This is a genomic window from Streptomyces lydicus, from assembly GCF_000717345.1.
GTDB lineage: Bacteria > Actinomycetota > Actinomycetes > Streptomycetales > Streptomycetaceae > Streptomyces > Streptomyces lydicus.
This window is the reverse complement of record NZ_JNZA01000040.1, coordinates 56,522-170,239: the sequence shown is the minus strand read 5'-3', so window position 1 is coordinate 170,239 and position 113,718 is coordinate 56,522. Positions and strand designations below refer to the sequence as shown.

Below are 113,718 nucleotides of genomic sequence, written 5' to 3'. Positions count from 1 at the left end.
CGCTGCCTGCGGCGGACCGTCGTCTCCGGCCGGCCTCGGACGGCGAGGACGGCGGCGGCGGTGCGCAGCGCGGCCAGATGGGCGGTGGCGAACTGCTCGTTCGGGGTCTCCAGGGTGCGGGCTTCCTCGAGCCCGTGCTGAGCCTTGGCGAGCAGGTCGAGGGCGGCGGGTGGCGCGGCCGCCCGCCGCAGGACGGGGTGGACATCGCTCGGGGGACCGTACGCAGCGGAGCTGCCCCTGCGGGGACGAGCTGCCATGACGAACCTCCTGTCGTCGCATGCCGGTTAGGACCGAATGCTCATTCGGACCGTATGACCCCATCGTGAGGTACGCCACTGACAATCGACCCTGAGCTGCACTTTCGTGGGTAAGAGGGACACGCGCCGGGTGGATACCGGGCGGGCACCGGGCAGGATCGCCAACTTCCCCTTGCGGAACGGGGGGTGCGATGCTGCATACTTTTTGAACTGACCAGTCAGTTCAAGGAGGGATCGTGGACAGCACCCCGCACGGGGCGGCGGTCACGGCCGCGGGCTTCGGGCTGAAGGGCCCCCGCGGATGGGCGTTCCGGAACATCGACCTCACCGCCGGACCCGGGTCGCTGATCGCCGTACAGGGCCCCTCGGGCTCGGGCCGTACGTGTCTGCTGCTCGCGCTCACCGGCCGGATGAAGCCGGCCGAGGGCACCGCCGAGGTCGGCGGGCTGCCGCTGCCCAAGAAGATGGCCGCCGTCCGGGCCGTCAGCGCGCTGGCCCACGTACCGGGGGTCGCCGAGCTCGATCCCGCGCTGACCGTGGGCGAGCATCTGCGCGAACGCGCCCTGCTCCAGGGCCGGTTCGGCGGTTCGCTGCGGGCTCTGCTGCGTCCGCGCCGGGAACGGCGGGCCGAGGCCCGCGCCCTCGTGGACGGCGCACTCGAAGCGGCCGGGCTCGACCCGGAGTCGCTGCCCAAGGGGATCCGCACCTCCGTCCGCGACCTGGAGCGGCTGGAGGCGCTGCGGCTGTCCGTGGCCCTCGCGCTGGTCGGCGGGCCGCGGCTGCTGGCCGTCGACGACACGGATCTGAAGCTGTCCGACGAGGAGCGCGCGGCCGCCTGGGCGATGCTGCGCGGCCTGGCGGCGGCCGGCACGACGGTACTCGCGGTGTGCAGCGAACCGCCTGAGGGCGGCAAGGCTCTGGGTGAGGAACTGGTCCTGGTGCGTACGGGAGACCGCCCGGCGCCGGCGCCCGAGAAGGCCGCCCCCACCACGCCCGTAACCTCCACGGACACCGCAGACCCCATAGACCCCGCGGACACCGCAGACCCCGTAGACCCCACTGACCCCGCAGACGCCGCGGACACCGCCGTCGAGGGGGACTCGCGGCCGGCGGCCGACGGGCGCGCCGAGGGCCACGACGACGAGGAAGGGGCGGTCGATGCGTTCGCCGAAACTGGCCGCGCTTGAGCTGAAGCGGTTCGGGCGGGGGAAGCTGCCGCGTGCGGCGCTGGCCGCGCTGTTGCTGCTGCCGCTGCTGTACGGCGCGCTGTACCTGTGGTCCTTCTGGGACCCGTACGGGCGGCTGGAGAAGATACCGGTCGCGCTGGTCAATCAGGACCAGGGTGCCGAGGTCGGCGGGAAGCGGGTCTCGGCGGGCGACAGCATCGTCGACGGGCTGGCGCGCAGCCACACCTTCGACTGGCAGCCGGTGGACGCCAAGGAGGCCGCCAAGGGCGTGGAGGACGGCAGGTACTACCTGTCGTTGTCGATCCCGGAGGACTTCAGCCGGCGGATCGCCTCCAGTTCGGGTGACCACCCGGAGACCGGCGCCCTCAAGGTGCGCACGAACGACGCGAACAACTACATCGTGGGGCAGATCTCCCGGACGGTGTTCTCCGAGGTGCGGGCGGCGGCCTCGGCGAAGTCGTCGCGCACCTTCCTCGACAAGATCTTCGTCTCGTTCTCCACCCTGCACGGCAAGACCGAGCAGGCGGCCGACGGCGCGGACCGGCTCAAGAACGGCCTGGGGAAGGCCAAGGACGGCTCCGGCAAACTGGCCGACGGCCTGGGCACCGCGAAGGACGGCAGCGGCAAACTGGTCAGCGGCCTCGGCGACCTCGACTCGGGCGCCGGGCAGCTGTCCCGGGGCAGCTCCGACCTCGCGCGGGGAGCGGGTACGGCGGCGAGCGGGTCGCGCCAAGTGGCCGACGGCTCCCGGCAGGTGGCCGACGGGACGCAGCAGCTGGCCGACACCGTCAACGGCTTCGCCGGCAAGGTGGGGCCCTTCGTCCGGGCGCACGGCAAGGAGATCGGCGAGGCGGCGCAGCTCGTCGCGGACGGTTCGCAGGCGATCCGCGATCATCTGGACAAGCTGCCCGCCGCGGCCGCCACCGGGGCGAAGCTCTCCCGGGGGATCTCCGACCATCTGGCCTCGTACTACCGGCTGCACTGCGCCGGCGGCGTGGATCTGCTCGACTCCTGCTCCGAGCTGAAGCAGCTCAAGGACCAGGCGGCCACCGCGGCCGACCAGGCGGAGAAGGTCAGCGGGTATGTCCACGACCAGAAGAACCTCGACCAGTTGGACCGCGACCTGGGCACCCTGCACACCCTGGCCGGTGAGCTGGCAAAGCACGGGCCGACGCTGGGCGCCGACATGGACGCCGCGGTGAAGAAGATCAACGATCTCAACGACGGTGCGCACAAGGTGGCCGCGGGCGCCCACAAACTGGCCGCCGGCAACGCCCGGCTGGCCGCCGGCGCGGACCAGCTGGACAACGGTGCGCACCAGCTGCACGACGGTACGGGCCGGGCCGCGTCCGGTATGGGCGACCTCGACGCCGGTGTGGGCAAGCTCAAGAACGGCGCCCAGACCCTGGACGGCGGTCTGTTCAAGCTCTCCGACGGCTCCCGGAAGCTGGCCGGCGGGCTGCACGACGGGGCGAAGCAGATCCCCGACTACGGCAAGAAGGCCCGCGACGCGCGCACCCTGGTGATGTCCGACCCGGTGCAGCTCGCCTCGGACTCCGCCCACAAGGCGCCCAACTACGGCACGGGGTTCGCCCCGTACTTCATCCCGCTGTCGCTGTGGGTCGGCGCCATGGTGGCGTACATGCTGATCCAGCCGCTGAACAGGCGGGCGCTGGCGATGGGGGCGCCCTCGTGGCGGGTGGCGGTCTCGGGGTGGCTGCCGGTGGTCGGCATCGGGGTGCTGCAGACCGCGGCGCTGATGTCCGTGCTGCACTTCGCGCTCGGCCTCCAGATGGTGCGGGCGGCCGGCACGATCGGCTTCCTGATGCTGGTCACGGCCTGTTTCTCGGCGATCGTGCAGTGGCTGAACGCGCAGTTCGGACCGGCCGGCCGGATCCTGGTGCTGGCGTTGCTGATGCTCCAGCTGACCTCGGCGGGCGGTACGTATCCGGTGCAGACCAGTCCCGGTTTCTTCGGCGCCATCCACCCCTATCTGCCGATGAGTTACATCGTGGAGGGGCTGCGCCGGCTCATCACGGGCGGTGAGCTCGCGCCCGTGTGGCAGGGCAGTGCGGTGCTGCTGGCGTTCACCGTCGGGGCGCTCGCGCTGACGTCGCTGACGGCCCGCAGCCGCGAGGTGGTGCGCATGAAGGACCTGCATCCGGAGCTGAGCCTGTGAACACGGACGCCGCCGGGACCGGCACAATCGCCCCCATGGACAGCTCCAACACACGCCGCGACGCCACCCGGCGCAAGCTCTTCGAGGCCGCGGTCACGCTCATCGCCGAACAGGGCTTCTCCTCCACCACGGTGGACGAGATCGCCGAGCGGGCGGGGGTCGCGAAGGGCACGGTCTACTACAACTTCGCGAGCAAGAACGTTCTCTTCGAGGAGCTGCTGCGGCACGGCATCGAGCTGCTCGCCACTTCCTTGCAGGCGGCCGCCGAGGAGGTCACCGAGCGGGGCGGCAGCCAGGTCGACGCGCTGGACGCGATGATCCGGGCCGGCCTGGACTTCATCTCCCGTTACCCGGCGCTCACCCAGCTCTACGTCGCCGAGCTGTGGCGCACCAACCGGGCCTGGCAGTCGACGCTGATGGTGGTGCGCGAGCGGGCCATCACGGTGGTGGAGGACGTGCTGCGGGAGGCGGTGGCCCGTGACGAGCTGAGCGGGGAGATCGACATCCCGCTGACCGCGTCGGCGCTGTTCGGGATGGTCCTGGTGGCCGCGCTGGACTGGCAGTCGTACCAGCCGGACCGGTCGATCGACGACGTGCACGCGGCGCTGTCGCGGCTGTTGCAGGGGCGGGTCAGCGGCCGTCCGTCGTAGCGGCGGACCCCGTGGCCGGGGCCGGATTCCGGCCCCGGGAAGCGAAGAAGAGGGACGAGGTGAGTGCGCACCGTATTGGTCAGGTACGGCGCGCACCCCCCGTTTCCCCCGTGGGCCCGCACAAAGGAGTGCGCCGCCCTGGCACGGATCGTTCCCCCTCCGATCCGACCAGGACAGCGCTTCCCCCGTGCTCCCCCGTGGAGCCCCCGTGCTCCCCCGATTCCCCCGTCACGGTCGGGAGCCGCGCCGTTCCGCCGCCCCGTGTCGGCGGTGCGGCGCCGCTTCCCTTCCGTGGCCCCCACTCTTCCTTCCTGGCAGGGCCCGGCCTATCCGCGTACCTACTCATCTGGCGGTCTGAGTACGGATACTCAAACCTGAGCACCGGCCCCCAGCGGGGGCCTACGATCTCCGTCGTGTCCGTACTTCCCTTGGTTTTCACGAGCGGCTGGGCGAGCGGGATCAACGCCTACGCCGTCGTCCTGCTCCTCGGTCTGCTCGGCGCGACCGGCGTCAGCGAGGACGTGCCGGCGGCGCTCCAGCGCCCCGATGTGCTGATCCTGGCCGGCGTGCTGTTCGTGGTAGAGGCCATCGCCGACAAGGTGCCGTACGTGGACTCCGTCTGGGACGCCGTGCACACGGTGATCCGGCCGGTCGCCGGCGGTGTGGTGGCGGCCCTGCTGGCCGGGCACGACGGTTCGCTGCCCGAGCTGGCGGCGGGTGCGGTGGGCGGCTCCACGGCGCTGCTGAGCCACCTGGTGAAGGCGGGTACGCGGATCGCGGTGAACACCTCGCCGGAGCCGGCCAGCAACATCGTGCTGAGCCTGGTCGAGGATCTGGGCGTCGCCGGGATCATCGCGTTCGCCGTCTTCCACCCGGTGGCCGCCGCGGTCCTCGCGGGGACCCTGCTGGCCGCGGGCATCACCCTGGTGATCGTGCTGTGGTCGCGGATCCGCCGCTTCCTGCGGCGCCGGCGGCAGCGGCGTGCGGAGAAGCGGTTGGCCGCGGCGGGCAGCGTGGTGCCGCCGGCCGGCTGAGCGCGCGGGGCGGGCCGGTCCGTGGCCGGCGGCGGCCGTGCGGGCGTTGTCAGTGGGTCCGGATAAAGTCGCAGGCATGGCACGGATTGCGGTGATCGGCGCCGGGATGGGCGCGATGGCGGCCGCTGCCCGGCTGGCCGTCGCGGGCCACCGGGTGGCGGTGTTCGAGCGCGGCGCGACGTACGGCGGCGCGGTGCAGCGGCTGACGCGGGACGGCTTCGTCTTCGACACCGGACCGGGTCTGCTGCATCTGCCCGCGGTCTACCGCGATCTGTTCCTCAAGACCGGACGGGAGGCGCTGGAGAGCCGCGTCGAGCTGTCCCAGGTCGACCCCGCGAGCCGTCATGTCTTCGCCGACGGTACGGCCGTGGCGCTGCCGAACGCCTCGCGGGCCGGCGTCCTCACGGCTCTGGACGAGGCGCTGGGCGAGGGCTGCGGTGAGCGGTGGAGCGCGCTGGTGGGGCGGGCCCGCGACGCGTGGGACGCCACCCGGCGGCCGCTCCTGGAGGAGCCGCTGCGGCGGGATTGGCGGGCGCTGGGGCGCGATCCGTATCCGGCGGTGCGCAGGCGCGGGCTGTTCGGCCGCGGCAAGGGCCCGACGACCGCCACCCTCGCCGAGGTCGCCCGCCGCGAGCTGGCCGATCCCCGGCTGGTCGCGCTGCTGGAGAGCCATGCGCTGGCGTACGGCTTCGATCCGCGCAGCGCCCCGGCGAGCGCCGCGGTGCTGCCGTACATGGAGCAGAGCTTCGGGAGTTGGTACGCGGGCGGCGGGATGCGGGCGCTGGCCGACGCGCTGTACGAACGCTGCCTGGCGCGCTCGGTGGAGTTCACCTTCGGCGCGGAGGTGACCGCCGTGGCCGAGAAGGACGGCCGGGCGGCGGGCGTCGCGCTGGCCGACGGCCGGTTCGTCGACGCGGAGTTCGTGGTGGCGGGCCTCGATCCGGCGCGGCTGCCGGCCCTCCTCGGTGGGCGGCAGCCGTGGGGCGAGGACGACGTACGGCCGCCGGAGCACCCCGGTCAGGGGGCGGCGGCGCGGCTGACGGTCGCGCTGGCGTTGCGCGGCGGGCGGGAGCCCGGGGCGGCGCACCGCACGGTGGTCCATGCCGCGGACCGCGCGGCGGAGTTGGCGGGCGTGTTCGGGGACGGTGCCACGCCGGGCGTGCCGTGCGCGCGGCCGACGGTGACGGTGCTGCGCCCGGACGACCCCGCCACCCGGCCCGACGACGACCATGAGGCCGTGACGCTGAGCGCGGCGGTGGCGCCGCGGGGCCCGGCGGACGGACCGGCCGGCGCCGGCGCGGAGGCGGCGGCCGACCGGCTGCTGGAGGCCGCCGAGGCGGCGGTTCCGGGGCTGCGGGAGCGGGTGCTGTGGCGTGAGGTGCTGCCGGCCACGGCTGACACGCTGGTTCCGGGGCCGGCACTGGCGGGCCGGGACGGGCGTTTTCTGCGGCCCGGCAACCGCACCCGCATACCGGGTCTCTACGCGGTCGGCGGCTGGTCGCACCCGGGCGGCGGGCTGGCGCACGCCGGGATGTCCGGGGCGCTCGTCGCGGGTCTGATCGTGAACGGCGACGACTGGCAGGGCTCCACGTGAGCGGGCCGCCGCCCGCAGGACCCGGCCCGGCGGTTCAGTAGCGGTACTGCTGCTCGTCGTAGCCCTGCTGCTGGTACGGCGGATAGGGCGGCTGCTGCTCGGGCGGGAGGTCGCCGTCGCGCTGCTGCGGGACCCAGACCCCGCCGGGCGGCGTCTCACCGTAGCCCTGGCCGGGCTGCTGTCCGGGCGGCTGGCCCTGACCGCCGTACTGCTGCGCATCGTAGGGCGCCTGGGCGTAGGGATCGGGCTGCGCGTACGGGTCGGGCTGCGCGTAGGGATCGGGCTGCGCGTAGGGGTCGTAGGGCGTGGCGTACTGCTGGGCGCCGGCGTACGGGTCGGAGTAGCCCTGCTGCCGGCCGTCGCCGTAGGCCGCGTACGGGTCGCCGTAGGGGTCCTGGGCGGCCGCGGGCTGGCCGTAACCGCCGTCGTAGGCATAGCCGTTGGCGTCGCCGGGGGCGGTGCCGGCGGGGGTGCCGTACGCGTCGTATCCGGGGTAGCCGTCCTGCTGGGCGCGGGCGTCGGGGCTGTAGACGCCGTACTGGCCGGTTTCGTCGGGCATCGGCTGCGGGGCGTAGACGGTGGTGGCGTCGAAGGACTGGGTGGGGAACGACTGGGTGGCGAAGACGCTCTGGTCCTGCGGGTCCTGGTAGGGGTCCTGGCCGCCGTAACCGCCGCCCGCCGGATAGCCGTTGGCGGTGTAGCCATTGGCGGTGTAGTCGTCGGGCTGGTAGCCGTCCGCCTGGTAGTCGTAGGAGCCCTGCGCGGCGTAGGCGTCCTGGTTCGGGAAGCCGGCGGGGCGCTGGAAGCCGCCGGTGCTCTCGAAGGTGTCCGGGCCGCCGCTGTCGGCGGCCGGGCGGGCGGGGGCGTCGGCGGGCGGCTCGCCGGCCGGGACCGCCTCCACCTCGGAGACCTGAAGGGACGGTTCGGCGGCGGGCCGGCCGCCCCGGCGGCCCCGGCGTCCGCGGCTCTCCCCGCCCCGGGTGCGCAGCGCCCAGCCGTCGGTGAAGCCGCGTTTGAAGGACAGGGTCACATTGGTCTGGCCGACGGCGAAGGCGACCAGGCCGACGCCGATGACGATCACCGAGGGGATGACGACGCCCACGACCACCGCGAGGAAGCCGGCGAAGGCGAGCAGCCGCCAGCGCAGCCGGGCCTTGTTCTGGAGCAGCACCTCACCCAGCAGCCACAGAGCGACCAGGCCGAACGCGATGTAGAGGATCGTCCAGCCCATATACGCCCCATCTTCCGCCGCTGTGGCGGCCAACCGTGATCAGGACTGCTGGTGCAGTCCCAGATTCTCGTAGATTTCCAGGGTCGCCGTGGAGTGGTTCAGGGTAATGAAGTGCAACCCGGGAACGTCCTCGGCCATCAAGCGCGCACACAGTTCCGTCGCGTACTCGATGCCAATGGAGCGTACCGCCGCCGGGTCGTCCTTGACGGCGAGGATGCGCTCGGCCAGATCGGGCGGGAAGGCGGCATTGCTGAGCTGCGCGAACCGCTCGATCTGACGGACGTTCGTCACCGGCATGATCTCCGGGATGATCGGTGTCGAGCAACCCGCGGCGGCGACCCGTTCGCGCAGCCGGAAGTAGTCCTCGGCGTAGAAGAACATCTGGGTGATGGCGAAGTCCGCGCCGGCCCGGCACTTGTCCACGAAGTGGGCCACGTCGGTGTCCCAGTCCGTGGAGCGCGGGTGCATCTCGGGGAAGGCGGCGACGCCGACGCAGAAGTCGCCGGACTCCTTGATCAGCCGGACCAGGTCGGCGGCGTAGGCGATGCCGTCGGGGTGCTTGACCCACTCGCCCATCGGGTCGCCGGGCGGGTCGCCGCGCAGCGCGAGCATGTTGCGGATCCCGGCGTCGGCGTACTGGCCGATGATGTTGCGCAGATCCGCCGTGGAGTGGTTGACCGCGGTCAGGTGGGCGACCGGGGTGAGGGTGGTGTCGGTGGCGATGCGCTCGGTGGCGCGGACCGTGCCGTCACGGGAGGTGCCGCCGGCGCCGTACGTCACCGAGACGAAGGTCGGGGAGACGGCCTCGATCCGACGAATGGCGTTCCACAGGGTCCGCTCACCCTTCTCGGTCTTCGGGGCGGCGAACTCGAACGAGTAGGACTGCTTGCCGGAAGCGAGCAGGTCGCGCACGGTTCGTGCGCGATCAGTCCTGGTGGAAGCTGTACCTAGGGCCATACCGGCAGGTTAACCACCGCCCGGGCGCACACCAACCGTCATCGGCGTTATGCCTGGTTGGCCGGGTTCGTGTCCACTGGTTGGACATTTTCCGGCCCGGCGGCCGTCCGGGAAGGCGGCCCGGTGCCCGTCTCAGGAGGCGTCGGCGGCGTCCCGGATGCGCTTGGCCAGCGCGGCGGCCGCGGCGCCCGGGTCGTCGGCCTCGGTGATCGCGCGGACCACCACCACCCGGCGGGCGCCGGCCTGGAGCACCTCGTCCAGATTGCCGGCGTCGATGCCGCCGATCGCGAACCAGGGGCGCTCGGGGGCGCGCGCGGCGGTGTAGCGGACCAGGTCGAGGCCGGGGGCGTGGCGGCCCGGCTTGGTGGGCGTGGGCCAGCAGGGGCCCGTGCAGAAGTAGTCGACGCCGTCCTCGGTGAGCGCGGCGTCCACCTCGGCCTCGGCGTGGGTGGAGCGGCCCATGAGGACGTCCTGGCCGAGGATCGCGCGGGCGGCCGGGACCGGCAGATCGCCCTGGCCGAGGTGCAGCACGTCGCTGCCGACGGCGTGTGCGACGTCGGCGCGGTCGTTGACCGCGAGCAGCTTGCCGTGCCGCCGGCAGGCGTCCGCGAAGACCTCCAGGTGCCGGAGCTCCTCGCCGGCCTCCATGCCCTTGTCGCGCAGCTGGACGATGTCCACGCCGGACGACAGCACCGCGTCCAGGAACTGCGGGAGGTCGCCGCGGTCGGTGCGGGCGCCCGTGCACAGGTAGAGACGGGCGTCGGACAGGGCCTGTCGTGCGGTGCTCATCGGGCGGCTTTCCCCCAGGTCAGGGGCGTACGGGCCGGCCGTCCGGCCCGTACGCCCCGCGGATGTGGTGATGGATGCCGGTGCGGCGGGCCGTCGGGGGCGCGCCGCACCGGGTGGATCAGACGGCGAGCGCCTGGGCCCGGCGCTTCACCTCCGTGCCGCGATTCTCGCGCAGCGCCTGCGCGGGGGTGCCGGGCAGGGTCTCATCCGGGGTGAACAGCCACTCCAGCATCTCCTCGTCGGTGAAGCCGTCGTCCTTGAGGAGCGTGAGCGTGCCGACGAGGCCCTTGACGACCTTGTCGTCCTTGATGAAATCGGCGGGTACCTGGAGCACCCTGTTCTCCCCACGGCGCACCGCGATCAGCTGGCCCTCCTTGACCAGCTGCCGGACGCGCGTCACCTCGACGTCGAGGCGTTCGGCGATGTCGGGGAGGGTGAGCCAGGCGGGGACGAGTCCATCGATGTTTGCGTCAATCTCGGTCACAGGACAAGCGTGCCACCTCGCACTGACAGCCGGTAGCCGGGCCTCGCCATCGGGGGCCGCCGGCACACCGGTGGGTGACGCCGCACCCGGGGCGCGCCGGGCGTCCCGGCGGCCGGGCCCGCCGCTGCCGGGCGGCGGCTACCGGGCGGCGGCCTTCAGCGGCACGGCCGCGTTGGCGGCCCGCTCCCGGTCGAGGGCGACGCCCCGCTCGATCAGCTTGCGCCCCTGGGCGAGGTCGCGCGGGCGCCCCACGGCCAGCAGCGCGACGAGCCGGCCGGCCCCGCGCCCGCCTTCGCCCCCGCCGGCCTGCCCCTCGTGCGGGCCCTCCTCGCCGCGCAGCCAGAGGACCGACCAGGCGGCGCCGGACGGGTCGCCGCGCCAGACCATCTCGTCGGCGTCCCCGTGGTGGCCCGCGTACTGCACGAACCGGCCGAACTGCTCGGACCAGAAGTACGGCACCGGGTCGTAGACCAGCCCTTCCGTGCCGCCCCGGGCGATGTTCTCGGCGACCGTCCGCGGGCCCTGGAGGGCGTTGTCCCAGTGGTGGATCAGCAGGCGGCTGCCGTAACGGGTCGAGGGGAAGGAGGCGCAGTCGCCGACCGCGTACACGTCGGGCACCGAGGTGCGCAGCCGCTCGTCGGCGAGCACGGAGCCGTCCTCGGCGGAGATCTCGACGCCGGAGCCGGCCAGCCAGCCGGTGGCGGGCCGGGCACCGATGCCGACGACCACGGCGTCGGCGGGCAGCGTCGTGCCGTCGGCGAGGGTGACCGCGCCCGGGGCCACCGAGGCGACCCGCGCGCCGGTGCGCAGCTCGGCGCCGGCGCCCGCGTACCAGCCGGTCATGTGGGCGGCGACCTCGGCGGGCAGCGCACCGGCCAACGGGCGTTCGGCGGCCTCGACGACGGTGACCGCGCAGCCCGCCTCACGGGCGGCGGTCGCGAATTCGGCGCCGATCCAGCCGGCTCCGACGACCACGATCTCGTGCTGGGCGGCGAGCACCGGGCGCAGCCGTTCGGCGTCGTCGAGGGTGCGCAGCAGGTGGACGCCGGGCAGGCCCTGGCTGCCGGGCAGCATGACGGGGTCGGCGCCAGTCGCGATGACCGCGTGGTCGTAGCGGACCGGGCCCTCGGACGTCTCGACCTGCCGGCGGTCCGGCGTCAGGGCGGTGACCCGGCGGCCGAGGTGCAGCTCGATGCCGAGTCCCTCGAAGTCCACGTCGAAGGCCGAGCCGTCGGCCTTGCCCAGCAGCACCGCCTTGGACAGCGGCGGGCGGTCGTAGGGCGGGTGGGGCTCGTCGCCGAACAGTGTGATCGCGTCGCGCCAGCCCTGTTCGCGCAGGGCGACCGCGGTCTGCACACCCGCGATGCCGGCGCCGATGATCACGACGCGGGGCGTGCGGTCAGGGGCCTGGGAGGACTTGCTCTGCTCGCTCACCCGATCACTCTAGGACGGTGGGGGACGCCGCTCGCAGCAGCACGCAAGGAGATCTCTGACACAGCGTCACGGACCGGCGCGCCGGTGTCCCGGCCCGCGCCCGGCACCGGCGGGCGCCCCCGCGCGCACCCGGGCGTTGCCTTACGGCGCTTTGCACCCCCGTACTAGGGTGACGGATACACGCACTCGCGGGAGCCCGGACGCACCGGGCTGAGAGGGAGGCTGGCCGGCCTCCGACCGTACGAACCTGATCCGGGTCATGCCGGCGAAGGGAGGGGCTGGACGCCCATGCATCCACCTGCCACACCATCGGTGCCCGTCACCGGGCATCCCGACGTGCTCGTCATCGGGGGCGGCATCATCGGCCTGGTCACCGCCTGGCGGGCGGCCGGCCGCGGGATGTCCGTCGCGGTGGCCGACCCGGCGCCCGGCGGCGGCGCGGCGTACGTCGCGGCCGGCATGCTCGCCGCGGTCACCGAGCTCCACTACGGCGAGCAGACGCTGCTGGGCCTCAACCTGGCCTCGGCCCGCCGCTACCCGCGGTTCACCGAGGAGCTGGAGGAGGCCGGCGGGCAGCGGATCGGCCACCGGCGGTGCGGCACGCTGGCGGTCGCGCTGGACGCCGACGACCGCGCCTACCTGCGCGAGCTGCACGCGCTGCAGATCCGGTCGGGCCTGGACTCGCAGTGGCTGGCGGGCCGGGAGTGCCGCCGTCTGGAGCCGATGCTGGCCCCCGGCGTACGGGGCGGGCTGCGGGTCGACGGCGACCACCAGGTCGATCCGCGGCGGCTGGCGAGCGCGCTGCTGGTGGCCTGCGAGCGGGCCGGCGTGGTCTTCCACCGGAGCCGGGCCGAGCGGCTGACCGTCGAGGGCGGCCGGGCCCGTGGTGCCGAACTCGCCGACGGCACAAGGGTGTCGGCCGGGCAGACCGTCCTGGCGGCGGGCAGCCGCAGCGCGGGGCTGGCCGGGGTGCCCGAGGAGGTGCGGCCGCCGGTACGGCCGGTCAAGGGCCAGGTTCTGCGGCTGCGCCTGCCGAAGGTGCCCGCCGGCTCGCCCCCCTTCCTGTCGCGCACCGTACGGGCCGTGGTCCGCGGCAATCCGCTCTATCTGGTGCCGCGGGAGAGCGGCGAGCTGGTCATCGGCGCCACCAGCGAGGAGCTGGGCTTCGACACCACCGTCACCGCCGGCGGCGTCTACGAGCTGCTGCGGGACGCGCACGAGCTGGTCCCGGGCATCACCGAGCTGCCGCTCGTGGAGAGCTGCGCCGGGCTGCGCCCCGGCTCCCCCGACAACGCCCCGCTCCTGGGGCCGACCGCGCTGCCCGGCCTCCAACTGGCGACCGGCCACTTCCGCAACGGCGTCCTGCTGACGCCGGTCACCGGGGACGCGATGGCCGAGGCGCTGGCCACCGGGAGCCTGCCCGAGGAGGCCCGTCCCTTCTCCCCGCAGCGCTTCTCCACGCCTGAGCGCGGCGGGACCCCCCGCACCGCCGCGGAGCCCGCGCCCGCCCCCTTCCCGGAGGAGCAGCCCGTATGAGTGCCGCCACCCCTGCCCCCACCGCCTCGGTGTCCGTCAACGGCGAGACCCGTGAGGTCCCCGGTGGGCTCACCCTCGACCGGCTCGTCGCGACCCTGACCGCGGCACCGTCCGGCGTGGCCGCCGCGGTCAACGAGACCGTGGTGCCGCGCTCCCAGTGGCCCACCACCACGCTCGGCGACGGCGACCGCGTCGAGGTGCTCACCGCCGTCCAGGGAGGCTGATCCCCATGCCCGACTCCGCACTCCTCGCGGACACCCCGGCCGCGGGCGGCTCCGCCCCGGCCGCCGACCCCCTCACCATCGCCGGCACCACCTTCGGTTCCCGGCTGATCATGGGTACCGGCGGGGCGCCCAGCCTCGACGTCATGGAGCGTGCCCTGCTCGCCTCCGGCACGGAGCTGACGACCGTCGCCATGCGGCGGCTGGACCCGACCGTGCAGGGCTCGGTGCTGTCCGTACTGCAACGCCACAACATCCGGGTGCTGCCGAACACGGCGGGCTGCTTCACCGCGGGTGAGGCGGTGCTCACCGCCCGGCTCGCCCGGGAGGCGCTCGGCACGGACTGGGTCAAGCTGGAGGTCGTCGCCGACGAGCGCACCCTGCTCCCCGACCCGGTCGAGCTGCTGGACGCCGCCGAGACCCTGGTGGACGACGGTTTCACGGTGCTGCCCTACACGAACGACGATCCGGTGCTGGCCCGCAAGCTGGAGGAGGTCGGCTGCGCCGCGATCATGCCGCTGGGCTCGCCGATCGGCTCCGGCCTGGGCATCCGCAACCCGCACAACTTCCAACTGATCACCGAGCGGGCCGGCGTCCCGGTCATCCTGGACGCCGGCGCGGGCACCGCCTCGGACGCCGCCCTCGCCATGGAGCTGGGGTGCGCGGCGGTGATGCTGGCCTCCGCGGTGACCCGCGCGCAGGAGCCGGAGCTGATGGCCCACGCGATGCGCCACGCGGTCGCGGCGGGCCGCCTGGCCCACCGGGCGGGCCGCATCCCCCGCCGCCATTTCGCGGTGGCGTCCTCCCCGTCGGAGGGCACACCGGCGCTGGACCCTGAGCGCCCGGCGTTTTAGGGGCTTCCCACGTTTTCGGCTTTCCCGCCGTGGTGGTTGCTCGCCGTTGCGCTTTGCGGCGCCGCCGCACGTGGTCGTCTGCGGCGCCGTGCTCGTTGCTCGCCGTTGCGCCTGCGGCGGGCCAGGTGATTGCTGGGTGCGGTGCCGCTCCTCCGGACTTCGTCCTGCGGCGCGGCCCCTCCCGTGGGGGAGAAAGTTGAAGGCCGGTGGGGGCTAGCGTCAGTAAGACGCCCGCCCCCACCGGCCTTTTTCCTCCCCACTACGGGAGGGGCTGGACCGGAGGACGAAGTCTGGAGGGCCGGCACCGCACCCGACCACCCACGCCCGCCGCAGGCGCAACGGCGAGCAACAACCACGGCGGGACAGCCGACAACGTGGGACGGACAAAAACGCGCGCGACAGTAGACTCCTCTGCCGTGGATACGACGCTCGAAGACCCGCTCGTGGGCCAGCTGCTCGACGGCCGCTACCGCGTCCAGGCACGCATCGCGGCAGGCGGTATGGCCACGGTCTACCGGGCCGTGGACACCCGGCTCGACCGTGTGCTCGCGCTGAAGGTGATGCACCCGGGCCTCGCCGCGGACGGCGAGTTCGTGGACCGTTTCATCCGGGAGGCGAAGTCGGTCGCCCGGCTGTCGCATCCCAACGTGGTGGGCGTCTTCGACCAGGGCACGGACGGTACGTACGTCTATCTGGCGATGGAGTACGTCGCCGGCTGCACGCTGCGTGACGTGCTGCGCGAGCGGGGCGCCCTCCAGCCGCGGGCCGCGCTGGACATCCTGGAGCCGATCCTGGCCGCCCTGGGGGCCGCGCACCGGGCCGGTCTGGTGCACCGCGACATGAAGCCGGAGAACGTCCTGATCGGGGACGACGGCCGGGTGAAGGTCGCCGACTTCGGGCTGGTGCGGGCGGTCGACACCAACACCACCTCCTCGACGGGCTCGGTCCTGGGCACCGTGTCCTATCTGGCGCCCGAGCAGCTGGAGCACGGCACCGCGGACGCCCGGGTCGACGTCTACGCCTGCGGTGTGGTGCTCTACGAGATGCTGACCGGCTCCAAGCCGCACACCGGCGGCACGGTGGCCCAGGTGCTCTACCAGCACCTGCACGAGGACGTGCTGCCACCGTCCGAGCGGGTGCCGGGGACCGCGCCGCAGCTGGACGCGCTGGTCGCGCTGGCCACCGCCCGCGAGCCGGAGCGGCGGGCGCAGGACGCGGTGGTGCTGCTGTCGAGGACCCGGGAGGCCCGGGCGGAGCTGACCGACGAGCAGCTGGACCTCGTACCGCCGCAGGCCAAGGAGGTGCCCGCGGGCGACGGCTCGGAGCCCACGGACGTCATACCCCGGGCCGCCGGGGTACAGCTGCCGCTGCCGGGGGCTGACCAGCCGGAGCTGAACCGCACCAGCCGGCTGGAGGTCCCGCCGGACGGGCACACGACCCGGCTGCGCCCCGCGCCGGCCCCGGCGGCGCCTGCCGGCGGGCTGCTGCAGCGGCGCCGGCTGGCCACGATCGTCGCCGCGGTGCTGCTGGTTCTCGGTGTCGGCACGGGGGTGTGGTACATCAACTCCGGCCAGTTCACCTCGGTGCCCGCGGTGCTGGACATGCCGCAGGCCAAGGCCGTCTCGACGCTGCGGGACGCCGGGCTGGGGGTCAAGGTCGTCCGCGGCTTCAGCTCCAACGTGGAGCGCGGGCACGTCATGAAGACGGACCCGGAGACCGGCAAGCGGATCCGCGGGACGGGCACGGTCACGATCACCGTCTCGCGGGGCCCCGACATCGTCACCGTCCCCGACCTGTCGGGCACTCCGGTCGCGGACGCCAAGCGCAAGCTGCGCGACCTGGGTCTGGTGCCGGGCACCGTGACGCGGGAGTTCAGCACGGACGTCGCCAAGGGATCGGTGATCCGTACGGACCCGAAGGCGGGCACCAAGAGGCGGCCCGACACGGCGGTGGCACTGACCGTCAGCCGGGGCGCGCCGGTGGATGTGCCGGGTGTGGTCGGCAGCGACCGCGCGGACGCCGAGAACACCCTGCGCCAGGCCGGCTTCCAGGTGCGCTTCGCCGCCCAGCCGGTGTTCTCGCCGGAGGACAAGGGCACCGTCGCCCGGCAGACGCCGTCCGAGGGCGACCAGATCGGCAAGGGCGACACCGTCACCCTGACGCTCTCCAAGGGCCCGGAGATGATCACCGTGCCGGACGTGACCGGCAAGAAGGTCGACGACGCCAAGAAGGAGCTGACCTCGCTCGGCTTCGAGGTCAAGGTGGACAAGCCCTGGCTGTTCCCGCAGGACGAGGTGGACTCGCAGTCCGTCGAGGGCGGCCAGAAGGCACCCAAGGGCGGCACGATCACCATCAAGCTCAAGGGTGCGCTGTAGCGGACCTGACCGGGTGCCGTACGACCTGCGTGCGGCACCTGGCACGCTTGGGAGCGTGAGCAACTCTCCCTTCCCCCTTGGTACCGAGGACGCCGCCCGTCTGCGCAATCCGGTCGGCGGGCATGTGCCGGTGGCCGGCGGGCTGGCGAAGACCGGCCTTCCCTACGCCCGTGAGATGGGCGCCGAGGCCGTCCAGGTCTTCGTCGCCAATCCGCGCGGCTGGGCGACGCCGGCCGGCAGCCCCGAGCAGGACGAGGCGTTCCGCGCGGCCTGTGCGCTGGCGGGCATGCCGGTGTACGTGCACGCCCCGTATCTGATCAACTTCGGCTCGCACACCGAGGCGACGGTCGAGCGGTCGGTGGAGTCGCTGCGGCACTCGCTGCGCCGGGGCCGGGAGATCGGTGCGCTGGGCGTGGTGGTGCACACCGGTTCGGCGACCGGCGGGCGGCCGCGCGCGGAGGCGATGGCGCAGGTCGGGGCGCGGATGCGGCCGCTACTGGAGGAGCTGACGCACCCGGAGGACCCGTGGCTGCTGCTGGAGCCGACGGCCGGGCAGGGCGCCTCGCTGTGTGCGCTGGCGGAGGACCTCGGGCCGTACTTCGACGCACTGGAGCGGCACCCGAAGCTGGGCGTCTGCCTCGACACCTGCCACGCCTTCGCGGCCGGGCACGACATGGCGGCGCCGGGCGGGGTGAAGCTGCTGCTGGACGAGCTGGTGGAGGTCACCGGCGAGGGCCGGCTGAAGCTGATCCACGCCAATGACTCCAAGGACGTGGCGGGCGCCCACAAGGACCGGCACGCGAACATCGGCGCGGGGCACATCGGCACGGAGCCGTTCGCGGACCTGTTCACGCACCCGGCGACGGCCGGGGTGCCGCTGGTCGTGGAGACCCCGGGCGGCAAGGAGGGGCACGCCGCGGACGTGGCCCGCCTCAAGGAGCTGCGGGCGCCCTGACCCTCACCGGGCCGGCGCCCGGCTGAGCGCCGGCTCAGAGCTCGGGGCCCTCGCCGGGCTCCTCCTGGTAGGAGTAGCGCTGCTCGCGCCAGGGGTCGCCGAGGTTGTGGTAGCCGCGCTCCTCCCAGAAGCCGCGGCGGTCGGCCCGCATGTATTCGATACCGCGGACCCACTTGGGGCCTTTCCAGGCATACAGATGGGGCACGATCAGCCGTACCGGAAAACCGTGCTCGGCGGTGAGCAGTTCACCGGAGCGGTGGGTCGCGAAGATGCACTTCTCCGCGGCGAAATCCTCCAGCCGCACATTCGAGCTGAAGCCGTACTCGGCCCACACCATCACATGGGTGACATCGGGCGCGGGCGGCGCGAGGTCCAGGATGGTCTTGGTGAGCACCCCGCCCCATTCGGCGCCCAGCATGCTGAATTTCGTCACGCAGTGCATATCGGCAACGACCGTGGTGTACGGCAGGGCCGTGAATTCCTCGTGCGACCAGCAGTGCTTCTCGGCGTCCGCGGTGGCGCCGAAGGCCCGGAATTCCCAGCGTTCGGGGCGGAACTTCGGGACGGGTCCGTAGTGCGTCACCGGCCAGCCCCGCTGCAGCCGCTGCCCCGGAGGCAGCTGAGGATGCTCTGCTCCGCGGCTTTCCGGCTGACCCATGCCCTCCATGTTGTCAGACCGGAAGGGGTGCCGATGACCAGGGAGGGAGGGATTCGGGCAACTCGTACTAAGCGTGAACTTACTGGACGCCCTCTCCGGGCGGTGCAAGGATGCGCGGCACCTGCCCAGTACTCGCGTGGAAGGAGCCCGCAGCCATGCAGGGCGACCCCGAGGTCATCGAATTCCTCAACGAGCAGCTGACCGCCGAGCTGACCGCGATCAACCAGTACTTCCTGCACGCCAAGATGCAGGAGAACTTCGGCTGGACGAAGCTCGCGAAGTACACCCGCGCCGAGTCCTTCGACGAGATGAAGCACGCCGAGGTCCTGACCGACCGGATTCTGTTCCTCGAGGGGCTGCCGAATTACCAGCGGCTGTTCCACGTACGGGTCGGCCAGACCGTCACCGAGATGTTCCAGGCGGACCGGCAGATCGAGGTCGAGGCGATCGACCGGCTCAAGCGCGGTATCGAGCTGATGCGCAGCAAGGGCGACATCACGTCGGCGAACATCTTCGAGGACATCCTCGCCGACGAGGAACAGCACATCGACTACCTCGACACGCAGCTGGAGCTGGTGGAGAAACTCGGGGAAGGGCTGTACATCGCCCAGGTGATCGAGCAGCCCAGCTGAGCGAGCGGCGCGATGCCGGCGACCCGTCGTACGGCCCTGGGGCCTACGCGGCCTCCGAAAGCGCCGCGGGCGCCGCTGCGGCCACCTCCGCGACCGGCTGCGGTCCCGGGGCCCGGCCCTCGGGCGCCAGCGGGTCGGACGCGCCGTTGTCGACGAGCTCCCGGCGGGGGCACGCCCCCCGGCCGAGGAGTGCCTGGATGCGGCGCACACAGTTGCCGCAGTCGGTGCCGGCCTTGCAGGCGGAGGCGATCTCGCGGGGCGTGCAGGCGCCGGTGTCCGCGTGCTCGCGGACCTGCTGCTCGGTGATCCCGAAGCAAGAGCAGACGTACACGCGGTTTCACCTCTTGGGCGGCTCGGCGGTGGCTCGTCGACCAGACCAGCTGATCTTGAGTGAGGTTACCCTTACCTTACCTGGCCCCTGAGGTGGCGACAACGCCCGGCAGGCTCCGAACAGCGCAGTGGGGCGCGGATCACAGATCCGCGCCCCACTCCCGTTCCGTCACCGCTTACTGGTCGCGGTACATCTCCGCCACCAGGAACGCCAGGTCCAGCGACTGGCTGCGGTTGAGCCGCGGGTCGCAGGCCGTCTCGTAGCGCTGGTGCAGGTCGTCGACGAAGATCTCGTCGCCGCCGCCCACGCACTCGGTGACGTCGTCACCGGTCAGCTCGACGTGGATGCCGCCCGGGTGCGTGCCGAGGCTCTTGTGGACCTCGAAGAAGCCCTTGACCTCGTCGAGCACGTCGTCGAAGCGCCGGGTCTTGTGACCGGAAGCCGCCTCGAAGGTGTTGCCGTGCATCGGGTCGCAGATCCAGGCGACCTGCGCGCCGGAGGCGGTGACCTTCTCAACCAGCTCGGGGAGCTTGTCGCGGACCTTGTCCGCTCCCATGCGGGTGATGAAGGTCAGCCGGCCCGGCTCCCGCTGCGGGTCGAGCCGCTCGATGAGCGTGAGCGCGTCCTCGGGCGTGGTCGTCGGGCCGAGCTTGACACCGATCGGGTTGCGGATGCGCGCGGCGAACTCGATGTGCGCGCCGTCCAGCTGACGGGTGCGCTCGCCGATCCAGACCATGTGGCCGGAGACGTCGTAGAGGTTGCCGGTGCGCGAGTCGGTGCGGGTCAGCGACGACTCGTAGTCCAGGATCAGCGCCTCGTGCGAGGAGAAGAACTCCACCGTCTTGAACTCCTCCGGGTCCACCCCGCAGGCGTTCATGAAGTTCAGCGCACGGTCGATCTCGCGGGCCAGCGCCTCGTAGCGCTGCCCGGAGGGCGACGACTTCACGAAGTCCTGGTTCCAGGCGTGCACCTGGCGCAGGTCGGCGTAGCCGCCGGTGGTGAAGGCGCGCACGAGGTTGAGGGTCGCCGCGGAGGCGTGGTACATCCGCTTGAGCCGCTGCGGGTCCGGGATCCGGGCCGCCTCGGTGAACTCGAAGCCGTTGACGGAGTCGCCGCGGTAGGTCGGCAGGGTCACCCCGTCACGGGTCTCGGTCGGCTTGGAGCGCGGCTTGCTGTACTGGCCGGCGATCCGGCCGACCTTGACGACCGGGACGGACCCGGCGTAGGTCAGCACGGCGCCCATCTGCAGGAGCGTCTTGAGCTTGTTGCGGATGTGCTCGGCGGATACGGCGTCGAATGCCTCCGCGCAGTCGCCGCCCTGAAGCAGGAACGCCTCACCACGGGCGACCGCTCCCAGGCGCTCGCGCAGCTGGTCGCACTCGCCGGCGAAGACGAGCGGCGGATAGGACTCGAGCTCCGCGATCACATCGCGCAGAGCCTCTTGGTCCGGCCAGTCAGGCTGCTGCGCCGCGGGCAGGTCTCGCCAGGTGTTGCCACCGGCGTGGGTTTCAGCGTTCACGGTCACAAAGCCAACATTACGGGGTCGGCCGAGGCTGTCCGTCCGGCATCCGGACTTTGAGACGGACTGCACTCGGACGGTCCGGTAGGGTGCCCCCCATGTGCACGCGACCGATCATGAACATGAACTGGTGGTGGACCGCTCATCCGGCGGCCCACTGATTCGCGCGCACATCCCACACTTCGCGAAGGCCGCCCGAGGGGCGGCCTTCAGCCTTTCCGGCGGCCGTGCCCTCTTCCCGGTCCACCTGGAAGGAACCCGCCATGCACCGCGAGCCCCACGACGCCCGCACCGACGCCGCCGTGCTCGTCCAGCGGCTGCTCGACCCCGGCTGCCCGCCGTTCGCCCTGCTGCGCCGCCGCTCCCCCGGCCGGGAGACGGCCGACACCGTGGAGGTGCTGATCGGCGAGGTGACCGAGGTCGAGCGGCTCGCCGACATCCCCCTGGGTGACGCGACGCCCGGCGCGCCGGTGACCCACGCGCTCGCGATGGTCCCGTTCCGGCAGATCCGCGAGCGCGGCTTCCGGGCACACGACGACGGCACCCCGCTGGCCGTGCTGCGGCCCCGCGAGACCGGTGAGCTGCCCCTGGACGAGGTGCTCGCGGCCCTGCCGGCGCACGACGTGACGGTGACGGACGGCGCCTTCGACGTGGACGACGAGGAGTACGCCGGGATCGTCGGCCGGGTGGTGCGGGACGAGATCGGCACCGGCGAGGGCGCGAACTTCGTCATCCGCCGGACGTTCGAGGGCACCATCGACGGCTTCTCGGCGGCCGACGCGCTGGCGCTGTTCCGGCGGCTGCTGGCCGGTGAGCGGGGCGCGTACTGGACGTACGTCGTGCACCGGCCCGGGGTGCGCACGCTGGTCGGGGCCAGCCCCGAGGTGCACGTCCGGATGACCGGGGGCACCGTCGTGATGAATCCGATCAGCGGCACCTACCGCTACCCGGCCGGCGGCCCCACCCCCGAGAGCCTGCTGGCCTTCCTCGGCGACCGCAAGGAGGTCGAGGAGCTGTCCATGGTGGTGGACGAGGAACTGAAGATGATGTGCACCGTCGGGGACCGCGGCGGGGTGGTGATCGGGCCCCGGCTGAAGGAGATGGCGCACCTCGCGCACACGGAGTACGAGCTGCGCGGCCGGTCCACCCTCGATGTGCGCGAGGTGCTCAAGGAGACGATGTTCGCGGCGACGGTCACCGGGTCGCCGGTGCAGAACGCCTGCCGGGTCATCGAGCGGCACGAGCCGGTGGCCCCCGACGGGCGGGGGCGCGGCTACTACGCGGGCGCGCTGGCGCTGCTCGGCCGGGACGCCGGGGGCGCGCAGACGCTGGACTCGCCGATCCTGATCCGTACCGCCGACATCGCCGCGGAAGGGCGGCTGCGGGTGCCGGTCGGCGCCACCCTGGTGCGCGCCTCCGACCCGTACGCCGAGGTCGCCGAGACGCACGCCAAGGCCGCCGGGGTGCTGACCGCGCTGGGCGTACGGGAGGCGCCCGCGCGCCCGGCGGACGGGAGCCGGCCGGCGCGGCTGGCCGACGACCCGCGGGTGCGGGCCGCGCTGGACGCCCGCCGCGCCGACCTGGCGCCCTTCTGGCTGCGCATGCAGACCACCGCGCCGACCGCGGAGCTGAGCGGCCACGCGCTGGTGATCGACGCGGAGGACACCTTCACCGCGATGCTGGCGCACCTGCTGCGCACCTCGGGGCTGACGGTGACCGTGCGCCGCTTCGACGAGCCGGGGCTGCGCGAGGCCGCCCGCGCGCACCGGGGCCCGGTCGTGCTGGGCCCCGGGCCGGGCGACCCGTCGGACGCCGGCGACCCCAAGATGCGTTTCCTGCGGTCGCTGACCGCGGAGCTGGTCGCGGGGCACCGGCACGGTCTGCTGGGGGTCTGCCTCGGCCACGAGCTGCTCGCCGCGGAGCTGGGGCTGGAGATCGTGCGCAAGGAGGTGCCCTTCCAGGGCGCGCAGGAGCGGATCGACTTCTTCGGGCGTCCGGAGACGGTCGGCTTCTACAACACCTTCACGGCCCGCTGCGACGACCGTACGGCGGCCGAACTGGCCATGCACCGCGTGGAGTTGAGCCGGGACGCGGCGACCGGTGACGTGCATGCGCTGCGCGGTCCGGGCTTCGCCGGCGTGCAGTTCCACCCGGAGTCGGTGCTGACCCTGGACGGCGCCGCGGTCACCGCGCAGCTGCTGGCAGCTGTCCTCGTGTGACCAGCATGTTCTCGTTGGTGCGGTGGGCCAGGTAGTCCTCGACGTTGGCCACGGTGGCCGCGACGATCTGGCCCACCGCCTCCTCGGTGAAGTACGCCTGGTGGGAGGTGACGAGGACGTTGGCGAAGGTCATCAGGCGGGCGAGGGTGTCGTCGTCGATGACGTCCAGGGACTTGTCGCGGTAGAAGAAGCCGGCCTCCTCCTCGTAGACGTCCAGGCCGACGCCGGTGAGCCGGCCGGCCTTGAGGGTCTTGACGAGGGCGCGGGTGTCGACGAGCCCGCCGCGGCCGGAGTTGATCAGGATCGCGTCGTCCTTCATCGCGGCCAGCGCGGCGGCGTCGACGAGGTGCCGGGTGTCCGCCACCAGCGGGACGTGGAGGGTGATCAGGTCCGCCTCGGCGAACAGCCGCTCGCGGGGGACGTAGGTCATGCCGAGGTCCACGCACCTCGGGTTCTCGACGAGGTCCCAGCCCAGCAGGTTCATGCCGAAGCCGTGGGCGATCCGGGTGAACGCCTCGCCGATCTTGCCGGTGCCCAGCACGCCCGCCGTGCGGCCGCACAGATCGCGGCCCATCAGGCCGTCCAGCCGGAAGTCGAAGTTGCGGGTGCGGTTGGCGGCCCGTACGAGGTGCCGGTCGACGGCCAGGGCGAGGCCCCAGGCGAATTCCGCGACCGCGTGCGGCGAGTAGTGGGAGACCCGGCCGACGCTCATGCCGAGGTCGGCCGCGGCCTCCAGATCGATGTTGTTGAAGCCCGTGGAGCGCTGGGCGATCATTTTCGTCCCGCCGGCCGCGAGGACCTGGAGGACGTCGGCGCCGAGCTCGGCGTTGACGCTGGAGCTGACGATCTCGTAGCCGTGCGCGATGGGGGCGGTGTCGCGGTTGAGGAAGACCTGCAGGGTGCGGATCTGGTGCGGGCCGTTGAAGGCCCTCTCCAGCAAGGGCCGCTCATCCGCCTGCACGCCGAAGGCCACGATCTCCACGAGCCCTCCCGGGTCGTCCCGCCGGTTCTCCGTGTCCGCGCCGGGGAGCGGCTCCGCCGGTGTACGAGGGACCGCCGTCGGTGCAGGTACGGCACATGCCGTGCAGTGCGAATATACGGCGGCCCGCCCGGCGGCGCCGCCCGGGAGCGGTGCGGGCGGGACGGGGAAACGGGCCGGTCGGAAACCGGCCGGTCAGCCGAAGAACACCCCGACCTCGGCATAGAGCGCCGGATCGACGGTCTTGAGCTTGGCGGTCGCCTCCCCGATCGGCACCCGGACGATGTCCGTACCGCGCAGCGCGACCATCTTGCCGAAGTCGCGGTCGCGCACCGCGTCGATGGCGTGCAGCCCGAAGCGGGTGGCCAGCCAGCGGTCGAAGGCGCTCGGGGTGCCGCCGCGCTGGGTGTGCCCGAGCACCGTCGTACGGGCCTCCTTGCCGGTGCGCGCCTCGATCTCCTTGGCGAGCCACTCCCCCACGCCCGACAGCCGGACGTGCCCGAAGGAGTCCTTGGAGTCGTCCTTGAGGACCATCTGGCCGTCCTTCGGCATCGCGCCCTCGGCGACCACCACGATCGGGGCGTAGCGCACCTTGAAGCGGGAGTCGATCCACCGGCAGACCTGCTCGATGTCGAAGCGCTGCTCGGGGATGAGGATGACGTTCGCGCCGCCGGCCAGGCCCGAGTGCAGCGCGATCCAGCCGGCGTGCCGGCCCATCACCTCGACGACCAGGACGCGCATGTGCGACTCGGCGGTGGTGTGCAGCCGGTCGATGGCTTCGGTGGCGACACCCACAGCCGTGTCGAAGCCGAAGGTGTAGTCGGTGGCCGACAGGTCGTTGTCGATGGTCTTGGGGACGCCCACGCAGGGGATGGCGTGTTCGCCGGAGAGCCGCGCCGCGACGCCGAGGGTGTCCTCGCCGCCGATCGCGATCAGCGCCTCGACCTCCTGCTTGGCGAGCGTCTCCTTGATCCGGCGGACGCCCTCGTCCTGCTTGAAGGGGTTGGTCCGTGAGGAGCCGAGGATGGTGCCGCCCCGGGGCAGGATGCCGCGCACCGCCGGGATGTCGAGCGGCACCGTGTCGTTCTCCAGCGGTCCGCGCCAGCCGTCCCGGAAGCCGACGAACTCGTATCCGTACTCCTGGGTGCCCTTGCGGACGATGCCCCTGATCACCGCGTTCAGACCCGGGCAGTCGCCGCCCCCGGTCAGTACTCCGACCCGCATCGTGTCCCTCACCTACATCCCGTCAGTGGCCGCGCGCGGCCGTACTCGATCCGACGGCGGTCACGCTAATGGTGATCTGGGTCACTCAGGGATGGGACAAACCCCGATTCCGGGGATTTTCCGGGGAGTTGACGTGCGGTGTTCACCCGTACGGGCGGGCCCTGCCGGGCGACCGCTACGCCGACCGGTGATCTTGCTCCTCATGCCTCGTCGAGGCCGCGCTCTATCGCATAGCGCACCAGCTCCACGCGGTTGTGCAACTGGAGCTTGCCGAGGGTGTTCTGGACGTGGTTCTGCACCGTGCGGTGCGAGATGACCAGGCGCTCGGCGATCTGCTTGTACGAGAGTCCCTTGGCGACCAGCCGCAGCACCTCGGTCTCGCGCTCCGTCAGCTGCGGTGCGCCCGGCTCGTCCGGCCTCGCCGGGGCGGGCTCCGTCGCCAGCCGGCGGTACTCGCCGAGGACCAGACCGGCCAGGCCGGGGGTGAACACCGCGTCCCCGGCGGCCGTGCGACGCACCGCGTCCAGCAGTTCCTCGGTGCTCGCCGACTTCAGCAGATAGCCGGTGGCACCGGACTTGACCGCCTCCAGGACGTCGGCGTGCTCACCGCTGGCGGACAGCACCAGCACCCGCAGCGCCGGGTTGGCGCCGACCAGCTCCTTGCAGACCCGTACGCCGGGCAGGCCCGGCAGGTTGAGGTCCAGGACGAGGACGTCGGGTGCGGCGGCCTGCGCCCTGCGGACCGCCTGGAGGCCGTCGCCGGCCGTCGCCACCACGTCGAACCCGGCCTCCGCCAGGTCCCGCGCGACCGCGTCGCGCCACATCGGGTGGTCGTCGACCACCATGACCTTCAGGCTCGGCTGCTCGTTCATGCCCGGCTCTTCCCCCGCTTTCCGCCCTCGGGCGCCGTGCCCTTGGGGACCGTCAACTCCACTTCCGTGCCCTGGCCGGTGACCGAGACCCATGCGGCGCTGCCGCCCAGGTCCCGCAGCCGGCCGCGGATCGACAGGGCCACCCCCAGCCGGCCCTCGCGCTCGGCGTCCGCGAGCCGGCCCTCGGGGATGCCGGGACCGTCGTCGCGGACCGTCACGATCACCGCGTGCGGTTCGTCCTCCACCAGGATCCATGCGTGGGCACCGTCCCCCGCATGCACCCGCACATTGTCCAACGCGGCACTGACAGCGGCCGCCAGTTCCGCGGCCGCGGCGGCCGGCAGCTCCACCGGGGCACCCGGCTCGGAGAAGGTGACCCCGGCACCGGCGAACGGGGCCAGCAGCGCCCGGACGTCGCAGGAGCCGTCGGCGGCCGGCGGCGCGCTCCGCGCGGGGGCCACCACCGTGCCGGCCGTCCCCTCGTGCGCCGCGGTCACCGGTGCCGGTGCCGGTGCGTACGACGCCACCGCGGCGGCGCCGGCCGGCCGCACCAGGCCGCCGGCCACCAACGTCCGCAGCGCGACCTCCTGTTCGCCGGCCATCCGGCCCAGTTCGGCCGCCTCGCCGCCGATCGCGGTGCCGCGCCGCTGCACCATCGCCAGGACCTGGAGCACGCTGTCGTGGATGTCGCGGGCCAGCCGTTCCCGTTCGCGGGTGGCGGCCTCGATCTGCAGCGCGCGGGCGAGGGTGCGCTCACTGGCGCGCGCCACCTCGACGACATAGCCGATGGCGACACCGGCCACCCACACCAGCACCACGTTGCGGAGGGTGTCGCGGGCCAGTTGCTCGCGCTCGACCAGGTTGGCGACCGCCACCGCGCTGGAGGCCACGGCCGCCCAGCGCCAGCCGCCCTTGATCGCGAAGCCCAGCACGGCGCCCGCCGTCCAGATGGAGGGCAGCGTCGGTGCGCCGCCCATGATGCGGGCGTGGGTGTCGACCAGCGACGTGAGGAGGATGCCGCCGACCGCGAAGCCGAGGTCGACGATCAGGAACTGCCGGGTGCAGCGCTCGGGGGACGTCGTACGGCGCCAGGTCAGCGCCATCCAGACGGTCAGCGCGCCCATGTATGCGACGGCGCCGAGCGGATGCTCGTAGTGCCGGTAGGAGAGCGCGACCTGGCACAGCGTGTAGACGAGGGTGAGGATGCGGTAGCCGGTGATGGCGCGCCACAGCGGGAGCTCGACGGACATCCGCAGCGCCTTCGGCGGGCGCTTGCCGTGGCGTCTGGCGGCCATGGCGCCGCTCGCCGTCCGTATGTCCGCATCCGTCATTGCCGGCCCCCACCCCTCGCCGGGCGTGCCCCACGCCCGGCCTCGGCTCCGTGCGTCTCCGCCGCCTATTCGGCGGCGGCCTTCTTGGCCTGCTCCGCCTCGGCCTTCTTCTTCGCCTCCGCGGCCTTCGCCGCGTCCGCGATCTGCCGCTTGGCGGCCGTCGCGTAGATGTCGACGTACTCCTGGCCGGAGAGCTTCATGATCTCGTACATGACCTCGTCGGTGACCGACCGCAGGATGAAGCGGTCGCCCTCCATGCCCTGGTAACGGGTGAAGTCCAGCGGCTTGCCGATGCGGATGCCCGGCCGGATCATCTTCGGCACGATCTTGCCCGGAGGCTGCACCTTCTCGGTGTCGATCATGGCCACCGGGATGACCGGCGCGCCGGTGGCCAGCGCCACCCGGGCCAGGCCGCCGGGCTTGCCGCGGTAGAGCCGGCCGTCCGGGGAGCGGGTGCCCTCCGGGTAGATGCCGAACAGCTCACCGCGCTCCAGCACCTCGATGCCGCTCTTGATCGCGGCCTCGCCCGCGCCCCGGCCGCCCGAGCGGTCGACCGGGAGCTGGCCCACGCCCTTGAAGAACGCGGCGGTCAGCTTGCCCTTCACGCCGGGCGAGGTGAAGTACTCGGCCTTCGCGATGAACGTGACCTTCCGGTCGAGCACCGCGGGCAGGAAGAAGGAGTCCGAGAAGGACAGGTGGTTGCTCGCGAGGATCGCCGGACCCTCGGCGGGAATGTTCTCGATGCCTTCCACCCAGGGCCTGAAGGCAAGCTTCAGCGACCCGCCGATGGAAAACTTCATTGCGCCGTAGATCAACCGACTGCCTCCTGTGTGTGACGCAAAGACCTTAACCTGCCCCGGTGACACCCTCGCCCCGACCGGCCCCCTCCCGGTGCGACGGCGGCGCGGGCGCGCCCGCGCGCGGGCCGCTCGCCCGGCCCGCGGGCGCCGGACCTACCCGCTCGCCGTCACTTTGCGTACCCTGAGGTAACTCGCCAGGTCCCCTCATCGATCGGAGTCTCCCGGTGCCGCTCCTTCCCGGAGCCGAGCCGTTCCGCCGTGACGGCGGAGAGGTCGGCGTCCTCGTGTGCCACGGCTTCACCGGCTCCCCCCAGTCCGTACGGCCCTGGGCCGAATATCTCGCCGACCAGGGGCTGACGGTCGCCCTCCCGCTGCTGCCCGGTCACGGCACCCGCTGGCAGGAACTGCAGATCACGACCTGGCAGGACTGGTACGCCGAGGTCGACCGCGAACTGCGCGCGCTGACCGAGCGTTGCAGCAAGGTCTTCGTCTGCGGCCTGTCGATGGGCGGCGCGCTGGCGCTGCGGCTGGCCGCCAAGCACGGTGACGCGATCAGCGGGGTGGCGGTGGTCAACCCGGGCAACAAGGTCCACGACGCGGCCGCGCCGCTGCTCCCGGTGCTGCGGTACCTCGTGCGGACCACCAAGGGCATCACCAGCGACATCGCCAAGCCCGGCGCCCAGGAGGTCGGTTACGACCGGGTGCCGCTGCACGCGGCGTACGCGCTGCGCCGGTTCTTCCAGCAGGTCGACTCCGAACTCCCCGGCGTCACCCAGCCGTTGCTGGTGATGACCAGCCCGCAGGACCACGTCGTCCGGCCGGTGGACTCCGAGCGGATCCTCGCCCGGGTCTCCTCGACGGACGTACGGCAGACGCTGCTGGAGCGCAGCTACCACGTCGCGACGCTGGACCACGACGCCGAGCAGATCTTCCGGGAGACCTTCGCCTTCATCTCGCGGCTCGCGCCGGAGGCGGGCACGGGTGCGCAGGCCGAGGCCGCGGAAGCAGCCGCCCATGAGGGGACGGCGGCCAGTGGCGGAGCGTAGCCCCGGCGACCCCCGGGACCCGCTGGACGAGGAGGCCGCCTGGGCCGAGATCGTCGCGGGCTACGGCGAGCAGCCGTCCTTCCCGGCGAAGGACGGCACGGACGAGCCGCCCCGTACGGACGGCGCCACCGGAAAGCGCGAGGGCAAGGGCGAAAGCCCGGCCCCCGGCAGCTTCGTCGTCTACGCACCGGGGGTCGGGCCGCGCGACTGGTCCGCCGCCGACGCCTCCGACGACGACTTCGACGAGAACGACGAGGGCCACTTCACCCCGCCCGAGCCGCCCCCGCTCCCGAAGGCCGACGTCACCGCCAAGTTCGCCTGGCTCGCGGTGATCGGCGGCCCGCTGCTGCTGGTGGCCATGGTGATCCTCCAGCAGCCGGTGACGTGGTGGGTCACCGTGCTGGGCATCGGCGGCTTCCTGGGCGGCTTCGCCACGCTCGTGGCCCGGATGAAGAACGACGACGAGGACGGCGACCACCATCGGCCGGGCGGCGGCGCGGTGGTGTGAGTCAGTCCGCGGCCGGCACCCGCAGCGCCGCCAGCACCGGCAGGTGATCGGAGGCGGCGCGCAGGTCCGCCTCGTGCACACCGGGCAGCCCGAGCGGCACCCCGCAGCCGAGCACCTCGACGCCGTCGGTGGTGAAGAGGGCGTCGATCCGCTGCCGCGGCTCGTGGGGGGTGGAGGTGAACTCCCCACCCCACGGCTTGGCGGCCCAGCAGTCCGTCAGCGCCCCCGCCACCCGGCGGAAGCTCCGGCCCTCCGGCCGGTCGTTGAGGTCGCCGCCGACGACCGCGTGCGGCACGTCCAGGGCCGCGACGTGCTCCAGCAGCAGCCCGGCCTGCTCGTAGCGCTCGTGGTCGGCGAGGCTGAGATGGCAGCTGAGGACGCCCAGCCGGGCCCGGCCGACGCGGACCACGGCGGTGGCGAAGCCGCGCTGGTGCAGGCCGGGGGTGCGGGGCAGCAGGATGTCGTTCGTGCGCTCCGGATGGGCGCGGAGCGTGGCGAGGATCATCGGGCCCGCGGTCGTGGCCCCGCCGGTGACGTAGTACAGGCCCGCCGCGCGGGCCAGCCGCTCGGCGGCCTTGCGCCAGCGGAAGAACCGCGACGCCTCCTGGATCAGCACGAGATCGGCGGCGCAGGCCCGGATGACCCTGGCCAGCGCCGCCCGGTCGTCGCGCATCGAGCGGATGTTGTAGCTGAGCACGCGGACGACCGAGGCGTCCTCCTCCGAGCCGGACGCCGGAAGTCCGGGGTGCTCAGCCACCACCGCGGTCAGCCCTGACGCGCCAGGTCGGCGGCGCCGACCAGTCCGGCCTTGCCGCCGAGCTGTGCGGCGAGCACCTGGGCGTGCGGCCGCCATTGGTTGCCGACCAGCCAGCGCCGGAAGGACTTGCGGATCGGTCCGAGGACCAGCTCGCCCTCGTCCGAGACGCCGCCGCCGACGATGAAGGCCGACGGGTCGAAGAGCGAGGCGAGGTCGGCCAGGCCGGCGCCGGCCCAGCGGGCCAGCTCGCGGAAGGAGTCGATGGCGACCGGGTCGCCCTGGCGGGCGGCCTCGCTGACGTGCCGGCCCTCGATGCCCTCGGAGGTGCCGTCGCCGAGCGCCAGCAGGATCTGGGCGTTCTCGGGGGTGGCGAAGGCACGCTGGCGGGCGTAGCGCAGCAGGGCGCGGCCGGAGGCGTACTGCTCCCAGCAGCCCTGGTTGCCGCAGCCGCACAGCAGGCCGTCGGGCACGACCCGGATGTGGCCGAACTCCGCGGCGACGCCGAAGCGGCCGCGGCGCAGCTTGTTGCCGATGATGATGCCGCCGCCCAGGCCCGTGCCCAGGGTGATGCAGATGACGTCGCTGTGGCCCTGGCCGGCACCGAACTTGTACTCGCCCCAGGCCGCGGCGTTGGCGTCGTTCTCGACGACGACGGGGAGGCCGACGCGCTGTTCGACCTTGTCCTTGAGCGGTTCGTGGCGCCAGTCGATGTTCGGTGCGAACAGGACCGTGGCCCGCTTCTCGTCGACGTAGCCGGCCGCGCCGATGCCGACCGCCTCGACGTGGTGGCCCGCCCCGACGGTGCGGACCGCCTCCGCGATGGCCTCGGTCAGCGCGTCGGTGGCCTGCGGGGTCGGTACCTTGCACGTCTCAAGGATCGAACCCTCTTCGTCGACCACGCCGGCCGCGATCTTCGTGCCGCCGATGTCGACGCCGATGGTGAGTCCCATGTGTCCCTCAGTTTTTCGCTCGAACCCCGCCGAGACCCACCGTACCGGAGCGGGGGGTGGCGCCCGCGCTCTTCAGGCGGCGGGGTCAGTCGAGATCGATGCGCTCGGTGCCGGTGGGGCCGTCGTCGTCGCGGGGGTCACGGGAATCGCGGGGCTCGCGGGGGTCACGGTCCTGGCGGGGGGTCCGGTCGTCGGGGTCGTCCCGGGTCCAGCGGCGCTCGCTGCCCTCGACGGCGGAGCGGTAGGCGGCGAGCAGCTCGGAGCCCGCCGCGGCGAGGTGGTCGAAGATGTCGGGGTTGCGCTCGATGACCGGCTCGACGGCGGCCTTGGCCTGCTTGAAGAGCTGGTTGACGGCGTTCTGGGCGGCCATCCCGCCGAGCGCGCCGGGCAGCTGGATGCCGGCGAGCTTGTCGGTCACCGCCTCGGCGAGCTTGCGCAGCTCCTCGGCGGCGCTGCCCGGCTGGGGGCCGTACTCGGTACGGCGGCGGGCCTGCTCGGCCGCGAGGTCCTCGGCGCAGGCGGTCTCCCAGGCGTCGGCATCGGGCTCGGCCCGGTGGTCGGCGGGGCGCTCGGTGGCATCACTCATGATGAACTCCGTGGACTGCGGCGAGGCGGTACGGCGAAGGGTGCGGCGGGCCCGTCGGGACAAGGCGCATCGAGGCGGGCACGCCGGACCGGCGGCTCACCCTCGACGTTACCCGAACGGTGGTTGCCCGTTCAGTCGCTCTTGGGCCACAGGTCGGGATCCGGGCTGAAGCGGATCTCCAGGACGCCGTCGCGCAGCCCGGCGCCGGAGACGGTGCAGCGGCGCAGTACGGACGGCAGCGTACGGATGCGGCGGAAGCGGCCGACGGTCACCACGATCTCGTCGCCCCGGCGGACCAGGCCGAGGCCCCGGCGCTCGGCGCCCGGCAGCGGCACCCGCCACACCAGGAGGCCGTCGGTGGCGAGCCGGTCCTCGACGGTCCAGGGGTCGGGGCGGCGCCCGGCGGTTTCGCCGTGCCGGTCGCGGTCGCCGGTCTCCCCGGTGTCGCCGGTCCCGGTGTCGCCGGTCCCGCCGGCCGGGCCGTCGATCAGGGCGTCGAGCTCGTCGACGCCCTGGGGGTCGCGCCCCAGGTGCGGCACCTCGTGGACGGGGACGTCGGGGAACTCCTCGCGCAGGGCCTTCAGGGCGGTCTGCTGGCTGCCGGAGAGCGCGGCGAGGAAGGGGTCGGCGGAGCCGGTGGGCAGCAGCCGGTTGACGACCACGCCGTCGGTGCGCCGGCCGTGCAGGGCGAGGCCGGCGCGGATGGCGCGCAGGTTGGCGGCGGCGACCGGGCTGGCCTCGGTGACCAGGCGAACCGAGGTGCCGGGGTCGTCGATCACCCGCTGGACGGCGCTGAGTTCCGTCTCCCAGCGTTGGGCGGCCTCGTACAGCTTCTGGGCGGGCATCGGGACGCCGGCGAGCTGGGCGAGGACCGGGCGCAGCGCGCGGGCGGCCTGGCGCTCGGGCGGCAGCAGCCGGCGCAGGTAGCGGCGCACCTGGTTCGGCAGCGCCAGCAGCCGGATCGTTTCGGCCGCCGAGGGCATGTCGACGACGACGGTGTCCCAGGCGTCCGAGGCGTGTTCGGCGCGCAGTGCCTGGAGCAGCGCGAAGTCCTCGGAGCCGGGGAGTTCGGTGAGTTCGTCCTCGTCGAGGGGGGCGGCGCCCAGCAGGTCGAGGGCGGCGCCGGCGCGCTCCTGGAAGGCGAGGAATTCCTGGCGGAAGCGGCCGCCGGGGTCGATGCGCCGGGCGTGCAGGCCGGGCGCTATCGGGGTGGGGGCTTCGGCGCCGAGCGAGGTGCCCAGCACCGTTTCCGGTGCGCTGCTCTCCGTGGTGAGCAGCAGTGCCCGGGCGCCCTTGCGGGCGGCGGCCAGTGCGGTCGCGGCGGCCAGCGTGGTGCGGCCGGCGCCGCCCGGGCCCGTGACGAGGACGGTGCGCACGCTCAGTGCTTCTCCGCCTCGTCGGCGGGGCCCGCGTCGTGGCCGCTCTCGACGCGCTTCTTCAGCCCGGCCAGCGCGCGGTCGATGATGACCTTCTCGGCCTTGCGCTTGATCATGCCGAGCATCGGGATCTTGACGTCGACGGTGAGCTGGTAGGTGACCTCGGTGCGGGCCCCGCCGCTGAGCGACGCGAGGCGGTAGGAGCCGTCGAGGGCGCGCAGCATCTGGGACTTGACCAGCGACCAGCTGACCTCGTTTGCGCCGGTCCAGGTGTAGGCGAGGGTGTGGTCGTCCTTGATGGCGCCGGCGTCCAGCAGCAGGCGCACCTGTGCGGCGCGGCCCTGGTCGTCCTTGGCGAGCACCTCGGCTTCCTTGACCTCTCCGGTCCACTCCGGATAGCGGTCGAAGTCGGCGATCACGCCCATCACTTCGGCGGGTGCCGCCTCGATCGTGATGCTCGAGCTGGTGTGTTCGGCCATCGCCGTGACTCCTCCATACCGATTCGTTCCGGTCCGCCGACCCTTCCCCACGCTCTCGGCTCTTCCCCCGCTCTCAGCTTCGTTCGAGCGGAGGGACCCCCAAGAGCAGGGGAGACCCCGTTATGCGGTGTCTGTGCTGCTGAAGGCTACCGCGCGGGGGATGGCGGGTGGACGCGGCCGGGCTCACCACTCCAGGACGTAGGGGGTTCCGGTCGCGTTGAAGTGGCCGACATTGACGCACTCGGTGGCCCCGAGGCGGACCCGGCGGGCGAGCGGCTGGTGCACGTGGCCGAAGAGGGAGTAGCGGGGCCGGGTGGTGCGGATGGCGTGCAGCAGGGCCGCGCTGCCGCGCTCGAAGCGGCGGGCGACGGTGTCGTAGCACAGCTCGGGGACGTCCGGCGGGATGTGGGTGCACAACACGTCGACCTCGCCGACCGCCTCGATCTTGGCGGCGTACTCCTCGTCGCTGATCTCGTAGGGGGTGCGCATGGGCGTGGTCAGGCCGCCGCCGACGAAGCCGAACACCCGGCCGCCGATCTCCACCCGCTGGCCGTCGAGGACCGTGATGCCGTCCCCGGCGTACTCGGGCCACAGGCGCGGGATGTCGACGTTGCCGTAGGTGGCGTACGTGGGGGTCGGGAAGGCCGCGAAGAGTTCGGCGTACTGCCGGCGGACCGCCGCCTCGATGACCGACTCCCGGCCGGCGCCCGTGCGGTCCAGTTCGCCCCACAGCCGGCGGCCGAGCGCGCGGGCCTCGTCGAAGCGGCGGTCGGTGCGCAGCTCGACCAGTGCCGCGGCGTTGGCGGCGCCGAAGAGGTCCGGGAAGATGCCGCGCGAGTGGTCGGCGTAGTCAAGGAAGAGGACCAGGTCACCGAGGCAGACCAGGGCGTCGGCGCCGTCCCCGGCCGTCGCGAGGTCCCGGCTGTTTCCATGTACGTCACTCACCACATGCACGCGCATGGCGGCAGCCTAAAACGCGTCGGCGGGTGGCGGGAGGGGTGGCCGGATCCCCGGTTACTTTCGGGTCACCGACCGGCTGGTCTAGTCTGCGCGCAACAGTCCCCATGGCGTTTCTTCAAGCATGTGACGCATCGAACATCTGGCCGCAACCCCCTATCCCAACAGCGATACCCATGGGTAACGTCCGGGCAGTCCAATCCCCCTGCATGAACATGGACCGCCGCCGGTGCACCACACAGCGTCGTGGCGCCGGCGCTTTCGAGGAGCAGCAGTCTTGCGCGAGTTCAGCCTTCCGGCCCTGTACGAGGTCCCCGCGGACGGCAATCTGACGGATCTCATCCGCCGAAATGCCGCGCAGCACCCGGATGTTGCCGTCATGGGCCGCAAGGTGAACGGTGAGTGGCAGGACGTCACCGCCGCCGCCTTCCTCGCCGAGGTCCGGGCCGCCGCCAAGGGCCTGATCGCCTCCGGCGTCCAGCCCGGCGACCGGGTCGGCCTGATGTCGCGCACCCGCTACGAGTGGACGCTGCTGGACTTCGCCATCTGGAGCGCCGGCGCGATCACCGTCCCGGTGTACGAGACCAGTTCGGCCGAGCAGATCCAGTGGATACTCGGCGACTCCGGTGCGGTGGCCTGCCTGGTGGAGACGCCGACCCACGAGGCGACGGTCGAGTCGGTGCGCGACCGGCTGCCCGAGCTGGCGAACATCTGGCAGATCGAACGCGACGCCATCGCCCGGCTGCGGGCCGCGGGGGCGGCGCTGAGCGACGACGAGGTCGACGCCCGCAGCGCGCTCGCCGACGCGGACTCGCCGGCCACCATCGTCTACACCTCCGGCACCACCGGCCGCCCCAAGGGCTGCGTGCTCAGCCACCGCAGCTTCTTCGCCGAGTGCGGCAACGTGGTCGAGCGGCTGCGGCCGCTGTTCCGTACGGGCGACTCCTCCGTCCTGCTGTTCCTGCCCATCGCGCACGTCTTCGGCCGCCTGGTGCAGGTCGCCTCCGTGATGGCCCCCATCAAGCTGGGCCACGCCCCCGACATCAAGAACCTCACCGACGACCTGGCCTCCTTCCGGCCGACGCTGATCCTCGGCGTCCCCCGGGTCTTCGAGAAGGTCTACAACTCGGCGCGGGCCAAGGCGCAGGCGGACGGCAAGGGCAAGATCTTCGACAAGGCGGCGGACACCGCGATCGCCTACAGCCGCGCGCTGGACACCCCGGACGGCCCGCCGCTCGGCCTCAAGATCAAGTACAAGGTCTTCGACCGCCTGGTCTACGGCAAGCTGCGCGCCGTCCTCGGCGGCCGGGCCACCCACGCCATCTCCGGCGGCGCGCCGCTCGGTGACCGGCTCGGCCACTTCTACCGCGGCATCGGCTTCACCGCCCTGGAGGGCTACGGCCTGACGGAGTCCTGTGCGGCCACCGCCTTCAACCCCTGGGACCGCCAGAAGATCGGCACCGTCGGCCAGCCGCTGCCCGGCTCGGTCGTGCGGATCGCCGACGACGGCGAGGTGCTGCTGCACGGCGAGCACCTCTTCACCGAGTACTGGAACAACCCCTCGGCCACCGCGGAGGCGCTCTCCGACGGCTGGTTCCACACCGGCGACATCGGCACCCTCGACGAGGACGGCTACCTCGCCATCACCGGCCGCAAGAAGGAGATCCTGGTCACCGCGGGCGGCAAGAACGTCGCACCGGCCGTGATCGAGGACCGCATCAGGGCGCACGCGCTGATCGCCGAGTGCATGGTCGTCGGCGACGGCCGCCCCTTCATCGGCGCGCTGGTCACCCTCGACGAGGAGTTCCTGCCCCGCTGGGCCGAGGAGCACGGTCACCCCGCCGACGTCTCGCCCGCCGAGATCGCCCACGACCCGGAGCTGCTGGCCGCGGTGCAGCGCGCGGTCGACGACGGCAACGCGGCCGTCTCCAAGGCGGAGTCGGTGCGCAAGTTCCGCATCCTCCCGACCCAGTTCACGGAGGAGTCGGGACACGTCACCCCGTCGCTGAAGCTGAAGCGGAACGTCGTGGCGAAGGACTTCGCCGAGGACATCGAGGCGATCTACCGCGGGTAGCGCCCTCCGGCACCGTGCGGGAACCGCCGTCGTGGCACTGCCGCGGCGGCGGTTTCCCGTTGGCGGTACGGCCCTCCGGGGGCCGGGCCTACAGCAGTTCCTTCAGGCGCTCCGCCAGCAGGTCCCAGCGCCACTTCTCCTCCACCCACGCGCGGCCCCGGTCGCCCATGGTGCGGCGCAGCGCGGGGTCCTTCAGGAGGGTGATCAGGCGGTCGGCGGTGGGGGTCGGCGCGTTGCCGGGGACGACCCAGCCGGTCTCCCCGTCGAGGACGGCGTCCGGCGCACCGCCGGAGTCGCCCGCCACGACGGGCAGTCCGGTGGCCGACGCCTCCAGGTAGACGATGCCGAGGCCCTCGACGTCGAGGCCGCCGCGGCGGGTGCGGCAGGGCATCGCGAAGACGTCGCCGGCGCCGAAGTGGGCCGGCAGCTCCTCCCACGGGACCGCACCGGTGAAGTGGACGGCGTCCGCCACGCCCTTCTCCCGGGCCAGCGCGCGCAGTTCCTTCTCGTACGGGCCGCCGCCGACGATCAGCAGGGCCGCGTCGGGCACCGCCGCGCGGACGGCGGGCATCGCCTCGATGAGGGTGTCCTGGCCCTTGCGCGGCACGAGCCGCGAGACGCACACCACGACCGGGCGGCCGGCGAGCCCGAGCCGGGCCCGTACCGCGTCGCCGCCGGAGCCGGGGTGGAAGGTCTTCTCGTCGACGCCGGGCGGGAGTTGCACCATCCGGGCGGCGGCGGCCGGGGTGAGCGCGGCGGCGATCCGGGAGCGGGTGTACTCGCCGAGGTAGGTGAGGGTGTCGGTGCCCTCGCCGATCCGGCGCAGCAGGCGGCGGGCGCCCGGCAGCTGCGCCCAGCCCGCCTCGTGCCCGTGCGTGGTCGCCACGATGCGGCGGGCGCCGGCCTGCCGGAGCGCGGGCGCCATCAGGCCGAGCGGCGCCGCGGCGCCGAACCAGACGGACGAGCAGCCGTGCTCCCGCAGCAGCGCGGTGGCCCGCCGGGTCACCCTCGGGGTGGGCAGCAGCATCGTCGTACGGTCCCTGATCACCCGGAACGGCTGCTCGGCGTCGAAGGCGGCGGTGGCCGCGAGACCTTCCTCGGTGCGCTTCCAGGTCGAGGCGTAGACCACGACCCGGTCCGGGTCCAGGCGCAGCGCCATGCTGTGCAGGAATGCCTGGATGCCGCCGGGCCGGGGCGGAAAGTCGTTCGTGACGATCAGGGTCTTGTGCACGATGGTCTCTCGACGGTCGGTCCGAGCGGTCGGTCTCGGTGGTCGGGGCCGACAGTACCGGGCAGTCGCGGGCCGGGGTCCGGCCACCCCGCCGCGCCGTGCTGCACTACGGTCGTCACCGGCCGGTACCGGCATGATGCAGGGAGCAATGATCAAGGGCAGCGGCGAGGTGGCGATGGCCGGCGGCGGGCGCGGGGTGTGGGGGCCGGTCGCGGCCTGGGCCGTGACCCGGACCGTGGTGATGTTGTGCGTGCTGAGGGTGCTGGTGCTGCCGGGGCCCGATGTCACCACCGATGTCTCGGTCATCTACCAGGGCTGGTTCGAGGTCCTCAAGACCGGCAGCTACCCGCTGAACGACGTGACCTGGCAGTACCCGCCGGCCGCCGCGCTGGCCGTGCTCTCCCCCGGGCTGCTGCCGTTCCTGGACTACGCCCCGGCGTTCTTCGCCCTGGTACTGGCCGCGGACGCGGTGACGCTCGCGCTCTTCCTGCGGGCCGGCCGGCGGCCCGGCAACCGGCCCGCCGGCGCCTGGGCGTGGATCGTCGGGGTCGCCCTGCTGGGCCCCACCGCGTACGCCCGCTACGACCTGATGGTCACCGCGGTGGCCGTCGCGGCGCTCTTCGCAGCGGTGCGGCGGCCCCGGGTGGCGGGCGCGCTGATCGCGTTCGGTGCGCTGCTGAAGGTCTGGCCGGCGCTGCTGCTGACCGGGGCGGCGCTGCGCGGCCGCCGGGCGCGCGCCCTGTGGCGCACCGCGGCCTGCGTCGCGGCCGGGCTGACCGTCGCGTGCGTGGCCGCGGCGCCGGGCGCGCTGGCCTTCCTGACGTTCCAGCGCGACCGCGGCACGGAGATCGAGTCGCTCGGCGGCCTGGTCTTCCATGTGGCCCGCCACTTCGGGTGGAGCGGGGAGGTGCTGCTGAACTACGGCTCGGTGGAGTTCCTCGGCCCGGGCGTCCCGTTGGTGAGCACCGCGGCGATGGTGCTGAGCGGGGCCGCGCTGGGCTGGCTGGTCCTGTGGCGGGCGCGGGCCGGGGAGCTGACCGGCACGACGCTGTGCGAGGCGGCCTTCACCGCCACCCTGCTCTTCACGACCACGAGCCGGGTGATCAGCCCGCAGTACCTGCTGTGGCTGGTGGGCCTGGCCGCGGTGTGCCTGACCGTACGCGCCGGACGGCAGGGGCTGCCGGCGGTGCTGGTGCTGCTCGCCACCGGGGTGACGCTGCTGGAGTTCCCGGTCCGGTTCGCCGACGTCGTGGCGAGCGCGCCGCCGGGGATCGCCCTGCTCGCGGTGCGCAACGGCCTGCTGGTCGCCGCGTCGCTGCTCGCCTGCCGCCGGCTGTGGGTCTCGACGCGCGCGCAGGCCGGCCCCCGGGTCGCCCCGGTACCGGCCCGCGAGGCCCCGGTCACCGGCACCGCGCGCCACCCCGTGTGACCACCGTCGCCGGCGGCACGCACGCCCTCAGCGGGAGCGCAGCACCTTGCGGACGTACGCCCGCCACTCCCGGGTGAACTCCGCCAGCCCGACGCCCAGTTGGGACCGCAGCGCGCGGTCCGTGCGGTCCGCGCGGGCCGGCTTGCGGTGCAGCGCGTCGGTGGCCTGGGAGGCCGGGCCGGCGGGCGTCGGCGCCCTGGTGGCCGCCTCCATCGGCACCGCCGCGCCGCCCGCCGCCGACGCCTTCGTCAGGCCCTGCCCCGCCGCCCGGTAGAACGCCAGCAGCTTGGCCTCGCCCCACTTCCCGGCGATCATGCGGCAGGCCAGCCAGCTGCCCTCGTACGCCTTCGCCAGCCGGTCCGCGCCGGTGCGGAACCCGAAGTCGGCGTCGGTGGGCAGCCGGTCGGGCAGGTCGCCGTTGTGGACCGCGCGGGTCAGTTCGGGGGCGGCGACGGTGGCCCTGCGGCGGGTGCCGCGGTAGGCGACCCAGTCGGCGAAGCCCTCGGAGAGCCACAGCGGGGTGTCCGCGGTGGTGACGGCACGGGTGGCGACGTGGGTGGTCTCGTGGGTGAGGACCACCCTGCGGCCGAGGTCGTTGAGCTCCTCGTACGCGTCGGGGTTGATGATCACGCGGTCCGCGGGCGCCGCCGTGCGCACCCCGGCCTCCCCGGTGGTGACCGCCGCGATGCCCACGTACCCGGAGGGGTCGTCGCTGCCCATCAGCTGCGCCATCCGCTCGACCGAGTCCGGCGCCTCCACCACCACCTTCCCGGCCCACTCGCCCTTCCAGGCGGCGGAGACCGCGGGCACCGCCTGGTCCGCCCGGCGCGCCAGGTCCTTCAGCCGGGCCGGGTGCCCGGCGCCGCCGAGGACCAGGCTGTGGCGGCCGCGGACCAGCCGGACCGGCCCCTGGTCCCACAGCTGGCGGGTGCCGACCCGGCCGGACCCGGCCCCGTCGGTGTCCGAGGAGATCAGCCAGCGCCCGTCGCGTTGGGTGAGGGTGAGGTACTGGACGGCGTTGACCGGGGCGCTGTCGTAGCCCTTCAGGCGGTAGCGCAGCCGGACCTTGGCGGCCAGCCGTTCGCCGGCGGGGGCGTCCGGGAGCGGGAAGGCGCCGATGGAGTCGAGGTCGTAGTGCCAGTCGGTCAGCGGGACGCCCGCCAGATTGCCGAAGGTCGCGCGCTGGCGGGCGCGGAAGGCCGCGGTCCGGGGATCGACGGCGGCGAGGAAGCCCGCCTCGTCGCGGTGCTGGACGGCCCGCGCCCGGGCGTCGAGCATCCGCTGCACGTCCGGGAAACGGGCCGCCGACGAGGTCCTGGGGCCGCAGCCGGTCAGGGGCGCGAGCAGCACGACGCCGCACAGGGCGGCGCAGCACGCCGCCCGGGCCCGCGACGGCCGTCCCGCCCGCTGCTCCGACATGCGGCCGATCGTAATTCCGGCCCGGCCGGGGCAAAAACGCTGGGTGGCCGCCTCAGGGCCTGGTGACCGCCGAGACCGGCATCATCCCGATGGGGTCGTAGCGCACCCGCGCCCCCGGGTAGGGCGCGTGCACGACCTGGCCGTTTCCGACGTACATGCCGACGTGGCTGGCGTCCGAGCGGTAGATGACCAGGTCACCGGGGCGCACCTGGCCGATCGGCACCGCCCGGCCGGCACCGCGCTGGGCCTGCGAGGTACGCGGCAGGGAGACGCCGGCCCGGCGGTAGGCCCATTGGGTGAGTCCGGAGCAGTCGAAGGCGCCGGGGCCGGCGCTCCCCCAGGCGTACGGGGAGCCGACCGCGGCACGCACCGCGGCGACGGCGGCGGCCGCGCGCCCCGAGGCCGGCACCGCGCCGTCCAGGTCGGGGACCGCCTCGGCGCGGCCGTCGCTCCTGGCGGCCCGCTCGTAGGCCGCCCTGGCGCCCCGTGGCAGCGCGTTCAGCAGCCGCTGTGCGGTGGCGAGGCGGCGCTGGACGTCCTTCTTGTGCCGGGCGACCTGCCGGCGGCTGGACTCCAGATCGGCGAGCTTGGCGGCGGTCTCCCGGCGCTGCTGCTCCAGGGAACGCTGCGCCGAGCGCAGTTCGCGCAGCCGGGCGGCCCGGTCGGTGCCGAGCCGGTCGAGGGTGGCGGCCTTCTCCAGATAGCTGTCCGGCCGCTCGGAGAGCATCAGCTGGACGGTGGGGTCGATGCCGCCGGCCCGGTACTCGGCGGCGGCCAGCGCGCCGAGCCGGCCGCGCATCCGGTTGACCCGCTCCTGGGCGCGGGCGGTGCGGTCCTGGAGGGCGGCCACCTCGCCCCGCAGCCGCTTGGCCCGGGCGTCGGCGCCGTTGAACTTCTCGGTGGCCCGCTCCGCCTGCTCGTAGAGCCTGTCGACCCGGGCGGTCGCCGCTTCCCTGTTCGCGGCCGGCTGGTCCGCGGGGGTGGCCGAGGCCGGCGGGGCCGACAGCGCGGCGGCCGCGGTGGCCAGGGCGGCCGACAGCACGGTGACCCCTGCGAGGGTGGCCTGACCGTGCTGCGAGGTACGGCGGTGGGACGCCACGAGAGCCCTACTCCTTCCGATGGGGTCCCCCTGTTCGAGCGCAGCCGAGAGCTTGGGGGAGGCCCCTGCCGCCCGGAGAGGGCGTGCGGTGACCGGATGCTGCGAGGGCAGACAGTAACGGCGCCGGTCCACACCGGCCAAAGACCGCATTTCGTACGCAAAAAGCCGCCCCGCCGGTGACTGTGCAGGTCACCGGCGGGGCGGCAGGTCAGCGGGGGGAGCCGCAAATCGCCCGTTCGGGCGGCAGGTTGAGAGTGTTGTGAGGCTTTTCAGACCCGTACGGCGGCCCGTTGACCGCCTACGTGACCGCGGCGCCGTACGTCAGACCCGCACACCGAACTGGAACGGCATGTTGTTGATCGACTCGTAGCGCACGGCGGCACCGGGCTTCGGGGCGTGCAGCACCGTGCCGTTGCCCGCGTACAGGCCGATGTGGTGCAGGTCGCCGTAGAAGAGCACCAGGTCGCCGGGCTTGAGGGCGCTCTCCGAGCCGATCCGGGTACCGGCGTTGGCCTGCTGCTGGGAGGTGCGCGGCAGGGACTGGCCGGCCTGCGCGTAGGCCCAGGAGGTCAGGCCGGAGCAGTCGAAGGACGACGGGCCGGTGGCGCCCCAGACGTAGGGCGAACCGATCTTGGACTGTGCGGCGGACAGGGCGGCCGCGCCACGCTGCGAAGCGGGCACGTCGTCGCCGAGGTTGACCCGCTCGTTGCTGCGGTTGGCGCGGTTCTCCTCGGCCTGCATGGCCGCCCGCTCCTTGGCCGTCATCTGGTTGAGCAGCTGCTGCGCCTTGGCGAGCTTGCCCTTGATCTCGTCCTTCTTGTCACCCAGCGCCTTGCGGGTGTCGGAGAGGTCCTTGATCTTGGCCGCGGCCTCGGCGCGCTCCTGGGCGAGCCGGCGCTGCTTGTCCGCGATGGTCTTGAGCTGTTCGGCCTGCTTGCCGCTCAACTGGTCGAGCGTGGCGGCCTTTTCGAGGTAGGTGTCCGGGTCGCCGGAGAGGAAGAGCTGCACCGAGGGGTCGATGGAGCCGCTGCGGTACTGGCCGGAGGCGACCGCGCCGAGGCCCTTGCGGAGCTGGTTGAGGTCACCCTGGCCGCGGGCCACCTTGTCCTGGAGGGCGTCGACCTCCTTCTGGAGCTTGTCCTGCTGCTCCTTGACCCCGTCGTACTTCTCCGTGGCCTGCTCGGCCTCGTTGTAGAGCTTGTCGACCTCGGACTTGACGTCCTTCTTCGACTGGTGGGGGTCGGCCTGGGCGGCCTGGGACGAAAGGGCGACGGCCGCCGCGGCGGTGGCGGTGAGCACGGTCACGCGAGTACGGCTCGGCTGCTTGGGTCGACGGTGGGACGCCACGGGGGCGAGCTCCTTCTTCCTCCAGCCGCCTACCGGGAAGTGGGGGCGAACCCCGGCTCCGCGTCAACGCTGCGGACTCGGCGGTACCTTCACTGTTCATCCCGGTTGGATGATCACCTGTATGAAGGTTCGCCCTGACCTTAGTAACCGAGCTGTGATCGCTTCAAATCCTCACGGGAAAAATCTGCGCCACAAACCCCATCCTTTACCAACATCACACAGGCAGTAAGCGTCAATTGACGCTCAGAGACGAATGACGGGCACAATTCCCCCCGGCGCACCCCGTCGGGATGCCGTGCGTCAGGTCCGGGCAAGTCGCTTGAGGAGCAATGCCGATGAGACCGGCCGGGCCCCGGCCTTCGCCACGCCGTCGGCCACTTCCCGGTCCGTGGAGACCACCACGACCGGCCGGCCGGGCGGTTCGGCCCGTACCAGCTGACGAATCAACTCATCGGCCGTTACGCCCGGTTTGCTGAAAAGGACCCGTACGCCCCGCGGCGGCGCGAGCAGCACCGGAGCCGCCAGCTCGGCACCGTCGAAGACACAGGTCATCTCCGCGCCGGTCTGCGCGGCCAGCACCGCCAGCCCGCCCAGCAGCCGCAGCCGCTGCTTGTCGAGCGGCATGGTCGGATAGCCGGTCTTGGTGACGTTGTAGCCGTCGACCACCAAATGCGCCTGCGGCAGCGCCAGCAGCTGGTCGAGCAGCGCCGGATCCATGTCCGACAGGGCCCGCGTCGCGATGTCCTTGGGCGTCATCCGGCCCGGCGCGACCGCCTCGACGGTGTCGGCCGGATGGACGTTGGCGGGCGGCAGCGCCAGCTCACGGCGCAGCCCCTGCGCCGCGTCCAGGACGGTGTCCAGCAGCAGCCGCAGCCGCATGTCCTCGACGCTGCGGCCCTCGCGGGTGGCCCGCCGGCTGGTCTCCAGCGCCGTCTCGACCTCGGCGATACGGGCCTTCAGCCGGCGCATCTCGCTGTCCGCCGCGGTCTTCTCCGCGGCCGCCCGGTCGCGCGCCTCGGCGATCGCCGCGTCGGCCTTGCGCACCGCCGCCTCGCCCCGCTTGACGTCGCTCTGCGCGCTGCGCAGCTTGCGCCGGAGCGACTCGTTCTCCCGGCGGGCGGCGTCCAGGTCCGCCCGGATCCGCTCGGCGTCCGCGCGGGCCTCGCCGCGGGCCTGCGCCAGCTCCTCGCGCAGCCGCGCCAGCTCCCGTTCGGCCTCCTCGCCGGCCCGTTCGGCGCTCGCCCGCTGAGCCTCCTCACCGGCCGCCGCGACGAGCTTGACCCAGCCCTCGGGCCGCAGCACATAGGCGGCCGCGGCGACATCGAGCGGATCGGCGGCGGCGGGCGGGGTACCGTGCTCCAGCGCCCCGGCCAGCTCCGGCTGGGCCTCGCGCAGCTTTCCGGCGATCCGCTGCCGGAAGACCGCGTCGCTCTCCAGCGTCGCGGCCATCGCGTTCCCGGCGAACTTGGCCCGGCGGGTCGGGGTGAAACGGGCGTACTGCCGCAGTGGCGCGGGGAGTTCGGCAACCGTCAGCGCACCGAACGACTCCGCGGTGAGCGCCACGACCCGGCGCCGTACGCCCTCGGGCAGCGGTCGGTCGAGCACCTCGTCCGCCGCACCCTCGGGTACGTCGTGACGCTCGGCCCCCGACTCCCCTTCTGGACGGTCCACCACGGCTGCATCGCTCCGATCTCAGGCGCTCGCGCCCGGACGGTCCACCAGCTCGATCTGGTCGACCGCGTTGCACCAGCGGCAGCGCACGGACTCGATGGTCTCACTGAGGACCTCGCGCTCCTCCACCTTCGGCTCACCGGCCAGGTCCAGGTGGACGTACTCCACGACCTTGGCCTGGCGGGTCACGTCGAACCGCGTGAGGTTTCCGCACAGCGTGCAGCGCCACCGGGTTTCGGCCGTCGGCAGGGGAACAGACATCCTGTCGTCCTCTTTCGTGCTCGTCGATCTCGTGCTGCTGCGCCGTTCACGCGGTGCGCCGTCGGACTGCGGAAGTACGCAAAGTACTGCCTGCAACCCTACGGCCTGATGGGGGGCCGGTGCGGGCCCCGCCCAGGAGCCGGGACACGGCGAGGCACTCTGTCCCGATTGCCCGCATTACGCCATGATCACTTCATGACGGCGCCGGCTCCCCCACCCCGTTCACCCCGTTCCCCCCGCTCCCGTTCGCTGTTCCCGTCCGGCCTCCTCCCCCGCCCGCCGCACCCCACCGCGGTGCTCTCACGGGTGACGAATGTGCTGATCGGCCTGTGCTGTGCGGTCTTCGTCCTCGGCCCCGCCGCCGGCCTGAACCGGATGTACGGCACCGGCGACGCGCTGCTGAAGGCCCAGACCGCCTATTTCGAGCGGTGGGGCGTGGTCCCGCTGGAGCTGTGGAGCGGTTCCCTGCGGGCGCTGATCACTCCGCTCACCGCACTGTTCGTGCACGGCAGCTGGCTGCATCTGCTCGGCAACATGCTGTTCCTCTACGTCTTCGGCGGGATGGCCGAGGCGCGCATGGGCCGGCTGACGTTCGCCGCCTTCTACCTCATCATCGGATACCTGGCGCTGCTCGGCTACGCGGCCGCACACGCCTCCTCGAACCAGACGCTGGTGGGCGCGTCCGGCTCGATCGCCGGCGTCCTCGGCGCCTTCCTGTACCTCTTCCCCAGGGCCCGGGTCACCAGCGTCTTCCCCTTCCTCTTCTTCCTCCCGCTGCGCTTCCCCGCCTGGGCCGTCCTGCTGTTCTGGTTCTTCCTCCAGTGGCAGGCCGCCCAGGACGACCCCAACGGCCCGGGTGTCGCCTACCTCGCCCATGTCGTCGGCTTCGCACTCGGCTTCCTCTACGCATGGGCCCGCTACCGGAGGGATAGTGTGGGGGCCACCAGGGGGAACGACCGGGCGACCGAGGGAGAGAGCCAGCCGTGATCACGTCGATCGTGCTCATCAAGACCAGCGTGGACCAGATCCCGGAGATCGCCGAGAAGATCGCCGCGCTGGAGGGCGTCAGCGAGGTCTACTCGGTCACCGGCGCGCACGACCTGATCGCCATGGTCCGCGTCGCCCGGCACGACGACCTCGCGGACGTCATCCCCGGCCGCATCAGCAAGATCCCCGGCGTCGCCTCCACGGAGACGCACATCGCCTTCCGCACGTATTCGCAGCATGACCTTGAGGCAGCCTTCGCGATTGGCCTTGAGGCGTAGCCCGCACGTTTTTGTCTGCCCCGCCGTGGGTGTTGCTCGCCGTTGCGCTTTGCGGCGCCGCGTACGTTGTCGGCTTTCCCGCCGTGTGCCTTCTCGCCGTGGCGCCTGCGGCGGGCCGGGTTGTTGTCGGGTGCGGTGCCGCTCCTCCGGACTTCGTCCTGCGGCGCGCCCCCTCCCGTAGTGGGGAGGAGAAAGGCCGGTGGGGGCGGGCGTCTTACTGACGCCCGCCCCCACCGGCCTTCAACCTCTCCTCCAACGGGAGGGGCTGGACCGGAGGACGAAGTCCGGAGGGCCGGCACCGCACCCGACAATCACCCGGCCCGCCGCTGGGGGTACCTCCCACGCCCTTTAGGCAGTGGGGGAGCAACGGCGAGCAACACCCACGGCGGGCCAGACAAACACGTGGGAAGGTCAAACAACGGCCACGCAACGCCCGTCCACCGTGCGGTAGTTCCAGCGGGCGCCGTCCGCGACGAGTTCCTTGACCGCGCGGAGGAAGCGGTCGACGTGCTCGTCGGGGGTGCCGGCGCCGAAGGAGACCCGGATCGCGTTGAGGGAGAGTTCGCCGGGGGCCGCTTCGGGGGCGCCGCACTCGCCCGGGTCCTGCGGGTCGCTGCCCAGGAGGGTGCGGACCAGCGGGTGGGCGCAGAAGAGGCCGTCGCGTACGCCGATGCCGTACTCCGCGGAGAGCGCGGCCGCGAAGTGCGAGCTGTTCCAGCCGTCGACGACGAAGGAGAGGACCCCGACGCGCGGGGCGTCGTCGCCGAAGAGGGAGAGGACGCGCACCTCGGGCACCTCGGCCAGGCCCTCGCGGACCCGGGTGATCAGTTCCTGCTCACGGGCCACCAGGGTGTCGAAGCCGGCCTCGGTCAGGGCCTTGCACGCGGACGCGATCGCGTAGGCGCCGATGACGTTGGGCGAACCGGCCTCGTGGCGGGCGGCCGTCGTGTGCCACTCGACGTCCACGCCGCCGTCCGTGCGCCGGGAGACCTTGCGGCTGGCGCCGCCGCCCGCCAGGTACGGCTCGGCGTCCCGCAGCCAGTCGGCGCGGCCGGCCAGCACCCCGGCGCCGAACGGCGCGTACAGCTTGTGGCCGGAGAAGGCGATCCAGTCGACGTCCAGTTCGGCGAGGTCGACGGGGTGGTGCGGGGCGAGCTGCGCCGCGTCCAGGACGATCCGCGCGCCGTGCGCGTGGGCGGCGGCGGCCAGTTCCCGGACCGGCCAGAGCTCGCCGGTGACGTTGGAGGCACCGGTGACGCAGACCAGCGCCGGGCCGTAGGGCTCTCCCCCAGCTACCGCTGGGGGTGCCCCCAGGTCGGCCAGCGCCTGCTCCAGGGTGGCCACCGCCTGTGCGGGCGTGCGGGGTGCGTTGAGGTACGTCACCGTCACGTCGGCGCGCTGTTCCCAGGGCAGGAGGGAGGCGTGGTGCTCGGTCTCGAAGACGAACACCCGGGTGTCCTGCGGGAGTACGGCGGCGAGCAGGTTGAGGGAGTCGGTGGTGGAGCGGGTGAAGACGACCTGCTCGTCGGCGCGGCAGCCGAGGAACTCGGCGATGGTGCGGCGGCTGTTCTCGAAGAGGTCGGTGGACAGCTGCGAGAGGTAGCCCGCCCCGCGGTGCACGCTGCCGTAGTACGGGGCGTAGGCGGCCACGTCGTCCCAGACCCGCTGCAGTGCCGGTGCGCTGGCGGCGTAGTCCAGCGCGGCGTAGTCGACCTCGCCGCCGGTGACGAGCGGGACCCGGACGTCCCGGCCGAGCACCGGCAGCGGGGCACAGATGGCGGGGTCGGTGGCAACGGCGGAAACAGACATGGCGAACTCCCGTAAGAGGAAAGCGAATTCGCTGCGGGAAGGCGCGTGACAGGGTGTGCGGAAGCGCACGGCGCGGCGGCGCAGCGTGAAGGAAAAAGGGTGCGGAAAAGGGGCCGTCGAGCCCTATCGCATTCGCTGATTCACGGAAGTTCTCCCTCGGGGACCAGGATCCCTGGCGAGGGATCCGCGCTTGCCGCAGACCTCGCTGCCTGCGGCCTGGTCATCACCCGGGGCACCCCGCCACGGAAGGAGGGTTGCCGGACAGCGGGCCGGGGCCTGTGTCGCTGTCACTCGTGACCTGCGCAGAATCATGCCACACGAGCAATGACGCGCAAGGGCTCAGTCCAGATGACGGACTGAGCCCTGGGTCACACCCTGCGTCACCGGCCGCTCAGGCGTTGCTGGCGGCCACCCAGCGCTCCAGCGCCCGCTTGGCGGCGCCGGAGTCGATCGAGGCGGCGGCCTTCGCCATGCCGGCCCTGATCTGGTCGGCCAGCGGCTCCCCGGACGGCTCCAGCGCGACCAGGGCCGCCGCGGAGTTCAGCAGCACCGCGTCGCGTACCGGACCGGTCTCGCCGTCCAGCAGGCGCCGGGCGACATCGGCGTTGTACGAGGCGTCCGCACCGCGCAGGGCCTCCACGGGCACCAGCGGGATACCGACGTCACGCGGGTCGAAGGGCTCCTCGTGCACCGCGCCGTCCCGCACGATCCACACCCGCGAGGTCGCGGTCGTGGTCAGCTCGTCCAGGCCGTCGTCGCCGCGGAAGACCAGCGCCGAGGAGCCGCGCTCGGCGAGCACCCCGGCCAGGATCGGCGCCATCCGGGCGTCCGCGACGCCGGTCGCCTGGGCGCGGACCCGGGCGGGGTTGGTCAGCGGGCCCAGCACGTTGAAGGTGGTGCGGATGCCGAGCTGGCCGCGGGCGTTGGCGACGTGCCGCAGCGAGGGGTGGAACTTCACGGCGAAGCAGAAGGTGATGCCCGCCTCCTGCGCGACCTCGACGACCCGCCGCGGGGTGAGGTCGAGGTTGACGCCGAGCTTCTCCAGGACGTCGGAGGCGCCGCTGGCCGAGGAGGCGGCGCGGTTGCCGTGCTTGACGACCTTGGCGCCGGTCCCGGCGACCACGATGGAGGACATCGTGGAGATGTTGACGGTCTTGGCGCCGTCGCCGCCGGTGCCGACGATGTCGACGCTGGGGCCGGGCACCTCGATCAGCCGGGCGTGCTCGTACATGGTCCGGACGAGTCCGGAGATCTCCGCGACGGTCTCGCCCTTGGCGCGCAGGGCCACCACGAACCCGGCGATCTGGGCGTCGCCGGCCTCGCCCCGCATGATCTTGTCCATCGCCCAGGCGGTGTCGTCGGCGGAGAGGTCACGGCCGTCGAGCAGGGCGTTCAGGATGCCGGGCCAGGTGTGGGCCGCCACGCTGTCGCCGCCTGCCGGGGTCACAACGTTCATGGTCCACGCTCCTGATGTCTGTCCTGCTTATGCCGTCACCCTATCGAGACGGCAGGCATGCCGGAGGGCCCCGTTCGATGCTCGGACGGGGCCCTCTGGGTGGCGTACTACCTACGGTGCGCTACGAGGCGCACGGGGGATCAGTGGTGGCCGTGGCCGCTGCTGATCTCCTTGTATTCCTCCACCGTGGGCTTGGGAATGACGTTGTCCTCTTCGTAGTAGGCCCGCGAGAGCCTGGCGCGCAGCTTCTGCGTCAGCTTCAGCTTTCGCTCCACGCCGTTCTCGTCGACCTCCGGACCCAGCTCGAGCGGCTTGGGCTGCTCGTGCTGCGTGAGGACGTGCAGCTGCTCCTGGTCGAGCGGCTCGTGGACCTCGATGAACTCACCGTGCGGCAGACGCTTGATGATGCCGGTCTCGCGACCGTGCAGCACCTTGTCGCGGTCGCGCCGCTGCAGGCCCATGCAGATCCGCTTGGTGGCGATGAAGCCCAGCACCGGCCCGACGAAGAACGCGATCCGGACGAACCAGGTGATCGAGTTGATCGACAGGTGGAAGTGGGTCGCCCACAGGTCGTTGCCGCCACCGATCAGCATCACGAAGTACGCGATCAGCCAGGCCACACCGAAGCCGGTGCGGGTGGGCACGTTGCGCGGGCGGTCCAGGATGTGGTGCTCGCGCTTGTCGCCGCGGACCCAGGACTCGACGAACGGGTAGACCGCGATGGCGACCAGGACCAGGGGGAAGATCAGGATCGGGATCAGCACGCCGAAGTTGACGGTGTGGCCCCAGAAGTTCCACTCCCAGCCCGGCATGACGCGCACCAGGCCCTCGGCGAAGCCCATGTACCAGTCCGGCTGCGCACCAGTGGAGACCTGGTCCGGCCGGTACGGCCCTATGGCCCACACGGGGTTGATGCTGGCGATCGCGGCGATCGCCGAGATCACACCGAAGACCAGGAAGAAGAAGCCTCCGGCCTTGGCCATGTAGACCGGCATCAGCGGCATGCCCACGACGTTGTCGTTGGTCTTGCCGGCCCCGGGGAACTGGGTGTGCTTGTGGTAGAAGACCAGGATCAGGTGCGCGACCAGCAGGCCGAGCATGATGCCGGGCAGCAGCAGCACGTGGACGGTGAAGAACCTCGGGATGATGTCGTGCCCGGGGAACTCGCCCCCGAAGATGAACATCTGCAGGTACGAACCGACCAGCGGCATCGCCAGGATGACGCCCTCGATGAACCGCACGCCGGTGCCGGAGAGCAGGTCGTCGGGGAGCGAGTAACCGGTGAAGCCGGTGAACATGCCCAGCACGAACAGCAGGAAGCCGAACAGCCAGTTGACCTCACGCGGCTTGCGGAAGGCGCCGGTGAAGAACACCCGCATCATGTGGACCATCATCGCGGCCAGGAAGACCAGCGCGGCCCAGTGGTGGATCTGCCGGATGAGCAGACCACCGCGGACGTCGAAGCTGATGTCCAGCGTCGACTCGAACGCCTGGGTCATCCGGATTCCCTGCATGGGCACGTAGGAACCGTGATAGGTCACCTCGGCCATGCTCGGGTGGAAGAACAGCGTCAGATAGACACCGGTCAGGATGATGATGACGAAGCTGTAGAGCGCGACCTCACCCAGCATGAAGGACCAGTGGTCCGGGAAGATCTTGCGCAGGTTGGACTTGGCGAGGCTGTAGATGCCCAGCCGGCCGTCCGCCCAGTCGGCGATCCGCTCACCCCGTGGCGCCGGGCCACGGCGCGTGGTGGTCGCGGTTGTCTCGTTACTCATCCGCGCTCCCAGAAGCTCGGGCCGACGGGCTCCGCGAAGCTGCTAGCGGCCTCGAGGAAGCCGTCCTTCACCGTGATGTGCAGCTGCGGCAGGGCGTGACCGGCCGGACCGAAGATCACCCGACCGCCGTCGGACAGGTCGAAGGTCGACTGGTGGCAGGGGCAGAGCACGTGGTGCGTCTGCTGCTCGTACAGGCTGATCGGGCAACCCACGTGGGTGCAGATCTTCGAGTACGCCACGATGCCCTCGTGGGACCAGGCGAGTTCCTTCTTGTCCTTGATGTCCTGCGGCTGGATCCGCACGAGCATCAGGGCGTCCTTGGCGATCTTCTCGTTGAAGTCCTCCTGGTCCTCCTCCAGGCCCTCGGGCTTGGCGAAGGTCAGGGAGCCGACCGCGATGTCCTCGGGACGCAGCGGAAGGTTCGTGGACTGGTTGACGAGCCGGACGCCCTTCTTCCAGTTGGTGGTCCGCAGCTTGGTGCCGGGCAGCGGGCCGAGGTCACGCAGCAGGACGACCCCGGAGAGCGGCACCAGGGCCAGCGCGCCGAACATCGTGTTGCGGATCAGCTTGCGGCGGCCGAACTGCGACTCCTCCGCGCCCATCTTGAAGTCGGCCAGGACCTTGGCCTTGACCTCGGGCTCGGCCTCGATCGGGTGACGGTCGTCGGCGACCTCCACGTCCGACATCAGCGTGCGGGCCCAGTGGACCGCGCCGGCGCCGATGCAGAAGAGGGCGGCACCCAGCGTCAGGCCCAGCGCGAAGTTCAGCGCGCTGATGTGCCCGATCGGCCAGATGTAGACGATCTTGTCGATCGGGATCGCCACGTACGCGGCGATGAAGCCGACCGTCGCGATCATGGACACCAGGAAGAGCAGGGCGACCGTGCGCTCGGAGCGCCGGGCGGCCCGGTCGTCGATGTCCTGCGCGCGGTGCTCGTGGGCCGGCAGCCCCGGGTCGGCGAACGGATTGTCCGCCGTGCTCACCGCGCCTTCGTGAGCCGTCTCCCGCTCACCGGGAAGAATTTCTTCTGGCACGTCTTCGTGTCGTCCAGTCTCGCTCATGACTTCTTGGCCTTCGTAGTCCGGGCTGCGACCCAGATGGCGACCGCGACCAGCGCGCCCAGGCCGAAGATGTAGCCGAAGAGACCCTCACTGACCGGGCCGAGACCGCCGAGGTCGAGGCCGCCGGGGCTCTCGGATTCATCGCCGTTGACGGCGCCGAGGTACGCGATGATGTCCTTCTTGTTCTGCTTGCTCAGCGAGCCGTCACCGAAGGAGGGCATGTTCTGCGGGCCGGTTTCCATGGCCTCGTAGATGTGCTTCGGGTCCACGCCCTCGAGCGTCGGTGCGAACTTGCCGTCGGTGAGGGCACCGCCCTTACCGGTGAAGTTGTGGCACTGCGCGCAGTTGGTGCGGAACAGCTCGCCGCCCTTGCCGATGTTGGCACCGTCGGAGCTGTACTGAGACTTCTCCGGGACGGACGGGCCGGGGCCCAGCGAGGCCACGTACGCCGCCAGCTGCTCGCGCTGGGCGTCGTTGTAGATCGGCTTCTTCCGCGGCACCTGGGCGCCGGGCTGCTGGGCGGGCATACGGCCGGTACCGACCTGGAAGTCAACGGCTGCGGCGCCGACGCCGACCAGGCTCGGGCCGTCGGTCGTACCCTGACCGCCGGAGCCGTGGCAGCTTGCGCAGCCGACGGCATAGAGCTTCTTGCCCTCCTTGATGGCAAGGGACTGGGCGGTGTCATCGGCCTGAGCCTTGTCCGCCGGCGCGAACGCGGCGTACAGCCCCCCGGTGACCGCCAGCGCGAAGAGTAGGACGACGAGCGCCGCCAGCGGATGGCGCCGTCGTGCGGAGAGCTTTTTCACGGATTACCCCGGTGTCAGGATCTTCTGCGTCGATGCTTTGGCTATGTCTGTCTGATGTGCGGACCCGGCAACCAGGCCCGGTACCGGTTACCGGATCAGGTAGATCGTGGCGAAGAGGCCGATCCAGACGACATCGACGAAGTGCCAGTAGTAGGACACAACGATGGCCGCGGTGGCCTGCGTGTGGGTGAACCTCTTGGCCGCGTACGTCCTGCCCAGGACCAGCAGGAAGGCGATCAGACCGCCCGTCACGTGCAGTCCGTGGAAACCGGTGGTCAGGTAGAACACCGAGCCGTACGGGCCGGACGAGAGCGACAGGCCCTCGTGCTTGACCAGCTCCGTGTACTCGAAGACCTGACCGCCGATGAAGATCGCACCCATGATGAAGGTGACCACGAACCACGCGCGGAGCTTCTTGACATCGCCGCGCTCGGCCGCGAAAACGCCGAGCTGGCAGGTCAGTGAGCTGAGCACCAGGATCGTGGTGTTGGTCGCGGAGAACGGAAGATTCAGCGCACTGGCGGATTCCTTCCAATACGCGGATCCGGTCACCGATCGAAGGGTGAAGTACATCGCGAAGAGGGCCGCGAAGAACATCAGCTCGGAACTCAGCCAGATGATGGTTCCGACGCTGGTGAGGTTCGGCCGATTGACCGACGGGTGCGCGTGCCCGGTTTCTACTGTCGTTGCTGTCGCCACGACCGACATTATGTCGGTCGCTTATCCCGCCCTCACTCCGGGGGGTGCCGTTCGGTGTGTCAAGGACGTATGCCCTGCTCGTACGGACCGTTTCGGCAGTCGCCCGAAGGGGGGAAGCCGACCGGACGCGGCGGCCCGCCCGGCCCCCGGATGCCGGTCCTGACGGGCTGTCGGGCAGATCTTGGATCCGCTCAACCCCTCCTGCGCCATGGGGCCGCGGGAGTAGCATCCGGCCCAAGAGCGCCACCCGAGGCTCTGCCGCTACGAGGAGCGTGGAGGAACGATGCAGGCGACTGCCACGGTGCTGGTCTACAGCGACAACGCCCACACCCGCGAGCAGGTCCGGCTGGCGGCCGGACGGCGCCCCGCCGCCGATGTCCCGCAGATCGAGATCCTGGAGTGCGCCACCGCGCCCGCGGTCCTCGAAGCCCTGGACCAGGGCGGTATCGACGTCTGCGTGCTGGACGGCGAGACCGCGCCGGCGGGCGGGATGGGTGTCTGCCGGCAGATCAAGGACGAGATCTTCCGGTGCCCGCCGGTGCTGCTGCTGATCGGCCGCCCCCAGGACGCCTGGCTGGCCACCTGGAGCCGGGCGGACGCGGCGGTGCCGCACCCGATCGACCCGATGGCCTTTGCCGACGCCCTGGCGGGGCTGCTGCGCCGCAAGAACCTCGTGCAGACCTGAGCGGCGGGCCCGGCCCCGGACGGGGCCTGGGCGGCCGCTGAGCGGGCTCAGATCCGAGGGCGGAGCCGGGCGTCGCTGCCGGGGTCCTGCTGGCGCTCTGCGGCGCCTGTGGTGCTGCCGGCCTTGTTCTTCAGCGCGCTGCCGGCCCGCCATTCCTTCCAGGGCATGTTCCAGTCGCCGAAGCCGTTGTCGAACGGCGTCATGGTGTCCCCGCCGCTGTTGATGACGGTGACCAGGTCGCCGACCCGCACGGTGTTGAAGAACCACTGGGCGTTGCCGGTGGACATGCCCGTACAGCCGTGGCTGACGTTCGCCGCGCCCTGCGATCCGACGGACCAGGGTGCGGCGTGGACGTACTCACCGCTCCACGTCACCCGGGTGGCCCAGTAGACCGGCAGGTCGTAGGAGTCGGAGCTGCCGGCGGCGATGCCGACGGTCGAACTGCGCATCCGTACGAAGCTCTCCTTGCCGAGCACGACCTTGACGCCGTTGCGGGTGGAGAAGCCGGGCTTGCCGGTGGTCACCGGGATGGTGTTGATCGACTGGCCGTTGCGCTTGACCGTCATCTGGTGCGCCGCCGCGTCGGTGACGGCCTCCACACGGTCGCCGGTAGTGAGCTTGATGGGCTTGGACTGGCCGCCGTAGAGCCCCTTGGCGATCTTCAGGCCGGTGAGGTTGCTGTGCACCGAGATGGTGGCGTGGGCAGGCCAGTACTCCTTCGGGCGGAAGTGCAGCTTCTTGTCGTCCACCCAGTGCCAGGAGCCCTCGACGCGGGGCATCGAGTCGACCTTCAGGGCGCTCTCGACGACGGCCCGGGCCTTGGCGTCCTTGATGGGCTGGCTCAGCTCGGCGGTGACCGGCTGGCCGACGCCGTACTCGCCGCTCTCCGGGCCGAAGGTCGCGGTCAACTGGCCGTCCGCGTCGGTGGTGTTGACCACCAGCGTCTTGCGGCCGGGCGAGCCGTCCTCGTCCTCGGTGTCGACCCGCACCGTGTAGCGGGTGCCGGCGGCCAGTGGCGCGGTGGTGCGCCAGTGCCGGCCGTCGGCGCTCAGTTCGCCGCGGATGAAGCGGCCGGTGGAATCGGTGGCGGTGACGTCCGTGATCCGGGCGTCGGAGTCCTTGACGGAGACCTCAAGCGGCTTGTCGGGGTCCGCTTTCTTCTTGCCGTCAGGGGTGTTGGCGGTGATCTGGTCGCTCGCGTCATAGGGATTGGCGGAGAGCTGTTCCGACGCCGAGCCCCCGCACGCGGCGGTGCTCACCGCGAGGGGCACGAGCAGGAGGCCGCAGCTCAGCACCGTCCGGGTTCGAGGTCTGTAACTCATGCCCCAAAAGTACGAAGAATCACCACCCCCAGCGCGCTGGAGGACTGCAAACGGGTCTGCCCCGCGCCGCCAAACGGGGCAGGCCCGGACACCTGTTGAGGTGTCCGGGCCTGCCGTACGGCGTGTCAGCCGTGCTTTTTGCCGCTCACTGGGTGCGGTTCTCGCCGCGGTAGTACTCGAAGACCCAGCCGAAGAGGCCGACGAGGATCACCGGGGCCGAGAAGTACAGCAGCCACCAGCCGAAGACGACGCCCAGGAAGGCCAGCGCACCGCCGACCGCCAGGGACAGCGGCTGCCAGCTGTGCGGGCTGAAGAAGCCCAGCTCACCGGCGTCGTCCGAGACCTCGGCGTCCTCGTTGTCCTGGGCACCCGCGTCGACCCGCCGGGCCGTGAAGGCCAGGTAGTAGCCGACCATGATGCACAGGCCGAAGGCGAGGAAGAGCGCCGTGGTGCCCGCCGGCTCCTTCGACCAGAGGCCGTAGACGACGGCCATGGCCAGCACGAAGACCGAGAGCCAGATGAACATCTTGCCCTGGATTCTCACTTGCCCGCCTCCTTGCCGCCGGCGAGGGACTTGTCATCCGCCGCGCCGTGACCGTTGTGCAGCGCGTCGAGGGCCGCGATCTCCGGATGGTGCAGATCGAACGCCGGGGATTCGGAGCGAATCCGGGGCAGGGTGAGGAAGTTGTGCCGCGGCGGCGGGCAGGAGGTCGCCCACTCCAGCGAACGGCCGTAGCCCCACGGGTCGTCGACCTCGATCTTCTTGCCGTACTTCGCCGTCTTCCAGACGTTGTACATGAAGGGCAGGATCGACAGGCCCAGCAGGAACGAGCTGATCGTCGAGATGGTGTTCAGCGTCGTGAAGCCGTCGGCCGGAAGTACGAGTCGGAGATGTGGAAGTCCATCGGCGGCGAGGCCAGGATGACACCGGTCAGACCACCGAAGGTGAAGGTGATCAGGAAGCCGACCGCCCAGAGCATCGGCGTCTCGAAGGACAGCGAGCCCTTCCACATCGTGCCGATCCAGTTGAAGAACTTCACACCGGTCGGAACGGCGATGAGGAACGTCATGAAGGAGAAGAACGGCAGCAGCACGCCGCCGGTGACGTACATGTGGTGCGCCCACACCGTGACCGAAAGGCCGGCGATCGAAATCGTCGCCGCGATCAGACCGATGTAACCGAACATCGGCTTCCGGGAGAACACCGGAATGACCTCGGAAGGCCAGCAGGACCAGCACACCGGTCAGCAGCACGTTCCAGGTGAAGATCGGCATCCGGAACATCGTCATGCCAGGCGCACGCATGCAGATGATCGTGGTGATGAAGTTGACCGAACCGAGGATGGTGCCGAAGCCGGAGAAGGCCAGACCCATGATCCACATGTCGGCGCCGACGCCCGGCGAGCGGACCGCGTCCGACAGCGGGGAGTAGGGTTCGCGAAACCGGCGAACAGCGGCGTCGCGAACATCAGCAGCATGATCGTGCCGTGCATCGTGAACGCCTGGTTGAACTGCTCGTTCGACATGATCTGCGTGCCGGGACGGGCCAGCTCGGCGCGCATCAGCAGCGCCATCAGGCCGCCGACGCAGAAGAACGCGAACGACGTGACCAGGTACATCGTGCCGATGGTCTTGTGGTCAGTGGTCGTCAGCCACTTCACGGCAGCGATACCGGGTTGCTTCTTGCGTACGGGCGGTGCTGCCGGAGCCGTATCGGCGGCGGCACCCTGAGGTTCGTTGAGGATGCTCACTGGTTCTTCGTCTCCGCATTCCTGGCGTGATCCGTCTGCTTGATGCCCGACGGCAGGTATCCGGTCTGGCCCTTCTTCGCCAGGTCCTTCAGGTGTGCCCGGTAACGCTCGGGGGACACGACCTTGACGTTGAAGAGCATCCGGGAGTGGTCGACGCCGCAGAGCTCGGCGCACTTGCCCATGAAGGTGCCCTCCTTGTTGGGAGTCACCTCGAAGACGTTGGTGTGGCCCGGAATGACGTCCTGCTTCATCAGGAACGGCACCACCCAGAAGGAGTGGATGACGTCACGAGAGGTCAGCACGAACTGGACCGTCTCGCCCTTCGGCAGCCACAGGGTGGGACCGGGGTTACCGGTCTGCGGGTTCCGCTCGCCCGGGGTACCCGTGTCGTAGACACCGTCGGCACCGGCCGGCGCGGTCTTCTTCCACTTGTCCGGGATGGCGGAGAGCGCGCTGGAGTTGATGTTCGTGGTCGACTTGTTGCCGTCCACGTTCTCCAGGTAGTTGAACGCCCAGCTCCACTGGAAGCCCACCACGTTGACGACGTGGTCCGGCTTCTTGGAAGTCTTGAGGAGCGCGCTCTCATCACGCGCGGTGAAGTAGAACAGCACCGCGATGATGATGAAGGGGACGATCGTGTACAACGCCTCGATCGGCATGTTGTACCGGGTCTGCGCGGGGACCTCCACCTTGGTCCTGCTGCGGCGGTGGAAGATCACGCTCCAAATGATCAGGCCCCACACCAGCACGCCCGTTGCGAGGGCGGCGGCCCAGGAGCCCTGCCAAAGAGAGAGGATCCGCGGCGCCTCGTCGGTGACGGGCGTTGGCATGCCGAGGCGGGGGAAGTCCTTATATGTGCAACCAGTAGCGGTCGCCAGGACCAGGCCCGCAGCAAGCACCTGCGGCAGCTTCCGCCGCATCGGGCGCCGCGACGAGCGGTCGGAGCCGTTGGGACTCACGTAGCGCCTTCCCGAGAGTCTCGCCCGCGCGGTCGGCTGCGGCCTTACTCGCTGGTCGGTCGCCGCCCTGCGTCGGGCAGGGGTTTGGATGTTTATGCGGACCAAACCCTACTGGACGCTATTTGGGGTCGCGCGGGGAGGGTGCCCAACGCGCCGCGCAGCACCCCTAAGGGGTGGCCGGGGCGTCCCCGAGCCGCCGCCCGAACGCCCGAATACCCGCTTCCACCAGGCATCTGACGGCGCGCCGGTGCTGGGCTAACGTCTCGTACGTGCCCTACTTCGACGCCGCGTCCGCCGCCCCCCTGCACCCCGTCGCCCGCGAGGCCCTGCTCGCCTCGCTGGACGAGGGCTGGGCCGATCCGGCCCGCCTCTACCGCGAAGGGCGCCGCGCCCGGCTGTTGCTGGACGCCGCCCGGGAGGCCGCGGCCGAGGCCGTCGGCTGTCGTCCGGACGAGCTGGTTTTCACCCCATCGGGGACACATGCGGTGCATTCGGGAGTGTCCGGCGTGCTGGCGGCCCGCCGGCGTGCCGGCCGCCGGCTGGTGCACTCCGCCGTGGAGCACTCCTCCGTCCTGCATGCCGCGGAGGTCCACGAGGCGGCCGGCGGCACCCGTGCGGAGGTGGCCGTGAACGGCGCCGGGCGGGTGGCGGCCGGTGACGTGGCCGCGGCGCTCACCGGGGACACGGCGCTGGTCGCCGTGCAGTCCGCCAATCACGAGGTGGGGACGGAACAGCCGGTCGAGGAGGTGGCCGGGCTGTGCCAGGAGGCCGGGGTGCCGCTGCTGGTGGACGCCGCGCAGTCGCTGCCGTGGGGGCAGGTGCCCGGCGCCTGGTCGGTGCTGGCGGCCAGCGCGCACAAGTGGGGCGGCCCGCCCGGAGTGGGGCTGCTCGTGGTCCGCAAGGGGACCCGGTTCGCGCCCCAGGGACCGGCGGACGAGCGGGAGTCGGGCCGCAGCGCCGGGTTCGAGAACCTTCCGGCGATCGTGGCGGCCGCGGCGTCGCTGCGTGCCCTGCGGGGCCCGGAGACGTCCGCCGAGGCGAGCCGGCTGCGGGCGCTGGTGGACCGGATCCGGGCGCGGGTGCCGGAGCTGGTCCCGGACGTGGAGGTGGTCGGCGATCCGGTGCACCGCCTCCCCCATCTGGTCACCTTCTCCTGTCTCTATGTCGACGGGGAGACCTTGCTGGGCGAGCTCGACCGGGCCGGCTTCTCCGTCTCGTCCGGGTCGTCCTGTACGTCGAGCACGCTGATCCCGAGCCATGTGCTGCGGGCGATGGGCGTGCTCTCCGAGGGGAACGTCCGGGTGTCGCTGCCGTACGGCACGGCCGAGGCGGAGGTGGAGCGGTTCCTGGAGGTGCTGCCGGGGCTGGTGCGGTCGGTGCGGGAGCGGCTGGGGGTGCCCGCGAGGCCGGTGGAGGCCGCGCCGGCCGGGGCCGCCGGACCGGAGGCCGCGCCGGCCGCCGGGCCCGGGGACCTGGTCGTCGACGCGCTCGGCAAGCGCTGCCCGATCCCCGTCATCGAGCTGGCGAAGGTGATCGGCCGGGTGCCGGTCGGCGGGACGGTGACGGTGCTCTCCGACGACGAGGCGGCCCAGCAGGACATCCCCGCCTGGTGCACGATGCGCGAGCAGGAGTACGTCGGGGAGCGGGCAGCCGAACGCGGCGCCGCGTATGTGGTGCGGCGCCGCGTCTGACGGGACGGACCGGCCGGTTCAGGCCAGGTGCTGCTGGACCTCGGCGGCGGCCTCGTGGCCGTACGCCTTGGTGAAGCGGTCCATGAAGTGGCTGCGGTGCAGCTCGTACTCCTGGGTGCCGACGGTCTCGATGACGAGGGTGGCCAGCATGCAGCCGATCTGCGCGGCGCGCTCCAGGTCGACGCCCCAGGCCAGGCCGGACAGGAAGCCGGCGCGGAAGGCGTCGCCGACGCCGGTGGGGTCGGCCTTGACCTTCTCCTCGGGGACGCCGACCTCGATGGTGGGCTCACCGACCCGCTCGATGCGGACGCCGTTGGAGCCGAGGGTGGTGACCCGGGTGCCGACCTTGGCGAGGATCTCGTCGGCGGTCCAGCCGGTCTTCGACTCGATGAGGCCCTTCTCGTACTCGTTGGAGAAGAGGTAGCTGGCGCCCTCCATGAGGGTGCGGATGTTCTCGCCGTCCATGCGGGCGATCTGCTGGGAGAAGTCGGCGGCGAAGGGGATGCCGCGGGTCCGGCACTCCTCGGTGTGCCGGATCATCGCCTCGGGGTCGTCCGCGCCGATCAGGACGAGGTCCAGGCCGCCGACCCGCTCGGCCACGTGCTGCAGCTCGATCAGCCGGGCCTCGCTCATCGCGCCGGTGTAGAAGGAGCCGATCTGGTTGTGGTCGGCGTCGGTGGTGCACACGAAGCGGGCGGTGTGCAGGACCTCGGAGATGCGGACGGAGCGGGTGTCGACGCCGTGGCGGTCGAGCCAGGCGCGGTACTCCTCGAAGTCGTTGCCCGCGGCGCCGACCAGGACCGGCTCGATGCCGAGCTGGCCCATGCCGAAGCAGATGTTGGGGGCGACCCCGCCGCGGCGGACGTCGAGCTGGTCGACCAGGAAGGAGAGCGAGACCGTATGCAGCTGGTCGGCCACGAGCTGGTCGGCGAAGCGGCCGGGGAAGGTCATCAGGTGGTCGGTGGCGATGGAGCCGGTGACTGCGATACGCACGACGGGTCTGCTCCTGCGGATGGCGGAGGGACGGGCGGACGTAGAGCAACGCTACCCGGCTGGACGCACGGGCATCCGGTCATCCCGCCCACCCGGAACGAGTGAAACTACCCAATAGTAGGGCTTTCTCCTCGGAACGCGGCTGCGTACGGTGCCCCTATGACCAAGCCTGTGAAAGCCGTCACACCGCGTGTCGCCCCTTCGCACGCCGCGACCGAGCCGGAGTCCCTCGACGAGCTGCGCGGTGACTGCGCGCGGATGTCCGGGCGCTGGAAGACCGGCCGGCACCCGGCTCCGGCGCCGGGCCGGGCGGCCGATCTGCACGGCGTCGAGGTGCCCGCCCGTTCCGCCGCTCTGGTGGAGGGCATGTCCGAGTACGGCGACTGAGCCGACCGGGTGCCGCGGGGTGAGTGGTCGCCCCCCGGCGCCCGTACGGGGACCCTGAGGGAACCGTGTGCGCCCCCGCTCCGTCCCATCGATGTCCGTCCCGAGAGGATGGCACGTCAGATGTTCAGCGGAGGCGAAGGAGCGATGCGGTGAACACCGAGGAGAGCCCTGAGACGCCGGACGGCCCCAAGGAGCGCAGGCGGCGCAGCCCGGTGCTGGTCGCCTCGATGGCCGCCGCGGTGCTGCTGGCCGGGGGCGGCGCGGCGTACTGGGCCTCGTCCGCGTCCAGCGACGAGGGCTCCGGCGGCGCGGGCCCGGGCGGTCCGCCGCCGCTGGCGCTCGACGGCTATACGGGCGGCGGCTCCATAGCCGCCGGGGAGCCGAATCCGCAGGGTGCGAAGTACAAACCGGTCGGCAAGCTGCCGGACGGGCCCTCGTCGGCGCCGGTCTACCGGCCCAAGGGCGAGATCAGCCGGGAGTCGGTGGAACGGCTGGCGAAGGCGCTGGACGTGGCGGGAAAGGTGCGTTCCGAGGGGAGCACCTGGAAGGTCGGCGGACCGACCCGGGACGCCCGTAGCCCGGTCCTCCAGGTGACCAAGACCGGCTCGGGCTCCTGGACGTACTCGCAGTACGGGACCCCGGGCGGCACGAACTGCGCGCTGCCCGCCTCCCCCAAGGGCGACAAGGGCGGCGACGAGGCGTCGAGCCGGCCCGGCTGCCCCTCCTACCGGGGTGGCGGGGACATCACGACCGAGGACGACAGCAGCGGCAAGGGTGCGGTCTCGCCGGCGAAGGCCGAGCAGGCCGTGAAGCCGGTGCTGGCGGCGCTCGGCCAGCAGAACGCGAAGCTGGACGCGAGCGGGCTGTCCGGCGCGGTGCGGATCGTGACCGCGAATCCGGTGCTGGGCGGGCTGCCGACGTACGGCTGGCAGAGCGATCTGCAGGTCGGCTCGGACGGTCAGGTGGTCGGCGGCAGCGGTCAGCTGGCGCATCCGGCGAAGGGCGCGGTGTACCCCGTACTGGGTGCGGAGAAGACCCTGGACCGGCTGAACTCGGGCGGTGGCCGCACCCCGGCCGGCTGCCCCTCGACACCCCCCAAGGGCGAGAAGGGCAACAAGGACGGCTCGATCGCGCCCTGTGAGCCGGCACCGACGAAGGCGGAGAAGCCGGCCGAGGTGACCGGTGCGGTCTTCGGGCTCGCGGTGCAGTACGTGGACGGCGGGCAGGCGCTGGTGCCGTCGTGGCTGTACAAGGTCCGTCAGCCGTCCGCCGGCGGCGCTCCGGACGCTCCCGCGACGATCGTGGCGCAGCCCGCGGTGGACCCGAAGTACCTGGCGCACAAGGACCACACCCCCAAGGGCCCGTCCGGGAAGCCCGGGGCGATGGCGCTGGAGTCCTACGACGTGGGTGACGGCGGCCGGAAGCTGACCGTGCACTTCTGGGGCGGGGTGTGCAGCGTCTACTCGGTGAGCGCCGAGGAGTCGGCCGCCACGGTGAAGACCAAGGTCGTCGGCAAGGACAAGAAGCCGGGCCAGATCTGCGTGAAGATCGCCAAGGAGTTCACCAAGACCGTGACCCTGGAGAAGCCGCTGGACGGCCGGAAGGTGATCGATGTGTCGACCGGTGAGGCCGTGCCGAAGCGCTAGCGGCGTCCGGCAGGCCGCTACGCCGAAGGCGGCGCCCCCACTCGGGGGCGCCGCCTTCGGCGTGTGTGCTCGTCGGCCCGCGACCCTTAGCTGAAGGAGTCGCCGCAGGCGCAGGAGCCGCTGGCGTTCGGGTTGTCGATCGTGAAGCCCTGCTTCTCGATGGTGTCGACGAAGTCGATGGAGGCACCGCCCAGGTAGGGGGCGCTCATCCGGTCGGTGACGACCTTGACGCCGTCGAAGTCCTTGACCACATCGCCGTCGAGCGAACGCTCGTCGAAGAAGAGCTGGTAGCGCAGACCGGAGCAGCCACCGGGCTGAACGGCCACCCGCAGCGCGAGGTCGTCCCGGCCCTCCTGCTCCAGCAGGCTCTTGACCTTCGACGCGGCCGCGTCGGACAGGATGATGCCGTCACTGACGGTGGTCTTCTCGTCCTGCACGCTCATCTACATCTCTCCCGGGTTGTACGGACCGCTTGTCATCGGATGCAACAAGCTGCAACCGGCGTCGCCCCGGATTAATTCCGACCGGGCGCTACTCCTTCATGCTCGCACACCGCCGGCCGGGGACCGGTGGCCCACGGCACATGGCGGAGTGCTGATGCGTCACATCGACACTATGGCCATCGTCAAAGTGACGTGAAGCAGCTATGATAGATAGCGTCAAATAGACGAAAAGGCTGCATCAAGAGCCGTCTGCAGAAAAGAGAGGGTGCGTGTTGTGACCACCGCCCAGCCCCTGGACGTCCAGCCGACCCCGCTGGCGCTGCTCCTCCTCGGCCGTGAGGCCGACCCCAGGAGCGAGCGCGGCGTGGACTGTCCCGGCGACCTGCCGGCCCCGTCGGACCCCGACCTCGTCGAGCGGGCCCGCGCGGCCAAGGCGAAGCTCGGGGACAAGGTCTTCATCCTGGGGCACCACTACCAGCGCGACGAGGTCATCGAGTTCGCCGATGTCACCGGCGACTCCTTCAAGCTCGCGCGGGACGCCGCCGCCCGCCCGGACGCGGAGTACATCGTCTTCTGCGGCGTGCACTTCATGGCCGAGTCCGCGGACATCCTCACCGGCGACGGCCAGCAGGTCATCCTCCCCGACCTCGCCGCCGGCTGCTCGATGGCCGACATGGCGACCGCCGAGCAGGTCGCCGAGTGCTGGGACGTGCTGACCGAGGCCGGCATAGCCGACCAGGTCGTGCCGGTCTCGTACATGAACTCCTCGGCCGACATCAAGGCGTTCACCGGCCGGCACGGCGGCACGATCTGCACCTCCTCCAACGCCAAGCGTGCGCTGGACTGGGCCTTCGAGCAGCGGCCGGCCGGCGACGCGAAGGTGCTGTTCCTGCCCGACCAGCACCTGGGCCGCAACACCGCCGTCCGGGACATGGGCATGTCCCTGGACGACTGCGTGGTCTACAACCCGCACAAGCCGAACGGCGGCCTGACCGCCGAGCAGCTGCGGGACGCCCGCATGATCCTCTGGCGCGGGCACTGCTCGGTGCACGGCCGCTTCTCGCTGGACTCGGTGAACGACGTCCGCGCGCGCATCCCGGACGTGAACGTCCTGGTCCACCCCGAGTGCAAGCACGAGGTCGTGGCGGCGGCGGACCACGTCGGCTCGACGGAGTACATCATCAAGGCCCTGGAGGCCGCCCCGCGCGGCTCGAAGTGGGCCATCGGCACGGAGCTGAACCTCGTCCGCCGGCTGGCGAACCGCTTCGCGGCGGAGGACAAGGAGATCGTCTTCCTCGACAAGACGGTCTGCTTCTGCTCGACGATGAACCGCATCGACCTCCCCCACCTGGTGTGGACGCTGGAGTCGCTGGCGGCCGGCAAGGTCGTCAACCGCATCGAGGTCGACAAGGAGACCGAGCACTTCGCGAAGCTCGCGCTGGAGCGGATGCTGGCGCTCCCGTAGGGGCCGCCGTGGAGCCCCTGCCGCGCCCTGGGCGCCGGCAGGGGCCCGGCGTCAGCTCGCGGCCTCCAGCTTCCAGCTGACCTTGTCGTTGTCCTTGACCGCGGTGCCGCAGGGCCCGGTCGAGATCTTCGTCTTGCCGACGTACGCGTTCCACACCTTGCCGCCGGTCGCCTCGTCGCCGTGGATGCTGTTGACGACGTAGTCCTGCTTGGTGGCGTCCCAGCTCACCCGTACCCCGAAGCCGTAGCGGTCGTCCGCGTCCAGCAGGGCGGTCAGCGGGGTGGGCTTGCCTTCGACCGTGGCGCAGTAGACCCCGCCCTTACCGGTGCGCGCGAACGTCTGGACGAGCCCCACGTTGGCCGTGAAGAGCCCGCCGGAGACGCCCACCCGGACGGCGGCGGTGAGCCCGGTGTCGCCGTCCGCGCCGACGGGCGGAACGGCCACCGGGCCCATGGTGAGGGCCAGCCCGGCGGCGGGCACGAGGACGGCCTTGCCGGCCAGTGCGGAGAGCACGGTTGCCTGCCTTTCGTCGAAGCAGTACGCACAGCTACGTTCGCATCACTCCTCGCATTCCGCGAGCCGGTCACCCGGCCGGCCGCCACCTCGTCGGCCGGCAGGGCCGGCCGGCTCCCCCGATCCCGATCGTCCGATCGGCCCGTCCCGGCGCACCCCGCCGGGACGGGCCGATCGGTGTGTCACGAGGTCAGGGACAGGTCGATCGGTTCGCCGGCCTCCAGACCGGCGAGCCGGAGGTTCTCGTCGACCGTGTCGCGCACCGCCTCGAACTGCGGCTGTTCCACCTCGAAGGTGGGGCTGGCGAAGAGGCCCTCGGCCGCGAGCGTCGGGTCGGGGTGCGGGTTGCGGTACAGCTGCTCGGAGCGGTCGCGCAGCTCCAGCATCGTCGGGACGGCCAGGGCCATCGCCCGGGGCCATCCGTCGAAGGCGGACTGGAGGTAGCTGAGCAGCGCCGCGTAACGGGTGTTGAAGGCGACGGCGTGCCCGTAAACCGCGCTGGTCTGCTCGTACTTCTTGTAGTCGGCGACCTTGGAGTCGCCGTGGATCGGGTACGCGTCGTCCCAGGTGACGTCCAGCAGCGGGCCGCTGGGCGGGGCGTCGGGGGTGTCGTGGGGGCCGTAGCTGCGGCCGGTGTAGATCTCGTTGAAGCGGAAGTAGTGCGCGAGCTGGCGCGCTTCGCCGAAGATCAGGTCGTCGCTGTCCCAGATCGTGCCGTCGGTGCCCTCTCCCTGGTCGCTGATCACGCGGATCGCCAGCTGTGCGGACTTCAGGTCATGGACGGCGAAGACCTCGCCGCCGGAGTTGTAGAAGTCCTCGGGGCCCACCTGGCGTTCGGGCCGGCCGGTGAAGATCGCGGCCGCGCCGTGCTGCGCGACGAGGTGCTCCAGGCCCTGCCGGATGGAGTCGTAGAACTGGCCGATGGAGGTCCAGCCCTCGCCCGGCTTCGGGTTCGGCGCCATCTTGCGGGGGCGTTCGATGAGCAGGAACGTCTTCAGCGCCGCGGGCGAGAAGTGCTGCAGGCCGATGGCCGGCAGCTGGGGGCTGCTGAACGGCAGGCGCGCGGGGTACTCGGCGACGAACTCCTTGCGGCCCACCCGGGGCGTGCCGCCGACCGCGTTGAGGAGGTTCGCGGCCAGCGTCATGTGGAGCATCTCCTCCATCAGGACGCTGCGGATGGCGAAGTGGGCGGTGCGGTTGGTGCCGGGACGGATGGAGTACAGGCCGGTCATGTAGACGGGGAGGGTGAGGTGCTCCACCTCCAGGGCGGCCTGGAGGTACTCCCGCAGCTCCTTGACCGTCGTCGGGATGCCGAACCCCTTCGCGTGCAGGGCGAGTGCGGTGATCACGCCGGGACCTCCTCGTGCTGCGGGGTACGGAGCCGGGCCGGGCGGCGGGCGGCGGTGAGGTCCTTGTGGATCTCGGCGGCACTGCGCAGGGCGAGCGCCATCATCGTGAGGGTGGGGTTGCTGGTGCCGACCGACGGCATGCTGCCGCAGCCGACGGCGTAGAGGTTGGGATGGTCGTGGGTGCGCTGGTCGCGGTCCACCACGGACGTCGTCTCGTCGTCGCCCATGATGTGGGTGCCGGCGCCGTGGCCCGCGCCGCTGTAGGCGAGGTGGGTGCCGCTGTGGACGAAGTGGCCCAGCGGGGGGACGCCGTCGCGCGGGGCGTGGTCGGTGTAGTCCGTCGCCTCCAGGAAGCCGAAGATCTGCCGGGCCACGAGCCGCGCCGCGTACAGGCCCTTGCGGACGTGTTCGTCGAGGTCGTAGGTGAGGATGGGGCGGGGGTTGCCCATGGCGTCGCGGTAGCGGGCCGGGTCGATGGTGACGCGGTTGTTCTCGTCGGCGGACTGCTCCACGGCGATCTGCAGTTGCAGCTGGCGGCCGATGGAGGAGCCGAGCAGCCGGCGCAGCTCGGGCCCGTAGACGCCCTTGTCCCGTACGCTGCCGTCCGGTGTGCCGCCGAGGCCCAGGGCGGTGGCGACGTTGCTCAGCGGGGCGCCGGTCGCCCAGCCCCAGCCCCAGTTGCCGATCTCGATGCGGAACGGGGCGCGTTCGCTCCGGCCGAATCCGCTGCGGAAGACCTCCCAGCCGGAGGTGTGCCCCGGGCCGCGGAACGGCCCGATCGGTCCCTTGGCCTCGGGGGTGAGCGCCCAGTTGAGGATCGTCGGGTGGTCCATCAGGTTGCGGCCGACCTGGCCGCTGCCGGTGGCCAGCTCGGAGAAGAGCAGCAGGCGGGCGTTCTCGATGGCGTGCGCGGCGAGGATGACGACATCGGCCTCGGCGACGTAGGAGCGGCTGACCGGTGAGGCGGGGTCGGTGTAGGTGCGGTACTCGACGCCGGAGACGTACGCGTCCCGGCCCTTGCGGACCCGGGTGACCACGCAGCGGGTGGCGAGGGTGACGGTGCCGGGCCAGGCGGCCTGGAGGCGCAGCGGGTGCGACTTGGCCTGCACGGGGCAGATGGGGACGCAGCTGGCGTTGCCCACGCAGCGCTCGCCGTAGTTGGGGATGCCGACGGCGCCCTGGATGCGGTAGGGGGCCGGGTAGGCCGGGTTGGGGGTGGAGTTGCGGGCCTGCGGGAGGCCGTACATCTTCAGCGCGTAGTCCTCGTCGGCGACGCTGTCGTTGACGGTCGTGCCGTCCAGCGTCCGGCAGCGCTCGTCGAGGTAGCTCTGCGGGATGTGGTGCATGGGGTACTGGTAGGCGCTGTCGGTGACGACGCCGAGGTCCTTCTGCTCCTCGGCGTTGCCGGCGACGCCGAGTTCCCGTTCGGCCTCGGCGTACCAGGGCTGGAGTTCCTCGGCGGTGAACGGCCAGTCGCGGCCGTAGCCGTAGACGGTCCCGGTGGCGAAGTCGTCGGGGAGCATCCGGGGGACGGCGCCCAGCCAGTGCATCGCGGCACCGCCGAGTTCGCGCAGGTAGTCGGTGCCGTACGGGAGGCGGCCGTTCTGCACGAAGTAGCCGTTGGCGGTGAACTCGGGCCTGCCGGGCTCGGGGTCGCGGACCGGGGCGAGGTCGAGCACGTCGGGGTAGGGCGCGGCCTTGTTGCGGCGGTAGGCGGAGTTGGGGACCTTGGCCACGGCCGCGTAGTAGGTCGAGAGCGAGTCCAGGTAGCCGGGCCAGGTCTCGGTGCCGCCGTTGCCGGCTTCCAGGACGAGGACGTGCCAGCCCTGGGCGCCGAGGCGCTTGGCGAGGGCGCTGCCGGCCCAGCCGGCGCCGACGATGATCGCGTCGTAGCGGCGGCGGGCGGCGCCCTCCGCGGAGATGGTCTCGGTCATGCGGTGCTCTCCTCGGGTGTGCCGGCGGCGTCGGCGGTGGGGACGGCGGAGGGCGGGATGTGGCGGCTGATGCGGGGGCCGGGGAGCAGCCGGCCGGGGATCTCGTCCGGGGAGACCTCGTCGGTCAGGCCGGTGCGGTACGGGACGTCCGCGAGGCCCAGGCCGGTACGCAGCTGCTCGACGCTCTGCGGCGCGGGCGGCTGAACCGCCCAGGTACCGAAGCCCGGTGGTTTGGCGCCCGCCGGGTGGCCGTGGAACGTACGCCAGACCAGGCCCTCCACGTAGGCGCTGGGCGAGGCGACGGACTCGGCGTTGGCGACCTCGCGGCGGAGGGCCGCGTGGGCGGCGGGGGCCAGCCTCGGCCAGGCGCCGGTGTACCAGAGGTAGATCAGCGCCCTGGCCACCTCCTGGTGCACGGGGGACAGGTCCTGGGGGCCCTTGTGCTGGGCGACGGCCTGCTTCCACGCGGTCCAGAACGTCGTGAACCGCTTCTCCCCCACCTGGTGGCGGGCGGTGTCCAGATAGAGCCGGGCCATGCCGGTGGCGTGTAGGTCGAATGCGGCGAAGCCGGTGAGCGGCACGCAGTACCGGACGAACTCGGCGAGTTCGTCCGGTACGTCGGCCGGCTCCCCCTTCGCGGCTGCGGGGACAGTCATCGCTCTCCTCCCGGGCGGCATATACCAGGGGCCATGCTTCTCGGCCGGGGCGCGCGCATGCCGCTGTGCCGGACAAACCACTGAAAAGCGTATGACGGTAGGTCAGTTGAGCGCCGGGGTGCCTCCGGCGTACGCGGGAGCCCCCGCTGCCGTGGGTACGGCGGCGGGGGCTCCGTGTGGCGGACCGGGGGCGGCTAGACGCCCGCGGGCTCCGGGGTGCGGTCGCTTTCCTCGGGCTGCGCGCCGGACTTCGCGGCGCGCTTGGCGGACTTCTTCTTCGCCCGGCGCTCCTTGCGGAGTTCGATGATCGCGTAGAGCGTCGGGACGAGGAGGAGGGTGAGGAGGGTGGAGGTGATCAGACCGCCGATCACGACCACGGCCAGCGGCTGGGAGATGAAGCCGCTGTTGCCGGTGAGGGACATCGCCATCGGCAGCAGCGCCATGATCGTGGCCAGCGCGGTCATCAGGATCGGGCGGAGGCGGTGCCGGCCGCCCTCGATGACCGCCTCGACGACGCCGTAGCCCTGCGCCCGGTACTGGTTGATCAGGTCGATCAGCACGATGGCGTTGGTGACCACGATGCCGATCAGCATCAGCATGCCGATCATCGCCGGGACGCCCAGCGGGGTGCCGGTGGCGACCAGCAGGCCGATCGCGCCGGTCGCCGCGAAGGGGATGGAGACGAGCAGGATCAGCGGCTGGATCAGCGACCGGAAGGTGCCGACCAGGAGCATGAAGACGATGGCGACGGCCGCCAGCATGGCCAGGCCCAGCGAGGAGAAGGCGTCGGTCTGGTCCTGCGAGACGCCGCCGATCTTCGCGGTGGCGCCGTCCGGCAGCTTCAGGGAGTCGATCTTGCTCTGCAGCGCGGCGCTGACCGCACCGGTGTTGTCGCCGGTCGGCTTGGCGGTGACGGTCGCCGAGCGGGCCCCGTCGATCCGGGTCATCTGAACCGGGCCGGCCACGGTCTTGACGGTGGCGATGGTGCCGAGCTTGACCTGACCCGCCGGCGTGGGCAGGGCGAGGTCCTTCAGCTCCGCCTCGGTGGTGGCCGGGTGCGCCGCCTTGATCACGATGTCGCGCTCGGTGTCGTCGAGAACGGCCGTGCCGCTCGTGGTGCCGCGGACCGCCTGGGCGACCGCGCCGCCCAGCGTGGCCTGGGTGTAACCGGCCTCCGCCGCCTTGGAGTTGGGCGTCACGGAGATCCGCGGGACGCTCTGCGCGAGGTCGCTCTGCACGTCGGTGACGTGGTCGAGCCCGGCGACGGCCTTGCGGACCTGCTCGGCGGCCCTCTTCAGGACGTCGGCGTCACCGGCCTTCACGACCACGCTCAGGTCCTGGTTGCCGAAGCCGCCGCCGGCGGTGACGGTGGTGTCGCCGATCGACGGGCCGAGCTTGTCGAGCGAGGCCCGCAGCTCGTCGGTGACCTTGCCGGAGTCCCCCGCGTCCTTCAGCTTGACCTGGTAGGACGCCTGGTTGGCGCCGGTGCCGCCGCCGAAGGCCGCCATGAAGCCGGAGGAACCGACGGTGACCTGGTAGTTGTCGATGTGGTCGTTGGCCGCGAGCAGCTTCTCGACCTTCTTGGCCTGCGCGTCGGACGCGCCGAGGCTGGTGCCGGGCTTGAGCTCCTGCTTGACGGTCAGGGTGTCCTGGTCGCCCTGGTCGAAGAAGTTGGTCTTCAGCAGCGGGCCCATGCCGAACGTCCCGAGCAGGATGACGACGGCGATGACCAGGCTGGTGACCCGGCGGCGGGTGGCGAAGCGCAGGACCGGGACGTAGAGCCGCTGGAGGGGGCTGCCGGTCTCCTTCTCCTCGGCCGCGCGGCGCAGTTCGTCCGCGGTGGTGCCCTCGGGGATCTGCGGGGCGCGCAGGAACCAGTACGACAGGACCGGCACGACCGTCAGCGAGACGATCAGCGAGGACAGCAGCGCGACGGTGACGGTCAGCGAGAAGGAGCCGAACAGGGCGCCGACCATGCCGCCGACCACACCGATCGGGAGGAACACCGCGACCGTGGTGAGGGTCGAGGAGGTGATCGCTCCGGAGACCTCCTTGACGGCGGCGAGGATGGCCTCGCGGCGCTCCTCGCCGTAGCCCAGGTGCCGTTTGATGTTCTCCAGGACGACGATGGAGTCGTCGACGACCCGGCCGATCGCGATGGTCAGCGCGCCGAGGGTGAGCATGTTGAGGGACAGGTCACCGGTCCACAGCACGATCAGCGTGATGACGACCGAGAGCGGGATGGAGACCGCGGTGACCAGGGTCGAGCGCAGGCTGAGCAGGAAGACCAGGATGACGATGACCGCCATGAGCAGGCCCAGCAGGCCCTCGGTGGTCAGCGAGTCGATCGACTTGGACACCGCGGGGCCCTGGTCGGAGACGACCGTGACGTCGGTGCCCTTGCCCAGGTCCTGACGGATCTTGGTGAGCTTGTCCTTGACCGCGTCGGAGATCGCGACCGCGCTGCCGTCCTGGTCCATCGTCACCCGCACGGCGAGGCTGGGCTTGCCGTTGGTGCGGGTGATCGAGGTCGGGGTGGCCGGCTCCTCCTTGACGGTGGCCACGTCGCCGAGACGGACCGGGGCCGCCGACTGGCCGCCGCCCGCCGCCGCGCCCGCGCCGGGAGCCGGGGCGATGGACAGGTCCTTGATCTGGGCGACGGAGGTGAAGCCCGCGCCGACCTGGACGGTCTTGCTGCGGCCGCCCTCGGCGAAGGACCCGGCGGGCACCGACGTGCCGCCGGCCTCCAGCGCCTGGCCCAGTGCCTGGGAGGTCAGGCCGGCGGCGGCGAGCTTCTTGGTGTCCGGGGTGACCGCGACGATGCGGTCCTGGACGCCGTCCACCGCGACCTGGCTGACGCCGTCGATGTTCTTCAGGTCCGGGACGACACCGCGGTTCAGCTGGTCGGCCAGGGTCTGCTGGTCCTTGGTGGTGGAGGAGACGGCGAGGACGACGGTGGGGATGTCGTCCGTCGAGCCGGCCACCACCTGCGGGTCGACGTCCTTCGGCAGCTTCGCGCGGGCGCGGTTGACGGCCTGCTGGACGTCGGCGACCAGGCGCTTGGAGTCGTTGCCGTAGTCGAACTGCGCCATGATGACGCCCGAGCCCTCGCTGGACGTCGAGGTGACGCTCTTGATGCCGTCGACCGCCTGGACACCGTCCTCCAGCGGCTCGATCACCTGCTTCTCGACGACATCGGGCGAGGCACCCTGGTACGGGGCCAGCACGGAGACCATCGGAAGTTCGATGGAGGGCAGGAGCTGCTGCTTGAGCTGGGGTATCGCGATGGCGCCGAAGGCGATCGCGACGATCGACATCAGCGCTATCAGGCCCCGTTGTACGAGGCTGAGCCGGGACAGCCAGGACATGGGTGGGGTCTCTCTTCTGTTCTGAAGAACGGTGCTTACGGAAAGGTCGGCGAGGCCCGCACGGGCCCGACGGCAGGGGCCTTCGCAGGCCCACCTACACCTTCGGCCATGGCCAGGCCGCTTTTCCTCGCTCGCAGGTCGGTTTCCGTCCGGCGCCCGTACCGCGATCGGAGTAGGGGCGCTCCACCCCTACTGCACCCGTGGGCGTACAAGCCCTGACTCGTAGGCGATGACGACCAGCTGGGCGCGGTCCCGGGCCCCCAGCTTGGCCATCGCGCGGTTGACGTGCGTCTTGACCGTGAGCGGGCTGACGGCCAGCTGCTCGGCGATCTCGTCGTTGGAGAGCCCGCCGGCGACCAGCGTCAGCACCTCGCGCTCCCGGCCGGTCAGCGTCGCCAGCCGCTCCGCGCCCGGCCCCCCGGGCCCGCCGTCACCGGAACTGCCGCCCTGCGCGAGGAACTTGGCGATCAGGCCCTTGGTCGCGACGGGCGACAGCAGCGCCTCGCCGGCCGCCGCGATCCGGATCGCGTTCAGCATCTCGTCCGGTTCGGCGCCCTTGCCGAGGAAGCCGCTGGCGCCGTTGCGCAGCGACTGCACGACGTAGTCGTCGACCTCGAAGGTCGTCAGGATCACCACCCGGACGTCGGTCAGCTCCGGGTCCTGGCTGATCATGCGGGTCGCGGCGAGGCCGTCGACACCGGGCATCCGGATGTCCATCAGGACGACGTCGGGACGCTCCGCCTTCGTCAGCTCGTACGCCCGCGCACCGTCGGACGCCTCCCCCACCACTCGCATGTCCGGTTCGGAGTCCACCAGCACCCGGAACGCGCTGCGCAGCAGCGCCTGGTCGTCGGCGAGCAGCACCTTGATCGTCATCTTGTCTCCCCCGTACGGACGGTCTGCAGCGGAAGGGTGACCCGCACCTGGAAGCCGCCGGCCGCGCGGGGGCCGGTGACGACCGTGCCGCGCAGCGCGAAGACCCGCTCGCGCATCCCGATCAGGCCGTGGCCGCCGCCGCTGTCCTCCGGCGCACCCGGCCCGCCGGACTCCGCGGCCGCCCGGTCGCCGCCCTTCTGGCGCGGCACGCCGGCCCGGCCGGCGCCGTCGTCCAGCACCGTCACCGTCAGCACGCTGTCGGAGTGCACGATCCGGACCGTCGCGCGGGCGCCCTCGCCGGCGTGCTTGTGGACGTTGGTCAGCGCCTCCTGGACCACACGGTAGGCGGTCAGGTCGACGGAGGCGGGCAGCTGCCGGGGCGGCTCCTGGACGTCCAGGTCGACGGGGATGCCGGCGTGCACGAAGCGCTCGACGAGCTGGTCGAGGACGCCCAGGCCCGGGGCGGGCTCGGTGGGCGCCTTGGGGTCGTCGGACTGCCGCAACAGACCGACGGTCGCGCGGAGTTCGTCCAGGGCCGAGCGGGACGCCTCGCGGACGTGCGCCAGGGCCTCCTTGGCCTGGTCGGGGCGGCTGTCCATGACGTGCGAGGCCACCCCGGCCTGGACGTTGACCAGGGCGATGTGGTGGGCGACGACGTCGTGCAGGTCGCGGGCGATGCGCATGCGCTCCTCGGCGACCCGGCGGCGGGCCTCCTCCTCGCGGGTGCGCTCGGCCCGCTCGGCGCGCTCGCGGATCGCGTTGACGAACGCCCGGCGGCTGCGGACCGCGTCGCCCGCCGCGGCGGCCATGCCGGTCCAGGCGAAGATCGCGAGGTTCTCCTGCGCGTACCAGGGGCTGGGGCCGCAGAGCATCGCGGAGGCGGTCAGCACGACGACGGTCAGCGCGCCGACCCGCCAGACCGTGGGCCGGTCCGTGCGCGACGCCAGGGTGTAGAGCGCGATCACCGCGGCGGCCGCCACCGGGGCGCGCGGGTCGGTGGAGCTGGCGACCAGCTCGACGATGGTCAGCGCGCCGGTCACCGCCAGGACCGTGCGCGGCAGGCGGCGGCGCAGGACCAGGGCGGCGCAGGCCAGCGCGGCCAGCCCGACGGTGGTCGCGGAGAGCTGGTGCGGGGCGATGCGCGGGCCGTTCATGCGGTGCGGGTCGACCACCGCGCCGAACAGGACGCAGGCGAAGACGGCCACGGCGAGGGCGGCGTCGAACGCAAGCGGATGCGAACGGTGCCACTGGAAGCGGCCGGCGGCGCGCGGCGCGTCCGGAGCGGGGCCTTGGAGGGTCACAAGAGCAAACGGTAGCGCCCCGGTCCGACGGGGGACCGGGGCGCCGTGTGCCGTATGCGCTGGAGTGGAGGTTCCGGGAGGCGGTCAGCCGGGGATGAGCCCGCCGTCGCTGAGCATCTCCCGTACCTCGGCGAGGGACGCCCCGGGGGCCGGCAGGATCAGCTCGGACGGTTCGAGGGCGTCGTCGGGCAGCGGCGTGCCCATCCGGCGCACCGCGCCCAGGAGGGCGCCCAGCGTGCGCCGGAAGCCCTCCTCGTCGCCGCTCTCCATCTCCCGGAGCAGCTCGTCGTCCAGCTTGTTGAGCTCGATGAAGTGGGCATCGTCCAGCTTCACCTGGCCCTCCCCCATGATCCGTACGATCACGACGGTCTCCCTCGGTCCGGTGCCGACGATCTCTGCGAGGCTAACGCCCGCCGGCCGTCACTGCTTGTCGAAACGCGGCTGGTCCTGCTGCGGTGCGGGCTGTCCCTCGCCACCCTGACCGCTCTCGAGGGCCTGCTTGCCGGCCGACGGTCCTCCCGACAGCTCGGCCTTCATCCGCTGCAGCTCCAGCTCGACGTCACTGCCGCCGGAGAGCCGGTCCAGCTCGGCGGTGATGTCGTCCTTGGCCATGCCGGACGGGTCGTCCAGCGCGCCGGACGCCATCAGCTCGTCGATGGCACCGGCCCGGGCCTGGAGCTGCGCGGTGCGGTCCTCGGCACGCTGGATCGCCAGGCCGACGTCGCCCATCTCCTCGGAGATGCCGGAGAACGCCTCGCCGATCCGGGTCTGCGCCTGGGCGGCCGTGTACGTGGCCTTGATCGTCTCCTTCTTCGTACGGAAGGCGTCGACCTTGGCCTGCAGCCGCTGCGCGGCCAGCGTGAGCTTCTCCTCCTCACCCTGCAGCGTCTGGTGCTGCGTCTCCAGGTCCGTGACCTGCTGCTGCAGCGCGCTGCGCCGGGTCAGCGCCTCGCGGGCCAGGTCCTCGCGGCCGAGCGCCAGCGCCTTGCGGCCCTGGTCCTCCAGCTTGGCGGACTGGCCCTGGAGCTGGTTGAGCTGCAGCTCCAGGCGCTTGCGGGAGGTCGCCACGTCGGCGACGCCGCGGCGCACCTTCTGCAGCAGCTCCAGCTGCTTCTGGTACGAGTAGTCGAGGGTCTCGCGCGGGTCCTCGGCCCGGTCCAGGGCCTTGTTGGCCTTCGCGCGGAAGATCATCCCCATCCGCTTCATGACACCATCGCTCATGGGCCTCGCGCGCCCCCTTCTGACCGAGTTACATCGGGCTTGGACTCCAGCACCTCTACAGACCCCACAGTACGGGCCCTGGTTCCATTACCGCACTGTTCGCGCCCGGATGCGCTCCTCCTCCAGGACGATCGCGGAGCGCGTTTCCTCCCGCGCAAGGAGTAGGGGGCCCGGCGGACAGGGGCGTGCGCGGTGCTCCGTTGCCGGATCGTGCCCCGTCGGACCCTGGCCCCCGCGCCCCGAGCACGTACCCTTGGGTGTTGTGTTCCGAAGCCGTTCGAAGGATGAGCAGGCCGCGACCGCCAAGGTGACCGCGGACCAGCCCCAGCAGCCCCGCGATCCGCAGGCCCCCAAGGGCCGCCCGACGCCGAAGCGCAGCGACTCCCAGTCGCAGCGCCGCTCCCGCGCGCACACGCCGGCCAACCGCAAGGACGCGGCGAAGGCCCAGCGTGAGGCGCGCCGCTCCGATTTGGCCCGCCAGCGCGAGGCGATGGCCAGTGGCGACGAGCGGTATCTGCCCGCACGCGACAAGGGGCCGGTGCGACGCTTCGCGCGTGACTACGTCGACTCCCGCTGGTGCGTCGCCGAGTTCTTCCTGCCGATGGCCGTGGTGATCCTGGTGCTCACCATGGTCCGGGTGCCCTCGATCCAGAGCATCGCGCTGCTGCTGTGGCTCGTGATCATCGTGCTGATCGTGCTGGACTCGGTCTTCATCTGGTTCCGCCTGGGCAAGCAGCTCGACCAGCGGTTCCCGAACGACAACCTCAAGGGCGTGAAGGCGTACGCGGTGATGCGCACGCTGCAGATGCGGCGGCTGCGGCTGCCCAAGCCCCAGGTCAAGCGCGGCCAGCGGCCGTAGCTCCGCCCCCTTCGGCGCCGGGCCGGGTCCGTACCGTACGGACCCGGCCCGGCGCCGTTTCGCGGGTCAGCCCTCCGCGTCCGCGTGCAGACTCATCGGGCCCGCGTAGATTTCGGTGCCGTCCTCGAAGAGCCGGACCTGGTCGACGCCGCCTTCGAGGAGTGCGCGCCACTCCTCGCCGACCCACGACTCCGCATCGCCCTGCGTGGTGAACTCCTCCGGCTCCACGGCCGGCACCGCCTCCGTGCCGTCGGCCTTCTCGAACCGCCACGTCCACGCCATGTACGCCTCCTGGGTCCCACCGAGTACGTGTCTGTGCCACCGCGGACCGCGCCTGCGCGCACTCCGCCATGTCGTGCTTCCGTGCTGATCGGCAGCCTAACGGCCGTGTCGAGTCCGCCCCCGCCGCGCTCACCGCGACGGGACGCGAGAAACTCGGCGGTGTGGATGTGACTCTCCTCGGCACCGGGGCCCCGCAGGGGCTGCCGCGCCCCGACTGCCCCTGTGCCGCCTGTGCGACGGCCGTCGGCGCCGAAGCGCGCGCGGCGACCGCGCTGCTGATCGACGGCGCGCTGCTGATCGACCTGACACCGGGTCCGGCCTTCGCGGCCGCCCGGGCCGGGCAGTCGCTGGCGGGCGTACGGCAGGTGCTGCTCTCCCATCCGCACGACGGACCGGCGATGGAGGTGCCGGCCGGGCTGCCCACGCCGGGCCGGGTCGCGGACGGGCGGGAGCTGGCGCTGCTCGACGGGCACCGGGTGCGGGCCCTCGCCGTGGACATCCCGGGTACCGGGTACGACATCTCCGGCGCGGACGGCGAGCGGCTGCTGTACCTGCCGCCGGGCGCGGCACCGGCCGGGCTCGCGCTGAACGGCGCCCACGAGCCGGCGGGCGGCCCCGGGCCGTACGACATGGTGCTGCTCGACGTGCTGGAGCGGCCGGACGCGCTGGCCCGGCTGCGGGCAACCGGGGCGGTGGACGCGGCGACGGACGTCATCGCGGTGCACCTCGACCACGCGGTGCCGCCGGGGCCCGAACTGCACCGCAGGCTGGCGGCGGTGGGCGCCCGCGCGGTGCCCGACGGCAGCTCGCTGGTGGTCGGCGAGTACCACGCGGTGCCGGACCTGCCGCGCCGCACGCTGGTCCTGGGCGGGGCGCGCAGCGGGAAGTCGGCCGAGGCGGAACGGCGGCTCGCGGCCTTCCCGGACGTGGTGTACGTGGCGACCGGCGGCACCCGGGAGGGCGACGCGGAGTGGGCCGAGCGGATCTCGCTGCACCGCGAGCGGCGGCCGAACAGCTGGCGCACCGTCGAGACCTGCGATCTGGTGCCGCTCCTGGAGGCCGGGGACGCCCCGGCGCCGGACGCCGGGGACGCGGAGTCCGGCGGGGACGCGGGCACCGGGCGGGCGGCGGAGGTCTCGCCGCTGCTGATCGACTGTCTGGCGCTGTGGCTGACGCACGTCATGGACGAGGTCGGGGCGTGGGACGACGCGGCCTGGGAGGCCGGGGGCCGGCGGGCGCTGCGGGAACGGACCGACGCGCTGGTGGCGGCGGTGCGCGCGACGCACCGGCCGGTGGTGGCGGTCAGCAACGAGGTCGGCTCGGGGGTGGTGCCGGCGACCGCGGCGGGCCGCCGGTTCCGCGACGAACTGGGGCGGCTGAACGCGGCGTTCGGCGCGGAGTGCGAGCAGCTGCTGCTGGTCGTCGCGGGCCAGGCGCTTGCGCTGCGCGGATGACACCGGGCCCGGCCGGCCCGTGTCCGCTTGCCCGGGGGCGCCGCGCCGGGTGCTCTTGATCCGTGACCGGAACCGAGCTGACCGAGTGTTTCGATGCGGCGGTACGCGCCTATCTGGCCGAGCGCCCGGCGGCGACGGTGGTCGCGCTCGGCGAGGGGCTCGGTACCGGCTTCTGGCGGCTCGACAACGGGCGGCTGAACTGGCTGACGGTGCAGCCGCCGGAGCCCGCCGCGCTGCGCCGGATGCTGCTGCCGGACGACGCCCGGCGGCACACCGTCGGCTGCGGACCGGCCGATCACCGCTGGCTGGACGCGGTGGCCGAACCGCGGCGCGGGGTGGTCGTGGTGGCGCGGGGCGTGCGGCGGCGGCTGGCACCGTGTCAGGTCCGGGATCTGGTGGCGGCGTGCGCCGGGCGGTTCCCCGGTGGCGTCCTGCTCCTCGACGCCCCGGCCTGGTGGACGCCCGCCCTGACGGGCTGCCACCCGGGCATCGCGGCGGTGCGGGCGCTGCGGCCGCCCGGGGTCCGGCACCGGCTGCCGGTGGTGCGGGCGCTGCTGCCGGTGGTGTGCGAGGTGCGGTTCGCAGCGGGCGGCAGCGCGGCCGCCAACCCCGCCGCACGCCGAACGTATTGCCGGTAATCTGCGCCCAATGAGCGCCCTGAACCTCGATGACTTCGCCAACCTGATCGAGCGCCCCGACGGCGGTGTGCGCCGTGACGCCGAGGAGCGGCGGGCGCGGCTGGCCGTGCCGCCCGGGGCGCTGGGCCGGCTCGACGAGCTGGGCGAGTGGCTGGCCGGCGCGCAGCAGCAGGTGCCGGTGCGGCCCCTGGAGCGGCCGCGGGTGGTGCTGTTCGCGGGCGACCACGGCGTGGCGGAGCTGGGCGTCTCGGCCCGTCCTGCCGGCGGCACCAAGGACCTCGTACGGGCCGTGCTGGACGGCGCGAGCCCGGCGGCGGTGCTGGCGCGCGGCGCGGGGGCCCAGGTGCGGGTGGTGGACATGTCGGTGGACTGCGACCCGGCGGACCTCCCGGAGGAGGTCACCCGGCACCGGGTGCGGCGCGGCAGCGGCCGGATCGACATCGAGGACGCGCTGACGGCCGAGGAGGCCGAGGCGGCGTTCCGGGCCGGGATGGCGCTCGCGGACGAGGAGGCGGACGCCGGCACGGACGTGGTGGTGCTGGGCGATCTGAGCGTCGGCGGGACGACCGCCGCGAGCACGCTGATCGCCGCGCTGTGCGGGACGGACGCCTCGGTGGTCACCGGCCGGGGCGGGGCCCCGATCGACGATCTCGCGTGGATGCGCAAGTGCGCGGCGATCCGGGACGCGCTGCGCCGGGCCCGCCCGGTGCTGGGTGACCAGCTGGAGCTGCTGGCGACGGTCGGCGGCGCGGATCTGACCGCGATGACCGCGTTCCTGCTGCAGAGCGCGGTGCGCCGGACGCCGGTGATCCTGGACGGAGTGGTCTCGGCGGCCTGTGCGCTGGTGGCGCAGCGGGTGGCGTTCCGGGCGCCGGACTGGTGGCTGGCCGGTCAGGCCAGCGGTGAGCCGGCCCAGGCCAAGGCGCTGGACCGGATCGCGCTCAACCCTCTCCTCGACCACGGCGTCACTGCTGGTGAGGGGACGGGGGCGTTGCTGGCCCTGCCATTGGTGCAGGCCGCCGCGGCCCTGGCGGCAGAACTGCCCGTACGCGACTGACGCGGCGCCGGCCGAACGCGGCCGGCCGCAACCAGTAGCGCTCGGCCGGGCGCTCCGGGACCGGGGCGCCCGCTGCCTCACGCCCGTACCGGATCACCGGCGGCGCCCCATAAGATCGCGCTTTACACGTTTTATGGGAGACATCGCTTGAGTCGGGACGAAGGCCACGAGGACCGCCCCCGCGGCCGCTGGTCACAGCGCGGTGCCGCATTCGGCATCTGGTATTTGCGCACGGTCACATTCATCAATCTGCTGAGCGCGGTATCGGTGTCGTTCGGCAATGACATCCGCCGGCACAACATCGCGGAGTACTTCACTCCGTATCTGCTCACGGCGGGGTTCGCGTCCGCCGCCTTCTCGCTTTTCCTGTCGGTCACGCTGCGGCGGCGCAAGCGGGCGGCGTGGATCCTCAATCTGGTGCTGTCCGGACTGCTGGCGCTGCTGTTCGCGTTCTCGCTGGTGGCGGCCCCGGAATTCCGCGCGCACGTGCAGAACTGGGTGTCGCTGGCGCTGACGGTGGTGTTCGCGGCCGCGCTGGTCGTCGGGCGCCGGGAGTTCTACGCCAAGGGCGACCGCTCGAACCCGAAGCTGGCGGCCGCGGTGGCGGTCGGCGGGCTGCTGGTCACCTCGCTGCTCGCGGCGCTGCTGGTGACCGTCACGAACACCGCGCAGGACGCCTCGTCGACGTTCGTGCAGCGCTGGCGCTACGGCCTGATGCGGCTGGTGTCGCTGGCCGCCGACGACCAGCGCTTCCCGGGCATCGACACCCCGAACTGGGTCAACGTCACGATCAACGTGCTGAGCGCGCTGCTGCTGGTGGCCGTGTTGTGGGCGGCGTTCCGCTCCGTCCGCAGCACCGAGGCGATCACCGAGGACGACGAGGAGCGGCTGCGCGCGCTGCTCGCCCGGCACGGGGACCGCGATTCGCTGGGCTACTTCGCGCTGCGCCGCGACAAGAGCGTGCTGTTCTCCCCCAGCGGCAAGGCGGCGGTCACCTACCGCGTCGTGGGCGGGGTGTCGCTGGCCTCCGGCGACCCGCTGGGCGACCCGGAGGCGTGGCCCGGGGCGATCGAGGTGTGGCTGGCCGAGGCCCGGGAGCACGGCTGGGCACCGGCCGTGATGGGCGCGAGCGAGGAGGGCGGCACGATCTACGCCCGGCACGGGCTGGACGCCCTGGAACTGGGCGACGAAGCCATCGTGGAGACCGAGGAGTTCACCCTCGCCGGCCGGGCGATGCGCACCGTACGGCAGGCGTACAACCGCATCGAGCGGGCCGGCTACACGGTCCGCATCCGGCGGCACGAAGACATTCCCGCGGAGGAGATGGACCGGCTGCTGCGGCTGGCCGACGACTGGCGCGACGGGGAGACCGAGCGCGGCTTCTCGATGGCGCTGGGGCGGCTCGGCGACCCGGGTGACGGGCGCTGCGTGATGCTGGAGTGCTCGGACGGGAACGGTGAGCTGCGGGCGGTGCTCAGCTTCGTGCCGTGGGGCGCGAAGGGCCTGTCGCTGGACCTGATGCGGCGGGACCGCAACTCCGAGAACGGCCTCATGGAGTTCATGGTCCTGGAGCTGATCCAGCGCGCGAAAGAGGTGGAGGTCACTCAGCTCTCGCTGAACTTCGCGATGTTCCGTTCCGTCTTCGAACGCGGATCGCGGCTCGGCGCGGGCCCGGTGCTGCGCCTGTGGCGCTCGCTGCTCAGCTTCTTCTCCAGGTGGTGGCAGATCGAATCGCTCTATCGCGCCAATGCGAAATACCGGCCGATCTGGGAGCCCCGCTACCTGCTTTTCGAGAAGAGCACGGATCTGGTGCGGATCGGCCTCGCCTCCGCCCGCGCGGAAGGCTTTCTGGAAGCACCTGGTCTGCCCAAGTGGCTGAACCGCAAGCACCTGGAGAACGTGAGATGACCGAGGCTGGGGCAGGACGGCAGGGGATGCCCGTTCTGCGCCGCGCCGCACGTGCCGAGTGGGGGCCTCTCCTGCGTACGGTACGGTCCGCGCTGGCCGTGGCGAAGCTGCGGGCGATCCCGGTGACGCTCGCCGCGGTGTGCCTCACCCTGGTGTTCCAGTTCGTGCAGAACCAGCCCTGGGGCTACCAGGCGGTGCAGGACATCGGCTCCGTCCAGGCGTGGGAGCACCTGTGGCTGGCGCTGCTGCGCACCCCGCTGTCGCTGTTCGTGCCCGCGCTGGACCTGCCGGTGTGGGGCGCCCTGGCGCAGATCCTGATCGTCTTCGGGATCGCGGAGATCTGTGTGGGCTGGCGGCAGACGCTGCTGGTCGCGTACCTGGCGACGCTCGCCGGGACGATGTACGCCCGGATCGGCATCTGGATCGGCCCGCAGAGTCCGCTGGGGCTGGCCGACTCGGACAAGTACGTGATCGACACCGGCCCGTCGGCGGCGGTGGTGGGGCTGGCGGTGTTCATCTGCTGGCGCTACCGGGCGTGGTTCACCTGCGCGCTGGTGGCGCTGTCGATGCTGCTGGAGGTGTTCTTCATCAAGAACAACCTGGCGGGCAAGGAGCATGTCGCGGCGATCCTGGCGGTGCTGGCGCTGTCCGGGCTGTGGGAGGTGTGGCGTCCGGCCAAGCCGCGGGACGCGCACGTCAGCGGCTGGGGGCGCCCCCGATGAGGTGCTCGACCCTGCGGCGCAGGGCCGACCAGCGGCGGTCGTGACGATAGGCGCGGACCCGGGAACGGGCCCGCGCCTTCGGCCTCTTGCGGTAGAAGCGCCTGGCCCAGGGCGAGTGCGGCCGGGCCAGCCGGACGGCGCCGAAGAGCGCGACGAACGGCACGAAGACCCCGATCACCGCGATCCGGCCCTTGCCCTTCGTCAGGGCGACCAGCGCGAACAGGAAGTTGACCGCCACCGTCCGGATGACGGTGAGGCGGTCGTCGGTCTCGTCCGGGCTGAGCTCGTTGACGCCGAACGGCAGGAAGCCGCCCAGGATCAGGGCGACCAGGGCGACGGTGAGGATGACGATCTCGACGCTCTTGGTCCCGTCCTCGGTCCAGTAGACGTCGTCCAGGTGGAGGATCAGCGCGAACTCGTCCAGGACGAGGCCGACGCCCATCCCGAAGAGCACCGCCGCGACGCCGGCACCGAAGCCGGTCCGGCCGCCGGCGATGGCGATGAAGCCGCCGACGACCATGAGCGCCACGCCGGGCACGACGTGGTGGACGTGGACGCCGCCGGGGGTGATGTTGCGGAACGGCCCCCGGCCGGCGCGGATGAGCCGGGTGATGGCCCGGGTGATCAGGAAGGTCAGCACGAAGGAGGCCAGGGCGAGCAGCAGCGGCAGCTTCTCCGGCTCGACGATGTTGCGGTACCACCAGTGACCCATCCGCCCGCTCCCGTTCATCGACAGACCTCACGCCGCCCGCGCGCGGCACCTCGTCGCACGCGGGCAACAGGACATACCGGAACCATTAGGCCCTCTCCGGTCGGGTGGGGGCGGGAGCCAAACGCCGCGGGCGCCCGGATAACCTGCCGCGGTGAACGACACCCCCGCTCCCCCGGCCCCCCTCGACGCCCTGCGCTTCGCCTTCGGGACGCTGACCGTGCTGCCGGTACGCGTCACCCGCTGGGACCGGGACGCGGCGCGCGGCGGAATGCTCTGCGCGCCGCTGGCCGGGCTGGCCGTCGGGCTGGGCGCGGCGGCGCTCGGCGGGGGGCTGCTGCTGCTCGGCGGGGGCCCGCTGCTCGCCGCGGTCGGCTCCGCCGTGGTGCCGGCGGTGCTCACCCGCGGACTGCATCTGGACGGGCTCGCGGACACCGCCGACGGCCTGGGCAGCGGCAAGCCCGCCGAGGACGCGCTGCGCATCATGAAGCAGTCCGACATCGGCCCGTTCGGGGTCGTCACGCTGCTCTTCGCCCTGCTGGCCCAAGTGGCCGCGCTGGCCGCGCTGTACGGCCAGGGCTGGGCGTACGGCGCGCTGGCCGCGGTGGTCGCGGCGGTCACCGGGCGCGGCGCGCTGACCCTGGCGTCCCGCGCAGGGGTGCCGGCGGCCCGGCCGGAGGGGCTGGGCGCGGCGGTCGCGGGCACCGTCCCGGTGCCGGCGGCGGCGCTGTGTGCCGGGCTGGTGGCCGCGGGGTGCGCGGCCGCGGGTGCCGCCTTCGGCGCGTACGGCGCGCTGCACGCCGGGCTGGCGGCGCTGCTCGGGCTGGGTACCGGCGAGTTGCTGCTGGGGCACTGCCGGCGGCGGTTCGGCGGGGTGACCGGGGACGTGTTCGGCGCGCTGGCGGAGACCGCGGGGCTCGCCGCGCTGGTCGTGCTGACGCTCGGCTAGCGGATGTCTGCCCGGGGCCGGAAAGACGCTCCCGGCCCGGGATCATCCCAACTCGCCTGATTCCCGGGTGAGTTGGAGTCACAGGACACGGGCGGCGGGGGCCCGGGAGACACCGGGCCGGTAACCGGTACTGCGGCAGGCCGGGCCTGACCGCGCCGCCGAGCGTAGGCTCAGCCGCAGCAGCGCCCAGGGCGCAAAAACGGATTCCCGGACGGAACAGGACTCTCATCACCGTGACTGCACTGACCCTCAGTACTTCCTCCGCCGCAACGGTGCGTGCGGATGCCCTCGTCGTCGGCGTGGCAAAGGGCGCCAAGGGCGTCGTTGTCGCCCCCGGCGCGGAGGCCGTGGACAAGGCGTTCGGCGGCAAGCTCGCCGGTGTGCTGGAGACCCTCGGCGCGAGCGGTGCCGAGGGCGAGGTGACCAAGCTGCCCGCCGCCGACGGCCTCAAGGCGCCGGTCGTGCTGGCGGTCGGCCTGGGCGACGCCCCGGCCAAGGACGAGGCGTACGACAACGAGGCGCTGCGGCGCGCCGCGGGCAGTGCCGCCCGTGCGCTGACCGGCAGCAAGAAGGCCGGCTTCGCGCTGCCGGTCGAGGACGCCGAGGCGGCCGCCGCGGTGAGCGAGGGCGCGCTGCTCGGCGCGTACACCTTCACCGCGTACCGCAGCAACGGCAACGGGCAGAACGCCAAGGGCGGCAAGAAGAACGACGCCAAGTCGGCGCCGCTGGCGGAGGTCGCACTGCTCGGCACCAAGCCGCGCGACAAGGAGTTCAAGGCCGCCGCCGAGCGGGCCCAGGCGCTCGCCGCGGAGATCAACCGCGCCCGCGACCTGATCAACATGCCGTCCAACGACCTCGACCCGAAGTCCTTCGCGGCCGAGGCGCAGGCCGCGGCCAAGGAGTTCGGCCTCAAGGTCGAGGTGCTGGACGAGAAGGCGCTCAAGAAGGGCGGCTACGGCGGCCTGCTGGGCGTCGGCCAGGGCTCGGAGGCCCCGCCGCGGCTGGTGCGGATCGCCTACACCCACCCCAAGGCGGAGAAGACCCTGGCACTGGTCGGCAAGGGCATCACCTACGACTCGGGCGGCATCTCGCTCAAGCCGGCGGGCCACAACGAGACCATGAAGTGCGACATGAGCGGTGCCGCCGCGGTCTTCGCCGCGGTGGTGGCCGCGGCCCGGCTGGGCCTGGCGGTCAACGTCACCGGCTGGCTGGCGCTCGCCGAGAACATGCCCTCCGGGTCCGCCACCCGCCCCGGTGACGTGCTGACGATGTACAGCGGCAAGACCGTCGAGGTGCTCAACACCGACGCCGAGGGCCGCCTCGTCCTGGCCGACGCGCTGACCCGGGCGTCGGAGGAGTCGCCGGACGCGATCGTGGACGTCGCCACCCTGACCGGCGCGATGGTGCTGGCACTGGGCCACCGCCACTTCGGGATCATGGCCAACGACGACGCCTTCCGCACCGCGATCCACGAGATCGCCGAGGAGGTCGGCGAGCAGTCCTGGCCGATGCCGATGCCCGAGCACCTCCGCAAGGGCATGGACTCGCCGGTCGCCGACATCGCGAACATGGGTGAGCGGATGGGCGGCGGCCTGGTCGCCGGGCTCTTCCTGAAGGAGTTCGTCGGCGAGGGCATCACCTGGGCGCACCTGGACATCGCGGGTCCGGCCTTCCACGAGGGCGCGCCCTGGGGCTACACCCCCAAGGGCGGCACCGGCTCCGCGGTCCGCACCCTGGTGCGGCTCGCCGAGCGGACCGCGGCGGGCGACCTGGGCTGAGGTCGTTCCGTCTCGTCCGATATGCCCGTACGGCCCCGAGCTCACCGCCCGGGGCCGTCGGTGTGCGTACGACCGCGTGTTCGCCCTCAACGAAATCCGCACGTCCGAACTCGCCGGTAACCCCCTTCGGGCGGCTGATCGGCCGCCCGGAGCCCGGCCCGCCGTCCCGGCTTCGTGGAACAAGTGCGAAGATGGGTTCTCGGCAGGACAGGGCCCCCCTTACCCAGGGCCGAAGTTAAAGCGGCCGAACAACAGCCGCGGTCCGGTCATCGACGACCGGCTCCGGCGTACCCATGCATGGAGGACGTGACGTGGCGAACGACGCCAGCACCGTTTTCGACCTAGTGATCCTCGGAGGCGGTAGCGGTGGTTACGCCGCTGCCCTGCGCGGGGCGCAGCTGGGCCTGGACGTCGCCCTGATCGAGAAGGGCAAGGTCGGCGGTACCTGCCTGCACAACGGCTGCATCCCCACGAAGGCTCTGCTGCACGCCGGTGAGATCGCCGACCAGGCTCGCGAGAGCGAGCAGTTCGGTGTCAAGGCCACTTTCGAGGGCATTGACATCGAGGCGGTCCACAAGTACAAGGACGAGGTCATCTCGGGCCTGTACAAGGGCCTGCAGGGCCTGATCGCCTCCCGCAAGGTGACGTACATCGAGGGTGAGGGCCGGCTGTCCTCCCCGACCTCCGTCGACGTGAACGGCCAGCGCGTCCAGGGCCGCCACGTCCTGCTGGCGACCGGCTCCGTGCCGAAGTCGCTCCCCGGCCTGGAGATCGACGGCAACCGCATCATCTCCTCGGACCACGCCCTCAAGCTGGACCGCGTGCCGAAGTCGGCGATCGTCCTGGGCGGCGGCGTGATCGGCGTCGAGTTCGCCTCGGCGTGGAAGTCCTTCGGCACCGACATCACCATCATCGAGGGCCTCAAGCACCTCGTCCCGGTCGAGGACGAGAACTCCTCCAAGCTTCTTGAGCGCGCGTTCCGCAAGCGCGGCATCAAGTTCAACCTGGGCACCTTCTTCGACAAGGCCGAGTACACCGCGGACGGCGTCAAGGTCACCCTGGCCGACGGCAAGACCTTCGAGGCCGAGGTGCTGCTGGTCGCGATCGGTCGCGGACCGGTCTCGGCGGGCCTGGGCTACGAGGAGCAGGGCGTCGCGACGGACCGCGGCTACGTCCTGGTCGACGAGTACATGCAGACCAACGTGCCGACGATCTCGGCGGTCGGTGACCTCGTTCCCACCCTCCAGCTCGCGCACGTCGGCTTCGCCGAGGGCATGCTGGTGGCGGAGCGGCTGGCCGGTCTGAACGTCGTCCCGATCGACTACGACGGCGTGCCGCGCGTCACGTACTGCCACCCCGAGGTCGCTTCGGTCGGCATCACCGAGGCCAAGGCCAAGGAGCTGTACGGCGCCGACAAGGTCGTCGCCCTGAAGTACAACCTCGCGGGCAACGGCAAGAGCAAGATCCTCAAGACCGCGGGCGAGATCAAGCTCGTCCAGGTCAAGGACGGTGCAGTGGTCGGCGTCCACATGGTCGGTGACCGTATGGGCGAGCAGGTCGGTGAGGCCCAGCTGATCTACAACTGGGAGGCCCTGCCGGCCGAGGTTGCCCAGCTGGTGCACGCCCACCCGACCCAGAACGAGGCACTCGGCGAGGCCCACCTGGCCCTGGCCGGCAAGCCTCTCCACTCCCACGACTGACCCCAGTCCCGGGCGCGACCACATCCGCACATTCGTAAGGAGCAACCGAAACCATGGCGGTTTCCGTAACCCTGCCGGCGCTCGGCGAGAGCGTCACCGAGGGCACCGTCACCCGCTGGCTGAAGGCCGAGGGTGAGCGCGTCGAGGCCGACGAGCCGCTGCTCGAGGTGTCGACCGACAAGGTCGACACCGAGATCCCGGCCCCGGCCGCCGGCGTGCTGACCTCCATCAAGGTCGCCGAGGACGAGACGGTGGAGGTCGGCGCCGAGCTGGCCCTCATCGACGACGGCACGGGCGCGCCCGCTGCCGCCCCGGCCCCCGCGGCCGCCGAGGCTCCGGCCCCGGCTGCCCAGCCCGAGCCCACCCCGGCTCCGGCTGCCGAGACCCCGGCCCCCGCCGCCGCCCCCGCGGGCGGCGCCGAGGGCACGGACGTCGTCCTCCCCGCGCTCGGCGAGAGCGTCACCGAGGGCACCGTCACCCGCTGGCTGAAGGAGGTCGGCGAGGAGGTCTCGGCCGACGAGCCGCTGCTGGAGGTCTCCACCGACAAGGTCGACACCGAGATCCCGGCGCCGGCCTCCGGCACCCTGCTGGAGATCGTCGTCGGCGAGGACGAGACCGCCGAGGTCGGCGCCAAGCTCGCCGTCATCGGTGCCAAGGGCGCGGCTCCGGCCGCCGCTCCGGCCCCGGCCGCCCCGGCCCCCGCCGCCGAGCCGGCTCCGGCCCCCGCGCCCGCCCCGGCGCCGGCCGCTGCCGCCCCGGCGCCCGCGCCGGCTCCGGCCCCCGCGCCGGCTCCGGCTCCGGCTGCTCCGGCCCCCAAGCCGGCCGCTGCCGCTCCGGCGCCGGCCGCCGGTGAGGGCGACGGCGCCTACGTCACTCCGCTGGTGCGCAAGCTCGCCGCGGAGAACGGCGTGGACCTCGCCGCGGTCAAGGGCACCGGCGTCGGTGGCCGCATCCGCAAGCAGGACGTCCTCGCCGCCGCCGAGGCCGCGAAGGCCGCCGCGCCGGCTCCGGCCGCCGCCCCGGCCGCCGCCACCAAGGCTCCGGTCATCGAGGCGTCGCCGCTGCGCGGTCAGACCGTCAAGATGCCGCGCATCCGCAAGGCCATCGGCGACAACATGATGAAGGCCCTGCACGGCCAGGCGCAGCTGACCTCCGTGGTCGAGGTGGACATCACCGCGATCATGCGGATGCGCAACAAGGCCAAGGACGCCTTCGCGCAGCGTGAGGGCGTCAAGCTCTCCCCGATGCCGTTCTTCGTCAAGGCCGCCGTCCAGGCGCTGAAGGCCCACCCGGTCGTCAACGCCCGGATCAACGAGGACGAGGGCACCATCACCTACTTCGACACCGAGAACGTCGGTATCGCGGTGGACTCGGAGAAGGGCCTGATGACCCCGGTCATCAAGGACGCCGGTGACCTCAACATCGCCGGTATCGCCCGTAAGACGGCGGACCTGGCGGGCAAGGTCCGCGCGAACAAGATCACGCCGGACGAGCTGTCCGGTGCGACCTTCACCATCAGCAACACCGGTTCGCGCGGCGCCCTGTTCGACACCGTCATCGTGCCCCCGAACCAGGTCGGCATCCTGGGCATCGGTGCGACCGTCAAGCGCCCGGTGGTCATCAACCACCCGGACCTCGGCGAGACCATCGCGGTGCGCGACATGACCTACCTCGCGCTCTCCTACGACCACCGTCTGGTGGACGGCGCCGACGCCGCCCGCTACCTGACCACGGTCAAGCAGTTCCTGGAGGCCGCCGAGTTCGAGACCGAGATCGGTCTCTGAGTCCCGGCAGTCCCCGGTAGGTGACAGCAAGGGGCCGGCCCCGGTTCGTACAGCATTCCGTACGAGCCGGGGCCGGCCCCTTTGCGCGTCGCCGATCCCGTTCCCCGCCGGGGCCGCCCGCCCGTCCCGGATAATGGCACCCTCGCCACCCCGCCGTGCGCTCTGAAGGAGCACCTCATGACCCCGCCCGTCGTCCATTCGCTGCGCGAGCAGATTCGCGAGCACATCCTCGAGGGGATCGTCAGCGGCCGCTGGCAGCCGGGCGAGCGGATCGTGGAGCGGCGGATCGCGGTCGAGCTGGAGGTCAGCCAGACGCCGGTGCGTGAGGCGCTGCGCGAGCTGGAGTCGCTGCAGCTGATCGAGTCGGCGCCGAACAAGGGCGTACGCGTGCGGAATCTGACCGCGGACGACCTCAAGGAGAGCTATCCGGTGCGGGCCGGGCTGGAGCAGGTGGCCGCCGAGCTGGCCGCCGGGCGGCTGGCCGAGGACACCGCCGCGCTGGAACGGGAGGTGGCGGCGCTGCGCGAGGCGGATCTGACCGGTGACGGGGAGGCGCAGGTGCGGCACACGGTGGCCTTCCACCGGGAGGTCGTGCGGGCGGCCGGCAACTCCGTGCTGCTGCACACCTGGGAGTCGCTGGGCATCGAGGTGTGGACGACGCTGTCGATCCGCTGGTTCAGTCCGGAGCCCCGGTCGCACGCCCAGGACCACCAGGAGATCGTGGACGCCTTCCGGCGGCGCGACCCGAAGATCGGGACGTTGCTGAAGACCCATGTGCTGAGCTGCGCACCGAGGGTCTGAGGGCGGCGCGCACCGACGGTCCGGGAGGGACCGCGGGGCGTAACGGAGGCGGACTCCGGGGCTGGCACGGGGTGCCCCGAAATGCGGCACCCCGTGCCGACCTGCGGTTTTTCGTTCCCGAAGCGTTGATCGATCATCGATCAGAGGCGTATCGTCCTCTGTCGGGGCGCGACACCCTGCCTGCCGAAACCCTGCCGAACTCGCACGGGGTGCCGCCGAAGACCCACCGTCCACGCGACGGGCCGGGCCCGACTTCGACGGCACCCCCGCTTCCCTCCCGTCCGGAAAGGGGCCACCCATGCCCGACCCCGTGCGCCTGCCGTACAGCCAGCTCGACCAGCTCCCGGACCGCGACCCCGAGGAGACCGCCGAGTGGCGCGAGTCGCTTGACGCCGTCACCAAGGCAGCGGGCCCGCATCGCGCCGCGTATCTGATGCGCCGCGCGCTGGAGCACAACGGTGCCCCCGGGCTCGCGCCCCTGGAGACGGACTACGTCAACACCATCCCGACCTCCGCCGAGCCGGCCTTCCCGGGCGACGAGGCGATGGAGGCCCGGATCACCGCCTGGAACCGCTGGAACGCGGCGGCGATGGTCACCCGCGGCTCGCGGTTCGGCGTCGGCGGCCACATCGCGACCTTCGCGTCCGCGGCCTGGCTGTACGAGACCGGCTTCCAGCACTTCTTCCGCGGCAAGGAGGGCGACGGCAGCGGCGACCAGCTCTACATCCAGGGCCACGCCTCCCCCGGCATCTACGCCCGCGCCTTCCTCGACGGCCGCCTCACCGAGGACCACCTCGACCACTTCCGCCAGGAGTCCGGCGGCAAGGGCCTGCCCTCCTACCCGCACCCGCGGCGGCTGCCGTGGCTGTGGGAGTTCCCGACCGTCTCCATGGGCCTCGGCCCGCTGTCGGCGATCTACCAGGCCCGTTTCAACCGCTACCTGGCGGGCCGCGGCATCAAGGACACCGCCGGCTCGCACGTCTGGGCCTTCCTGGGCGACGGCGAGATGGACGAGCCCGAGTCGACCGCCGCCCTCGCGCTGGCCGGCCGCGAGGGCCTGGACAACCTGACCTTCGTCATCAACTGCAACCTCCAGCGCCTGGACGGCCCGGTGCGCGCCAACTTCAAGATCGTTCAGGAGCTGGAGGCGCAGTTCCGCGCCGCCGGCTGGAACGTCGTCAAGTCGCTGTGGGGCTCCGCCTGGGACGAGCTCTTCCAGCTCGACACCACCGGCGCGCTGGTCCGCCGCCTGCGCCAGGTGCCGGACGCGCAGTTCCAGACGTACGCCACCCGCGATGTGGCCTACATCCGCGAGCACTTCTTCGGCGCCGAGCCGGCCCTCGTCGAGATGGCGAAGGTGCTGACCGACGCGAAGATCTCCGAGTGCTTCCACACCTCCCGCGGCGGCCACGAGGCCCGCAAGGTGTACGCGGCGTACAAGGCCGCCGTCGAGTTCAAGGGCGCGCCGACCGTGATCCTGGCCCAGACCGTCAAGGGCTACACCCTCGGCCCCGGATTCGAGTCCAAGAACGCCAACCACCAGATGAAGAAGCTCTCGGGCAAGGAGTTCCGCGCGATGCGCGATCTGCTCGACCTTCCCATCCCGGACGCCAAGCTGGACGAGGACCTGGTGCCGTACGGCCACCCGGGAGCCGACTCCCCCGAGGTCCGCTACCTCCAGGAGCGCCGCGCCGCGCTCGGCGGCCCGGCCCCGGCCCGCCGCCTGCACGCCTCGGCCGCGCTGCCCCAGCCCGAGGAGCGCGCCTTCAAGGCCCTGTACAAGGGGTCCGGCAAGCAGGAGATGGCCACCACCATGGCCTTCGTCCGCCTGGTCAAGGACCTGATGCGGGACAAGGAGACCGGCCGCCGCTGGGTGCCGATCGTCCCGGACGAGGCCCGTACCTTCGGTATGGAGTCGCTGTTCCCCTCGGCCGGCATCTACTCGCCGAAGGGCCAGACGTACGAGCCGGTCGACCGCGACCAGCTGATGTACTACAAGGAGGCCACCGACGGCCAGATCCTCAACGAGGGGATCACCGAGGCCGGCGCCATGGCCGACTTCATCGCCGCCGCCACGTCGTACGCGACCCACGGCGAGCCGATGATCCCCTTCTACATCTTCTACTCGATGTTCGGCTGGCAGCGCACCGCGGACCAGATGTGGCAGCTCGCCGACCAGCTCGGCAAGGGCTTCATCGTCGGCGCCACCGCGGGCCGTACGACCCTGACCGGTGAGGGCCTCCAGCACGCCGACGGTCACTCGCACCTGATCGCGTCCACGAACCCGGCGTCGCTCAACTACGACCCGGCCTTCGCGTACGAGATCGCGGTGATCGTCAAGGACGGTCTGCGCCGGATGTACGGCGAGAACCCTGAGGACGTCTTCTACTACCTCACCGTCTACAACGAGCCCAAGCAGCAGCCCGCCATGCCCGAGGGCGTCGAAGAGGGCATCCTCAAGGGCCTCTACCGCTTCAAGGAGGCCGCCGACGCGACCTCCGAGAGCCCGCGCGCCCAGCTGCTGGCCTCCGGTACCGCGATCCACTGGGCCCTGGAGGCGCAGCGGCTCCTCGCCGAGGACTGGGACGTGGCCGCCGACGTGTGGTCCGCGACCTCCTGGGGCGAGCTGCGCCGGGACGCCCTGGAGTGCGACGCCGCCCGCCTGGACGGCGAGGACCGCATCCCGTACGTCACCCGTGCGCTGGCCGGTGCGCCCGGCCCGGTCGTCGCGGTGAGCGACTGGATGCGGGCCGTCCCGGACCAGATCGCGCCGTGGGTCGAGCAGGACTGGACCTCCATCGGGACCGACGGCTTCGGCCTCTCCGACACCCGCGAGGCGGCCCGCCGCCACTTCGGTGTGGACGCCCAGTCCGTCGTCGTCCAGTCCCTGGCCGCCCTGGCCCGCCGCGGCGAGGTCAAGGCGGAGACGGTCAAGGAGGCGAAGGAGCGCTACGGGCTGTGAGCGCTCGGCGGGCCCGCGTCCGGTGAGGCGCAGCCGCCACCACGCCCTGTGAGAGACGGGCGGCCCCGGCCGACACCGGGGCCGCCCGCCACTCCGGGGCCACCGACTCCCGTGCGGGGGCGACCTACCCGCGCCCGGAGCCTCCGCACGGGAACCCACTGGCCCGGCCGGTCACGCCCTGACTTCGGCCGGGCCTTCCTTCTTCGCACGCCCGCCTCGGCGCCGCGCACCGCGGCCCCCGCGTTGTCAGTGGGTGGCGGGATGATGACGGCATGCGTGCTGCACGGCTGATCAAGATGGTGTTGCTGCTCCAGGCGCGGCCGTCGATGACGGGCCCCGAGCTGGCGCAGGAGCTGGAGGTGTCCGAGCGTACGGTCGCGCGGGACGTGCTCTCCCTCTCCGAGGCCGGGGTGCCCGTCTACGCGGACCGCGGCCGGTCCGGCGGCTACCGCCTCATCGGCGGCTACCGCACCCGCCTCACCGGCCTCGGCCGCAGCGAGGCGGAGGCCCTCTTCCTGTCCGGAGTGCCGTCCGCGCTGCGCGAGATGGGCCTCGCGGACGCCGCGTCGGCCGCCCGTCTGAAGGTCTCCGCCGCACTGCTGCCCGAGCTGCGGGACGCCGCGACGGGCGCCGCCCAGCGGTTCCACCTCGACGCGCCCGCCTGGTATCAGGAGCCCCGGACCCCGGCCCTGCTGCCCGCCGTCGCCGGCGCGGTCTGGGACGACCGCCGGATCACCGCCCGCTACCTCCGCAAGGACATCGAGGTGGAGCGGCAGTTGGAGCCGTACGGCCTGGTCCTGAAGGCGGGCGTGTGGTATCTGGCGGCGCGTGCGCAGGGGGACTTCCGGGTCTACCGCGTCGACCGGTTCACCGCCATGGAGGTCCCGGACGGCGGAGAGGGCGGCGGAGAGGACGGCGCGGAGGGCCCCACGGGCGGCGGGCGGTTCATCCGGGACGAGGCGTTCGACCTGCCCGCCTTCTGGGCGGAGCGGGCCGCGCAGTTCGCCCGCTCGCTCCTGCGCGAGGAGGTGGTGGTCCGGCTCTCCACCCACGGGGTGCGCCGGCTGCCGCACGTCACCGAGCGCGCGGCCGCCGAGGAGGCGATCGACGCGGCCCGGTCCGGCGACGGCCCCGACGCGCAGGGCCGGCTGACCGTCCGGCTCGCCGTGGAGTCCGCCGAGGTCGCCTACGCCCAGCTGCTGGGGCTCGGGCCGGAGGGCGAGGTACTCCACCCCCCGGCACTGCGGGAGCGCTTCGCGGCGGCCGCCCGGCGCACGGCTGCCCTGTACGCGTAGAGCCGGATCCGTACTACACCCGGAGCGGTGTCCGTACGCCCCCGGGACACTGTCCACACGCCTGAGCCGGTGTCCGTACGCCCCCGGGGCCGGCGCCCGTGCGCGCCCCGGCCGCCGCGCTCACGGCCTACCGGTAGTCCGCGGCGGTGGCCTGCTTGCCGCCGAAGACCACGTCCTCGAAGTAGCCGAAGCAGTCCGGGCGGGAGCCGTCGGTGTCGGTGAAGCCGTACTCCTTCGCCAGCTGGCCACTGGAGAGGGACTGCCCGGTCCAGCGCGCCCGTTCCGGGTCGGCGGCGAGCGCGCGGACGCCGCGGCCGATCAGGGCCGGCGACTCGGCGATGGCGAAGTGCGGCTCCTGGGCGACCGCCTCGCGCCAGGTCTCCTCCGTCACCCCGAAGTGATCCAGCATCTCCTCGGACCGCAGGAAGCCGGGGGTGAGCGAGACCGCCGTGCCGCCGTGTTCCGTCAGCTCGGCGGCGAGGCCGAAGGCGATCCGGTGCGGGGCGTTCTTCGTCAGGTCGAAGCAGAGGCTGCCGCGGTAGCGGCGGTTGAACGCGGCGGTGCCGTCGGTGACCTCGACCACCAGCCCGCCGGGCCGCCTGATCAGCAGCGGCAGCGCGAAATGGCTGGTGATGACGTGGGTGTCGATGCCCAGGCGGAACATCCGCAAGGCGTTGTCCAGATCCAGGTCCCAGAGCCTGGTGTCGAACTCGATCAGCCGGTCGCCGCCCCAGACGCTGTTGACCAGCACGTCCAGCCGCCCCTGCTCACGGTCGATGCGCTCGATCAGCGCCTTGACCTGCGCGGGCTCCAGATGGTCGGTCGGTACGGCGATCCCGGTGCCTCCCGCCGCGGTCACCAGCTCCGCGGTCTGCTCGATCGTCTCCGTGGGCCGGCCGACCTCGCTGACCCGCTCCCGGGTCGTCCGCCCGGTCACGTACACCAGGGCGCCGGCCCGGCCCAGCTCGACCGCCATCGCCCGCCCCGCGCCCCGGGTCGCCCCGGCGACCAGCGCCACCCGCCCGGCCAGCTCCCCCGCTGCCGCCTGCCCCGTTGCTGCCTGTGCCGTCATGTACGCCGCTCCTCGGTGTGGTGGTCAGGTGTGTCCGGCCTCCGTACACGGTGACGATGACAGCGAAACCCGACATCTCCTGTCCGGATTCACGGACCGCTTCACCGGCCCGGGCCGCCCCGCCCGCCTACGGCCGGAGCGCCCGCACCGTGCGGCCGTCCCGGAGCCGGCCGACCACCTCCGCACGGGCGCCGGGACCGGGAGCGGGTGCGGCGAGCGCGGTGGCCTTGGCGGTGGCCCGTACGCCGCCGGTGGCATCGAGCCCGGTGACGGGGCCGCCGCCGGCCGCGAGCAGGTACCACCTGCCGGACTGCGCCCGCCAGTTGACGTCCCCAACCACCTGCGGGCCGAAGCGCCCGCAGGTCACGGTGGAGGCGGCCCGCCCCGCGAGCCGCCCCGGGTCGGCCGGCCGGGCGGCGGGCGGCAGGAAGCGGACGGTCACGCTGCCGGGGCCGCGCCAGGTGTCGGCGCGGGTGCAGACCCAGGTCGCCCGGCCGCCGCCCTCGGGCAGGGGCTGCTCGGCGAACGCCCAGTCGTTGACGGTCCGTACGCCGGCGCCCCGCAGCGCCCCGAGCGAGCACGCGGTACGCGCCCAGGTCCGCAGCGCCGCCGGGTCGGTCGCCTCGTGCGGCCCGGCTCCCGGGGCGCCGCCGGACGCCGGCGGTCCCGAGGTGAGGTGGACGGGCACGAGGTCGTCGAGGTCGGCGAGCAGGAAGGCGGGGGTGCTCCCGCCGAGCCGCGTCGAGGGGCGGAACTGCGCCACCGGCCAGCGTCCGCAGCCGGCGCCCGCCGGGGGCGGGGTGGGGATGCGGTCGGTGACCCCGTCCGGGGCGACGTGCAGTCCGTGCGGCGGGGCGCCCGGGGCGAGCAGATCGCGGCTGGCGACGTCGGAGATCCACGGTGCGAGCAGATAGCGCATCCAGCCGTTGCCCCGGCCGATGACCAGCCCCGCGGCGGTCGTCACATCCGCGGCGTCGACGCGGGCGAAGTGCAGCGTGGGGGTGGCGTCCTCCGGCTCTGCGTAGCGGACCAGGCGCTCGCCGTCGTACAGCACCACCACCATGACGTTGTCGATCAGCCCGGCGTACAGCAGCTGCGGCGGATGGCCGGGCGGGCGGGTGGAGGTGCCCGCGGCCGCCGTGATCCGGGTGCCTTCGGGCGGCGCCGCCCACACCCGCAGCGCCCGTCCCAGCAGCTCCCGGTCGCCGGCCTGCCGGCCCCGGGCGGGCCAGGCGGTGAAGTCGACGCGGGAGGTGTCGGCCCACTGCTCGTTGGGGGTACGCAGCAGCCGGGCCGGGTCCAGGGCCTGCTGGGCGACGGTCGCGGCGGGGGCCGGCCGGTCGTCGCCGCCGGGCACCGCCGCCACCACCACGCCGATCGCCGCCACGGCCGCCAGCGCGACCGCGACCCGCACCCGCTGCCGGCGGCGCAGCAGGTCCGTCGGCCGGGTCTGCACCGTGCACGGGTCGAACTCGCCGGAGTTGAGCAGCGCCGCGGCGCCGGTCACGGTCTCCCGGTCGAGGTGTCCGGCGGCCCGCTGCGCGGCGTCCGGGTCCTCGGCCCCGGCCCGCTCCAGCACGGCGCGCGCCGCGTCCTCGTCCAGGCCCTCCAGGTGCCACAGCCCGAGGGCCGCCCGCACCGCTGCCGGGACGGCGGACAGCGCCTGGTCCAGGGCGAGTTCATCGGCGCCGCCGGCCCGCGGGAAGAGCCGGAGCCCCCAGACCACGGGCACCGCCGGCAGTCCCGGGCCCGGCCGGCCCTCGTACGCCAGGGCCAGCCGCAGGATCCGCAGCCGCACCTGGTCGTAGCCGGACTCGGGGGCCGGTCCGCGCTGCGCCGGCAGCCCGCGGGGCGGCCGGCGGCGGTTGGCCCGCGGCAGCGCCCGCTGGACCAGGCCGTGCGCGGTCAGGACCCGGCGGTGGCGGCCCATCGACGGGGGTAGCACGAGGTAGGCGAGGCGGACGAGCCGTGGATAGTGCTCAACGATGACCGCCTCGGCCCGTTCGACATCGGCCCGGGTGCGTTCGTCCATGGGCATGGCCTGGAACAGCCCTTCACAAAGTGGCGGATTTGCCGTCTACGCCGTGGTTCGGTCGTTGCACGCCTTCCAACGAGTGATTCTTGGGACGGTCACAAGCGGCGGATCACCGGTACGGAGCACCGGCGGCGGGGGCACCCACCGGGCGGGACGGTCACCACGGGCCGGGGCAACCACCGTCCTCCGCCGTCCGGACAACGACACGGTCGCATCCGGGGCATTCCGCATGCGGCACGCGGCGGCAGGGCAGATGCTTGAGCGGTGATGGACGAGACGGAGTTCTGGGAGCTGATCGACGCGTCCCGCGAGGCCGCCGAGGGCGACCCCGAGGAGCAGGCCGACGCGCTGGTCGAGCGGCTGCTCGTGCTCGACCCGGACGCCGTCGTGGACTTCGCCCGCCACTTCGAGGCCCGGTACAACCGTGCGTACACCTGGGACCTGTGGGCCGCGGCCTCGGTGATGCTGGGCGGCGCCAGCGACGACGCCTTCGACTACTTCCGCTGCTGGCTGATCGGCCAGGGCCGGGAGATCTTCGAGGGCGCGCTGCACGACCCGGACCAGCTGGCCGAGCTGCTGGACGACTTCGACGAGACGGTGGACGGCGACGCCGAGGACCTGGGGTACGCGGCCGACGAGGCGTACGAGCAGATGACCGGCGGGGTGATGCCGGACCTCCAGCTTCCCCCGCCGCCCCGTGAACCGCTGGGTACCTATGTCGACTTCGACGACGACGAGACCCTGACAGAACGCTTCCCCACCCTCTGCGACCGCTTCCGGTCCTAGGGGGTGCCGTGCGCACCGGTCCCGGCGGCGGTGGCTGAGGCCGTTTCAGACCACGCGGGCGGCCGGCCGGGCGGCGTATGCGGCCGCCGGCGCGGCACTGCGGGCAGTATGGGCCCATGCGGATCGCGATCACCGGCTCGACCGGACTCATCGGCAAGGAGCTCGTACGGTCCCTGCGCGCGGACGGCCACGACGTCGTCCGGCTGGTACGGCGGGCGCCCGCGGCCGCCGACGAGGTGCGCTGGGACCCCAAGGCGCAGCGGGTCGACACGGCCGGGCTGGCCGGCTGCGAGGCGGTGGTGCACCTGGCCGGCGCCGGGGTCGGCGACCACCGCTGGACGGCGGCGTACAAGCAGGAGATCCGGGACAGCCGGGTGCTGGGCACCCGGGCCCTCGCCTCGGCGCTCGCCTCGATGGACGCCCCGCCGCGGGTCCTGGTGAGCGGCAGCGCGATCGGCTACTACGGCGACACCGGTGACCGGCGGACGGACGAGACCTCGCCGGCCGGTTCCGGATTCCTGCCCGAGGTGTGCGTGGCCTGGGAGAACGCGGCGAAGCCGGCCGAGGAGGCGGGGATCCGGACGGTCTTCGCCCGCACCGGGCTCGTCGTGGCGCGTTCCGGCGGTGCCTGGGGCCGGCTCTTCCCCCTCTTCAAGCTCGGCCTGGGCGGGCGGCTCGGCGACGGCAGCCAGTACTGGAGCTTCATCTCCCTGCACGACCACATCAGGGCGCTGCGCCACCTCGTCGACTCCGCGGAGCTGACCGGCCCGGTCAACCTCACGGCTCCGGAGCCGGTCACCAACCGCGAGGTCACCGCCGTCATGGGCCGCGTACTGCACCGTCCCACGCTCTTCACCGTCCCGGAGCCGGTGCTGCGGGTCGCCCTCGGGGAGTTCGCCGGTGACGTGCTGGGCAGTCAGCGGGTGATCCCGCGGCGGCTGCTGGACTCGGGGTTCGCCTACGACCATCCGCGGATCGCCGAAGCGGTGCGGGCGGCGTAGTCGCGTCGCCGGGTAGCCGCGGGTGGTGGCGCCGGCCGGACCGGCGGGCCGCGGACAGCAGGGGCGGGCGGCCGTCCAGACGGCGTAGACGGCCGCGCCCCCGGCAAGCTTTGGCCAAAGGCGCCCCGACGCGCCCCGGTCGCCCCCTGTCGCCCGCGCGCCCGCCTCCCTACCCTCCTCGCACACACCACTCGGCATCCCGCGCGCCGGCACCGGGCATGAGTCCGGTGCGCCGACGCTGGGTCCGATCTCCGGGAGGGGCATGTGCTGCGCACCGCATCGACCGTGGACGTCGTCATCGTGGGAGCCGGCCCGGCCGGTCTCGCCGCGGCCCGCCATCTGACCGGCGCGGGAGTGTCGGTCACCGTCCTGGAGGCCGCGGAACGGATCGGCGGCCGGTCCGTCACCGACCGGCTCGACGGCTTCCGGCTGGACCGCTGCGGCCGGCCGCTGGCGGTCCCCGCCGCCGAGCTGCGCCGGACGCCGGGGCTCGAAGACCTGACGCCGCGTCCGTTCGCGCCCGGCCTGAGCGTCCACAACGGGCAGCGGGCCCAACGTATCGGCGCTCCCCGGAGCACTAGGGGCGCACTTTCTGCGGCGCGCGCCCTCACGCGCGCCGCCCGCTGGCTCCCCGCACACACCGATCACCGCACCGACCGCACCACCCCCACCGCCCTCACACCGCCCGACCGCCCCCTCCGCGACGCCCTGGCGGGCCGCCCCGCCTTCCCCCCGCGCACCCACGACGCGTTCCTGCGGCCGCTGCTGGGCGCGCTGCTGTGCGATCCGCAGCTGCGCGGCTCCAGCCGTGTCGCGGCGGCCGCACTGCGGGCGTACGCGCAGGGCCCGCTGTGGCTGCCCGGTGGGGGCGGCGCGGCGGTCCCCGAACTGCTCGCCGCCGCGCTGCCGCCCGGCACGGTCCGTACGTCGGTCCACGTCACTTCGGTCTCCGTCACGGGCGTCAGCACCGCCGAGCACGGCCCCATCCCCTGCCGGGCGGTGCTGGTGGCCACCGGCGCCCGCGACGCGGCCCAGCTGCTGCCGGGGCTGCGGGTGCCGGCCTTCCATCCCGTGACGGTGCTGCACCACACCGCGGGCGCGGCGTCCCAGGGGCGCGGCGCGGCGTTCCGCGACACCGCGCTGGTCCTGCCGACGGACGGCCCGGTCGCCTACAGCTACGTCGCCGGCGCGATCGACCCGTCCCGCACCCCGCCCGGCCGGTCGCTGATCACCACGACCGTGCTCGGTGCCGCGGCGGCGCTGCCGCTGTCCGTCCTCGACAAGACCGTCCGCCCTCAGCTGGAGCGGCTCTACGGGGCGCACACCGACGACTGGCAGCTGCTGACCGGCCATCACGATCCGTACGCGGTCCCGTCGATGCCGGCGCCGCACGACCCGGAGCGCCCGGTCCGGGTCCTCGCCGGCCTCTACGTGTGCGGCGACCACCGCGACACCGGCACACTGGAGGGCGCGCTCAACTCCGGGCGCCGGGCCGCCCGCGCCCTGCTCCAGGACTTCGGCCTGCCGGCCCTGACTGCGGAGCCGGACACCCTGCGGACGGCGGCCTGACCGCCGTACGACGAAGGGGGGCCCGGCCGCGGCGGCCGGGCCCCCCTTCGTCGTACGGGCGTGGTCAGCCCAGCGCCGCCACCCGCTCGCGGTAGCCGCGCACCGCCGCCGCGTCGCGGTACGGCTCCAGACGGCGCTCGAACTCCCTGACGTACTCATGGGCGCGCGCGGAGCGCATCTCGGACGCCTGCAGCGCCGCCTCCGCGCCCAGCGTGCACGCCTGCTCCAGCTCGCCCAGGCCCAGCCGCGCGGTCGCCAGCACCACCCGGCAGAACAGCCGGCTGCGGGCGAAGCCGGCCGCGCGCAGCTGCAGGGAGCGCTCGGCGTGCTGCGAGGCCGCACGGTACTGCTGGAGGTCGCGGTGGCAGTGCGCCAGCTCGTCGGCGAGCTGCGCCTCGTCGAAGAAGCGCGCCCAGTACGGGATGTCGTCGCCGGGGCGCGCGCTCTCCAGCGCCCGCTCCGCCCGGGCCAGCGCCGTCGTGCAGGCCCGGACCTCGCCCAGGACGCCGTGTCCGCGCGCCTCCGCGGAGTGCAGCAGCGCCTGCACGGCGGGCGGGGCGCCGGAGCCGATGCCCTGCTGGGCGACGCGCGCCAGCTGGACGGCCTCCCTGCCGTGCCCCAGATAGACGGCCTGCCGGCTCATCGTCACCAGGACGTAGGAGCCGTACGCCCGGTCGCCGGCGGCCTGCGCCAACCGCAGGGCCTGGACGAAGTACCGCTGCGCCAGTCCGTGCGCGGCGATGTCGTACGACGTCCAGCCCGCCAGCCGGGTCAGATCGGCGGCGGCCGCGAACAGCCGGCGGCCGGTGGCCTCCCCGTAGGTGCCGCGCAGCATGGGCTCGGCCTCGTGCTCCAGGTAGCGCACCAGCGCCTGCCGGGCGTGGCCGCCGCCGTAGGCGTGGTCCAGCGCTCGGAAGAGTTCGCCGACCGAGCGCAGCGCGGCGATGTCCCCGGAGGTGACCCGGGAGCCCTCGGCGCGGTCGACCCGGTCCGTACGGCGCTGCCGCGGCACCGCGGCCCGGCCGCCCTGGGCGGGCACCCGACCGGCCGCCTCACCGGCGGGTTCCCCGCGGGCCACCCGGTCGTCGGGGCGGCCGATCAGCCAGTCCCGGCTGGGCACCACGAGCCCGGCCGGGGTGAAGGCGATCTTGCGGAGCTCGGCATGGCTCCCGGAGTCCTTGCGCCACAGCCCGCTGACGATGTCGACCGCCTCACTGGGGGTGGCGGCGAATTCGAGCCCGGCGTACACCGGCGCACAGGCGTCCAGGCCGAGGTCCTGGGCGGACAGCCGGCGTCCCAGCCGGCGGGTGAAGACCTCGGCGATCAGCGCGGGGGTGGTGCCGCGCGGTTGCTGGCCGCGCAGCCAGCGGGTCACCGACGTCTTGTCGTAACGGAGGTCGAGCCCGTGCTCCAGGCCGAGCTGATCCACCCGTCTGGCAAGTCCGGCGTTGGAAAAGCCCGCCTCGGCGATGAGCGCGGCGAGCTGGCGGTTGGGCGTGTGGTGCGGGGGTCGTTCCGTCATCAGCTTTACCGGTCTCCTGCCTTCCGGGCCGGGCAGCCGGGTTCGGCGGACCCTGTCCGGCATGCTCATCGCCCTTGTGGAACGGCGTGAATGTAACGGCCCTCAGGAGCCGTTCTCGCCGCCTGGGCCACGCGTTCATCCGATCGTGTGAGCAGGGACGGGACCCGGACAGTGGCCGGTACACCGGCCGCCTGAGGGGAACGGAACCGGCCGCCGTACAGTTGCATGGGCGCCAGGGCACTGAATGTGCGACACAGGTTCGAAGAGGAGCTGCCGTGACTGCGATCTCTCGGGGGGAGACCCCCGCACCCGAGGGGCTGCGCTTTGTACACCTGGGCTTCGGCGCCGAGGCCGTGGACTACGAGTCGGCCTGGCAGGAGCAGCGCCAGGTACACGCCGCCCGGTTCGCCGACGAGGTCCCCGACACCTGCCTGCTGCTGGAGCACCTGCCCGTGTACACCGCGGGCCGGCGCACGACCGACGACGAGCGCCCCCTGGACGGGACGCCGGTCATCGACGTCGACCGCGGCGGGAAGATCACCTGGCACGGACCCGGCCAGCTGGTGGGCTACCCCATCCAGAAGCTGCCGCGCCCGGTTGACGTGGTCGCGCACGTCCGCCGCCTCGAAGAGGCGCTGATCGCTGTCTGCGCCGAGTTCGGCGTCGAGGGCAGCCGGGTCGAGGGCCGCAGCGGCGTGTGGGTCCTGGGCGACCCGGTGGAGGAGCGGGCGGCCCTGGGCGGCCTGAACCTCGACTTCGACCCGCGGATGACGGACGAGCTGTTCGACCCGCGGCTCAACGGCCCCGAGTACGCCCCGTCCAACGCCGGCCAGCGCCGCGAGGACCGCAAGCTCGCCGCGATCGGCATCCGCGTCGCCAAGGGCGTCACGATGCACGGCTTCGCGCTGAACGTGAACCCGGACAACACCTCGTTCGACAAGATCGTGCCGTGCGGCATCCGTGACGCGGGCGTCGCCTCCCTCGCCGGGGAGCTGGGCCGCGAGGTGACCATCGCCGAGGTGCTGCCGGTCGTCGAGAAGCACCTGCGGAATGTCCTGGAGAACGCCGAGCTGCTGCCCCGGGCGGTCTGACCACCACGGCAGTGCGGGAATGCGACCCTGCCACCCGGGGTTGCCACGCACGTAAAGACGTGCGAATCAACGGGCGTACCCTGGTGTACGCCGCAGAAACGAATGCCGCGTGAGCAGAGAGGGGCGCCGGTCGTGTCCGCAGTCGCACCCGACGGACGCAAGATGCTGCGCCTGGAGGTCCGGAACAGCCAGACCCCCATCGAGCGCAAGCCCGAGTGGATCAAGACCCGGGCGAAAATGGGTCCCGAGTACAACCACCTCCAGGGCCTGGTCAAGAGTGAGGGCCTGCACACGGTCTGCCAGGAGGCGGGCTGTCCCAACATCTATGAGTGCTGGGAGGACCGCGAGGCGACCTTCCTCATCGGCGGTGACCAGTGCACCCGCCGCTGCGACTTCTGCCAGATCGACACCGGCAAGCCGCAGGCGCTGGACCGCGACGAGCCGCGCCGGGTCGCCGAGTCCGTGCAGACCATGGGCCTGAAGTACGCCACGATCACCGGCGTCGCGCGCGACGACCTGGAGGACGGCGGCGCCTGGCTGTACGCCGAGACCGTCCGGCAGATCCACGCCACGATGCCGGAGACCGGCGTCGAGCTGCTGATCCCCGACTTCAACGCGGTGCCCGAGCAGCTGGCCGAGGTCTTCTCCTCCCGCCCCGAGGTGCTCGCGCACAACGTGGAGACGGTCCCGCGGATCTTCAAGCGGATCCGCCCCGGCTTCCGCTACGAGCGCTCGCTGGAGGTCATCACCAAGGCCCGCGAGGCCGGCCTGGTGACCAAGTCCAACCTCATCCTGGGCATGGGCGAGGAGCGCGAGGAGATCAGCCAGGCGCTGCAGGACCTCTACGACGCGGGCTGCGAGCTGATCACGATCACCCAGTACCTGCGCCCGTCGGTCCGCCACCACCCCATCGAGCGGTGGGTCAAGCCGGCCGAGTTCGTGGAGCTCAAGGAGGAGGCCGAGGAGATCGGCTACGCCGGCGTCATGTCCGGTCCGCTGGTCCGCTCCTCCTACCGCGCCGGCCGCCTTTACCAGCAGGCGATCCAGAAGCGCGAGGTCGAGGCGTCCAGTCAGGCGGTTTGAGCTCTCCGGCGCGCCGTCTTGTGAAACGTGGCACATGCTGGGAGACGCGGCCCGCACTCCCCCGGACGGGGGGCGTGGCGGGCCGCGTCAACGTTTCATTGGTGTTTGACCGGCAGGTCATCCGTTGGTAACACCTTTCCGTGACGATGGATGCACGCACCGCTCCTGCACCACCTCCTGTTTCATCGACCGACCCGAGGGAGTCACCCACCATGCAGGCCGCGCCGCTCCGCGCCACCCCCGCCCTCTCCCGTCCGTCCGTCGCCGGTGCCCTGCGCGCCGTCGAGGCCGTCCTGATGCGCAACGGGCAGCGCACCGCCCGCCGTAACGCCTGGACCTCGGTCCTGGAGGACCGCCGCCGCGCCAAGGACCGGTACGAGGCCGAGTACGTACTGGAGGCCGCGGCTACCAGCCGTCCCCAGGCCACGTAAACTTCGCTGTATGGCGAGGAAGGCAAACTCAGACGGCGCTGCCGGCGCTGAGAACTCCGGGCGACTGAAGCAGATCGCCCTGACCTACAAGATGACCCGTCGGGTCGACTCCAAGGTCGGTCTTGTCGTCGCTGGCGTAGGCATCGTCGTATTCGGCGTTCTCCTTGCCATCGGCTTCGTGATCGGCCACCCCATCTACGCGGGGATCCTGGGCTTCGTCCTGGCCTTCCTCGCGATGGCGATCGTCTTCGGACGGCGCGCCGAGCGAGCTGCCTTCGGGCAGATGGAGGGCCAGCCCGGTGCGGCGGCGGCCGTGCTGGACAACGTCGGGCGCGGCTGGACCGTGACCCCGGCGGTGGCCATGAACCGCAGCCAGGACGTGGTGCACCGCGCCGTCGGCAAGGCCGGCATCGTGCTGGTCGGCGAGGGCAATCCGAACCGTCTGCGCGGCCTGCTGGCCGCGGAGAAGAAGCGGATGGCGCGCACCGTCGCGGACGCCCCCGTCCACGACATCGTGGTGGGCGACGGCGAGGGCCAGGTGCCGCTGAAGCGGCTGCGCACGACCCTGCTGAAGCTGCCTCGGGTGCTGCCGGGCGCACAGGTCACCGTCGTCAACGACCGGCTGCGCGCGCTGGGCGACCTGATGAGCAACATGCCGGTGCCGAAGGGTCCGATGCCGAAGGGCATGCGGATGCCCAAGGGCGGCGGCAAGACGCGCTGAGCCGGCCGGCTCGTACACAAACGGGTGGGCCCGGGACCGTCATGGTCCCGGGCCCACCCGTTTCGGTTTCGGTTCCGGCTCCGCGGTGGCTACATCCGGACCTGCACGGCGCGGCTGAGGCGGTCGTGCAGTCCCCGCCCGTCCCGGTCCCAGACGACGGCCGGGATGACCACGACGAGCAGCAGCGTCCGCAGCACGACCCGCGGCAGCGAGATCCGGCCGCCGCCCTCGGCGAGCACCCGCAGGCCGAGCAGCCGCTTGCCCGGTGTGAAGCCGACCGTGCCGACCGTCAGCACGCTGAGCACCGCGAAGACCACCAGCGCCCAGTTGCTCGCGGACTGCGCCTTACCGCCGCTGAGCAGGCCGTATGCGATGAGCATGCACAGCGCCCAGTCGATGAAGAGGGCGGCGAAGCGGCGTCCGGGGCGGGCGAGCGAGCCCGGCCCCTCCTCCGGCAGCCCGAGCCGCTGCCCGCGGTGTCCGAACTCGACACCCATGTCCTCGGCTGCCGCGCGGGGCCCGGAGATCCACGATCCGATTGCTTGCCTGTTGTCCACCCGACCACGGTACTGCGACCGCATACGTTCCCCGCGGGGAGGTCGGCGGCGGGGCCCGGACGGCACCGCGACAGCAAGGGACGGAGTGCCGCACCGGGCGATTCACAATGTCCCGCTTTGACGCACACTGGGGGATAAGAGCAGCCGCGCGGCGGTTAACCTCGGCGAAACAATTGGGTCATGCTTGGGAAATCCCGCCTGCCTATGGTCGGGCGAGCGCGCCACCGCACTTGGTCGCGTTCCGAGTAGCAATCCCGCGTCCGCCGACCGGTGACCGGGCTAGGAGGAGTTGGATGTTCCAGAACGCCGACGAGGCCAAGAAGTTCATCGCGGACGAGGACGTCAAGTTCGTCGATGTCCGTTTCTGCGACCTGCCGGGTGTGATGCAGCACTTCACGATCCCGGCAGCGGTCTTCGACCCGGCCGAAGAGCTGGCGTTCGACGGCTCCTCGATCCGCGGTTTCCAGGCCATTCACGAGTCCGACATGGCTCTGCGCGCGGACCTCTCCACCGCTCGCGTGGACCCGTTCCGCCGTGACAAGACCGTCAACATCAACTTCTTCATCCACGACCCGATCACGGGCGAGCAGTACAGCCGCGACCCGCGCAACATCGCCAAGAAGGCCGAGGCGTACCTCGCCTCCACCGGCATCGCGGACACCGCGTACTTCGGCCCCGAGGCCGAGTTCTACGTCTTCGACAACGTGCGCTTCGAGACGAAGTCGAACGAGTCCTTCTACCACATCGACTCCGAGGCCGGCGCCTGGAACACCGGCTCGGAGGAGAACAACCGCGGCTACAAGGTCCGGTACAAGGGCGGCTACTTCCCGGCCCCGCCGGTCGACCACTTCGCCGACCTGCGTGCCGAGATCTCCCTGGAGCTGGACAAGGCCGGCCTCCAGGTCGAGCGCCAGCACCACGAGGTCGGCACCGCCGGCCAGGCCGAGATCAACTACAAGTTCAACACGCTGCTCGCCGCCGCCGACGACCTGATGCTCTTCAAGTACATCGTGAAGAACGTCGCCTGGCGCAACGGCAAGACCGCGACCTTCATGCCCAAGCCGATCTTCGGTGACAACGGCTCCGGCATGCACGTCCACCAGTCGCTGTGGCAGGCCGGCGCGCCGCTCTTCTACGACGAGCAGGGCTACGCGGGCCTCTCGGACACCGCCCGCTACTACATCGGCGGCATCCTCAAGCACGCCCCCTCGCTCCTCGCCTTCACCAACCCGACGGTGAACTCCTACCACCGCCTGGTCCCCGGCTTCGAGGCCCCGGTCAACCTGGTCTACTCGCAGCGCAACCGCTCCGCGGCCATGCGCATCCCGATCACGGGCTCCAACCCGAAGGCCAAGCGCGTCGAGTTCCGCGCGCCGGACCCGTCCTCGAACCCCTACCTCGCCTTCTCGGCCCTCCTCCTGGCCGGCCTGGACGGCGTCAAGAACAAGATCGAGCCCGCCGAGCCGATCGACAAGGACCTCTACGAGCTCGCCCCCGAGGAGCACGCGGGCGTCCCCCAGGTCCCGACCTCCCTCCCGGCCGTCCTGGACGCCCTCGAGGCCGACAACGAGTACCTCCAGCAGGGCGGCGTCTTCACCGCCGACCTGATCGAGACCTGGATCGACTACAAGCGCACCAACGAGATCGCCCCGATCCAGCTCCGCCCGCACCCGCACGAGTTCGAGCTGTACTACGACATCTAAGAGCGGGCGCCCGGCGACCTGGGCGTAGTCTGAAAAACCAGCTGTGACCTGCGGAAACTCTTCTCGTGAGTTCTCGTGGGTCACAGCTGTTTTCCGCTCCCTCGTGCACCGCGTGTGCACCGCCTGGCCAGTTCTCTGATGGGACGTCAGGTTGACCGGTGAGGGCCGCTACCCGGATCCGGGTAGCGGCCCTCACTGGTTGGGCGACGCTTCGGGGCCCTTGCATATCAGCTGGTCAAGCCGGCGGAAGCCCTCGCGAATCGGTCGGCAGGCTCGCTCCGTGGCCGCCTTCGGAGTCCCAGACCGAGACCAGGGACAGTTCCATCTCCTCCGCGATCCGGCGTTGCTCCGCTTCGTCCATCAGGGCGCCCGCCGTGAGGATGCCCAGCGGATCGGCGGCCTCGGTCATGAGCCGGGCGGCCGTGGCGGCACCGGTCTCCGGAGGGATCACCAGGAGGTCCCAACGGCCAACGTTGTAGGAGAACAGCAGCAGCTTGTGGGGATCTTGCTCGGCCCTGAACCAGCCGACACCCACCACATGCCCGTCGACGGGCACCTTCCGTGGGATGGTTGGCCAGAACGTGGGGTTCACCGTGACGTGGGTGATCCGCCCCCACAGCGGGTCCAGGACGGCCGTCAGTGCGGGAAGTTCCGCCGTGAGGTCACGGGAGCGGGGCCACCACGCACCGTCGAGCAGAGCCGGAGCGGTGCCGACCGGCGCCAGCATGAGTCGGAGGGGCAGCGAAGCGGTCCGGCCTTCGAACGCAGGCGGATACCGAATGGTCGTGGTCATGATGCACGCCCTGCCCCGGGCTGACCGTAACCGGCCCGGTGTCGTGAATCGCCGAAAACGACACGAGCATGGGAGCTGGTGTACGGAGTGCCCTCGGTAGTTCCAGCTTACTGCCGTTGAGGCCCGCCGGACCGATGCGGAGCGACGGGGCGAACGGCACAGGAGGCCGTGGGGTAGCCGACCCGAGAATTACCTCGTTAAGGGGGTAAGACCAGCGGTTGAGCGGCTCGGGCCGGAGCGGCCCTGGCCGGCTGCTCGGTGGTGGCCCTCATCCGGCTCCGCTTGTGATCGCGGGGACGAAGCCTCCCGTGCGGGCATCTGGGCTGTCTCGTACGGCACGGGCTGCCAGCAGGGGCGGTCAGCCGCAGGACCGGGTGGGTCGTGTGGTCAGCTGAGGAAAGACAGCCGGACCTGGCGTTCCGGGCTGTCCCTGTCGGTGTTCACCAGTACGACGGACTGCGAGGTCCCCAGCTCCAGCTCACCATCGACTACGGGCAACGTGGCGTGTGGTGGCACCAGAGCCGGGAGCATGTGGGCGCCGCCGCGGCCTGGACCACTGTGGCGGTCCCGCCAACGGTCGTCCGCGGGAAGAATGTCGCGGAGGGCCGCCAGCAGGTCGTCGTCACTGCCCGCGCCCGTCTCGATGATCGCCAGGCCGGACGTAGCGTGGGCGGTGAAGACGTTCAGCAGCCCGTTTCGCCCGTGAGCGGCCTCCCGGAGGAACGCGGAGCATGCGTTCGTGAGGTCGTGCAGGGTCTCAGTAGAGCCGGTTGCGATGTTGATCGTGCGGGTGGTGAAGGTGCCAGCCATGGTTCACCGGTACCCCACTCGCAGCCCGAGCCCTAACGGCCGGATGGGTTGTTCTTCCGGATCTCCGCCGGTAAGGGCACGCGCTCCCGTCCCTGACAGATTCCTCGTGCCGTCGCATCCGAGTCCGGCAAGCGAGATCTGGACCGCGACTTCCTCGCCCGCCCGGCCCCACACGCATCCTTTGGCGATACAGGCACTGTGGCGGTCGAACGGACCGGACGCCGCCTGAGCATTGCGTCAACCGTGCTCTTCTTCTTCAGCCTCCATGCGTCGAATGCCCTGGTGCGTCAGCGTGACCATGGCCGGCGTATTGCCCGAGACCCAGTCGACCGTGATCAGGCCCTCGCCCACCAGATAGGTGCAGGCGGCCGCCAGATCCTCTTCGGGGATCGCGAGTTCCTGGAGCAGCTTCGCCCCGGTAACACCCAGAAGGCGGTTGCCTTCAGTGGCCTCGTAGAGAGCCTGCATGATCTTCTCGCGGTACGCCTTCCGGTCGGCTAGTGATGCCATGACTGCCACCTCTGGGGAAAATGTGCCGTGCTATCGCGGCGGAGGGGGCCGGGACGCCCGGTCGAGGAGCCGACCCTGTCGCAGCTGCCGAATCTGAGGCCCGGCTTTTTCAGACCTCGTCCGGATGCGGGCGGCCACGCGCGGCCGACTTACTTGCCACCAGCCACGGCGGGGCCGTCGCATGGGGCTCGGGGGTGTGAGTGGTGTCCACGGTCATGTGGAGCCGGGTCCCGCCATCGTGGCCGGCAGGGTAGCTGCGCTGTTCGGTGGCAGGGAAGCAGTGCCGCAGAACTTCTGCGACCCGGCGGGCAGCCTCGGGGGATGCGGCGACGATACGGACCTCGGCTATCCCTGCCGAAGGCATCGTTTCTGTCGGTCTCATGCCGGCCTCTCTGTCAGGCGAGGTGCCCACGGGGTGAGGCGAAGGCTCACACCCACCGCCGCCAGCCATGGAACGTTGGCGTCCTCGCCGCCCTCATCGTGCTGTCCGCGGCGCGTTGCCGACGTACGGCGGGATGATCCGTCCCGGCCCACCGCCGGACTTCGCGCTCCGGCAAGGCATCGCCGCAGTGGGAAGCTTGCGTCCCTCTCGTTTCCGCCGGGAGGAACCACCGCCAAGGGGAGCGGTCGAAATATCCCGGTGTGTTCACCGTACTCCGGCCGACGGTCCACCAAACCCACACACGACCAGGCGTTCGTGGAGGCGGCCCGTTGCCCTTACCGCCTTCGACGGTCGGAGCGTGCGAAGAGGTCCTCCAGCGGTGCCGGGGCTCACCGGCTCATGCGGGGAGGAGCTCCGCCCACCAGGTGACACCGCCCGCGTGGATCCGTGTGCCGCACTCGGCCGCCAGGGCGGTGACGATGCCGAGCCCGCGGCCGTGCTCGCCCGCGGCGGACTCGGCGGCCGGCCAGCCGGCCGGTGCCGCCGGCCCCGCGTCGATGACCTCGATACGCAGGCCGCTGCGCCCGTCGGCCCCGACCCGCGACAACCGCAGCGTCGCCGGCGGCACGGCGTGGACGACCGCGTTGGTGATCAGTTCGGAGATCACGAGGAGGGCGTCCTCGGTGAGGTCCGGGGCCAGATTCCAGTCGGCCAGGACCGTGCGTATCCGCCGGCGTACGACCGAGACGGCCTCGGGGATGTGCGGCAGCGGAAAGACATATTCGGCCGCCTCCCGAACCGCCGCACCAAGCTGTGCCGTCATGCCTCCTCCTCCGGTGCCCTCTGCCGGCTGGACGCCGGGCTTGAGAGGGACGCTATGGGGGACGGTGGGGGCGGTCAATGAACAGCGGTCGGCATTACCGAACGCTCTGCTGCGCAAGGGCCGTCTCTCCCGAAGATGCCGACCGCGGGACTACGATTGCCTCATGGCCGGCCCGGTCCAGTCGATCGAACGGGCGGCGGCAATTCTGCGTCTGCTCGCCAGCGGGCCCCGTCGGCTCGGGCTGGGTGAGGTGGCCGGGTCGCTCGGACTGGCGAAGGGCACCACCCACGGCATTCTGCGCACCCTGCAGAACATCGACTTCGTCGAGCAGGACCCGGCGACCGGGAAGTACCAGCTCGGGGCCGCGCTGCTGCACCTGGGCACCAGCTATCTCGACGTGAACGAGCTGCGGTCCCGCTCCATCAACTGGGCCGACGCGCTGGCCGCCCGCAGCGGGGAGGCGGTGCGTCTGGGGGCTCCTCTGGAGGGCAAGGTGCTGATCGTCCACCACGTCTTCCGCCCCGACGACACCCTCCAGACCCTGGACGTGGGCGCACTGCTGCCCCTGCACGCCTCCTCGCTCGGCAAGGTGCTGCTGGCCTTCGGCAGCGTGCCCCTGCAGCCGGCCGTGGAGGCCGGGCTGGAGGCGTACACCCGGCACACCCTGATCACTCCGGAGCGCCTCTCCCGGGCACTCACCGAGATCCGGGAGCTCGGGTGGGCTGCCGAAGTACAAGAGATGATCACGGGCGAGGCCGGCGTCGCCGCGCCGATCCGGGGCCACGGTGGCCTCGTCGTGGGCGCCATCGGCGCCTCCGGCACGGTCGAGCGGATCTGCGATGCCAAAGGCGTCCCGCAGCCGGCCCTGGTCACCCAGGTCCGCCACGCCGCCCGGGCGATCTCCCGGGATCTGGGGGCCGCCCGCTGGTGAGCCCCGCCGCCCTCGTGCACCGCAACGGAAGGCTGATCATGGTTGAGCGGTATGTGATGTCCATCGATCAGGGC

Annotated in this window: 103 protein-coding genes, 1 pseudogene and 2 riboswitches (2 of these 106 only partly in view); of the genes and pseudogenes, 46 read left to right on the top strand and 58 right to left on the bottom strand. The window is 72.1% G+C overall.

The window, feature by feature from the left end; all coding sequences use genetic code 11:
- A protein-coding gene (locus OO62_RS30570; protein WP_033270881.1) for an SAV_6107 family HEPN domain-containing protein crosses the window boundary here: on the bottom strand, positions 1–257 show its 5' portion. The gene continues 229 nt to the left of window position 1, outside the view; the window shows 257 of its 486 coding nt (coding positions 1–257); its start codon is at positions 255–257; its stop codon lies beyond the left edge, outside the window.
- Between the two features lie 236 nt (positions 258–493).
- Between OO62_RS30570 and OO62_RS30565 the strand changes: the two genes are divergently transcribed.
- The 5 genes from OO62_RS30565 to OO62_RS30545 all read left to right on the top strand — a co-directional run bounded on the left by OO62_RS30565 (position 494) and on the right by OO62_RS30545 (position 6,901).
- A complete protein-coding gene (locus tag OO62_RS30565) occupies positions 494–1,444 on the top strand; it encodes an ATP-binding cassette domain-containing protein (RefSeq protein WP_033270880.1) in 951 nt (316 codons plus the stop codon).
- Complete coding sequence (locus OO62_RS41415) at positions 1,416–3,623, top strand: YhgE/Pip domain-containing protein (protein ID WP_033270879.1); 2,208 nt, start codon at positions 1,416–1,418, stop codon at positions 3,621–3,623. Before OO62_RS30565 ends, OO62_RS41415 begins: the two co-directional genes overlap by 29 nt.
- Positions 3,624–3,658: 35 nt before the next feature.
- Positions 3,659–4,273, top strand: coding sequence for a TetR/AcrR family transcriptional regulator (locus tag OO62_RS30555; RefSeq protein ID WP_033270905.1), 615 nt, complete (start codon positions 3,659–3,661; stop codon positions 4,271–4,273).
- Between the two features lie 413 nt (positions 4,274–4,686).
- The gene (locus OO62_RS30550; RefSeq protein WP_033270878.1) at positions 4,687–5,307 is read left to right on the top strand and encodes a DUF4126 domain-containing protein; all 621 of its coding nucleotides are present in this window, start codon (positions 4,687–4,689) and stop codon (positions 5,305–5,307) included.
- Positions 5,308–5,383: 76 nt separating this feature from the next.
- Positions 5,384–6,901, top strand: a complete 1,518-nt coding sequence (locus OO62_RS30545; RefSeq protein ID WP_033270877.1) for a phytoene desaturase family protein — start codon at positions 5,384–5,386, stop codon at positions 6,899–6,901.
- 34 nt (positions 6,902–6,935) lie between these two features.
- On the opposite strand, the gene OO62_RS30540 is transcribed toward OO62_RS30545, so the two are convergent.
- The 5 genes from OO62_RS30540 to OO62_RS30520 all read right to left on the bottom strand — a co-directional run bounded on the left by OO62_RS30540 (position 6,936) and on the right by OO62_RS30520 (position 11,796).
- Positions 6,936–8,132: a hypothetical protein gene (locus OO62_RS30540; RefSeq protein WP_033270876.1), complete on the bottom strand. Its 1,197-nt coding sequence runs from the start codon at positions 8,130–8,132 to the stop codon at positions 6,936–6,938.
- 39 nt (positions 8,133–8,171) lie between these two features.
- Complete coding sequence (gene metF, locus OO62_RS30535) at positions 8,172–9,089, bottom strand: methylenetetrahydrofolate reductase [NAD(P)H] (RefSeq protein WP_051733734.1); 918 nt, start codon at positions 9,087–9,089, stop codon at positions 8,172–8,174.
- 132 nt (positions 9,090–9,221) lie between these two features.
- The gene (gene thiE / locus OO62_RS30530; protein WP_033270874.1) at positions 9,222–9,878 is read right to left on the bottom strand and encodes a thiamine phosphate synthase; all 657 of its coding nucleotides are present in this window, start codon (positions 9,876–9,878) and stop codon (positions 9,222–9,224) included.
- Between the two features lie 118 nt (positions 9,879–9,996).
- Entirely contained in the window at positions 9,997–10,362 is a 366-nt protein-coding gene (locus OO62_RS30525; RefSeq protein WP_033270873.1) for an Rv2175c family DNA-binding protein, read from the bottom strand.
- A 138-nt stretch (positions 10,363–10,500) separates the two neighbouring features.
- Positions 10,501–11,796: an NAD(P)/FAD-dependent oxidoreductase gene (locus OO62_RS30520; protein WP_033270872.1), complete on the bottom strand. Its 1,296-nt coding sequence runs from the start codon at positions 11,794–11,796 to the stop codon at positions 10,501–10,503.
- 178 nt (positions 11,797–11,974) lie between these two features.
- Positions 11,975–12,087: riboswitch (TPP riboswitch) on the top strand.
- Between OO62_RS30520 and thiO the strand changes: the two genes are divergently transcribed.
- The 5 genes from thiO (at position 12,085) to OO62_RS30495 (ending at position 17,737) form a co-directional block, all read left to right on the top strand.
- The gene (gene thiO / locus OO62_RS30515) at positions 12,085–13,332 is read left to right on the top strand and encodes a glycine oxidase ThiO (protein ID WP_051733733.1); all 1,248 of its coding nucleotides are present in this window, start codon (positions 12,085–12,087) and stop codon (positions 13,330–13,332) included. (Overlaps the previous riboswitch by 3 nt.)
- A complete protein-coding gene (gene thiS / locus OO62_RS30510; protein WP_033270871.1) occupies positions 13,329–13,556 on the top strand; it encodes a sulfur carrier protein ThiS in 228 nt (75 codons plus the stop codon). The genes thiO and thiS overlap by 4 nt, the downstream gene beginning before the upstream one ends.
- A 5-nt stretch (positions 13,557–13,561) precedes the next feature.
- A complete protein-coding gene (locus OO62_RS30505) occupies positions 13,562–14,407 on the top strand; it encodes a thiazole synthase (RefSeq protein ID WP_078617435.1) in 846 nt (281 codons plus the stop codon).
- 416 nt (positions 14,408–14,823) lie between these two features.
- On the top strand, positions 14,824–16,782 hold the full coding sequence (gene pknB / locus OO62_RS30500) for a Stk1 family PASTA domain-containing Ser/Thr kinase (protein ID WP_033270870.1): 1,959 nt from the start codon (positions 14,824–14,826) through the stop codon (positions 16,780–16,782).
- A 100-nt stretch (positions 16,783–16,882) separates the two neighbouring features.
- Complete coding sequence (locus OO62_RS30495; protein WP_033270902.1) at positions 16,883–17,737, top strand: deoxyribonuclease IV; 855 nt, start codon at positions 16,883–16,885, stop codon at positions 17,735–17,737.
- A gap of 34 nt (positions 17,738–17,771) precedes the next feature.
- Here OO62_RS30495 and OO62_RS30490 read toward each other — a convergent pair whose 3' ends face one another.
- Positions 17,772–18,395 (bottom strand): sulfite oxidase-like oxidoreductase, encoded by a 624-nt coding sequence (locus OO62_RS30490; protein WP_033270869.1) that lies wholly within the window; start codon positions 18,393–18,395, stop codon positions 17,772–17,774.
- Positions 18,396–18,550: 155 nt separating this feature from the next.
- Between OO62_RS30490 and bfr the strand changes: the two genes are divergently transcribed.
- Positions 18,551–19,027 carry a bacterioferritin gene (bfr, locus tag OO62_RS30485; RefSeq protein ID WP_033270868.1) on the top strand — a complete coding sequence of 159 codons (477 nt, stop codon included), beginning with the start codon at positions 18,551–18,553 and terminating at the stop codon, positions 19,025–19,027.
- 43 nt (positions 19,028–19,070) lie between these two features.
- On the opposite strand, the gene OO62_RS30480 is transcribed toward bfr, so the two are convergent.
- Both OO62_RS30480 and OO62_RS30475 read right to left on the bottom strand, forming a co-directional pair.
- Positions 19,071–19,358 carry a (2Fe-2S)-binding protein gene (locus tag OO62_RS30480; protein ID WP_033270867.1) on the bottom strand — a complete coding sequence of 96 codons (288 nt, stop codon included), beginning with the start codon at positions 19,356–19,358 and terminating at the stop codon, positions 19,071–19,073.
- A gap of 175 nt (positions 19,359–19,533) precedes the next feature.
- Positions 19,534–20,883 carry a class II 3-deoxy-7-phosphoheptulonate synthase gene (locus OO62_RS30475; RefSeq protein WP_033270866.1) on the bottom strand — a complete coding sequence of 450 codons (1,350 nt, stop codon included), beginning with the start codon at positions 20,881–20,883 and terminating at the stop codon, positions 19,534–19,536.
- Between the two features lie 257 nt (positions 20,884–21,140).
- Here OO62_RS30475 and OO62_RS30470 point away from each other — a divergent pair, with 257 nt between their 5' ends.
- On the top strand, positions 21,141–23,096 hold the full coding sequence (locus tag OO62_RS30470; RefSeq protein WP_206738494.1) for an anthranilate synthase family protein: 1,956 nt from the start codon (positions 21,141–21,143) through the stop codon (positions 23,094–23,096).
- Here OO62_RS30470 and OO62_RS30465 read toward each other — a convergent pair.
- From OO62_RS30465 to OO62_RS30445, 5 genes are all read right to left on the bottom strand, one after another.
- Positions 23,062–24,078, bottom strand: a complete 1,017-nt coding sequence (locus OO62_RS30465) for a 2-hydroxyacid dehydrogenase (protein WP_033270865.1) — start codon at positions 24,076–24,078, stop codon at positions 23,062–23,064. The two genes, OO62_RS30470 and OO62_RS30465, sit on opposite strands and share 35 nt — an antisense overlap.
- Positions 24,079–24,270: 192 nt before the next feature.
- The gene (locus tag OO62_RS30460; RefSeq protein WP_033270864.1) at positions 24,271–25,299 is read right to left on the bottom strand and encodes a 6-phosphofructokinase; all 1,029 of its coding nucleotides are present in this window, start codon (positions 25,297–25,299) and stop codon (positions 24,271–24,273) included.
- 200 nt (positions 25,300–25,499) lie between these two features.
- The gene (locus OO62_RS30455; RefSeq protein WP_033270863.1) at positions 25,500–26,171 is read right to left on the bottom strand and encodes a response regulator; all 672 of its coding nucleotides are present in this window, start codon (positions 26,169–26,171) and stop codon (positions 25,500–25,502) included.
- Positions 26,168–27,466, bottom strand: coding sequence for a MacS family sensor histidine kinase (macS, locus tag OO62_RS30450; protein WP_398742516.1), 1,299 nt, complete (start codon positions 27,464–27,466; stop codon positions 26,168–26,170). Before macS ends, OO62_RS30455 begins: the two co-directional genes overlap by 4 nt.
- A 101-nt stretch (positions 27,467–27,567) precedes the next feature.
- The gene (locus OO62_RS30445; protein ID WP_033270862.1) at positions 27,568–28,302 is read right to left on the bottom strand and encodes a lysophospholipid acyltransferase family protein; all 735 of its coding nucleotides are present in this window, start codon (positions 28,300–28,302) and stop codon (positions 27,568–27,570) included.
- A gap of 224 nt (positions 28,303–28,526) precedes the next feature.
- Between OO62_RS30445 and OO62_RS30440 the strand changes: the two genes are divergently transcribed.
- The gene (locus OO62_RS30440; RefSeq protein ID WP_033270861.1) at positions 28,527–29,348 is read left to right on the top strand and encodes an alpha/beta hydrolase; all 822 of its coding nucleotides are present in this window, start codon (positions 28,527–28,529) and stop codon (positions 29,346–29,348) included.
- Entirely contained in the window at positions 29,335–29,856 is a 522-nt protein-coding gene (locus tag OO62_RS30435) for a hypothetical protein (RefSeq protein ID WP_033270860.1), read from the top strand. Before OO62_RS30440 ends, OO62_RS30435 begins: the two co-directional genes overlap by 14 nt.
- A gap of 1 nt (position 29,857) precedes the next feature.
- Here the strand turns inward: OO62_RS30435 and OO62_RS30430 are convergent, their stop codons facing one another.
- The 6 genes from OO62_RS30430 to OO62_RS30405 form a co-directional block, all read right to left on the bottom strand.
- Complete coding sequence (locus OO62_RS30430) at positions 29,858–30,613, bottom strand: endonuclease/exonuclease/phosphatase family protein (protein ID WP_033270899.1); 756 nt, start codon at positions 30,611–30,613, stop codon at positions 29,858–29,860.
- A gap of 8 nt (positions 30,614–30,621) precedes the next feature.
- Positions 30,622–31,563: an ROK family glucokinase gene (locus tag OO62_RS30425; RefSeq protein ID WP_033270859.1), complete on the bottom strand. Its 942-nt coding sequence runs from the start codon at positions 31,561–31,563 to the stop codon at positions 30,622–30,624.
- Between the two features lie 85 nt (positions 31,564–31,648).
- Positions 31,649–32,149: a DUF5304 domain-containing protein gene (locus OO62_RS30420; protein WP_033270858.1), complete on the bottom strand. Its 501-nt coding sequence runs from the start codon at positions 32,147–32,149 to the stop codon at positions 31,649–31,651.
- Between the two features lie 131 nt (positions 32,150–32,280).
- Positions 32,281–33,525 carry an ArsA family ATPase gene (locus OO62_RS30415; RefSeq protein ID WP_033270857.1) on the bottom strand — a complete coding sequence of 415 codons (1,245 nt, stop codon included), beginning with the start codon at positions 33,523–33,525 and terminating at the stop codon, positions 32,281–32,283.
- 2 nt (positions 33,526–33,527) lie between these two features.
- Entirely contained in the window at positions 33,528–34,004 is a 477-nt protein-coding gene (locus tag OO62_RS30410; RefSeq protein ID WP_033270856.1) for an SRPBCC family protein, read from the bottom strand.
- A gap of 183 nt (positions 34,005–34,187) precedes the next feature.
- Positions 34,188–34,964 (bottom strand): metallophosphoesterase family protein, encoded by a 777-nt coding sequence (locus tag OO62_RS30405; RefSeq protein WP_078617433.1) that lies wholly within the window; start codon positions 34,962–34,964, stop codon positions 34,188–34,190.
- Positions 34,965–35,238: 274 nt separating this feature from the next.
- On the opposite strand from OO62_RS30405, the gene OO62_RS30400 reads away from it, so the two are divergent.
- Positions 35,239–37,035 (top strand): AMP-dependent synthetase/ligase, encoded by a 1,797-nt coding sequence (locus OO62_RS30400; protein WP_033270854.1) that lies wholly within the window; start codon positions 35,239–35,241, stop codon positions 37,033–37,035.
- A gap of 88 nt (positions 37,036–37,123) precedes the next feature.
- Here OO62_RS30400 and OO62_RS30395 read toward each other — a convergent pair whose 3' ends face one another.
- On the bottom strand, positions 37,124–38,266 hold the full coding sequence (locus OO62_RS30395; protein WP_033270853.1) for a glycosyltransferase family 4 protein: 1,143 nt from the start codon (positions 38,264–38,266) through the stop codon (positions 37,124–37,126).
- A 175-nt stretch (positions 38,267–38,441) separates the two neighbouring features.
- On the opposite strand from OO62_RS30395, the gene OO62_RS30390 reads away from it, so the two are divergent.
- Positions 38,442–39,695: a glycosyltransferase 87 family protein gene (locus tag OO62_RS30390; RefSeq protein WP_033270898.1), complete on the top strand. Its 1,254-nt coding sequence runs from the start codon at positions 38,442–38,444 to the stop codon at positions 39,693–39,695.
- 27 nt (positions 39,696–39,722) lie between these two features.
- Here the strand turns inward: OO62_RS30390 and OO62_RS30385 are convergent, their stop codons facing one another.
- The 5 genes from OO62_RS30385 to OO62_RS30365 form a co-directional block, all read right to left on the bottom strand.
- Positions 39,723–41,114 (bottom strand): hypothetical protein, encoded by a 1,392-nt coding sequence (locus OO62_RS30385; RefSeq protein ID WP_033270852.1) that lies wholly within the window; start codon positions 41,112–41,114, stop codon positions 39,723–39,725.
- Between the two features lie 52 nt (positions 41,115–41,166).
- Positions 41,167–42,213 (bottom strand): C40 family peptidase, encoded by a 1,047-nt coding sequence (locus OO62_RS30380; RefSeq protein ID WP_033270851.1) that lies wholly within the window; start codon positions 42,211–42,213, stop codon positions 41,167–41,169.
- Between the two features lie 321 nt (positions 42,214–42,534).
- The gene (locus OO62_RS30375) at positions 42,535–43,560 is read right to left on the bottom strand and encodes a C40 family peptidase (protein WP_033270850.1); all 1,026 of its coding nucleotides are present in this window, start codon (positions 43,558–43,560) and stop codon (positions 42,535–42,537) included.
- 300 nt (positions 43,561–43,860) lie between these two features.
- The gene (locus OO62_RS30370; RefSeq protein WP_099869147.1) at positions 43,861–45,165 is read right to left on the bottom strand and encodes an NYN domain-containing protein; all 1,305 of its coding nucleotides are present in this window, start codon (positions 45,163–45,165) and stop codon (positions 43,861–43,863) included.
- Positions 45,166–45,252: 87 nt separating this feature from the next.
- Positions 45,253–45,492: a hypothetical protein gene (locus OO62_RS30365; RefSeq protein ID WP_033270849.1), complete on the bottom strand. Its 240-nt coding sequence runs from the start codon at positions 45,490–45,492 to the stop codon at positions 45,253–45,255.
- Between the two features lie 306 nt (positions 45,493–45,798).
- Here OO62_RS30365 and OO62_RS30360 point away from each other — a divergent pair, with 306 nt between their 5' ends.
- Positions 45,799–46,479: a rhomboid family intramembrane serine protease gene (locus tag OO62_RS30360; RefSeq protein ID WP_033270848.1), complete on the top strand. Its 681-nt coding sequence runs from the start codon at positions 45,799–45,801 to the stop codon at positions 46,477–46,479.
- Complete coding sequence (locus tag OO62_RS30355) at positions 46,476–46,757, top strand: Lrp/AsnC ligand binding domain-containing protein (RefSeq protein WP_033270847.1); 282 nt, start codon at positions 46,476–46,478, stop codon at positions 46,755–46,757. The genes OO62_RS30360 and OO62_RS30355 overlap by 4 nt, the downstream gene beginning before the upstream one ends.
- Positions 46,758–47,168: 411 nt before the next feature.
- On the opposite strand, the gene OO62_RS30350 is transcribed toward OO62_RS30355, so the two are convergent.
- The 6 genes from OO62_RS30350 to ctaE all read right to left on the bottom strand — a co-directional run bounded on the left by OO62_RS30350 (position 47,169) and on the right by ctaE (position 54,375).
- Positions 47,169–48,566, bottom strand: a complete 1,398-nt coding sequence (locus OO62_RS30350) for an aminotransferase class V-fold PLP-dependent enzyme (protein ID WP_033270846.1) — start codon at positions 48,564–48,566, stop codon at positions 47,169–47,171.
- Positions 48,567–48,747: 181 nt separating this feature from the next.
- Positions 48,748–48,865, bottom strand: a riboswitch (SAM riboswitch).
- 92 nt (positions 48,866–48,957) lie between these two features.
- Complete coding sequence (gene trpD / locus OO62_RS30345; protein ID WP_033270845.1) at positions 48,958–50,022, bottom strand: anthranilate phosphoribosyltransferase; 1,065 nt, start codon at positions 50,020–50,022, stop codon at positions 48,958–48,960.
- 140 nt (positions 50,023–50,162) lie between these two features.
- Positions 50,163–51,800 carry a cytochrome bc1 complex cytochrome b subunit gene (gene qcrB / locus OO62_RS30340; protein WP_033270844.1) on the bottom strand — a complete coding sequence of 546 codons (1,638 nt, stop codon included), beginning with the start codon at positions 51,798–51,800 and terminating at the stop codon, positions 50,163–50,165.
- Positions 51,797–52,861, bottom strand: coding sequence for a cytochrome bc1 complex Rieske iron-sulfur subunit (gene qcrA / locus OO62_RS30335; protein WP_033270843.1), 1,065 nt, complete (start codon positions 52,859–52,861; stop codon positions 51,797–51,799). The genes qcrB and qcrA overlap by 4 nt, the downstream gene beginning before the upstream one ends.
- Positions 52,858–53,667 carry a cytochrome bc1 complex diheme cytochrome c subunit gene (gene qcrC / locus OO62_RS30330; RefSeq protein WP_033270842.1) on the bottom strand — a complete coding sequence of 270 codons (810 nt, stop codon included), beginning with the start codon at positions 53,665–53,667 and terminating at the stop codon, positions 52,858–52,860. Before qcrC ends, qcrA begins: the two co-directional genes overlap by 4 nt.
- A gap of 87 nt (positions 53,668–53,754) precedes the next feature.
- A complete protein-coding gene (gene ctaE / locus OO62_RS30325) occupies positions 53,755–54,375 on the bottom strand; it encodes an aa3-type cytochrome oxidase subunit III (protein WP_033270841.1) in 621 nt (206 codons plus the stop codon).
- 274 nt (positions 54,376–54,649) lie between these two features.
- Between ctaE and OO62_RS30320 the strand changes: the two genes are divergently transcribed.
- Positions 54,650–55,051 (top strand): DNA-binding transcriptional response regulator, encoded by a 402-nt coding sequence (locus OO62_RS30320; RefSeq protein ID WP_033270840.1) that lies wholly within the window; start codon positions 54,650–54,652, stop codon positions 55,049–55,051.
- Positions 55,052–55,098: 47 nt separating this feature from the next.
- Here OO62_RS30320 and OO62_RS30315 read toward each other — a convergent pair whose 3' ends face one another.
- From OO62_RS30315 to ctaC, 4 genes and pseudogenes are all read right to left on the bottom strand, one after another.
- Positions 55,099–56,373, bottom strand: coding sequence for a L,D-transpeptidase (locus OO62_RS30315; RefSeq protein ID WP_228332418.1), 1,275 nt, complete (start codon positions 56,371–56,373; stop codon positions 55,099–55,101).
- Positions 56,374–56,518: 145 nt separating this feature from the next.
- Positions 56,519–56,917: a cytochrome c oxidase subunit 4 gene (locus tag OO62_RS30310; protein ID WP_033270838.1), complete on the bottom strand. Its 399-nt coding sequence runs from the start codon at positions 56,915–56,917 to the stop codon at positions 56,519–56,521.
- Positions 56,914–58,124: pseudogene (locus OO62_RS39175) on the bottom strand (cytochrome c oxidase subunit I). Before OO62_RS39175 ends, OO62_RS30310 begins: the two are co-directional and overlap by 4 nt.
- Positions 58,121–59,083, bottom strand: coding sequence for an aa3-type cytochrome oxidase subunit II (gene ctaC / locus OO62_RS30300; protein ID WP_030415449.1), 963 nt, complete (start codon positions 59,081–59,083; stop codon positions 58,121–58,123). The pseudogene OO62_RS39175 and the gene ctaC overlap by 4 nt, the downstream one beginning before the upstream one ends.
- A 269-nt stretch (positions 59,084–59,352) precedes the next feature.
- Between ctaC and OO62_RS30295 the strand changes: the two genes are divergently transcribed.
- A complete protein-coding gene (locus OO62_RS30295) occupies positions 59,353–60,774 on the top strand; it encodes a cysteine desulfurase/sulfurtransferase TusA family protein (protein WP_033270836.1) in 1,422 nt (473 codons plus the stop codon).
- Between the two features lie 18 nt (positions 60,775–60,792).
- On the opposite strand, the gene OO62_RS30290 is transcribed toward OO62_RS30295, so the two are convergent.
- On the bottom strand, positions 60,793–61,767 hold the full coding sequence (locus OO62_RS30290; protein WP_033270835.1) for a carbohydrate kinase family protein: 975 nt from the start codon (positions 61,765–61,767) through the stop codon (positions 60,793–60,795).
- A gap of 159 nt (positions 61,768–61,926) precedes the next feature.
- On the opposite strand from OO62_RS30290, the gene OO62_RS30285 reads away from it, so the two are divergent.
- Both OO62_RS30285 and OO62_RS30280 read left to right on the top strand, forming a co-directional pair.
- A complete protein-coding gene (locus OO62_RS30285) occupies positions 61,927–62,154 on the top strand; it encodes a hypothetical protein (RefSeq protein ID WP_033270834.1) in 228 nt (75 codons plus the stop codon).
- A gap of 149 nt (positions 62,155–62,303) precedes the next feature.
- Positions 62,304–63,800, top strand: coding sequence for a hypothetical protein (locus tag OO62_RS30280; protein ID WP_033270833.1), 1,497 nt, complete (start codon positions 62,304–62,306; stop codon positions 63,798–63,800).
- An 86-nt stretch (positions 63,801–63,886) separates the two neighbouring features.
- On the opposite strand, the gene OO62_RS30275 is transcribed toward OO62_RS30280, so the two are convergent.
- Positions 63,887–64,243: a HesB/IscA family protein gene (locus OO62_RS30275; protein WP_033270832.1), complete on the bottom strand. Its 357-nt coding sequence runs from the start codon at positions 64,241–64,243 to the stop codon at positions 63,887–63,889.
- Between the two features lie 265 nt (positions 64,244–64,508).
- Between OO62_RS30275 and nadA the strand changes: the two genes are divergently transcribed.
- Entirely contained in the window at positions 64,509–65,708 is a 1,200-nt protein-coding gene (gene nadA, locus OO62_RS30270) for a quinolinate synthase NadA (RefSeq protein WP_033270831.1), read from the top strand.
- Positions 65,709–65,759: 51 nt separating this feature from the next.
- On the opposite strand, the gene OO62_RS30265 is transcribed toward nadA, so the two are convergent.
- The 9 genes from OO62_RS30265 to OO62_RS30225 form a co-directional block, all read right to left on the bottom strand.
- A complete protein-coding gene (locus OO62_RS30265) occupies positions 65,760–66,221 on the bottom strand; it encodes a hypothetical protein (protein WP_033270830.1) in 462 nt (153 codons plus the stop codon).
- Between the two features lie 182 nt (positions 66,222–66,403).
- On the bottom strand, positions 66,404–67,570 hold the full coding sequence (locus tag OO62_RS30260) for a ferritin-like domain-containing protein (protein ID WP_033270829.1): 1,167 nt from the start codon (positions 67,568–67,570) through the stop codon (positions 66,404–66,406).
- Complete coding sequence (locus tag OO62_RS41410) at positions 67,567–69,504, bottom strand: GMC family oxidoreductase (protein WP_033270828.1); 1,938 nt, start codon at positions 69,502–69,504, stop codon at positions 67,567–67,569. The genes OO62_RS30260 and OO62_RS41410 overlap by 4 nt, the downstream gene beginning before the upstream one ends.
- Positions 69,501–70,160: a hypothetical protein gene (locus tag OO62_RS30250; RefSeq protein WP_033270827.1), complete on the bottom strand. Its 660-nt coding sequence runs from the start codon at positions 70,158–70,160 to the stop codon at positions 69,501–69,503. Before OO62_RS30250 ends, OO62_RS41410 begins: the two co-directional genes overlap by 4 nt.
- A gap of 194 nt (positions 70,161–70,354) precedes the next feature.
- Positions 70,355–73,528 carry an efflux RND transporter permease subunit gene (locus OO62_RS30245; RefSeq protein ID WP_033270826.1) on the bottom strand — a complete coding sequence of 1,058 codons (3,174 nt, stop codon included), beginning with the start codon at positions 73,526–73,528 and terminating at the stop codon, positions 70,355–70,357.
- 189 nt (positions 73,529–73,717) lie between these two features.
- The gene (locus OO62_RS30240) at positions 73,718–74,404 is read right to left on the bottom strand and encodes a response regulator (RefSeq protein WP_033270825.1); all 687 of its coding nucleotides are present in this window, start codon (positions 74,402–74,404) and stop codon (positions 73,718–73,720) included.
- Positions 74,401–75,705, bottom strand: coding sequence for a sensor histidine kinase (locus OO62_RS30235; RefSeq protein WP_033270824.1), 1,305 nt, complete (start codon positions 75,703–75,705; stop codon positions 74,401–74,403). Before OO62_RS30235 ends, OO62_RS30240 begins: the two co-directional genes overlap by 4 nt.
- An 84-nt stretch (positions 75,706–75,789) precedes the next feature.
- Positions 75,790–76,068: a PspA-associated protein PspAA gene (gene pspAA, locus OO62_RS30230; RefSeq protein ID WP_033270823.1), complete on the bottom strand. Its 279-nt coding sequence runs from the start codon at positions 76,066–76,068 to the stop codon at positions 75,790–75,792.
- Positions 76,069–76,125: 57 nt separating this feature from the next.
- Positions 76,126–76,926, bottom strand: a complete 801-nt coding sequence (locus OO62_RS30225) for a PspA/IM30 family protein (protein ID WP_272868187.1) — start codon at positions 76,924–76,926, stop codon at positions 76,126–76,128.
- A gap of 262 nt (positions 76,927–77,188) precedes the next feature.
- Between OO62_RS30225 and OO62_RS30220 the strand changes: the two genes are divergently transcribed.
- On the top strand, positions 77,189–77,785 hold the full coding sequence (locus OO62_RS30220; RefSeq protein WP_033270821.1) for a DUF3043 domain-containing protein: 597 nt from the start codon (positions 77,189–77,191) through the stop codon (positions 77,783–77,785).
- 66 nt (positions 77,786–77,851) lie between these two features.
- Here the strand turns inward: OO62_RS30220 and OO62_RS30215 are convergent, their stop codons facing one another.
- Positions 77,852–78,067, bottom strand: a complete 216-nt coding sequence (locus OO62_RS30215) for a hypothetical protein (RefSeq protein ID WP_033270820.1) — start codon at positions 78,065–78,067, stop codon at positions 77,852–77,854.
- A gap of 161 nt (positions 78,068–78,228) precedes the next feature.
- Between OO62_RS30215 and OO62_RS30210 the strand changes: the two genes are divergently transcribed.
- The 5 genes from OO62_RS30210 (at position 78,229) to OO62_RS40250 (ending at position 83,846) form a co-directional block, all read left to right on the top strand.
- Positions 78,229–79,521 (top strand): bifunctional adenosylcobinamide kinase/adenosylcobinamide-phosphate guanylyltransferase, encoded by a 1,293-nt coding sequence (locus OO62_RS30210; protein WP_033270819.1) that lies wholly within the window; start codon positions 78,229–78,231, stop codon positions 79,519–79,521.
- Positions 79,522–79,583: 62 nt separating this feature from the next.
- Positions 79,584–80,159 carry a hypothetical protein gene (locus OO62_RS30205; RefSeq protein WP_078617430.1) on the top strand — a complete coding sequence of 192 codons (576 nt, stop codon included), beginning with the start codon at positions 79,584–79,586 and terminating at the stop codon, positions 80,157–80,159.
- Between the two features lie 10 nt (positions 80,160–80,169).
- The gene (cobT, locus tag OO62_RS30200; protein ID WP_033270818.1) at positions 80,170–81,216 is read left to right on the top strand and encodes a nicotinate-nucleotide--dimethylbenzimidazole phosphoribosyltransferase; all 1,047 of its coding nucleotides are present in this window, start codon (positions 80,170–80,172) and stop codon (positions 81,214–81,216) included.
- 147 nt (positions 81,217–81,363) lie between these two features.
- The gene (locus OO62_RS30195; protein WP_033270817.1) at positions 81,364–83,124 is read left to right on the top strand and encodes a phosphatidylglycerol lysyltransferase domain-containing protein; all 1,761 of its coding nucleotides are present in this window, start codon (positions 81,364–81,366) and stop codon (positions 83,122–83,124) included.
- A gap of 26 nt (positions 83,125–83,150) precedes the next feature.
- Complete coding sequence (locus OO62_RS40250; RefSeq protein ID WP_157850174.1) at positions 83,151–83,846, top strand: hypothetical protein; 696 nt, start codon at positions 83,151–83,153, stop codon at positions 83,844–83,846.
- Here OO62_RS40250 and OO62_RS30185 read toward each other — a convergent pair.
- Positions 83,821–84,558, bottom strand: coding sequence for a membrane protein (locus tag OO62_RS30185; RefSeq protein ID WP_033270815.1), 738 nt, complete (start codon positions 84,556–84,558; stop codon positions 83,821–83,823). The two genes, OO62_RS40250 and OO62_RS30185, sit on opposite strands and share 26 nt — an antisense overlap.
- Positions 84,559–84,709: 151 nt before the next feature.
- On the opposite strand from OO62_RS30185, the gene OO62_RS30180 reads away from it, so the two are divergent.
- The 7 genes from OO62_RS30180 to OO62_RS30150 all read left to right on the top strand — a co-directional run bounded on the left by OO62_RS30180 (position 84,710) and on the right by OO62_RS30150 (position 95,824).
- A complete protein-coding gene (locus tag OO62_RS30180; RefSeq protein WP_033270814.1) occupies positions 84,710–85,504 on the top strand; it encodes an adenosylcobinamide-GDP ribazoletransferase in 795 nt (264 codons plus the stop codon).
- Between the two features lie 233 nt (positions 85,505–85,737).
- A complete protein-coding gene (locus OO62_RS30175) occupies positions 85,738–87,282 on the top strand; it encodes a leucyl aminopeptidase (protein ID WP_033270813.1) in 1,545 nt (514 codons plus the stop codon).
- Positions 87,283–87,593: 311 nt separating this feature from the next.
- Positions 87,594–88,982: a dihydrolipoyl dehydrogenase gene (gene lpdA / locus OO62_RS30170; protein WP_033270812.1), complete on the top strand. Its 1,389-nt coding sequence runs from the start codon at positions 87,594–87,596 to the stop codon at positions 88,980–88,982.
- 53 nt (positions 88,983–89,035) lie between these two features.
- Positions 89,036–90,766 (top strand): 2-oxoglutarate dehydrogenase, E2 component, dihydrolipoamide succinyltransferase, encoded by a 1,731-nt coding sequence (sucB, locus tag OO62_RS30165; protein ID WP_033270811.1) that lies wholly within the window; start codon positions 89,036–89,038, stop codon positions 90,764–90,766.
- A 177-nt stretch (positions 90,767–90,943) separates the two neighbouring features.
- Positions 90,944–91,567: a GntR family transcriptional regulator gene (locus tag OO62_RS30160; protein ID WP_033270895.1), complete on the top strand. Its 624-nt coding sequence runs from the start codon at positions 90,944–90,946 to the stop codon at positions 91,565–91,567.
- Between the two features lie 298 nt (positions 91,568–91,865).
- Positions 91,866–94,529 (top strand): pyruvate dehydrogenase (acetyl-transferring), homodimeric type, encoded by a 2,664-nt coding sequence (aceE, locus tag OO62_RS30155; RefSeq protein WP_033270810.1) that lies wholly within the window; start codon positions 91,866–91,868, stop codon positions 94,527–94,529.
- 272 nt (positions 94,530–94,801) lie between these two features.
- The gene (locus OO62_RS30150) at positions 94,802–95,824 is read left to right on the top strand and encodes a helix-turn-helix transcriptional regulator (RefSeq protein WP_033270809.1); all 1,023 of its coding nucleotides are present in this window, start codon (positions 94,802–94,804) and stop codon (positions 95,822–95,824) included.
- 127 nt (positions 95,825–95,951) lie between these two features.
- On the opposite strand, the gene OO62_RS30145 is transcribed toward OO62_RS30150, so the two are convergent.
- Both OO62_RS30145 and OO62_RS30140 read right to left on the bottom strand, forming a co-directional pair.
- Positions 95,952–96,896, bottom strand: coding sequence for an SDR family oxidoreductase (locus OO62_RS30145; protein ID WP_051733732.1), 945 nt, complete (start codon positions 96,894–96,896; stop codon positions 95,952–95,954).
- Between the two features lie 127 nt (positions 96,897–97,023).
- The gene (locus OO62_RS30140) at positions 97,024–98,928 is read right to left on the bottom strand and encodes a hypothetical protein (RefSeq protein ID WP_051733731.1); all 1,905 of its coding nucleotides are present in this window, start codon (positions 98,926–98,928) and stop codon (positions 97,024–97,026) included.
- A gap of 270 nt (positions 98,929–99,198) precedes the next feature.
- On the opposite strand from OO62_RS30140, the gene OO62_RS30135 reads away from it, so the two are divergent.
- The 3 genes from OO62_RS30135 to OO62_RS30125 all read left to right on the top strand — a co-directional run bounded on the left by OO62_RS30135 (position 99,199) and on the right by OO62_RS30125 (position 102,287).
- Entirely contained in the window at positions 99,199–99,717 is a 519-nt protein-coding gene (locus OO62_RS30135) for a DUF4240 domain-containing protein (RefSeq protein ID WP_033270807.1), read from the top strand.
- Positions 99,718–99,833: 116 nt separating this feature from the next.
- Positions 99,834–100,718 carry a TIGR01777 family oxidoreductase gene (locus OO62_RS30130; protein ID WP_033270806.1) on the top strand — a complete coding sequence of 295 codons (885 nt, stop codon included), beginning with the start codon at positions 99,834–99,836 and terminating at the stop codon, positions 100,716–100,718.
- Between the two features lie 264 nt (positions 100,719–100,982).
- Positions 100,983–102,287 carry an FAD-dependent oxidoreductase gene (locus OO62_RS30125; RefSeq protein WP_033270805.1) on the top strand — a complete coding sequence of 435 codons (1,305 nt, stop codon included), beginning with the start codon at positions 100,983–100,985 and terminating at the stop codon, positions 102,285–102,287.
- Between the two features lie 64 nt (positions 102,288–102,351).
- Here the strand turns inward: OO62_RS30125 and OO62_RS30120 are convergent, their stop codons facing one another.
- Positions 102,352–103,809: an NsdA family TPR-like regulatory protein gene (locus tag OO62_RS30120; RefSeq protein WP_033270804.1), complete on the bottom strand. Its 1,458-nt coding sequence runs from the start codon at positions 103,807–103,809 to the stop codon at positions 102,352–102,354.
- A gap of 275 nt (positions 103,810–104,084) precedes the next feature.
- Between OO62_RS30120 and lipB the strand changes: the two genes are divergently transcribed.
- The 4 genes from lipB (at position 104,085) to OO62_RS30100 (ending at position 107,135) form a co-directional block, all read left to right on the top strand.
- Positions 104,085–104,900 (top strand): lipoyl(octanoyl) transferase LipB, encoded by an 816-nt coding sequence (lipB, locus tag OO62_RS30115; RefSeq protein ID WP_051733730.1) that lies wholly within the window; start codon positions 104,085–104,087, stop codon positions 104,898–104,900.
- Positions 104,901–105,032: 132 nt separating this feature from the next.
- A complete protein-coding gene (gene lipA / locus OO62_RS30110) occupies positions 105,033–105,983 on the top strand; it encodes a lipoyl synthase (RefSeq protein WP_033270803.1) in 951 nt (316 codons plus the stop codon).
- A 212-nt stretch (positions 105,984–106,195) separates the two neighbouring features.
- On the top strand, positions 106,196–106,414 hold the full coding sequence (locus tag OO62_RS30105; protein WP_033270802.1) for an SCO2195 family GlnR-regulated protein: 219 nt from the start codon (positions 106,196–106,198) through the stop codon (positions 106,412–106,414).
- Between the two features lie 10 nt (positions 106,415–106,424).
- A complete protein-coding gene (locus OO62_RS30100) occupies positions 106,425–107,135 on the top strand; it encodes a DUF4191 domain-containing protein (protein ID WP_033270801.1) in 711 nt (236 codons plus the stop codon).
- An 89-nt stretch (positions 107,136–107,224) separates the two neighbouring features.
- On the opposite strand, the gene OO62_RS30095 is transcribed toward OO62_RS30100, so the two are convergent.
- A complete protein-coding gene (locus OO62_RS30095) occupies positions 107,225–107,692 on the bottom strand; it encodes an RDD family protein (RefSeq protein ID WP_077192249.1) in 468 nt (155 codons plus the stop codon).
- 293 nt (positions 107,693–107,985) lie between these two features.
- Here OO62_RS30095 and glnA point away from each other — a divergent pair, with 293 nt between their 5' ends.
- Positions 107,986–109,395, top strand: a complete 1,410-nt coding sequence (gene glnA / locus OO62_RS30090) for a type I glutamate--ammonia ligase (RefSeq protein ID WP_033270799.1) — start codon at positions 107,986–107,988, stop codon at positions 109,393–109,395.
- 235 nt (positions 109,396–109,630) lie between these two features.
- Here glnA and OO62_RS30085 read toward each other — a convergent pair whose 3' ends face one another.
- From OO62_RS30085 to OO62_RS30070, 5 genes are all read right to left on the bottom strand, one after another.
- The gene (locus OO62_RS30085) at positions 109,631–110,188 is read right to left on the bottom strand and encodes a DUF5994 family protein (RefSeq protein ID WP_033270798.1); all 558 of its coding nucleotides are present in this window, start codon (positions 110,186–110,188) and stop codon (positions 109,631–109,633) included.
- 387 nt (positions 110,189–110,575) lie between these two features.
- Positions 110,576–110,998 (bottom strand): YjbQ family protein, encoded by a 423-nt coding sequence (locus tag OO62_RS30080; RefSeq protein WP_033270797.1) that lies wholly within the window; start codon positions 110,996–110,998, stop codon positions 110,576–110,578.
- Positions 110,999–111,235: 237 nt separating this feature from the next.
- Positions 111,236–111,508, bottom strand: a complete 273-nt coding sequence (locus OO62_RS30075) for a hypothetical protein (protein ID WP_033270796.1) — start codon at positions 111,506–111,508, stop codon at positions 111,236–111,238.
- 109 nt (positions 111,509–111,617) lie between these two features.
- Complete coding sequence (locus tag OO62_RS40935; RefSeq protein WP_077192252.1) at positions 111,618–111,890, bottom strand: hypothetical protein; 273 nt, start codon at positions 111,888–111,890, stop codon at positions 111,618–111,620.
- Between the two features lie 397 nt (positions 111,891–112,287).
- On the bottom strand, positions 112,288–112,713 hold the full coding sequence (locus OO62_RS30070; RefSeq protein WP_033270795.1) for an ATP-binding protein: 426 nt from the start codon (positions 112,711–112,713) through the stop codon (positions 112,288–112,290).
- 163 nt (positions 112,714–112,876) lie between these two features.
- Here OO62_RS30070 and OO62_RS30065 point away from each other — a divergent pair, with 163 nt between their 5' ends.
- Together OO62_RS30065 and glpK are read left to right on the top strand one after the other, a co-directional pair.
- Entirely contained in the window at positions 112,877–113,644 is a 768-nt protein-coding gene (locus tag OO62_RS30065; RefSeq protein WP_033270794.1) for an IclR family transcriptional regulator, read from the top strand.
- 38 nt (positions 113,645–113,682) lie between these two features.
- Positions 113,683–113,718 carry the start of a glycerol kinase GlpK gene (gene glpK / locus OO62_RS30060; RefSeq protein WP_033270892.1) on the top strand. 1,476 nt of this gene lie beyond the right edge of the window, so only the first 36 of its 1,512 coding nucleotides appear in the window; the start codon lies at positions 113,683–113,685; its stop codon lies beyond the right edge, outside the window.

Excerpts from the sequence above, each read along its gene's own strand:
- OO62_RS41415 (WP_033270879.1), top strand. The coding sequence starts at position 1,416 with ATGCGTTCGCCGAAACTGGCCGCGCTTGAGCTGAAGCGGTTCGGGCGG.
- OO62_RS30555 (WP_033270905.1), top strand. The coding sequence starts at position 3,659 with ATGGACAGCTCCAACACACGCCGCGACGCCACCCGGCGCAAGCTCTTC.
- OO62_RS30545 (WP_033270877.1), top strand. The coding sequence starts at position 5,384 with ATGGCACGGATTGCGGTGATCGGCGCCGGGATGGGCGCGATGGCGGCC.
- OO62_RS30540 (WP_033270876.1), bottom strand. The coding sequence starts at position 8,132 with ATGGGCTGGACGATCCTCTACATCGCGTTCGGCCTGGTCGCTCTGTGG.
- metF (WP_051733734.1), bottom strand. The coding sequence starts at position 9,089 with ATGGCCCTAGGTACAGCTTCCACCAGGACTGATCGCGCACGAACCGTG.
- thiE (WP_033270874.1), bottom strand. The coding sequence starts at position 9,878 with ATGAGCACCGCACGACAGGCCCTGTCCGACGCCCGTCTCTACCTGTGC.
- thiO (WP_051733733.1), top strand. The coding sequence starts at position 12,085 with ATGCATCCACCTGCCACACCATCGGTGCCCGTCACCGGGCATCCCGAC.
- thiS (WP_033270871.1), top strand. The coding sequence starts at position 13,329 with ATGAGTGCCGCCACCCCTGCCCCCACCGCCTCGGTGTCCGTCAACGGC.
- OO62_RS30505 (WP_078617435.1), top strand. The coding sequence starts at position 13,562 with ATGCCCGACTCCGCACTCCTCGCGGACACCCCGGCCGCGGGCGGCTCC.
- OO62_RS30490 (WP_033270869.1), bottom strand. The coding sequence starts at position 18,395 with ATGGGTCAGCCGGAAAGCCGCGGAGCAGAGCATCCTCAGCTGCCTCCG.
- bfr (WP_033270868.1), top strand. The coding sequence starts at position 18,551 with ATGCAGGGCGACCCCGAGGTCATCGAATTCCTCAACGAGCAGCTGACC.
- OO62_RS30470 (WP_206738494.1), top strand. The coding sequence starts at position 21,141 with ATGCACCGCGAGCCCCACGACGCCCGCACCGACGCCGCCGTGCTCGTC.
- OO62_RS30460 (WP_033270864.1), bottom strand. The coding sequence starts at position 25,299 with ATGCGGGTCGGAGTACTGACCGGGGGCGGCGACTGCCCGGGTCTGAAC.
- OO62_RS30455 (WP_033270863.1), bottom strand. The coding sequence starts at position 26,171 with ATGAACGAGCAGCCGAGCCTGAAGGTCATGGTGGTCGACGACCACCCG.
- macS (WP_398742516.1), bottom strand. The coding sequence starts at position 27,466 with ATGGCCGCCAGACGCCACGGCAAGCGCCCGCCGAAGGCGCTGCGGATG.
- OO62_RS30445 (WP_033270862.1), bottom strand. The coding sequence starts at position 28,302 with ATGAAGTTTTCCATCGGCGGGTCGCTGAAGCTTGCCTTCAGGCCCTGG.
- OO62_RS30425 (WP_033270859.1), bottom strand. The coding sequence starts at position 31,563 with ATGGGACTCACCATCGGCGTCGACATCGGCGGCACGAAGATCGCGGCC.
- OO62_RS30420 (WP_033270858.1), bottom strand. The coding sequence starts at position 32,149 with ATGAGTGATGCCACCGAGCGCCCCGCCGACCACCGGGCCGAGCCCGAT.
- OO62_RS30410 (WP_033270856.1), bottom strand. The coding sequence starts at position 34,004 with ATGGCCGAACACACCAGCTCGAGCATCACGATCGAGGCGGCACCCGCC.
- OO62_RS30405 (WP_078617433.1), bottom strand. The coding sequence starts at position 34,964 with ATGCGCGTGCATGTGGTGAGTGACGTACATGGAAACAGCCGGGACCTC.
- OO62_RS30390 (WP_033270898.1), top strand. The coding sequence starts at position 38,442 with ATGGCCGGCGGCGGGCGCGGGGTGTGGGGGCCGGTCGCGGCCTGGGCC.
- OO62_RS30385 (WP_033270852.1), bottom strand. The coding sequence starts at position 41,114 with ATGTCGGAGCAGCGGGCGGGACGGCCGTCGCGGGCCCGGGCGGCGTGC.
- OO62_RS30365 (WP_033270849.1), bottom strand. The coding sequence starts at position 45,492 with ATGTCTGTTCCCCTGCCGACGGCCGAAACCCGGTGGCGCTGCACGCTG.
- OO62_RS30350 (WP_033270846.1), bottom strand. The coding sequence starts at position 48,566 with ATGTCTGTTTCCGCCGTTGCCACCGACCCCGCCATCTGTGCCCCGCTG.
- trpD (WP_033270845.1), bottom strand. The coding sequence starts at position 50,022 with ATGAACGTTGTGACCCCGGCAGGCGGCGACAGCGTGGCGGCCCACACC.
- qcrB (WP_033270844.1), bottom strand. The coding sequence starts at position 51,800 with ATGAGTAACGAGACAACCGCGACCACCACGCGCCGTGGCCCGGCGCCA.
- qcrA (WP_033270843.1), bottom strand. The coding sequence starts at position 52,861 with ATGAGCGAGACTGGACGACACGAAGACGTGCCAGAAGAAATTCTTCCC.
- ctaE (WP_033270841.1), bottom strand. The coding sequence starts at position 54,375 with ATGTCGGTCGTGGCGACAGCAACGACAGTAGAAACCGGGCACGCGCAC.
- OO62_RS30320 (WP_033270840.1), top strand. The coding sequence starts at position 54,650 with ATGCAGGCGACTGCCACGGTGCTGGTCTACAGCGACAACGCCCACACC.
- OO62_RS30315 (WP_228332418.1), bottom strand. The coding sequence starts at position 56,373 with ATGAGTTACAGACCTCGAACCCGGACGGTGCTGAGCTGCGGCCTCCTG.
- OO62_RS30285 (WP_033270834.1), top strand. The coding sequence starts at position 61,927 with ATGACCAAGCCTGTGAAAGCCGTCACACCGCGTGTCGCCCCTTCGCAC.
- OO62_RS30275 (WP_033270832.1), bottom strand. The coding sequence starts at position 64,243 with ATGAGCGTGCAGGACGAGAAGACCACCGTCAGTGACGGCATCATCCTG.
- OO62_RS41410 (WP_033270828.1), bottom strand. The coding sequence starts at position 69,504 with ATGACCGAGACCATCTCCGCGGAGGGCGCCGCCCGCCGCCGCTACGAC.
- OO62_RS30250 (WP_033270827.1), bottom strand. The coding sequence starts at position 70,160 with ATGACTGTCCCCGCAGCCGCGAAGGGGGAGCCGGCCGACGTACCGGAC.
- OO62_RS30245 (WP_033270826.1), bottom strand. The coding sequence starts at position 73,528 with ATGTCCTGGCTGTCCCGGCTCAGCCTCGTACAACGGGGCCTGATAGCG.
- OO62_RS30240 (WP_033270825.1), bottom strand. The coding sequence starts at position 74,404 with ATGACGATCAAGGTGCTGCTCGCCGACGACCAGGCGCTGCTGCGCAGC.
- OO62_RS30225 (WP_272868187.1), bottom strand. The coding sequence starts at position 76,926 with ATGAGCGATGGTGTCATGAAGCGGATGGGGATGATCTTCCGCGCGAAG.
- OO62_RS30215 (WP_033270820.1), bottom strand. The coding sequence starts at position 78,067 with ATGGCGTGGACGTGGCGGTTCGAGAAGGCCGACGGCACGGAGGCGGTG.
- cobT (WP_033270818.1), top strand. The coding sequence starts at position 80,170 with ATGAGCGCCCTGAACCTCGATGACTTCGCCAACCTGATCGAGCGCCCC.
- OO62_RS40250 (WP_157850174.1), top strand. The coding sequence starts at position 83,151 with ATGCCCGTTCTGCGCCGCGCCGCACGTGCCGAGTGGGGGCCTCTCCTG.
- OO62_RS30185 (WP_033270815.1), bottom strand. The coding sequence starts at position 84,558 with ATGGGTCACTGGTGGTACCGCAACATCGTCGAGCCGGAGAAGCTGCCG.
- sucB (WP_033270811.1), top strand. The coding sequence starts at position 89,036 with ATGGCGGTTTCCGTAACCCTGCCGGCGCTCGGCGAGAGCGTCACCGAG.
- OO62_RS30160 (WP_033270895.1), top strand. The coding sequence starts at position 90,944 with ATGACCCCGCCCGTCGTCCATTCGCTGCGCGAGCAGATTCGCGAGCAC.
- aceE (WP_033270810.1), top strand. The coding sequence starts at position 91,866 with ATGCCCGACCCCGTGCGCCTGCCGTACAGCCAGCTCGACCAGCTCCCG.
- OO62_RS30150 (WP_033270809.1), top strand. The coding sequence starts at position 94,802 with ATGCGTGCTGCACGGCTGATCAAGATGGTGTTGCTGCTCCAGGCGCGG.
- OO62_RS30145 (WP_051733732.1), bottom strand. The coding sequence starts at position 96,896 with ATGACGGCACAGGCAGCAACGGGGCAGGCGGCAGCGGGGGAGCTGGCC.
- OO62_RS30140 (WP_051733731.1), bottom strand. The coding sequence starts at position 98,928 with ATGGACGAACGCACCCGGGCCGATGTCGAACGGGCCGAGGCGGTCATC.
- OO62_RS30135 (WP_033270807.1), top strand. The coding sequence starts at position 99,199 with ATGGACGAGACGGAGTTCTGGGAGCTGATCGACGCGTCCCGCGAGGCC.
- OO62_RS30130 (WP_033270806.1), top strand. The coding sequence starts at position 99,834 with ATGCGGATCGCGATCACCGGCTCGACCGGACTCATCGGCAAGGAGCTC.
- OO62_RS30120 (WP_033270804.1), bottom strand. The coding sequence starts at position 103,809 with ATGACGGAACGACCCCCGCACCACACGCCCAACCGCCAGCTCGCCGCG.
- OO62_RS30105 (WP_033270802.1), top strand. The coding sequence starts at position 106,196 with ATGCAGGCCGCGCCGCTCCGCGCCACCCCCGCCCTCTCCCGTCCGTCC.
- OO62_RS30100 (WP_033270801.1), top strand. The coding sequence starts at position 106,425 with ATGGCGAGGAAGGCAAACTCAGACGGCGCTGCCGGCGCTGAGAACTCC.
- glnA (WP_033270799.1), top strand. The coding sequence starts at position 107,986 with ATGTTCCAGAACGCCGACGAGGCCAAGAAGTTCATCGCGGACGAGGAC.
- OO62_RS30085 (WP_033270798.1), bottom strand. The coding sequence starts at position 110,188 with ATGACCACGACCATTCGGTATCCGCCTGCGTTCGAAGGCCGGACCGCT.
- OO62_RS30080 (WP_033270797.1), bottom strand. The coding sequence starts at position 110,998 with ATGGCTGGCACCTTCACCACCCGCACGATCAACATCGCAACCGGCTCT.
- OO62_RS30075 (WP_033270796.1), bottom strand. The coding sequence starts at position 111,508 with ATGGCATCACTAGCCGACCGGAAGGCGTACCGCGAGAAGATCATGCAG.
- OO62_RS40935 (WP_077192252.1), bottom strand. The coding sequence starts at position 111,890 with ATGAGACCGACAGAAACGATGCCTTCGGCAGGGATAGCCGAGGTCCGT.
- OO62_RS30070 (WP_033270795.1), bottom strand. The coding sequence starts at position 112,713 with ATGACGGCACAGCTTGGTGCGGCGGTTCGGGAGGCGGCCGAATATGTC.
- OO62_RS30065 (WP_033270794.1), top strand. The coding sequence starts at position 112,877 with ATGGCCGGCCCGGTCCAGTCGATCGAACGGGCGGCGGCAATTCTGCGT.